Below are 115343 nucleotides of genomic sequence, written 5' to 3' on the forward strand. Positions count from 1 at the left end.
AAGTGGACCTGACCGACGAAGCGAACGAGAAAAATATCAAAGCGCGTGACCAGTTTATTGGTCTGACTGGTAGCTTCGGTACCATCAAAGCCGGTCGCAACGATACTGCGCTGAAATTGTCGCAAGGCAAGATGGATCTGTTTAATGATTATGAAGCAGACATTAAAACGCTGTGGAAAGGCGAAAACCGCATGAGCAATTCTCTGGCTTATATCACGCCGAAATTTGCCGGTTTCTCGCTGATGGTCAGCCACATTATGGAAGACTCGGAAAAAGGCCAGGACGGTCAATCTGTAGCGCTGATGTACGGTGATGACAGTTTGAAAGATGGCCCGCTGTTCGCGTCCGTTTCAATGGACAATGACGTGAATGGCTACGATAGCAGTCGGGTATTTGTGCAGGGCAAAGTTGCCAAAATCAAACTGGGTGCCGGTTTACACCAGCAAGAAGTAATGGCTGGTGGCAAAAAAGAAGATGGTTATCTGCTGAACGCAGCTTATCCGCTGGATAAGTTTGAAGTGAAAGCACAGTACCAAACGCTGGAAGACCACGACGGTTATAGCTTGGGTACTGATTACAAACTCGGTAAAGAGACTAAATTATTCGCCTGGTACAGCAGCTTTGATTTCTATAACAAAGCCGATACCGACTATCTGGCGATTGGTATCGAACATAAGTTCTGATGCTCTTGGATGACATGTGACGACCATTTCATGGTGCGTTGCGCTTCCTTTAACGGCACCCTACATTCAGATCTGACGTAGGGTGCGTTTCAAAACGCACCAAATTTCCACTCCGCTACAACCAACCCTTTCTTTTAAAAAACAGATACGGCGTGATGCCGGCAATCAGCATTAAGCCAAGCGCCAGTGGATAACCAAACTGCAGGTTTAGCTCGGGCATATGCGCGAAGTTCATGCCGTAACTACTGGCCACCAGCGTTGGTGGCAGGAAAATTACCGAGACCACCGAGAAGATTTTGATAATGCGGTTTTGTTCGATGTTGATAAAACCCATCGCTGATTGCAGCAGGAAGTTGACGCGCTGCGAGAAAGACTCGTTGTGTGGCAGCAGCGATTCGACGTCGCGTAATACGTCACGCGCCTGCTCCAGCTGATCGGCCGGTAAGCGGGCTTTGCGCAGTAAAAAGCTGATAGCGCGCTGGGTATCCATCAGACAGAGCCGCACTTTCCAGCTCATATCTTCCAGTTCGGTCAGGCGGGATAGCGATTCCTGAAAGGCTTCATTTTGTTTGCCTTGCAAAATCACCTGACTAATGGCCTCGAGGGCTAACGAAATCTCTTCGATGCTGTCGGCTAACTGTTCAATTTTGACTTCAAACAAATCCAGCAGCAATTCAAACGCATTACTGCTTTGCAAATGCGCATTGCGTGCGCGCATCCGGTACAGACGAAACACCGGCAGTTCGCGCTCACGCAGGGTAAACAGACGACCGTCGCGAATGGTAAAAGCCACAGTGGTGGTGGCCGCCCGGTCTTCCTGATAAAAAAACAACGAGTGGACGTGCAGGCCGTCTTCGTCTTCGAAAAAACGCGCTGACGCTTCAATGTCATCCAGTTCTGCCCGTAATGCCAATTGCTGGCCAAACTGGTCGCTAATAAAACTCCGTTCTGCTTCATCCGGCTCCTGTAAATCGAGCCAAATCGCCTGCTGCACTTGCTCGGCGCTTTGCAGCTCGAGCCGTTCCAGTTTTTGTTGTTGTACGGTGAAGATCCGCAGCATCAGGTGACTCCCGGTAAAAAGACGAGGTCCAGGGACGACACAGTGCGAGAAAATACTTTGAAGTGGCAATAGGCCGGTCAGACTGCAACTGACCTGGCTGTACTAGGCAGGAAGAGGCGGCAGACTGAATTACAACAAAGCAGGTCGACTGGGTATGTCCAAGGAAATGCAGCCTCTGGCAAAAAGTTAAGTTGATCTTAAAGAACCTGCACCGGTCTGGTCAAGGTAAAGCTGGTCAGAACAGCATTCTTGCCCGCTACAAAAACAGAACCGCGGTAGCAGCTATCCCTGCTGACTTCCGCGGTTCTCCAACCGTAGTAATGTAACCCGGCGATGCGGATCAGAACTTCTGGCTGTAACTTAAGCCGACGCTGACACCTTCTTCACGTTTTTGCAGAATTTCGCCTTGTTGCAGAATTTCTGTTTCTTCGTTCAGCAGGTTTTTCACGGAGAACTTCAGGTTACCTTCTGGCAGCACCGTGTAGCTATAAGTGAAATCCAGCGAGTGGAACGGCTGTTCATAGGCGTCATCTTTGCCATCAATACCGGCGAAGGCGATGCGTTTGCCAAACACGTTATAAGTCAAAGTTGCCGTATGGTCTTCGTTATCGGAATCGTAACCGAGTTGGAAGTTCACTACGTTCTTACTGTGACCCGTCAATGGCCGTACCAGATTGGTCAGGTTTGACTCACCTAATGCCTGCATTTCGATTTCTGATTTGCTCAGCGTCAGGTTGGTGTTGATAAAGAAGTTGTCCACAAACTGACCAAAGCTGCCTTCGAACATATCGAGCTTCTGCAGCATTTCGGCTTCGATCCCGTAGACTTCACCGGCTAAGGCGTTGCGGAATGACATCAGCAGGTTACCGTCTGAGCCTTTCAGTTCAACGGCTTCAATCGGGTTGATCATGTCTTTGTAGAACACACCGATGCTGTAGTTGCTGCCGGAATCTAAGTAAGATTCAAACCGCATGTCGTAGCCTTTGATGTCAGTGCTCTTCAGGTCGGCAAAGCCCATTACCTTAAAGTCAGTGATTGGGTCGATAAACAACACCGGCGTCACTTCACGCAAGTCTGGACGAACCACTGTTTCGCTAAAACCAAAGCGCAGTTGTGTTTCTTCCGTGCGCATCCAGGTCACCGACAGCGCCGGATACAGGTCATCTTCCTGGATCGGCATCTTGGTGATATCACCCTGAACAGCACCAGTTGACGGGTTCAGTGGGATAGAAACCTGACGGAAATCTTCATAACGCACACCCAGATTGACGCGCCAGGTGTAGTCATAAGTCGCTTCCATCGAGACATAAGCCGCATCAATCATCTGAGCTGCTTTGTAATCGTCGGCATCACCAGTTACATCAGAGATTTGGAAGCGTTTGGCGGCGTTCTGGATATTGGCATCGGCAAACACCTGGCTGTACGCCAGACTCAGGTCGTCGTTGGAAAAACCACGGGTATCAAACTTGTAGCGCGCAGTAGAGGCGTCACGCTGACGTTCGAAGTAGTTGTAGCCGGCACTGAAAGTCCATTCGGTTTTTTCGGTCGACAATGGATACTTGGCGTTCCAGCTGACGTTTTCGGTATTGTCTTGCATATCGCCAAACTGATAAATCACCGCGTTGTCGCTGCGGCGCATCGTTTTGCTTTGCAGTTTACCGGCATCATCCAGCGTGCGGACATACAGGTATTCCACTTCGCCTGGAGCAGTCCGTTCAGCCTTAGCGTCGGTATATTGCCAGTCGATATTCAGGTCGCCAGCCCAATCCAGCGTATGTTTGCCGCGGATCTGGTTGCTGAGCATTGAACGCTCTTCATACAGAATGTTGTAAAATTCGTTTTCGCGATTCGCTTCGTTGATGGTCTCAATCGAGTCACCGCTTTTGCGTTTGATCCGATCTTTAGTGTCCTGCAGGTAGATACTGGAGGTTTCAAAGCGGTGATTATTATCCCACTCAAAACCAAAGTTCAGCATGCCAGACAATTTGACCTGATGCTCAGTACGCAGGATGTTATCGTAGCGATTCAGCGGCGTTAACTCGGTGCCTGTCGTGATGGAGTAATAACGTTCCTGATCTTTGCTGTTTTCGCTGGACTGGTCGTAGCTGACGCCCGCCATCACACCAAATACCCGCTCACCGATATCAAAACGGTTACCCCAGGACATGCTGGCGTCATAGGCCGGGCCTAAGCTTTTCTCATTCACATCCAGCTGGCGATTCATTTCCAGACCCAGATTACGGTTAATCAACTCAGCTTTTGCCAGGTTGTCCGCGCTGACACCACCGAGGCCTTGGGCAATAGTGACTAAATCCAGTGAACCGTATTTGGTAACTGCGTTACGGAATGCTTCTGACAGACCGCGGGTGCCGTCATCACGACCACGCCAATCATCACCACCACCAGTGTATTCGAGGCCTTTGTCACTGCTCAGGCTGTTGTATTCAGTACCGACTGAGAAACTGAACACCTGGTCTAATGGGATGCTGCTGGTGCGGATGTTGATATTACCGCCACCAAAAGCGGCTGGTAATTCCGGGGAATAAGACTTCTGCACGACCATACTTTCGATAATGCCGGCCGGGAACATGTCCATTGGCACGACGTTACGCGTTGGATCCGGGCTTGGCACCTGTGCGCCGTTTAACAGCGTGGATGAGTAACGCTCACCGAGGCCACGCACATAAATAAACTTGTCTTTGACCAGCGTCAGACCTGTCACGCGGCGCAGTGCTGCGGCAGCGTTGCCGTCACCGGCGCGGGAGATTTGGTCCATACCGAGCAATTCAGCAACAAAAGGTTGCTGACGACGTTCTTCAGCAGTAGCCGCGGCTGAGCTTAACAGGCGGCCTGAAACGTTGATCCGTTCTACGGCCTGTGTTTCGCTGGCTGGTGCCGGGCTTGTTACTGCCGGCGCTGCGGCTTCCTGTGCAACAGCCGCAGTCAGCGGCAGGGCAGTACTGGCGCTCAGGGCCAGCAGGACTGCGCGGGTGACGCGGTTGCGGTTTAAATGAAATGGGCCAAATGGGTGCAAGCTGCTCATTTTTCTGAATCCTGTCGGCTGCGAATTCCAGCCTGAGTTTTTATCTGCCCGGTCATTGCCGGGTTCTTCACAAAAGTCTTCGTCAGCACAAAGCCGGCCTTTGATTACTCAAAAGCCGGCTCTTTATCATGCTTAGTTGCCTAAACCAGTGGTCCAGCCTTTGGTCCAGTCGTTGGCAGCATCCATCGCGCCGACAAAGGTGGTCTTGGTGAAGAAGCTGTCGACTGCGGCCATATCTTTGGCAGCTGTCGTGTCGATGGTGTACAGACCGTTCAGCACTGCAGCCTGATCCGCCGCAGTTTTGTTGCCTTGCTGGCCTTCAAACCACTGTTTAACAGTCATGGTTGGAGAAACGGTACCTTTAAACGGTTCCGGGCAACCCAGTACTGAGTGCGTCATCACCAGTTTGGCGCTGGCTGCCAAGGCCTGAGATTGCGTTGATTCAATTTCCAGACATTCGCCCATGGCGCCAGTGTCTGTTTTTGGACCTGCTACCAGAATGTTGTGCAGCTTGGCAGAAGTACCGGCACGCAGCAGGATGCCTTCTGAGTCCATATCGGCAGACTTAAAGGTGTTACCGATGATGGTCATGTTGGCGATAGTCGGCTCAGACAGTGGCGTCGCAGAGAAATTCGTTGACTGGTTGTCTGCTTCGATACCACGGTTGGTCACTGTATTCGCTGCATCGTGTTTAACCAGCAGGAACTGCGCTTTACCGTTCCAGCCATCAGTCCAGTCCAGTGAATCGTCTTCGTTACCAGTCAACACCACATATTTCACGTTGACAGTACCGCCGAACAGTTCCAGACCGTCGTCGAGGTTTTTATGGATTTGCACGTGGTCAACCACAGTGCCTTTACCAACGCCAGCCAGTGTCAGACCGTTCAGTTCGTTGTCTTTGATGACTTCGTAACCCGCATTACGGATTTGTACGTATTTGATCACACCAGAGTTGTCATCCGCTTTGTAACCACCGTATGGGCCGGCATTGCCTTCCGCTTCGATAGAGCAAGTCGTTGCTGCCTGGTCACACTTGTTGCTTGGTGCGTTACCCAGTACCACGATACCGCCCCACTGGCCGGCACGAGTGGCTGAGCCAATCACGTCTTGCAGTGAAGTGAACACGATTGGTGCAGTAGGAGAGCATTCAGCCATGATTTTGCTGCCGCGGGCGACAACCAGATAGTCAGAACCTGATTTGCCGTAAATCCGCACGCCCGGGTCAATGCTCAGTGTTGCTGAAGTAGTGTTGTCACCACCGACAGTCACTTTGCCGTTTAACACGTAATCAGCACCGGCTTTTAATGCCACGTTGCTGGTCAGAGTGCCTTTGACTTCACAGTTCAGTTTGCCGGTCAGTGACGCGACTTCTGTCGTACCAGTCGGGCAGGCGGTCAGTGCTGCATTGCTGGCATGTAAACCGTGCGTCCAGCCTTTGGTCCAGTCAGTCGCACCATCAAAAGCACCGATGTAGTTGGTATTGTCGAACCATGGGTCGACAAAGTTCTGCATGTTGTAGCCTTTGCCAAGCGCAGGTGAAGTTGCAGCTGGCATGTAACCGCCTAATAACGGGTCAGCTACGCTGTTGCCTGGTTGTGCAGCAAACCATTTCGCCACGTCTAACAGCGTGTTGCCGCTGGCGTCTTTTGGCGATTTGAAGTTTTCCGGGCAGCTCACGATAGAGTTGCGGAAGATAATTTTGCCGCTGTTAGCATTGGCAACAGATTCTGGTGTTTCGATTTCAAAACACTCGCCCATGCCTTTTGGCCCGGTGATGATGGTGTTGTAAATCTCACCAGCGGTACCAGCGCGCAGCAGGATACCTTCAGAATCAGCAGCCGCTGAGGTAAAGGCGTTACCGATGATCGTGACGTTTGACAAACGTGGTTTTGATACCGGCGTCGCGTCAAATTTAGAAGACTGGTTATCCGCTTCAATCGCACGGTTTGCTTCAAGATTGTTCTGGTTGTGACGGATCAGCACGTGTTGCACACGGCCAGTCCAGCCATCAGCCCAATCCAGAGAGTCGTCGCGGTTACCGGTCAGTACTAAGTGTTTCAGGTCAACGTTACCGCCGAAGAATTCAACACCATCGTCTGAGTTGTTATGCACTTGCAGGTAATCAACGACAGTGCCTGAACCTACGCCGGCAAAAGTCACGCCGTTTAATTCGTTATCTTTGATGACTTCATAACCAGCGTATTTCACTTGGACAAATTTCAGGATACCGCTGCTGTCCGTTGGGCGATCGCCACCGTATGGGCCGGCGTTACCTTCAGCTTCAATTTTACAATTAGCCAGCGCAGCAGCGTCACACTTGTTGGTCGGTGCTTTACCCAGTAACACGATACCGCCCCATTGGCCGGCAGATGCATCATTGGCTGTGCCAATCATGTCGTTGACAGAGGTAAATACGATTGGCGCGTTGGCTGAACCAACAGCACTGATTTTCGAACCACGGGCGACCACTAAGAAATCTGCGCCTGATTTACCAAACACTGTGGTGCCTGGTTCAATCGTCAGTGTTGCGCTGTTAGCGTTGTCGTTACCGACTTGTACTTTGCCGCTTAAAGCCCAAACGATACCTGAAGTGAAAGTCGCGTCGGCGGTCAGAGTGCCGGTGACTTCACAAATCGTTTTGCTGATGCCACCAACTGCAGCGCCTTCTTTGGCAAAGCTCGGGCATTTGCTGGTTGGTGTAGTTGGTGTAGTTGGTGTAGTTGGTGTAGTAGGAGTGGTCCCGCCAGCGCCAGTGCTAATCACAATGTCACCGCCGCCACAACCAGCCAGGAACAAAGCAGTCGAAATTGCGCTTAACTTTAAAATCTTGCCGAATGCCATCTTAATCTCCGTCGATGCAGTGGGTCAGTAAAAAAACTGCACAGACGGTAAATCTCGGGCGTGACTGTTTTATGACAGAATGTTGGCAGGCAGATGACAGCAACCCAAAGTCCAGCAATGGCGCCTGCTGGCGTCGATGCTGTCAAAAAACCTTCACAAATAAGTCACGGAACTGTCTTCCCAGTTCGCAATATTTTGTCGCCGGGCTTTGCGCTGCCGCAGCAAAGCAATCGGAAAAAAACAGCATACGGCTGTCATGTATGCAAATGAGTTGTGAAGAAGTCGATGCCGGAACAGTCGGCTTTCATAATTATGTCATAATTAGGCGGGATACTGATCGCAGTACCCAAAACCTCGGATGATGGTAACAGGCTATGTCGAGACGAATTCTGATAGTGGAAGATGAAGCACCAATTCGCGATATGTTGTGTTTTGTGCTGGAACAAAATGGATATCAGGCCAGCACAGCGGCAGATTTTGACAGCGCGATTAATCAGCTGGTAGAGCCATACCCGGATTTAGTGCTGTTGGACTGGATGCTGCCAGGTGGCAGTGGCATCCAAATCGCGAAAAAAATGAAACAACATGAACTGACCCGCAGCATTCCGATCATCATGATCACGGCGCGCGGCGAAGAAGAAGACAAAGTGCGCGGTCTGGAAGTAGGCGCGGATGACTACGTCACCAAACCATTTTCGCCAAAAGAACTGATGGCTCGAATCAAAGCAGTGATCCGCCGCGTCGCACCGACTAGTCTGGACGAGGTGATCGAAGTGCAGGGCCTGAAACTGGATCCGGTGTCACACCGCGTGACAGCAGTAGACCAGCCACTAGATATGGGCCCGACTGAGTTCCGTCTGCTGCACTTTTTTATGACACACCCGGAGCGGGTGTATAGCCGCGAACAGTTACTGGACCATGTCTGGGGCACCAATGTTTATGTCGAAGATCGCACGGTCGATGTGCATATTCGCCGCCTGCGTAAAGCCATCTCTCATGGCGGTCATGATCGGTTAGTGCAAACCGTACGTGGCTCTGGCTATCGTTTTTCGGTAAAATAACCTCAGACTGCCGCGCGACCTGTGATTTGCACGGGTCGGCGCAACCAAGTAGGTGTTATGCGTTTATTACTGTCCAAACGGGTTATTGTCAGCCGGTTAGCCGGGCTTGCACTGCTTGCTGCTGGGCTTGGCTGGTTATTTGACCTGACCGCTGAATTCCTGTTATTGCTCGCCGCCGGTATCATTGCCTGGCACTACAAACATCTGTTTTTGCTTGATAAATGGCTCTGGCGTGACCGTAAATTGTCACCACCGGCCGGTGATGGCAGCTGGCAGCAGGTGTTTGACGGGATTTATTACCGGCAACGCAAAGCGCGCAAGAAAAACAAAGACTTACGGGCGTTGGTCCGGCGTTTTCGCGACGGTGCCGAAGCCTTGCCGGACGCCATTGTGGTGCTGAGCCTGGACTGGACTATCGTCTGGTGTAACAAACTGGCACAACAGATGGCCGGTTTACGCTGGCCGATGGATGAACGGCAGCGCATTGATAACCTCATTCGTAATCCGGAATTTCAGCAATATCTGCAACAGCAGAACTTCGAGCAGGCGATTGAATTACCGTCGCCGCTGACTGAAGATCTGACGCTGGAATACCGCGTGCTGCAATATGGTGAAAAGCAATATCTGCTGATCATTCGCGATATAACACAGCTCAAACAACTTGAGCAAATTCGCAAAGACTTCGTCGCCAACGTGTCGCATGAACTGCGCACGCCATTAACAGTGCTGCAGGGCTATCTGGAAATGATGGAGCCTGAGCATCTGCCACAGCAGGCGATCTGGCAAAAAGCCCATTCAGTGATGCTCGACCAGACCAAACGGATGGACAATCTGGTACAGCAACTGCTGACCCTATCACGGATAGAAGCTGCCGCCAAAGTGCATTATGACGAAAACGTCGATGCACCAGCCATGCTGACGTTGTTGGAGCAGGAAGCGCATAGCCTGAACCGCGAGAAACAGCATCAAATCAGTTTTGATATTGATCTGGATTTACGCGTCAATGCAATTACTGAAGAGCTACGCAGCGCCTTTTCCAATCTGGTGACGAACGCGATCAAATACACGCCGGACGGCGGTGACATCAAAGTCAGCTGGCGGCGTGAACATCACAAAGCCGTATTTACTGTGACTGATAATGGTGAAGGTATCGCACCGCAGCATGTCAAACGTTTAACCGAACGGTTTTACCGCGTTGATCAGGCGCGGGCACGCACCACAGGTGGTACGGGACTGGGCTTGGCTATCGTTAAACATGTGTTGTCGCGTCATCAGAGCAGGTTGATGATTTTCAGTGAACCGAAACGCGGTAGTTCATTTTCTTTCGCGCTGCCGCCGGAGTTAGTGGTGGGTGAGTTAACTGCGAATCAGCCGAAGTTGCCGAAAAAGCTGAAATAAGCTGCTTGCTTCGCTGGTGTTTGAATAGAGTACGGCAAGCGGAAGCGCCGCCGTACGCTGGCCGGGACTACTTTAACGCCGGCGCCTGTGCCAGAAAATCTACCGCTAAACCCGCCATTGCCCGCACACCATTTTCCATTGCCGGTTCATAAACGCGGAAAAACGGCGAGTGATTGGGGGCGGTTTTCTCAATTGGCTGACCCGGTTCGGCGATGCCAAGAAATAAAAACACCCCCGGCACTTCCTGCTGGAAAAAGGAGAAATCTTCCGAAGCGGTGATCGGCTTAATCGGGCTAACGCCCGCTTTGGCACCTGCCCAGTTCAGCGACGGCATCGCCCAATCAGTCAGGCCCGCGTGATTCCAGGTGACTGCCGCAAAGCTTTGGGAATGGAAATGCGCCGTCGCGCCGCTGGCGGCAGCAATATGTTCGCTGGTGTGCTGCATTTTACTAATCAGCTGCTCGCGCATCACCGGGTCAAAGGTCCGGATCGTGCCGCCGAGTTTGACTTCATCCGGAATAATGTTCCAGCGTACGCCGCCATGCACTTGCCCAATCGACATCACTGCCGGTGCCTGGGTCACATCCAGTTGACGCGCCGGGATTTGATGCAGGGCGGTGATCAGCTGTCCTGTCACCGCCACAGGGTCGATACCACGCCAGGGGCTGGAGCCATGCACCTGCACACCTTTGACGGTGATCTCGAAGCTGTCCGCTGCCGCCATAATGCCTTCAGGTTTCACCTGTAACTGACCGGCAGGGCCAGGCCAGACGTGCACACCAAAAATGGCATCTGGTTTACGTTTGGCAAAAATACCTTCTTTGAGCATCAGTTTGGCACCACCTTCTTCACCCGGCGGCGGGCCTTCTTCAGCTGGCTGAAAGATAAACATTACGTCGCCTGATAGCTGTGCCTTCATCTTACTGAGCACTGTGGCGGTACCTAATAGCATCGCGACATGGGCATCGTGGCCACAAGCGTGCATCACGCCGACTTGCTGACCATTAAATTCCGCCACCGCTTTGGATGCAAATGGCAGGTCCACTTGCTCTTTGACCGGCAGTGCATCCATGTCGGCGCGCAGCGCCACCAGTTTGCCGGGTTTGCCACCTTTTAACATCGCCACCACGCCGGTATGGGCAATACCGGTCTGCACTTCCAGCCCGAGTTTTTTCAGCTCAGCCGCGACCATGGCGCTGGTGCGCTTTTCCCGGTTGGACAGCTCGGGATGTTGGTGCAAATCCCGACGCCAGCTAATCACTTGTGGCATTACTGCACTAATGGCGGGTGACAGGTCAGCTTTTACATCGGCGAAACAAACAGCCGGCACCGCAGAGCAGGCCAAAGCAAGGGTAGACAGCAGCAAACGCATAAATGACTCCGGTAGTTAACCACTCAACATCTCTGATGTGGAGTAATACCACATATCCGGTCACAGGTTCAAAGCAATAGGGCGTTAAGTGCTGACCCGGCAGTGAACCAAGCAATACCACCGCAAAATTCCCGCTGATTTTAGTGCGGTGGGATCAGTTGAGAATGCGTAAAAATTCGCCTAATGTGGTGAAGTTAACGAGACAAGGAGAATAAAAATGTGGCAAAAATTGTTAATAATGATCTTCTTATGTTTAAGTGCAAAATCGGTATCCGCCAGTGATTTCAGCTTACCTGAGGCCTGGCAGGGCGAAACGCCGGACAGCGTGATCACAATAGACTATGCCGATCTCGACTATGTGCTGGATGCCGCTGTGTTAATGTCCGGCCCGCCCAGCCGGAAAAAGTCCAAGGCCGCTTCGGCGTCTGTCAGCACTCGGCTGAAAAACAACTACAACATACTGACGACCAATGCCGGCAACCGCATCATGTTTGAGGAGTTTAAAAAGAAACCAGAAATGGCCGCCGTGATCAGTAAAATCCGTGCCAGTCTGGAATCGGTTCCCGTGGAGATCCCACTTAATTCTCTGAATAAAAAAGAGCAAATCGCTTTCTGGCTGAATTTGTATAACGTGGTGGTGATCGATGAAATCAACAAAGTCTATCCGAAAAAAGACTTGGAAGACTTTGTCACCGGTAAAGACGGTCTGTTAACCCGCAAGCTTGTGAAGGCAGGCGGTGTGCAACTGAGCCTCAATGATATCCAATATGGCGTGTTGCAACAAAAATATCCGGATGAAGTGCTGGTGATCTATGGCTTATATCAGGGGTACATTGGCAGTCCCAGCATCCGCAAATATGCCTACACCGGCGCCAATCTGAATCGCTCGCTGCAGTTTAATGCCACTGATTTTATCAATACCAACCGCGGTACTTATCCCAATGGCAAGACCTTTCGGGTCGCTGGGTTTTATCAGCGCAATGCCAGTTATTTCCCTGACTTTGCCGCCGACCTGCGCAATCATTTAAAAGAATACCTGCGGGAAGACGAAATTCCGCTGCTGGATCAAGCACAAACATTGGTTGCTGATATCAATGACTGGACTGTGACGGATATCTATGGCACCAGCCGCAACTATGGCGGTGGCGCCGCGACGAATGATGCGGCTTTGTTAGGGGCTTTTGCCCAGGGTCAAACGATGCCGGGGTCGGAGGAAGTGGCCAATTTGGAACTGATGGCAAGTACCGTGCAGGCCAAGTCTGTCACTTATGGTCGCTTTTCAGCCGATCAGGTACAAAAGCTCAAAGAAATGAAATTTAATCACGAGAACCGCGGTGGGGTAGTGACGGTGACCGATCTCACAGAAGCTGAAGCTGCAGCAAAAGCAAAAGCAAAGAGCGAAAGCGGAAAGCAAAACGATAAACAGCGGCAGTAAACAACTAACTACAGCGCTGCGGTATGTTCCGCAGCGCTATGCTTCATATCTCGTCACTGAGTTCAGGCAAGCCCGGACAATTTAAGGTCAGACCGAGTCGTTTGATAAACTGCTGCTCTGAACGTAAATCTGCGGCCAACACCGTATGTTGCTGATACCAGCTGTCCGGAAGCAGCAGCGTCAGTTGCTGTGCAGCCGCATGCACCTGGATCTCCGGCAGAATATCTTCCCGGCGTTTCTGATTCAGTAATATTGCTAGACGAAACAGACACAATGCGTAGTAAAAATCGCTCTGACGATACAGATAAAATGGCGTGATATCGTCCGGTTTTATTTTCCGCCGGTGATACCGCACCAGACTGGCCAACACCCGTTGTTGTTCCTGGTTAAAGCCTGGCAAGTTGGAATTATTCAGGATATAAGCACTGTGGCGTTGCACGCTGGATGAGTTGATCTGCAGGCCAATTTCATAGACATAACAGGCAAACTGTAATAGTTGTCCCCATTCTGCACTGAGCTGCCACTGGGTCTGCGTTTGAGCCCACAAGGTTTGCACGGTCTGGCTGACTCTGCCGGCCTGTTCTGCATCGACTACATAACGTTTAATCAGGCTTTGTATCGTATGCTGACGGATATCCTGATGTTGCAGCCGATCGCTCATCTCATACAACACGCCTTCGCGCAGGGCGGCGTCGACATAGACCATCTCGTCGATCCCCAGCATCCGGAACGAAGCCAGTAAAATCGCCAGGCCAGGCGCCAGCAATTGCTTACGATCTTCCGTCAGACCAGGCAGATTTAACGCATCACAGAGCTCAACTTCCAACAACAGTTGTTGCAGTTTTTCCAGATGCTCGAGCTTAATCACATGCGGATGCCAGCCTAGTCCGCTGACGATGTCTTTAATGGTTTTGATGGTGCCGGATGTACCTACCGCCTGCTGCCAGCCGGTGTTTTTATAACCGGTGTAGATGTTTTCCAGTTCCTGTTCGGCATGCATCAGAGCCCGTTCAAACCGTTTGGGGCTGATGCGGCCACGCGGAAAATAGAACTTGGCGAAACTGACACAGCCCATATTGCGGCTGGCCAGTTTCAGTGGCTGAAAATCCACACCAATGGCAAATTCAGTGCTGCCACCACCAATATCGATGACCAGGCGTTGACCGGTGTATGTTTCAAAGTGGGCGACGCCCTGATAAATCAACCGCGCTTCTTCTTGTCCGGCAATAACCTCGATCGGAAACGGAAACACGTCCTGCGCCTGTTGTAAAAAGCGTGCGCTGTTTTTTGCCCGGCGTAATGTGTAGGTGGCGATCACGCGGACGGATTGAGTCGGCATGTCTTTGAGCGTATCGGCGAATTGCCGCAGCACGGCCAGGCCGCGCTGCATCGCTTCATCGCTGAGCATTTGCTGTTCATCCAGCCCATCGGCCAGCTGAACTTTTTGTTTTTCCCGATGCAACAATTGCAGTGCGCCGTCAACGATACGTGCGATCACCAGATGAAAACTGTTGGAGCCTAAGTCTACCGCCGCAATTAATTCGGCGGCAGACAACGCATTTGGCGTCAGATGGGTCATAACTCTGCCTGAATAGTCGGTCCCAGTTGTTGGCTGGCGAGATAGTCATAAATCGCCTGCTGAGACCTGATACTTTTTCTGTTGCCCCTTTTGACATAAGGGTTGCTTTGTTCTTGGTCGATTAGACGAGCTTTGACGTTGTCATTCCATTGCAAATCAAGCACTGTCATAATTTGTTGTTTAATCCGCGCGTCATAGATCGGCACGCCCACTTCGACGCGCATTTCGATATTGCGTGTCATCCAATCCGCCGATGACAGATATAAATCAATATCGCCACCATTAAAGAATTGGTAGACCCGCGCATGTTCAAGGTAACGATCCAACACACTGATCACTTTGATGTTATGACTTTTACCCGGGATGCCCGGGATCAGCGAGCACATGCCGCGCACGATAATCCGGATCTTCACGCCAGCCTGACTGGCTTTATACAGCAGATCAACAATAGGATCATCGACCAGATTATTCAGCTTCAGCACAATTTCGGCTTTGCGCCCGCTCAAAGCAAAATCAATTTCGCGCTGAATTAAGCTGTTAAGCTTTGGCCGGCTCCAGGTCGGCGACACAATTAAGTGTTGAAAAACAAAAGGCTTGTAACTGTATTCAACAAACTCAAATACCTGATCAACTTCATCACAGATTTCTTTGTGACAAGTAAACAAGCTCATATCTGTGTAGATTCGCGCGGTTTTTTCGTTGAAATTACCGGTGCCGATATGGGCATATTTTACCAGTCCGGCTTTTTCTTCGCGGCTGATGATGCAGAGTTTGGAGTGAATTTTCAGTGTGGTCAGGCCAAACACAACCTGCACACCGGCCTGAGTCATCCGCCTGGCCCACTGGATGTTATTTTCTTCGTCAAAGCGCGCTTTGAGCTCGACCACCACTGTTACTTTTTTACCATTTCTGACCGCATCGAGCAGCGAATGGATCACCCGCGAATTTTTTGCCACGCGGTACATCGTCATTTTGATCGACTTCACTCTCGGGTCAAAGGATGCCTGACGGACCCATTCGGTGAAATAAGTGAAGTTGTGATAGGGGTAGTGCAGTAACACGTCATTGCTGCGGATCGCATCAAAAGTGGTGTTGTGTTGTTCAAAATCCGGACTTGGTAATGGCGGCAGCGGCGAAAACTCCAGACTGGCATGACCGGTGTACGGGAAATTAATGAAATCTTTGAAATTCCGGTACCGACCACCGGGGATCAGGGCGTCCAGCGTGTTTGCACCCAGCAATTTACGCAAAATTTTCAGCATGTGCTCAGGCATCGACACGTCGTAGACCAGTCGCACCGGCTCCGATTCCAGCCGTTGCCGGATACCGTGCGACATCTTGTCGAGCAGGCTCTGATCCAATGACTCGCTCAAGTCATACTCGGCATCTTTGGTTAGTTTCATCGAGTAAGCCTGGATGTCACAGAAATCAAAGAAACCAACGAACAAATCACGCAGGCAGTGAATAATCACATCGTCCAGCATCATAAATTGGTGGCGATAACGGCCGCGGCGTTTGGTGCGGTTTAATGCAATCGGCAGTTCCAGAAAACGCGACACATCATCTGTCGGAACCTGCACTATGGCATATTCCGGTTTGCCCTGACCGGTCATTTCCACCATCAGGTAAGTGGCATTGTCTTCGAGGCGTTTTGATAACTGCAGGTGTTCGTTCGACAACAGAATGGGCGAGATGTGACGCAGTACTTTTTCTTTGAAATAGGATTTAACCCAGGCGCTTTGCGATTCATTCAGCTTGTGTTGGTCGATAAACTCGATGTTATGTTTACGCAAACCAAGTTGCAGGTCCATATGAATGGCATTGAACTTGGCGCCGAGACGCAGCACAAACTGTTGAATTTGTTTTAATAAATGTTCGGTCTGGCTGGCGTCTTCATTGTGATACATCTGCAGCATGATACGCCGCTTCACGTCCGCAACCCGCACCCGGTAGAACTCGTCCATGTTATTGGAATAAATGCCGAGGAAACGCAGACGTTCAATTAATGGGTTGCGCTCATCTGCAGCTTCCTGCAACACGCGTTCATTAAAAGCAAGCCAGCTTAGTTCTTTTGGGAAATAATGCATCGGGTGTTCTGAATTGTTTGGTAGTTCCATATCAGTTCCATCACTGCGGGGGAGGTGCTGAGCCTAATCTATGGCAATTTGATGAAAGAATTATGAATAAGATAGCCCGTCACGTCAGAACATGCACGGGCTATTGTTGGACAGAACCGTTTCAGTTCAGATTTTCGACATCAACCATCACATCTGAGGCAATGTCTTCAAGCGCCTGTACCACTTCGTCTTTGTTCAAACCTTCTGGTAATTCGACGGTTGCGATCGCATTAAACAGTGGCACACCCCAATTCGGTGCGCTTTGCTTAGAGCTTTCAAAGTGAATGATATTGGTGCCTTTGTGCTTAATGACCGACGACAGTTCACGCACAATGCCCGGTCTGTCGTTGCCGGTGATGACGAACTTTAGCAGTTTCTGCTCGTTGACGCGGGAGTCCACCCCATGTTGTACGCGGATATCCAGATCCTTCATCTGTTGCAGGGCAGCGGTTAAAGCCGCTACATGTTGTTCTGCCACTTCAACCTGTAAAATCCCAGCGAAGTAACCAGCCAGATGGCTCAGATTACTTGCGGTCCAATTGCCGTGGTATTCGGCAATCAACGTTGCAAGTTGTTCGACCAGGCCTGCTTTATCCTGACCGATCAACGTTAAAACCAACTGCTTCATAGCGCATTTCCTTGTTTTAGTACGCCGCTGTAAATCCCGCGACTATCTGGATTCAGCGTAAAAAATATATCACATTAAAATTTAATTTTTGTTATTTAAACGACTTGACCAGTGCCCACACGGTTAACCATCCGGGCGCCCAGCCTGCCGAAACTATAGCCAGCCACTTTAAAAAAACAACACTGTTAGTCGCTTTTTACTAGAAATTCACCAGACTGTTTTATCGTCATATTATTGTCATATTACCGAAATATGATGTGTAGCGTGAACTGCAGGCACAGGCTTGCGATTGCCAACAAGAGGACTTTAAGGTGAAAACTTTTAAAATTTTATCGACTGCAGCCATTATCGCTGCCACTTTCAGTTTTCAAGCCGCTGCGGTGACTAAAGTCGACCCGGCTTTACCTGACTACCAGAAAGCCTCTGGCGTATCGGGCAGTATTTCCAGTATCGGTTCTGATACGCTGAACAACCTGATGACGTTGTGGGCTGAAGATTACCGTAAGCTGTACCCAAATGTGAACATTCAAATTCAGGGCGCAGGTTCTTCTACAGCGCCAACGGCATTGACTGAAGGTACTTCAAACTTCGGCCCAATGAGCCGCGCGATGAAGCCAAGCGAAATTCAGGCGTTTGAAGCTAAATTCGGTTACAAACCAACTGCAGTGCCGGTTGCGGTCGACTTGCTGGCGGTTTACGTCAATAAAGACAACCCAATCAAAGGCATGACCATGGCGCAGGTTGACGCAGTGTTCTCTGCGACCCGCAAATGTGGTTACAAAGAAGATGTCACGCGTTGGGGTCAATTAGGTCTGGATGGTGCGTGGGCGAACCGCGATTTCACCATGTACAGCCGTAACGCGGTATCTGGTACTTACGGTTACTTCAAAGAACATGCGTTATGTAAAGGCGATTTCAAATCAAGCATCAACGAACAGCCTGGTTCTGCTTCAGTAGTGCAGGGTGTCAGCGAGTCTATCAACGGCATCGGTTACTCAGGTATCGGTTATGTGACTTCTGGTGTACGTGCACTGCCACTGGCGAAAAAAGAAGGCTCACCTTTTGTTGAACCAACAGCAGACCATGCGCTGGATGGCAAGTACCCACTGTCCCGTTTCCTGTTTGTTTATGTTAACAAACACCCGAACAAAGAACTGACGCCAATGGAACGCGAGTTTATCAAACTGGTGTTATCAAAACGCGGTCAGGAGATTGTGGTTCGCGACGGTTATGTACCAGTTCCGAACAAAGTTGCGGCGAAAGTACTGGCCGAACTTGGTATCAAATAAATCTCTGCTTTTTTTTAAGGCGCCTGCGGGCGCCTTTTGCGTTAGGTGCTCTTCGAACATGGGAGCCAATTTGCGGTTTACCAGACTGTTTGGCATTGAATATTGCCAAATTATGACAAAAATCTACGCTGTAATATTTCTGACATAAATCTCGTCTAAGCTTTGCAGCATCCGAAAAGTCAGTACTGGATGTGTAAACATGCAACAGACCTCCACGTCAGCTCCTGTCACTACAAGGCCATCATTATTGCCAAGCGGTGAAAAACGGGCTCGTCTGCGCCGCTGGCGCAGTTTTAAAGATAAAATGTCCAAATACGGTATCGCATTTGCCGGCATCAGTGTAGTCGCAGCCTTTGCGACTATTTTTGTCTATCTGTTTTCTGAAGTTGGGCCGATCTTCTCGTCAGCCAGCGTGGAAGCAGAGCAAAGCTACCAGATCAACAGCAGTAAACCGCTGTATACCAACCTTGAACGCTACAGTGAAGTGGGGCTGAATGTCTCGGCGTCCGGGGAGCTGCAATTCTTTGATGCGCTGACCGGTCAGGCTGGCGAAAAAGTGCAGCTGCAACTTCCGGCACAAACCTCGATTTCAGCATTTGCCCGCGGTGAACCTCGCTCAGGTTTGCTGGCACTTGGTTTATCGAATGGCCAAGCGCTGGTGATCAAACACGAATACAACCTGAGTTATCCGGACGACAAACGCAAAGTGGTGCCAGTGGTTACCTATCCGCTGGGTGAAACACCACTGGATTTAAATCCGGGTCAGGCGTTAAAGAGCCTGGCGGTGCAGGAAGGTAGCGCGGGTACTGCGTTAGTGGCGTTTGCAGCTGACGGTCGCTTGAGTTACCACGTATTTGAAGCACAAACCGAGTTTATGACCGGTGAGACGACCTTAGTGCGCACCGATTATTCGTTGCCGGATGCACCAAAAGACGTCAGCCGGATTTTACTTGATACCACGCTGCACAATCTGTTCATCGCGGAAGGTAATGAAAAGATTCATTATTATGACGTCACAAATCCGGCCCAGGCCCGATATGTTGAAGCAGTCAGTGCGGTAGCTGCCGGTCAGCAAGTTACTGCGGTCGAGTTTCTGGTCGGTGCGGTCTCGCTGATTGTCGGTGGTTCGGACGGCAGTCTCAGCCAGTGGTTTCTGGTGCGCGATGAGCACAACAACTTCCATTTAAAACATATCCGTGATTTTGAACAGCATCCTGCAGCGATTCGCCAGATTGAACCTGAGTATTCCCGCAAAGGTTTCCTGGTACTAGATGCTGCGGCCAACCTTGGCATCCATTACGGCACGTCAGCCCGCACTTTAGCGCTGGAACCGTTGCTGGAGGGGACCAGTTTTGAACGCATCGCCATCAGCCCAATCAATACTGCATTACTGGCTTTTGCCGCAGACGGTAAAGTACAGCGCTTCGCGCTGGAAAATGCGCATCCGGACGTCAGCTGGAAAGCGATGTGGAATGAAGTCTGGTATGAAGGTCGTGGCGAAAGTGACTATATCTGGCAGGCATCTTCAGGTTCTGATGAGTTTGAAGCGAAAATGAGCTTGGTGCCACTGGCGCTGGGTACTCTGAAAGCGGCTATCTTCGCCATGTTGTTTGCTACACCGCTGGCAATTATGAGCGCGCTGTATACTGCCTATTTTATGACGCCAAAATTACGCGGGAAGGTGAAGCCAACTATCGAGATCATGGCGGCTTTACCAACTGTTATTCTAGGCTTCTTAGCCGGATTATGGTTGGCGCCTTTTATCGAGAAATATCTCAGTGCTGTGTTCGCCATTCTGCTGTTGTTACCTTTCATGATGCTGTTGGCCGCGTATCTTTGGCGCTTTGCGCCGCGCTCTTGGCGCGAGCGTTTTGGTCTCGGTTGGGAAGTGCTGCTGCTTATTCCCGTGATTATTGGTTTTATTTGGTTGTGCGTCAGTTTAAGCCCAAGCGTAGACATGCTGTTCTTTAATGGCAGTTTACGTCAGTGGTTCACTGATAACGGTATCACTTATGACCAACGGAACGCCTTAGTCGTTGGTATCGCGATGGGCTTTGCCGTGATCCCGAACATCTTCTCGATTGCTGAAGATGCCGTGTTTAACGTGCCACGCCATTTAACGCAAGGCTCACTGGCGCTTGGGGCAACTCCTTGGCAAACCATGATGGGCGTCGTCTTACCAACGGCAAGTCCTGGTATTTTTGCGGCGGTCATGGTTGGTTTCGGCCGCGCAGTCGGTGAAACGATGATTGTGTTAATGGCCACCGGCAATAGTCCTGTCGTGAATTTCAATTTGTTTGAAGGTATGCGCACCTTGTCCGCGAACATTGCGGTTGAGTTACCAGAAACTGCAGTAGGGAGCACGCACTTCCGCGTGTTGTTCTTGGCGGCGCTGGTGCTGTTTGTCTTTACCTTTGTGTTTAATACGCTTGCTGAAGTGATCCGGCAGCGGTTACGTCAACGCTTCAGTAATCTGTAATTCGGAGTGAACGGCATGAAAGCTTGGTTTAAAACGGGTACTCCGTGGATTTGGTTAAACGCCGGTGCAATCGCCTTATGTTTGGTGATGGTCATTGGGGTTCTGGGATTAATCGCGGTTCAAGGTGGTAGTCACTTTTGGCCTGCTGATTTACAACGCGTACAGGCGGTTCAATCAGATGGCAGCAAGAAATTGCTGTTGGCTGAACACGTGCGCACAGAACAGGTCAGTGCGGTCACGCTGAAAGATTCGGGCGTAACCTTGCCAGACAACGCAGAATCGTATGCACGGCATTTGTTGAAAGTGTCTAACCGTGACGTGTATGGTCGCGACTTTGCGTGGTTCCTTGATTACGATTTGTCAAACTGGGAAAAACCAGAGAACGCCATCGTGATTGAACGGCGTGAGTGGGGCAATTTCCAGGGTTTCCCACTGCAATTGTTGCAACAAGACAAAGTGATAGCTGAAGGTGAAGCATTGTGGCCAGCTCTGCAGGTAGCAATGGCGCGTGCTAACGCGTTGCACGATGACATCAGTGAAATTGAAAATGGTGAGATTGGTAAAATTAACAAGGCGCTGGAAGCGTTGCGTTTGGGCAAGCGTACGCTTGAACTGAACGGAGCCAGTGCTGAAGAATTGAGCCAGTATGTGCAGCAAGCCGCGCAAGATCAGGCTGCGCTTGATGCTCAATATGCTGAGTTACAGCAGGAATTAGAAGCGCTTTACTCCCAAGCTAAGCGTGACAGTCTGAAAGTTGTCACGGCCGAAGGAAAAGAGCTGACGATTAATCTGTCCAATATTGTGCATGCGCATATGCCGAACCGGATGTCAGTGCTGGATAAGTCTGTGCACTATGTTGCGGCGATTTGGCACTTCCTGAGCGAAGATCCGCGCGAAGCCAATACCGAAGGCGGCATTTTCCCAGCCATTTTCGGTACCGTGACCATGGTCATCTTGATGTCAATCATTGTGACGCCGTTTGGCGTGTTGGCAGCGATTTACCTGCGTGAATATGCCAAGCAAGGCACCATGCTAAAAATTATTCGCATCTCTGTGTATAACTTAGCGGGTGTGCCATCGATTGTTTATGGTGTGTTTGGTTTAGGTTTCTTTGTTTATATTATGGGCGGCAATATTGATGCGCTGTTCTACCCAGAAAAACTGCCGGCGCCAACTTTTGGTACCCCAGGCCTGTTTTGGGCGTCATTGACACTGGCATTATTAACACTTCCAGTCGTGATTGTTTCGACAGAAGAAGGTTTGTCACGCATCCCAAGCACGATTCGGATGGGTAGTTTGGCGTTAGGCGCGACAAAATCTGAAACATTATGGAAAGTTGTAGTGCCGCTGGCTACACCAGCGATGATGACCGGTTTGATCTTAGCTATCGCTCGTGCCGCCGGTGAAGTAGCGCCGTTAATGTTGGTCGGCGTGGTGAAACTCGCACCGACCTTACCGGTCGACGGTACTTTCCCATTTGTTCATTTAGATCAGAAAATTATGCACTTAGGTTTCCATGTGTTTGACGTTGGTTTCCAAAGCCCGAACGTTGAAGCGTCAAGACCATTGTTATATGCCACAGCATTAGTACTGGTTGTGTTGATTGTACTGCTGAATATGGCGGCGATTCATTTACGCAATAAACTGCGGGAAAAATATCGCAGCGAATCTGACTAGAACCCATAGAGCAAATTGGTGCCGATGGGCACCTAACGCGGGATGCGTGGCATCCCGCCGCAGAACCTGAACTGAATTTTAAGAGTGAACTGACGTATGACCACACAACAAACTCTGAACGGCTACAGCGAGCTGAATCTGGCAGATGAAAAAATCAAGCTGGAAGTGAAAGACCTGCGTCTTTACTACGCTGAATCGCAGGCGTTAAAAACTATTAATATGCAAATCCCGGAAAAACGCGTGACCGCATTTATCGGCCCGTCAGGGTGTGGTAAATCTACTTTACTGCGTTGCTTTAACCGGATGAACGACCTGGTTGATATTTGTCGTATTGAAGGACAGATCCTGCTCGACGGCCAGAATATCTATGACAAAACGGTCGACGTCGCTGAGCTGCGCCGTCAGGTTGGCATGGTGTTTCAGAAGCCGAACCCGTTCCCAAAAACCATTTATGAAAACGTTGCTTATGGTCTGCGCCTGCAAGGCGTAAACGATCGCCGCGTACTGGACGAAGTGGTGGAAAGCTCGCTCAAAGGCGCGGCATTGTGGAACGAAGTAAAAGACCGCTTACATGACAACGCTTTTGGCCTGTCTGGTGGCCAGCAACAGCGTCTGGTAATTGCCCGCGCTATTGCGATTGAGCCTGAAGTGCTGCTGCTCGATGAACCAGCGTCCGCACTGGACCCAATCTCCACGCTGAAGATTGAAGAATTAATCAATGAACTGAAAAATCGTTACACCATTGTGATTGTCACGCACAACATGCAACAGGCTGCACGGGTATCGGACTATACTGCCTTTATGTACATGGGCAATCTGGTGGAATACGCGGCGACGAATAAGATGTTTACCAACCCGTCGCAACAACAGACTGAAGACTACATCACTGGCCGTTTTGGTTAATTACCAGACTTAAGCAGAGGTTTCACATGGACAAACTGAATTTAACCAAACACATTTCCAGTCAGTTTAATGACGAGATCGAGCAGATCCGTAACCACATCATGGCGATGGGTGGCTTGATCGAGCAACAGCTGTCGGATGCACTGAATGCGATTGCCGGCAGCAATGCTGAACTGGCGCAACAAGTGATTGCCAATGATTTGCTGGTCAATGACTGGGAAATCAAAATTGACGCAGAATGTACGCGCATCATTGCGAAACGTCAGCCTGCTGCCAGTGATTTACGCTTGATTCTGACCATCATCCGCGCGATTTCTGATTTGGAACGTATTGGTGATGAAGCCGAGCGGATCGCCAAAGTCGCACTGGAATCCTTCAGCAGCGCTCAGCAGGATCTGCTGGTCAATCTGGAGAATATGGGCCGTCATGTCGCGCAGATGCTGCACGATGTATTGGACGCATTCGCCCGGATGGACGTGGAAGCAGCCTTAGCGGTCTACAAAGAAGACAAAAAGGTCGACCGTGAATATGAAGCCATTACCCGTCAATTGATGACTTACATGATGGAAGATCCACGTTCCATTCCAAAAATCATGAACGTGCTGTGGTCTGCCCGTGCACTGGAACGGATTGGTGATCGCTGCAAAAACATTTCTGAGTACGTCATTTCATTTGTCAAAGGTCGTGATGTGCGCCACAGTGATGAAGACAGCCTGGAACAAAATGCCCGTAGCTGAATAATCGCTGAATTAGGCGCCCAAAAAGCCAGTGCTGACTATAATCAGCCTGGCTTTTTGCATTTTTACGGCTTTATGACATTTTTATTATGCGACGGTTGCAGTACAATGCGCGCCGACTTTCGTCCACTACAAAACCAAGAGGCAAAGCTATGCCAAGTGCATTTTTGGCTGTTTTCGCAAAATCTCCAATTAAACCAATTGAAGAACATATTCGTAAAGTCCTGGCGGCGAGCGAGCAGTTACTGCCGTTTTTCGCAGCCGTATATAACAAGGATTGGGACACTGCAGCGGAAGTAAGAAAAGTAATCGTTAGCCTTGAAAAAGAAGCTGACACTTTGAAACGCGATATCCGCGTTCATTTGCCGCGCGGCTTGTTTTTACCTGTCGATCGCACCGATATACTGGAGTTGGTGTCGCAACAGGATAAAATTGCTAATAAAACCAAAGACATCACCGGCCGTGTATTGGGCCGCGAGCTGGAAATCCCGGCACCTATCCAACAAGAATTTAATGCTTACCTGCAACGTTGTATCGATGCCGTCGCCCTGGCGTGTGAAGCGATCAACGAACTGGACGAATTGCTGGAAACTGGTTTCCGTGGACGCGAAGTCGATATGGTGATCAAAATGATCGCAAAAATCGACGAAATCGAACACGACACTGACGAAATGCAAATCAGTTTGCGCAAATTCGTACGCAAATCTGAAGGTGCATTGAACCCTGTTGATGTGATGTTTCTGTACCGCACTTTAGAGTGGGTCGGCGATTTAGCTGATACCGCGTTAAAAGTAGGCTCACGTCTCGAAATCATGTTGGCTCGTTAAGCGCTAAAGGTAAAAATTCATGGAAATTTTGGCTCAATATGGCCATGTGCTGGTAATTGTTGCCGCACTATTTGGCTTTTTTATGGCTTATGGTGTTGGCGCGAATGATGTTGCCAATGCAATGGGAACTTCAGTCGGTTCAAAAGCCTTAACTTTAAAACAAGCACTGATCATCGCCGCGATTTTTGAAGCGTCAGGCGCCTGGTTAGCCGGTGGCGAAGTCACTTCAACTATTCGCAGTGGTATCGTCGATGCCGAAGCCTTCAAAGAAGTACCGCAATTGTTGGTATACGGCATGATCGGCTCTTTGTTAGCTGCAGGTTCTTGGTTGTTGGTTGCGTCTCATTATGGCTGGCCGGTATCGACCACGCATTCGATCGTTGGTGCTATCATCGGTTTTGCCTCAGTTGGCGTTGGCATGGACTACGTGCACTGGGATTCTGTCAGCGGGATCGTCGGTAGTTGGGTGGTGACGCCTTTGCTATCTGGGGTGCTGGCATTCTTGATCTTTATGAGTGCGCAGCATTTCATTTTTAACACAGACAGTCCGCTCAAAGCAGCGAAGAAGTTTGTGCCTTACTATATGTTTTTTGCCGCCTACATTATGTCTTATGTCACGGTAACCAAAGGCTTAAAACACGTTGGTCTGGATTTATCTACCAACGAAGGCATCTTGTTGTGTTTTGCCATCGCTCTGGTTGTTGCATTGATTGGTGCTTTTGCAATCAGCCGCTTGAAAATTGATCCGGATGCAGATAAGGAAATGCACTTTACCAACGTGGAGAAAATTTTCGGTATCCTGATGATTTTCACTGCTTGCTGTATGGCATTTGCACACGGTTCTAACGATGTGGCCAATGCAATCGGGCCTTTGGCTGCAGTTGTTGGCATCATCCAATCTGGTGGTCAGATTTTAGATAAAGTGTCGTTGGATTGGTGGATTCTTCCTCTGGGTGCTATCGGTATCGTCGTCGGTTTGGCTACTTTGGGTGCCAAAGTTATTCAAACTATTGGCGAAAATATTACCCATCTGACACCAAGCCGTGGTTTTGCGGCAGAAATCGCCGCAGCGACGACTGTTGTAGTCGCTTCTGGTATGGGTTTACCTATTTCCACAACGCAAACTCTGGTCGGTGCAGTGCTTGGCGTTGGTATGGCACGTGGTATTGCCGCACTGAACTTAGGTGTCATCCGGAATATTTTCGTGTCTTGGGTTGTGACATTACCAATAGGCGCATTTTTATCGATCATATTCTTCTATGTGATCAAGACCGTTATGGAAGCGTTATAAGCGCGTTGATATACAAAAAACCGCCTTCGGGCGGTTTTTTATTTAGCGCAGGAAATCTCTTCGCTGGCGCGAACTTGCTAAAGGTCCTCGTCCTTTGCACAACCTAACGCATTTGGGTTGCAGAGGCTGGCTCCGTGCACTAGCATCTTCATCGCTATCTTTGCGGGTAAATCAAAATTTATAACGGAATTTACGATGAAACGACTACCCAGCGTGAAACAACTGCAATATTTACTCGCCTTACATGAACATCAGCATTTTGGCCGTGCCGCCGATGCCTGTTACATAGGCCAGTCCACTTTAAGCGCCGCCATTGCCAATCTGGAAGAAACTATCGATGCCCAGTTACTGGAGCGTGATCACAAAACCTTTATATTTACCTCGCTAGGTGAAGATGTGGTGCGGCAGGCCAGGTATATCATTGAACAATGTGAGGAACTGGCCGATTTTGCCCGTAATCAGGGGAAGCCGATGACCGGACAGTTCCGCCTCGGTTGTATTCCAACTATAGCGCCTTTTGTGCTGAGCGAAGTGATGGCGCTGTGTCGTCAGCGTTATCCGGAATTGCAGTTATTACTGCGCGAAGACACCTCGGAGAACTCATTACGGGCGCTGACAGAAGGCCGGCTGGACATGGTATTGCTGGCGCTGCCCTATGAAACTGGTGCTTTACACACTGAAGTACTGGCGCAGGACGGTTTTAAACTGGTGTTACACAAAGACTGGCAAGACCGCGGCTTCAGTCAGGATATCTCACAGTGGCCGGATGAAAGTATCTTTTTACTGGAACGGGAACATTGCCTGACCGGCCATGCGGTGAAGGCATGTGAGCTGGAAGATTCGCGTAAAGTGAACCCGTTTTTTGCCACCAGCCTGCATACGTTGACGCAAATGGTAAACAACAAACTCGGCGTGACTTTTATGCCGCAGATGGCGATTAACAGCGGGTTGTTACAAGGTACTGAGCTGATCAGTCAGGCACCTGCCAGCAGTGGTGCCGCGCGCGACATCGGCGTAGCCTGGCGACCAACGTCAAGCAAGTCGCGCAATTACCGCTTGATGGCAACGCTCATCGCAGAAGTGTTGCAACAAAAGTGCGCCGGTTAAGCTGGCGCACTCAGGCTATCAGGGGCGTTGGCGGAATTTACTGAAATACAGCTGGTGCTCGGCCAATCGTCGGTCTGGCAATAATAGTAACAGCATCAGTGCAAACAGATTCAGCAGTGGTAACAAACCTGCACCGGCAAACAGTAGTGCAGGGTAGCCTTTTTCAATTGCAAGCTGGTAACTGTACCAGCATAAGATGATTTGACTGGCACCCAACAAAATCAGACTAAACCAGATATCCATAGTGACTCCCTGTATCTACGAAACGAATGTTGCCGCGCGTCCTGCGCTTTATTCGATTATAGAGCAGTTGTCAGGGAAGCCATGACGATTCTGCACTTTATTTCTGTAAGCCATAAGCCGCAGAGTCATTGAGAAAATCAGCGTGAATCATTAGACTATGTCCCCCTTCAGTGTTTGTCAGTAAAGCGGACCTGTGATGCAAAAAACTGATTTTTCTTTTGAGCTGCCCGAGCAGCTGATTGCCCGTTTCCCCCAGCCAGAACGTTCTGCCAGCCGGTTGTTAAAACTACAACGCCAGACTGGAGAAATTGAACATACCCACTTTAAAGCGGTATTGGATGCAGTTAATCCTGGAGATCTGCTGGTATTCAACAATACCCGCGTGATCCCGGCGCGGTTATTTGGCCAGAAAACGTCTGGCGGCAAAGTCGAAGTACTGGTTGAACGCCTGTTAGACGACAAACGTTTCCTCGCGCATATCCGTGCCAGCAAAGCACCAAAGCCAGGTAACCGTTTAATCCTGGAACAGGACGCCGAAGTCGAGATGACCAGCCGTCACGGTGAGTTGTTTGAGCTGACGTTGCTGTCAGACGAGCCCGTGCTGGCGATGCTGGAACGACTCGGTCATATGCCTTTACCACCTTACATCGACAGACCGGATGCGGCCAGCGATCGCGAACGCTATCAGACTGTGTATAACGCGAAACCCGGTGCTGTCGCGGCGCCTACTGCGGGATTGCATTTTGACGAGCCATTGCTGGCGGCGTTGCAAGCCAAAGGTGTGGAATTTGCTTTTGTTACGCTGCATGTCGGTGCCGGCACCTTCCAGCCAGTGCGGGTCGACAATATTCTTGAACATCAAATGCACGCCGAATATATCGAAGTGCCACCGGAAGTCGTTGCCGCCGTCGAAGCATGTAAAGCTCGGGGCAACCGCGTGATCGCTGTGGGCACGACATCGGTGCGGTCGCTGGAATCTGCTGCGCAGTTCGCGAAAGCTGCTGGTCAGCCGTTGCAGCCTTATTACGGTGATACGCAGATTTTTATCTATCCCGGTTATCAGTTTGCCGTCATTGATGGCTTGATCACCAATTTCCATTTACCGGAATCGACGCTGATTATGCTGGTGTCGGCGCTATGCAGCAGAGATATCATCATGCATGCCTATCGGGAAGCGATTACGCAGCAATATCGATTTTATTCCTATGGCGATGCGATGCTAATCCTTTAAGCGGCGCAGTCAGGTCGGATTGTCAACATACGCCTGGCTTTCTGCTACAATCGGGCGTTTTTTTAAAAGGCTGGACTGTTTTTCCGGTCAATGAGGTCACAATGAAATTTGAGTTAATGAAGACCGACGGCAAAGCCCGGCGCGGACGTATGACATTTGCCCGTGGTGTGGTCGATACCCCGGCATTTATGCCAGTTGGTACCTACGGCACAGTTAAAGGCATGACGCCGGAAGAACTGGCTGCGACCGGGGCACAAATCTGCCTTGGCAATACCTTTCACCTGATGCTGCGTCCTGGCACGGAAATCATTCGTAAACACGGTGATTTACATGATTTTATGCATTGGGACAAACCCATTCTGACCGACTCTGGTGGTTTTCAGGTGTTTAGCCTCGGCGAACTGCGTAAAATCAAAGAAGAAGGTGTGACGTTCCGCTCCCCGCTGAATGGCGAAAAAATCCAGCTGACGCCAGAGCGTTCGATGGAAGTACAGCGCGATTTAGGCTCTGATATCGTAATGATTTTCGATGAATGTACGCCATATCCTGCCACCGAGCAGCAAGCGAAAAAATCGATGGAAATGTCTTTGCGCTGGGCCAAACGTAGCAAAGATGCGCATGGCGATAACCCTTCTGCATTGTTTGGCATCATTCAGGGCGGCATGTATCCGAATCTGCGTGATGTGTCATTAAACGGTCTGGAAGACATCGGCTTTGACGGTTACGCCATCGGTGGTTTATCGGTTGGTGAACCGAAACATGAAATGATCAAAATCCTCAATCACACCACAGACAAAATGCCGGTACATAAACCGCGTTATCTGATGGGCGTGGGTAAACCGGAAGATCTGGTTGAAGGCGTGCGCCGTGGCATCGATATGTTCGACTGTGTGATGCCAACCCGTAACGCCCGCAACGGCCATTTATTCGTTACAAGTGGTGTGATTAAGATCCGCAATGCCAAATACAAAGACGATATCGCGCCTTTGGATGAAAATTGTGACTGTTACACTTGTAAAAACTATTCGCGCGCATATCTCCATCATCTCGATCGTTGTAATGAGATCCTGGGTGCCCGACTGAATACTATCCATAACCTGCACCATTATCAGAAATTAATGCAGGGCTTACGCGATGCGATTGAACAAGGCACACTGCAGGACTTTATCACTGACTTTTATGCCCGTCGTGGTTTGACTGTTCCGGCACTTGATGCGCCAGTTCCGGTGTTGGCAGACAGTGCAGAGACTGCGTCAGCTGAATAACAATTTGAAATTAAGCTTTAAAATTTAAGGGGATACCAATGAGTTTTTTTATTTCTGATGCACAAGCACAAACGGCAGCTGCTGGCCAGCCTGGTGGTGGTTTAGATCTGGTGATCATGTTGGCCGCTTTTGGTCTGATTTTCTACTTCATGATCTTCCGTCCACAAAGTAAGCGGATGAAAGAGCACAAAAACTTGATGTCATCTTTGGCCAAAGGTGATGAAGTGCTGACGCAGGGCGGCCTGGTCGGTCGGATCGCGAAGATCGCTGACGATAAAGATTTTGTCGTCATTGCGCTGAACGACACGACTGAAGTGACAGTGCAAAAAGGCTCTATCAGTGCCGTACTGCCGAAAGGCACGATGAAATCGCTGTAAAGCGAACGGCTGAAAGGAATTTAATGTGTTAAATCAAAACTCAATCTGGCGTTATTTGCTGGTAGTTGTGGTAATGGCCGTCAGTTTTATCTACGCCTTGCCCAACATTTACCCAAGCGATCCATCGCTGCAAATTAATGCGACCCGTGGTGCTGAAGTCACTGCCGAAGTGGTCGACAAAATTAGCACTGAACTGACTGCCAAACAAATCAACAGTAAAAGCGTAGTTTTAGAAGACGGACAGGTTCTTGCGCGTTTTCTGACTACTGAAGATCAGTTAAAAGCACGTGAAGTCATCGAGCAACTGCTTGGTGACAAATACGTCACTGCGCTGAATCTGGCACCGGCGACGCCGGCTTGGATGGACAGTATCGGCGCAGCGCCAATGAAACTGGGTCTGGATTTACGCGGTGGTGTGCATTTCCTGATGGAAATTGACATGAAAACTGCGATGGACAAAAACGTCAATGATCTGGTGCAAAACTACCGCACCGATTTGCGTGAAGCCAAAGTGCGTTACCGCTCTGTCGCGGCCGACCTGCCAAAACAGCAAGTGGTGTTAACGTTCCGCAGCCCGGAAGATGTTAAAGCAGCACAGAAAGTCCTGTCGGAAAAAGACCGCGATATGGTGTACACCGAAGGCGCTGACAATACTTTACTGGTTAGTTTCAGCGAAGCCAAAGTTAAAGCGCTGCGTGAAGATGCTGTCGCGCAGAACATTACCATTATCCGTAACCGCGTTAACGCCATTGGTGTGGCTGAACCGCTGGTGCAACGTCAAGGCGCTGAGCGGATAGTCGTTCAACTGCCTGGCGTGCAGGACACAGCACGCGCTAAAGAAATTCTTGGCGCTACGGCGACACTGGAATTCCGTCTGGTTGACGAATCTGCCGATGTCGCCAGTGCTGCTGCAGGCCGCGTTCCACCAGCTTCACAGCTGTTCTATGACCGCAGTGGTGCACCAGTGGTGCTGCAAAAACGTATCATGCTGACTGGTAACCACATCGTTGGTGCCAATGCTGGTTTTGATGAATATAGCCGGCCGCAGGTCAATATTGACTTAGATGCTAAGGGCGGCAACAGCTTCTCGCTGGCGACTAAAGACGCCATCGGTAAAGCGATGGCCACGGTGTTTATCGAATACAAGCCAACCGGTAAAAAAGACGCTGATGGCAAAACGATTCTGGAGAAAAAAGAAGAAGTGGTATCTGTCGCCACTATTCAGGCTCGTTTAGGCCGCAGCTTCCGTATCACAGGCCTCGATGCGCCAGGTGAAGCCCAGAATCTGGCTGTGTTGTTACGCGCCGGTGCCCTGATCGCGCCGATCCAAATCGTGGAAGAACGGACCATTGGCCCTAGCTTGGGTCAAGAAAATATCGACCTCGGTATGAACGCCATTATGTGGGGCATGCTGGCTGTGGTTGGTTTTATGGTGTTCTATTACAAGTGGTTTGGTGTGGTCGCAAATATTGCGCTGGCCTGTAACCTGGTGTTGCTGGTCGGTATGATTGCGATGATCCCCGGTGCGACCCTGACGTTACCTGGTATGGCCGGTATCTTGCTGACTGTCGGTATGGCGGTGGACGCTAACGTATTGATTAACGAGCGGATCCGTGAAGAATTGGCGAATGGTCGTTCTGCGATGCAGGCGATCCATGAAGGCTATGACCGTGCTTTTGCTACTATCGCTGACTCGAATATCACTACCTTATTGGTCGCGTTGATTCTGTTTGGTGTCGGTACAGGTCCGGTTAAAGGTTTTGCGGTGACATTAGCGCTCGGTATTCTGACTTCTATTTTCACAGCGGTTGTGATCACGCGTTTGATCGTCAATGCCGTCTGGGGCCAGCGCCGCGGCGCTGACCTGCCGGTTTAAGGAGCGCAAGATGCGTCTATTTATCTATAAAAACGCGCTGAACTTTATGAAGTTCAAATGGCCGGCGTTGATTTTCTCAACCTTTTTGGTACTGGGTTCATTGGTCAGTTTATTTACCAAAGGACTGAACCTGGGGCTGGATTTTACCGGTGGTACCGTCATTGAAGTGCAATTTGAGCAACAAGCTGAGTTAGACAAAGTGCGTGATGCGCTGGCTGCTGCTGGTTTTGCTGATGCCCAAGTCCAGTACTTCGGCAGTAGTCAGGACGTGATGATCCGGATCGCACCGCGTGAAGGTGTACAGCAAAAGGCCATCGGTGAGCAAATCCTGACCGTCATCAACACTGTCGCAGCGACTCCGGTTACGGTGAACAAAGTTGACGTAGTGGGTTCTGCGGTTGGTGATGAACTGAAAGAAGATGGTTTTCTGGCGATTCTGGCAGCATTGGTAGGGATTTTAATCTATGTTGCTGCCCGGTTTGAATGGCGCTTTTCTGTCGGCGCTGTGGCATCTCTGTTACATGACGTGATTATCACGTTGGGGATGTTCTCGGTAACAGGCATGGAATTTGACCTGACGGTTCTGGCCGCAATTCTGGCGCTGATTGGTTATTCCATCAACGACACTATTGTTGTGTTCGACCGGATCCGCGAGACATTCCGGAAAATGCGTGATCTGTCCACCGACGAGTCGGTGAATGAGGCGATCACGACAACGCTGAGCCGAACCACGATGACGTCTTTTACCACGGCATTAACTTTGATAGTCCTGTTCTTTATGGGTGGCGCTATGATCCACGGTTTTGCCACAGCGCTGTTGTTTGGTATCGCGATTGGTACCTATTCTTCAATCTTTATCGCATCTGCGTTGGCCGTGATCCTCGGCGCGAGCCGTGAGGATTTGATGCCCACAGTGATCGAAAAAGAAGGGGCGGATACACCGTCCATCTAAATAGCTGAAAGCCAGTCTCGTGACTGGCTTTTTTCTTTTTAAAGCAATAAGGTACTGAGGCTTACCGGCAGTTGCATAACGGCTGCACAGGTTTTAGTTGAAGGAGTTGCAGATGAGCAAACAACATAATACCGGCTTTCTGGCGATGGTTGACGCGGCGAAAAGCCGGGTTCGTGAGATCTCTATCGAGCAATACAATGCGCATCAAGCGCCTTGTGTGCTGATTGATGTGCGGGAAGATCTGGAGTGGCAAAAAGGCCATTTGCCACAAGCGATGCACATCGGTAAAGGTGTCATTGAACGCGATATCGAAGGTAAAGTTCAGGATAAGCAACAAACTTTAGTTTTGTACTGCGGTGGTGGTTTTCGTTCAGCTTTAGCGGCGGATGCGTTACAGCAAATGGGCTATAGCGATGTGTTGAGTCTGGCCGGCGGTTATACTGCCTGGGTCAATGCTGGTTTGCCGGTGACGCAAGATTAAATGCCCATCGACCATGCGCCAAAAAAACGCCGGCAATCGCCGGCGTTTTTGTCTCTGCCGCTTAGCGCATCAGCGATTCGGTCAGGTGCGGGCGCATGCCTTTTAACATCGCAGCCAGCACTTTCGGGTTACCGGCAACAACGTTGCCGCTTTTCAGCTGGTTATTGCCGCCAACGAAATCGCTGACCAGACCACCGGCTTCCCGCACAATCAGTTCACCTGCAGCGATATCCCATGGTTTTAAACCGATTTCCCAGAAACCATCTAAACGGCCAGCGGCGACATAAGCCAGATCCAACGCAGCTGAACCGCTACGACGGACGTCTGCAGCAGTAGTGAAGAAAGTTTTGAAAGTTTCGGTATAAGCATCAAGGTGATGCTTTTGCTTAAACGGGAAACCTGTTGCCAGAATAGTGCCGGTTAAGTCTGTGGCGTTGGTCACACGAATACGGCGACCGTTTAACTGCGCACCACCACCACGGCTGGCAGTGAACACTTCACCACGCAGTGGATCATAAATGACCGCCTGATCGAGCTTGCCATTGTGGCGCAGCGCGATAGAAACGGCGAAGTGGGGGATGCCTTTGATAAAGTTGGCGGTACCATCGAGTGGGTCGATGATCCATTGGTATTCACTATTGAAACTGCCGTAATCGCCACCTTCTTCGCCAACGATATCGTGGGTTGGGTAGGATTTACGCAGGATTTGCACTATTGCCTGTTCTGCTTCTTTGTCGACGTTGGTGACAAAGTCGTTGGTGCCTTTTTGGCTGGTCTGAACCATGTCGAGTTGACCACAGGCCCGGGCGATGATATTGCCTGCGCCACGCGCAGCACGAACAGCGATGTTTAACATCGGATGCATAGAGTGAATACCTTATTGTATAAAGAACAGTCAAAAGAGCGGCGCGTATTGTAGCCGTTAGGTGGTAAAAGTAAAGTGATTTTCGGCTGTCCGGCAATGCCTGATGTATGCCCGCCTCTCGTTGCCTATAGGTTTTGATGCAATTCGCGTGCTCATTGCCCCCTACATTCTGCCTCAGAATCGTAGGGCGGGTAGAGCGAAGCGAAACCCGCCGGCTGGTCAGCTGAACCGAACTCAGACTTCCGCGTCGCCCTGTGCCTTTACCCCCACGCGGCGGATCTGCTGGCCGTCCAGCTCGGCCACTGTCCAGCCCATACCGGACCATTGCAAGGTGTCGCCGACGACTGGATTCCCTCCCAGTTTTTTCGAAATAAAGTCGGACAAGGTGACTGCGTCGCCGCAGTTGGTTAAATCCAACGAATAGAACATGGCCAAATCATCCAGCCGGGCAGCGCCGTCCAACATAAAATCGCCAAAGAACTCAAAATCAAAGTTACGTTGTGGTGTTTCACTGAACATGCGTCCCAACACCGGTAAATCAGCGTCATGGCCAATAATACACAGGACGTCGCCGGCCATCAGCTTACTGCTACCCGAAGGATGCAGTAGTTGATTGTCACGAAACAGTGCCACAATTCTGGTATTGTCCGGCATGTTCAGCTGCTTTAGTTCGCTGCCTATACACCATTTGTCCGGATTGAGTTTGTAAACAAACATTTCCCATTGGCTGGCCAGCTGCACTTCTATACCGGCACGTGAGACCGGCAATGGCATCGGTGGTACTACCACATGAGCCTTTTTTGCGGCAAAGCCGAGCGTCGTGCCTTGCAGCAGCAATGAGACCAGCACGATAAAAAACGCCACGTTAAAAAACAGCTGGGCGTTTGGCAGCCCTGCCATCAGCGGGAATACCGCCAGAATAACCGGCACTGCGCCACGCAGGCCGACCCAAGAGATAAAAGTGCGCTCTCGCAGTGTAAAACTCTTAAATGGCAGCAGGCCGATAAACACCGACAAAGGTCGGGCAAACAAAATCATCCACAAAGACAGTAATAAAGCAGGAATAGCGATGGGGAGTAATTGACTTGGCGTCAGCAATAAACCCAGCACCAGGAACATACCGATTTGGCTGAGCCAGGCTAAACCGTCAAACATATGCACAATGCCATGCCGGTTACGAATTGGCTGATTGCCGAGTACTAAACCACAGACATAGACACTTAAGATACCGCTGCCGCCGACCGAACCGGACACGGCATAGAGGAATAAACCACCGCTGACCGCAAGTAACGGATAAAGGCCATCGGCAATCTGAATTTTATTGATGAGATTCAACAGCACCCAGCCACCGGCCAGCCCGAGCAAAATCCCCACACCAAATTGCTGAAACAAACTCACCACGACTTTCCAGTCAAAGCTGGTTTGACCGGCAGCCAGCATTGAAATCAACGTTACCGTCAGAAACATCGCCATCGGATCGTTACTACCGGATTCGATTTCCAGCGTGGCGCCAACCCGTTCGTTCAACCCCTTTCCATTCAATAAGTTAAAAACAACCGCCGCGTCGGTGGAGCCGACAATAGCGCCAATCAGTAAACCTTCTAGCATCGTGAGATCAAACAACCAGGCAGCAGCAAAGCCGGTAAGGCCGGCCGTAATCATCACGCCGATCGTTGCCAGAGATAATGAAGGGCCTAACGCTACGCGGAAGCTTTTGACATTGGTGCGCATGCCACCATCCAGCAAAATCACCGCCAGCGCCAGGTTGCCAACCAGATAGGCCATGGAATAATCGTCAAACGCAATACCGCCAGGGCCGTCGATGCCGGCAAACATACCAACACCAAGAAATATAACCAATATAGGCACGCCAATCTTACTGGCAACCGAACTCATCATGATGGCGGCGGCGACCAATATGGCTCCCAGCAGGAATAAATGATTGATCGTTGTTGCGTCCATAGCGAGCCTGTTGACGTAGATTGTTCGTAGATAATACTAAAATGCAGACGTTAGGTTGTTATTTCAATGATTAATTCATTATTCATGATTAATACATGAAAAATAACAATAAATACAGTGGCTTATGTTTTGTTTATTTTAATTCAATTGTGCTTTTCAAGTGTTTTATCTGACTATTGCTGTGCATTCCTGTCATCTACGCAGCTAAATGGGTGATAAAGCGCATTTTCAATTATAAATGATACGGAGATATCTGCTGTGTCAGAGCTCTTCATCGTGACTGATCATCAGAATCAACGACTTTAGATCGGCCGCCTGAATTTTGCTGACACAACTTTGTGCCTGGGCGAAAAAATGTTGCTGCACTCTGGCGATCAGTTGTGGTAATGACCAGCGCCGGGTTGTTGGGTATGGAACCCCTTCGTTATTGAACAGCCATTCGGTCCCCAGGCTATCGATAATATAATCAGCGTCAGGCAGCATCGCATGTGTGTCTGCCAATAGACTTTGCAGCGCTGCCAGGTTGTCGAGGCGCAGCATCTCATCTGCGCCTGAGTAACAAAATAAAGCGGGGAATTGGATATCGTTCATTTGCCTCAGTCCCTTTTTTTTGTAGATAAAAAAACGGCAGCCAAAGCTGCCGTTTTTGTGGGTCATGACACAAGCGTCTAAAACAAGCTTAGTGGCGGAAATGCCGCACGCCGGTGAAGACCATTGTCATGTCGTGCTCGTCAGCAGCTGCAATGACTTCAGCATCGCGCATCGAGCCGCCTGGCTGGATCACGGCTTTGATACCGGCTGCTGCGGCTGCGTCGATACCATCACGGAACGGGAAGAAAGCATCAGACGCCATCACTGAGCCTTTGACTTCCAGATTTTCATCGGCCGCTTTAATACCAGCGATTTTCGCACTGTAAACACGGCTCATCTGGCCGGCGCCAACACCAATCGTCATAGAATCTTTTGCATAAACAATGGCATTTGATTTGACGTATTTGGCCACTTTCCAGCAGAACAGCAAGTCACGCAGTTCATCGGCAGAAGGTTGACGCTTAGAGACCACTTTGAGGTCTTCCAAACCGACCATTCTCTGGTCGCGGTCCTGCACCAATACACCGCCGTTGACGCGTTTGATATCAAAACTGGTGGTCTTCTCTGACCACTGGCCGCACACCAGCAAACGAACGTTTGGCTTTTTCGCGACTACAGCTGCAGCTTCTGCCGTGGCGGTTGGCGCAATTATGACTTCGACAAACTGACGGCTGACAATGGCTTCTGCGGTGGTGGCATCCAGTTCGCGGTTAAAGGCGATGATGCCGCCAAAAGCCGAGGTCGGGTCGGTCTGATACGCACGGTTGTAAGCAGCCAGAATATCGTCGCCAATCGCCACACCACATGGGTTGGCGTGTTTGACGATAACACAGGCCGGCTCTGCGAATTCTTTTACGCATTCGAGTGCGGCATCTGTGTCAGCGATATTGTTGTAAGACAGTTCTTTGCCCTGCAGCTGCGTTGCGCTTGCCACCGAGGCTTCCTGAATGCTGTTTTCCACATAAAAAGCAGCGGCCTGATGGCTGTTTTCACCGTAGCGCAGATCTTGTTTCTTGGTGAACTGGCTATTGAAGGTGCGTGGGAACTTGCTTGGCGTTGCTTCTGGTGTGTCGTAGGCGCTCAGCATAGTCCCGAAGTAGTTCGCGATCATGCCATCATACTGCGCCGTGTGTTCATAGGCACTGATGGCCAGACTGAAGCGGGTCGCATGCGTGGTGGCGCCATTGTTGGCGGCCATTTCAGCCAGTACTTTGTTATAGTCTGCAGCATTCACCACAATAGTCACGTCTTTGTGGTTTTTCGCAGCAGCACGCACCATGGTCGGGCCGCCGATATCGATGTTCTCGACCGCATCTTCCAGTGTGCAACCGGCTTTGGCCACGGTTTGCGCGAATGGATACAGGTTCACTACGACTAAATCAATTGGCTTGATGCTGTGAGTGTCCATCACACCCTCGTCAGTGCCACGACGGCCTAAAATGCCACCATGTACTTTCGGATGCAGGGTTTTGACCCGGCCATCCATGATTTCCGGGTGACCGGTGTAATCAGATACTTCAGTGACCGGAATACCAGCGTCGGCCAGTAATTTCGCGGTACCACCGGTCGACAGCAGTTCAACGCCCTGTGCATGCAGTGCAGTGGCGAATTCCAGAATACCAGTTTTATCAGACACGCTCAGCAGTGCGCGACGGATTGGTAAGTTTGAGCTCATCGTCAGTCTCTTCTGTTAATTAAAAATTTAGGAATGGACAGCCAAGGGTTGCAGAAGAATAGTCGGGGAAACCTGGCTTGTCCTGTCAAAGCTGGTCACAGCAAGAACCTGGCTTTGAGAAACAAAAAAGCACCCGAAGGTGCTTTCTGGCGGGACTCCTCCCGCGGGGGCATTAACTCATGCCGTATTGTTTCAGCTTCTTACGCAGCGTACCGCGGTTGATGCCCATCAGGTTGGCGGCCCGGGTCTGGTTGCCGCGGGTATATTTCATCACTTCTTCCAGCAGAGGGCGTTCCAGCTCTGACAGGACCAGCTCGTACAGGTCGTTGACGTCCTGACCGTTCAGCTGTTGCAGGTAATTCGCCACCGCTTTTTGTACCGCGTTACTTAAAGGCTGCGGTTTTTCCTGAGTCTGTACATGGGCGTTGGTGATAAATGGCGAAGTCACGTTTTGATTAAACATTGCCTAGTCTCTTTTACGTTAGGTTGCTGCTAGTTGTTCGAAATACAGATTTAAAGCATCGAGTTGCACGCTGGCATCCTCAATACCATTAAATTCACTGCGGAACAGTCCCGCGCTGTCTTGTTCGGCCAGATACCACCCGACATGTTTACGGGCGACTCTTGGACCTAACACATCACCATAAAGCTGGTGCAGACCGCGGACATGTTCCAGCAAAATCTCCTTCACTTCCTGCAAAGCAGGCGGAGGGAGTTCTTGTCCTGTGGCCAGATAGTGCACCACTTCCCGGAAAATCCAGGGCCGGCCCTGCGCCGCGCGACCAATCATAATGGCGTCGGCACCGGTATAATCGAGCACAAACCGGGCTTTTTGTACGTTGTCGATATCACCATTGGCGACCACCGGAATAGCCACAGCCCGCTTAATGGCGCGGATAGTGTCGTATTCGGCTTCACCTTTATACATACAGGCTTTGGTACGGCCATGTACCGCCAGTGCCTGAATGCCGTTATCCTCAGCGATCCGTGCGATCTGAACCCCGTTTTTGTGTTCCGGGTCCCAACCTGTACGGATTTTCAGCGTCACCGGCACATCGACTGCACCGACAACCGCCTGAATAATCTGCTCAACTAAGTCCGGGTACTGTAACAGTGCCGAACCCGCCAGCTTCTTATTCACTTTCTTCGCCGGACAACCCATATTGATGTCGATAATCTGGGCGCCATGTTCGACGTTAAATCGGGCAGCATCTGCCATTTGTTCCGGATCCGCACCTGCAATCTGTACCGAGCGTAAACCCGATTCATCTGCATGTGTCATCCGTTTCAATGACTTTTCGCTTTGCCAGACCAAAGGGTTGCTGGACATCATTTCTGATACAGCTAAACCGGCACCAAACCGGCGGCACAGCTCACGAAAAGTGAAATCTGTTACACCAGCCATCGGGGCACAAATCACATTGTTGTCAAGTTGATAAGGACCGATGCGCACCGCTCTATCTCTGGGGTCTACCCTCAAGGGGCGCTAAGTTTACGGATTTTTGCCCACAATGCAAAGGCTAATATTTAAACAAAAATATAAATTTATCGGGGGTTGGCGGGTTGACAATCGCTAAACGGCTGAAAATTGGACTTATCGGTTTTGGGAATGCGGGTTGGCGTGAAGATTTGTCATAGATAATTGTAGTGTTGCTGAATTTGTCACCAATGACTTGATAGCAAATACTGCGGATTTGCGTGGTAATTCGTGAAACTGATGCCACGAATCACCGACTAGCTCCCAGTAAAGCGTCCCTGTATTGTTCAGCCATTCACAGCGCTCATGGTGTTCACCCAGCGCCGAGCCAATAGATTGGCGTGGCGAAAACCCTGATTCACTATACTAACCGCCCCTTTCTATAAAAAATTGCCGGGAGTAATTTTTAACAATGCGTAGCGTTGGTCCGAAGGAGGAGCTCGAGGGATGGCGCGAATAAAAAATTGCCGGGAGTAATTTTTAACAATGCGTAGCGTTGGTCCGAAGGAGGAGCGTCAGGGATGGCGCGAATAAAAAATTGCCGGGAGTAATTTTTAACAATGCGTAGCGTTGGTCCGAAGGAGGAGCGCTAGGGATGGCGCGAATAAAAAATTGCCGGGAGTAATTTTTAACAATGCGTAGCGTTGGTCCGAAGGAGGAGCGCCAGGGATGGCGCGAATAAAAAATTGCCGGGAGTAATTTTTAACAATGCGTAGCGTTGGTCCGAAGGAGGAGCGCGAGGGATGGCGCGAATAAAAAATTGCCGGGAGTAATTTTTAACAATGCGTAGCGTTGGTCCGAAGGAGGAGCGCCAGGGATGGCGCGAATAAAAAATTGCCGGGAGTAATTTTTAACAATGCGTAGCGTTGGTCCGAAGGAGGAGCGCCAGGGATGGCGCGAATAAAAAAAGGCACCTGATTAACAGGTGCCACAGGCAGAAATCCCAGGAACATGGTGTTTTTACAACTGAACTGAATGCGCCTGCCGGTACAGTTCATATTGTTATAGTATAACATATCCTGCGTTTCCGGTAGCGACATAGCCGCCAATGCGACTAATTTCGCAAAAGCGTCGTTCAATGACAGCAGGCGTCAGTTATTCACAGGATCTGTCGGACATGATGCCGACGAAACCCAGACATTAAAGTAAATGTGGCTGAAGTAGTGCCGTGGCTAAAGGCATTTGTGTCCGGCTGACCGGGACTTTACTGCCATCCTGTAATAAAAGCTGGCCCTGTCGCCCCTGCCGGCTTAGCTTTTTTACCGCTGCAAAGCTGACCCAATAAGAGCGGTGTGGCGAAAAGCCACTGGTTTCAGGTAATTCTGCGATGGCGTCTTTCAGATTGCAGAGAATTAAACTGCGTCCCTGCGATGTTACGACGAGTAAATAGTGCAGTTCTGACTTCAGATAAAGCAGCTCACCACGTCGCTCTGGCGGCACCTGACGTTGCAGACCGCTGAACTCAGCAGTCAGCGCTAATGCGCTGCCTGCAGTGTCAGCTTGTCCGGCAGTCGGATGTGGCTGAGTATGGGGTGCGTCCGGGCTTCTTTGTGGGCGAATGAGTCTGAAACCAAATAACCATGGCGCATTCGCCGCTATCCAGGCCACCGTTATCAACGGGCCCACTGCCAGCACTTCACGCCACCAGGCGGCGGCCCAGTTTTGCCAGCCCTGATATTGCGGATCTAAGCCCAGTGCTACATCCAGCAACAATGCAGGACCGGCAAACAACAGGCTGGCACTGAGGCCACACAGCAGCAGTTTCAGCCAGGCCGATTGTTGTTGCAGCGCCGGCACATGCTGCAAATGCTGCTGACACAGGATCAGCAAGGTCACCGGTAATAAGCCCTGAAGTAACCAGGTTCCCAGCAGCAGAGGAAATTCCAGTTGCTCTGCATTGCGATCGAGTAAGGCGAATAACAGCGCCAGCACAAATCCAACTGAATAGAAATAATGTTTAGGGTTTGGTTCGTGACTTGATAAATCTGTGACCAACATTTTATCCCTGTGCTCCCGCTGCTCCAATGATGTATCTCCCGCGGCCATCGATGCCCATTGGTGCAAAACCATGCCCACTGGTGCATCTGTCACCGAACTGACTTTTCGTCCTCAGTATCCTAAGGCGCGCAACCTGAGTTGCCGATTTGATGAGCTCAGGTTTATTTCAGGTTAATCAGATGTTTTTTCTAGTGTATCTGATCTGACTATCAGTGATCCATGGAGGTACTATGACGTTTCATCACAAACCGGTCCCTGTTTGTGCCTTACTCGCTGGTTTTCTCTGCCAGCTTCCCGTTGCTGCTGCGCCAGACAAGTCCGCCGCCGCTGCGGAGCCGGCAAACCTGGTTGCAGATCAGCCGGTTCCGGCGATTGTTGCAACTGCAGACCCTGCGGAAGAGCCGCTGGAAGTGATCCAGGTGTTGGGTCGCCGGCCGGACGGACTGACGTTGAGCAGCGAAAAGATCCTGAATGTGGCCGGCGCCGGCAACGATCCGTTGCGCGCGCTGGAAGCTTTACCCGGTGTAATTCTGGCAACGCCAGGCACCGGTGGACCTGTCGCAAAGCCAGCTATCCGCGGCAGTTCACCGGTGGATAATGAATATCAGGCGGATTTTCTGCCGGTCGGTTATGTATTTCACAATGATGGTCTGAGTACCTTTAATCCTTTATTAATCCAGAGCTTCAGCTTGTACAGCAGCAGCTGGAGTCCACAGTACAAAGATGCCACCGGCGGCGTCATTGTGACGGAGCTGCGTGATCCGTCATTTGAGCAGTCCGGCTGGTTCCTGGACGCCGGTGCGATTCGCTCGTCACTGTTGTACGAAGGCCAGATCAGCCCGCAGGCGGCGTTTTACTTTTCGCTGCGCCAGAGTTTTATCCACTTATATATTGATCAGTTTATCGAAGACGAAGAATTCGATTTTTCCACGCCCCCCCGTAACAACGATTTTCAAAGCAAACTGGTTTGGGATATCAATGAACAGAACCAGCTGCGGCTGATCGCTACCGGTGCGCGTGACAAAGTCAGGCGCCGCTTTGACGACGGCAGCCGCGATGTGGCAAAAAATCCGGATCTGGCTACCGGTGAGGGCTATCGCAGTAGCTACAGCCAGTTTGGTGTGTTGTGGGATAATCAAAGCGTTGTCGGAGACAGTAAACTGGCGTTTAACCTGCTGGATCGTAGCGAAAATATCGAAGAAGGCATTGCCTGGAACCTGCAAAATGATATCCGCGAATGGCTGCTCAAATCGGCCACAGTCAGCCCGGTTGGCGACGCCGAACTGCATTGGGGGCTGGAACTGCGCCAGCAGAACATCGACTGGCAGGCCAAAGGACGGGCGCAGCCCTGTAATCCGGAATTAAATGTATGCCCGCCTGGTTATTATGCACCGATCCTGGCAGATAACGCCGGCGCGGACGTACGTTTTGTCAGCGGTCATCTGAACTACCAGCGGCCATTGGCAGCGGCTTTGCAACTAAAGGCCGGTTTGGCTTTGGAACATAACGATTTTACCGGTGAATCTTTTGCCGAACCCCGCATGGCGCTGACGTGGCATCTGGATCCGAACTGGCAGCTGGACCTTACGGCCGGTCAGCATCACCAATGGTTTCGTCGGGTAGAAATGCTGTCTTCGGTGTTTGGCAATCCAGAGCTGGAACTTGAAACTGCCGATCAGCTGGGACTTGGGCTGGAACATCGACTGAATGACTTATGGCGCTGGCAACTGGATTTGTACCACAAAAAGCTGGATAAACTGTTTGTCAGTAATCCGGCCCGTCAGTCCGGCGGCTTGTCCCAGCCGGGCCAGCTGCAGGCGCCGGCGTTTTTAAACGGCGGCAGCGGCAGTGCCAGCGGCGCGGAGTTTTTATTAAACCGCGATCTGACCGACGGTTGGTATGGCTGGCTTAGTGTGGGATACGCCAAAACCGAGCGGCGTAACGACCTGACTGGGCAGGATTTTAACTATGAGTGGGACATTCCGCTGATCATCAATGCCGTGGTGAACTACGAGTGGGATGAGCACTGGGAGTTAGGTTTTAAATGGCGTTTCCAGAGTGGCCGGCGTTACACTGAAATTTTTGGTGCCCGACCGGTGTACCCGCAGGTCAATGGTCAGCCAGATCTAAGCAAAGCGCCGATTTTTTATGACCCGACAGAAGGGACCTTTAACGGTGGCAGACGCGACGCGCTGCATCGACTGGATGCCAGGGTCGATTATCACACGCGCTGGGGCCAGTATCCGGTGACCATGTACTTTGAAGTGCTCAATCTGTATGGCAACAAGACAGTGCAGGAACAGGAATGGAACGCCGATTACACCAGCTATGAAGAAGATTATGAGTTCCCCGATTTTCCGTTCCCCGGACTGGGCATCAGTATCCGCTTCTGAACAACATTGCTGCCAGCCAGGTCGCCCCTGACCGGCAGCAATAAGCTACTTCCCGTGCTGTGATGGAGGGTTTACCCGATGGCTCAGCCATTTTTCCAGCAGCGACAATAGCAGCAGTGGTAAAAATGCACTGTACAGCAAGGGCCACTGGGTCAGCATGGCCGGTAGCATGGCTAGCAGACTGGCCAGCCACAACAGCAAAGAAGCCTTTTTACCATTCCGCCGATTCTGTGGATATACCGACAGACAGCCCGCAGGGTGACCACACAGACACAGCAAATTCAGCAGCGCAATACCAACAAATAGTGCCTGCGCCCGCCACAGATCCAGCAGCCACTGCAATAGCGACAGCTGCAGCACACTGGCGGCAGCTCCCAGTAACAAATACAGATTGGCCGCCAGCATCAGTTTGTTGACAGGCTGCTGGTGCCGGCACAACCACAGTTGTAGCAGCGCCAGCAGCGCGCTGTATTCAAAGGCCTGTAGCCAGCGGGCAAAGCTGTCCTGACCCTGCCAGCTGGCGTATAGCACAAAAAAAGTCAGTGGCACAAATTGCGTATGCCGCAACAGGCCGGTGAAATGCCGGTCTGTTGCAGTATGTCTGTAACGGTCTGCAGCTGATTTTTTGTGCACCGAAGTTATGTGATCAGCCACTTCGCCCTCCGGCAAACCAACTGTCGCAATGGCGGCTACAGTCATTCAGCAGCGCCTGGTCTATCTGCAATGCAAGCCCTGGCATCGTTTGCAGTGCGGCATTGGAAAGCAGACCTTTTGCGCCAAAGCGCAGGGATGGCTGCTGCAAGTCATGGCACAACAGATAATCACCAAAGGCTCCTTCGTGGTAGCGACAGTCCCCCAGCACCGCAGCGACCAGCTGGCCGGCCCGCGTCAGGATCACGCTTTCCCCGACCTGGGCCCCCAGCTGATACATCAGGCCATGCTGACGCGCCAGTGCGGCCAGCGCCAGTGTTGATAAGATTCCGCCACATTTGGAAACCCGCAAATTCAGCGCCGGCTGGAAACCGGCGTCCAGCAGATATCCCAAATCAGACCAGCGGCAGAAGGATTCATCGAGCATCAGCGGCACGACCCTGGAATATTCAGCAAAAAGCGCTAGATAACCAGCTTGGTCGTTGGCCGCCAGCGGTTGTTCAATACATTGCACACCCAACGCCAGCAGTTGCGGAATTGCCTGACGGGCCTGCGTCAGTGACCAGGCACCGTTGGCATCGACCCGCCAACTGGCCTGCGGATGGCTCTGTTGTAAGTCTGACAGCAGCGCCAATTCTGCGTTGAGGTCAAGCCCGACTTTTAGCTTAAATGCCCGCAGGTCCAGCGCCTGATACGCTTGCTGATAGCGGTTGAGCAACGCGGCATCGCCCAGGCCATAAGTACCGCTGTACTGAATATCGGAATTTTGTGTAGGGGCAGCGCTGCCGGTTTCAGACAGCCCAGCAGAGAGCAGTGTCGCCAGTGGTTGTTGCAGACATTGGCCAGCCAAATCCAGCAGCGCCAGATCAACAGCAGTCCTGACGCAGCTGGCGCTGGGCGCTAATGCAGGGTGTTGCTGATAGAAGTTGCCAAGGTACTCTAGGATAGCGCTAACACTGACAAAGCACTGGCCGGCGAGTGCCGGCAGCACCACTTCGCGCAGCGCCGCCACGACAGACGCATCGGTCTCGCCACTGACATAAGGCCGCGGCAACACTTCACCAAAGCCATGCCGGCCACAGGCCGAACTTAATTGCAGCACGATGCCGGTCACGGCCGCCCGCTGCTGACTGGCATGATTAAAGCTCAGCCGAAACGGGATTTCGGTTTGATACAACCGGATCGCGCTGATCTGAAGTTCCGGCTGAAATGGCAGATCAGACATCATAACCAATGCTCCGGTAACACCATCAACGGCTGGCGTGCCGGCACCTGCAGCACATCCTGTCCCTGCACTGGCCGATCATGCAGAAAATCATCAATATCCAGAATGCTTTGCTGCATATCTGCCGTGAAGGCCAGCAAATGACGGTGATCATCGCCGCCACTATAAGCTTTGGCCACGGTATTGGCTGGTGCCAGTGTCAGATAACTGCGCAGCCGCTGATTGTCCATCATCGGGTCGGCGGGCACATATAAATAGAAGCGCGGGAAGTGGGCCAGTGGATCTGTCGTAAAGCTGGTTCGCAACAGGTTAAATTGAGTCAGACCACCGACGGCCAGATAAAACTCACGGCTGAAACGGCGCTGCGAATACCCATCAGTGCTGATCGCCCACTGATAAAACGGATCTGAAGTAAACAAGGTGGCGCCTTTGTCGCCCTGTTGTTCCGGAATGGTTGAGGCAAAATATTGACCTGGAGCCGCAGCAATCAGCTCAGGAATGGTAAAAGGTAACGGCAGGCGTGAAAACAGCCCTGGTGTGGTAAACACCAGCCGGCGCACGCCCTGAGGCGGATAACTGTTGATATATCCGGTCAGAATATGCGCGGCAAAGCTGTTTGCCCACAGGTTCAGTTCAAGCGATGGATGGCGTTTGCGCACCAGCCGGACCATCTGATCCAGGCTGTCGGTCCAGACTTGCCAGCGGTCGACATGGCCCTGCTGGCGGATGAGGCTCCTGCCGTTGTCGCTGCCCGGCCGCACTGAGACGCCGGCCGAAGACTGACCGGCGCCCACTCGGTCAAATGCGTACACGGTATAGCCGAGGATCGCCAGATACTCCGCGCTGCCATAAAACCAGCCGCGATGACTCTGCAGGCCGTGATTGTAAACAATAACCTTGCCATTGCTGCGCCCGGGCAGCCAGTAGGTGTAGCGCAGCTGGTAATTCACAGGTTGGCCGGCCTGGCTGAGCAATGGGTCACTGTAATGCAATACCCCTTGGCGACCCGAGTGATTCAGCTGAAAAAAAGCGCTTCCGGTGGCTTGGCTGAGCGTCGAGCCCAACAGCGAGACCAACAACAAACTCCAGAGAAGGCTGCGGTGTAGCACCGCGTAAAATTCATGCAACATATTGATTTTCCTTAGCAGCAGTGCTGCTGATAATGACAAATTCAGTGCTGAGGCTGGCGTCAGCCGTCAGCGGGACAGTCTTAAATTGGGCTTCGCGGACACCCGCGGCGACCCGGCGGCGTTTAAATTGCTCCAATGTGCCACTGGCCAGTGCATGGACCTGCACCGCGCTGAGGCGTTGTGACAAACGTTTGCTGCGATACTCGATGTTTTGCTGTTGCAGCGCTTGTTCAAAGGCGCCGGCAAAGTGCTGTAGTTGCTGGAGGGCTGGTGGCTGACTGAACTCGGCAAACAGCTGGTAACCGCCTTGAGGGGCAGAGGCAAGACACTGAAAAAATACACAGTGCAGCGACGTTTGTTGCTGTGCAACGGTGATCGCTGCCAGCACTTGCTGCTCGTAGATTTTTTCCCCGGTAATATTGGTAACCCCTTTACCTTTCTGGACAAAATCAATCAGCGGTGTCGTGCCGTGAAAGCCTTTGACTTCGATAATGTCGTTCAGGTCATAGCGGTACAGGCCGGCGATATTGCTGAAATACAGGTAATAGCGCTCGCCGGTACACAGTTCGTCGGCCAGCAGATATTGCCGTTGCTCAGGGTTTAAATCGCCTTGTTGCACATCACTGACCCGGACAAATTCAAAGAAATTGTCCTCGATAGTTAGCAAACCTGCGCTTTGGTCCAGCGCCAGCGGTATAGAGCCGCGGATCTCTGAGGCGAGAAACCCCAGATCTTTGATATGTACCCGGCCGTACCACTGCTGCATTTTTTGCAGGAAAAATGCTGAGTTCCCGCCTGTCCAGCAAGCGATCACCGCCAGTTGTGGCCAGTAGTGGTAAGGCCGTAGCCGCAGCTCAGGGTCCTGTTGCCGCAAGGCGCGCAGTGCAGCTGCCCGCAGCGGATTGGCCGGACACAATGGCAACAACATTTCGCGGATCTCGGGTTCCACTGCAAACTGGCTGTTAATGCCGCCATGGGTCAAATCGTCCAACAACATGTCTTGCCACAACGCGCCTTTTTCCGCCAGCAGGCTCAAGGTCGATGGGTTGGTTGACGACACCAGACTGACATCCGCAGCCGCTATCCCCAAGCGTAAAATAGTGTAATAACGCGCATCGTAGTCTTTGATGCAATACACCGCATAAGGCAGCAGATATTTGTGTTTGATGGCCTCATCCAGATCCTGAATATACTGGCCGGAAATAGAGCCATAAGGCGTGCCGTCCGGCGCATGGCCTTCCACTGCCGGCGACACAATTACCAGCGATTTGCCGGTAAAAGCTCCTGAATGATTCTGCTGCAGGCTGTAACCCCATAACCGGGCGGCATCCTGATGGGCCGACTGTTGTTGCGCTTTGGTCACGGGGATAAATTTTGGCTCCCCGGTCGACCCGCTGGTGGTCGCGTAATAACAGGGCTTGCCTCGCAGCAGCACGTCGGCTTCGCCCTGCAAGTGGCGTTGAATATAAGGTCTGAGAGTTTCATAATCCTGCAAGGGCACATGCGCGCGGTATTGGCTGAGGCTTTGAATATCGGCAAAATGATGTTCGCGGCCAAACACAGTCTGCGCTTGCTGCTGCAGGATTTGGTTCAGTAACTGCAGCTGATAATAGCGGCTGTAACGACAGCGGAATTTAAAGCGGCGCAGCGCAGCATCTCCGCTGAGCGCAAAATTCAACCGGAAATCGCGTTGCAGCCGCAAGTTGCCGCGCTCCAGTGCTGAGCCGGCTTTGCGGTAAGCCCGCCAATAGCGGAACTGAATACTGAGCCGGATCAGCATCGCCATCAGCTTCCCCCCCAGCATGTGTAGTGTCAGGGCTAGTGGGCCCGGAGTTTTTACCTGCGGGTCTTTTTGCAATTCAGTCATGCCAGTTCCTCCCTGACATTTACCGTCAACGGTTGCAGGAGTTCTGCGCAAAGCTGACACAAGGCACTGACTTGGTTGTGCAGGTAAAAGTGATCACCATCGAACTGGCGTAACGTGGTGTCATTTGCCAGAACCTGACGCCAGGCCGTGATCTCAAAAGGGCTAACCAGCCGATCCTGCCGGCCTGCCAATAGAGTGGCGCTCAGCTGCCGCGCCGCCGGATGAGGCTGAAAATGGTAATTTTCCAACATGGCGTAATCCGCTCTGAGCACCGGCAGTACCAACGCCAGCAACTGTGGATTTTGCAACAATTCCTGCGGCGTGCCACCAAGCCGGCGCAGCTCATCGATCAGCATGTCATTGGTCAGGTGTGAACGACGGGACCTTACCGGCAGTTGCGGTGCCGGCCGGGCCGACAACAGCAGATGCCGCACTGGCTTGCCAAGTGCTTGAAGTTGCAGCGCCGTTTCATAGGCCAGTAGCGCTCCCATACTGTGGCCAAACAGCAGCAATTCGCCCGGATAGACCTGCAGTGCACCGGCACATTCGCGAGCGAGCTGACGCAGATCCTGCGGCAAAGGTTCGTGCCGGCGCTCATCCCGGCCAGGTAGCTGTACAGTCAGCAGATTCACTGAGGCCGGCAATTCCGGTAGCCAGGGGGCGAAAATCCGGCTGTTGCCGCCGGCATAATGAAACGCCACCACTGCAGGCGCTGTCGGATCGCTGCAGCGCAGCGCCCTCAGGATAGAACTTGAAGCGACCAGTAAAGACATTCAAAAACTCCTTCTCTTTTCGATATCTGGGGGGGGCTGGCAGCAGGGCTGCCAGCCGATGATGGCAATATGTCAGACCAGGGCTGCGTCTTCGCCAAGCAGAACCAGCTGCTGCTGGGCCAGTTGCTCCAATGACGGACCTGCCAGCAGGCTCATACTTGAAATAGCCAGACCCAGCTGGGTTAACAGCTGTTTACTGAGTTGATTGGTGGTCAGCGAGTCGACGCCAAGCTGGGTCAGGCTGATGCGCACATCAACCTGCTCCGGCTGGTAACGCAGCAGGGACGCCACTTGCTGCTGCAATGCCTGTAACAAAGCGCCTTTGCGTTCCGGTGCGGGCAGCGTTTGTAGTTGCTGGCGGAACAGCCGGCCAGCGCTGTGTTGCTGGCCAAACTGCTGCACAATCTGGCGGAAACGGCCGGAGCGACGGGCAGCCTGATTGGCGTTGAACCACAGCGGCCATTCGATATCCATAATGCCAATTTGGATTTCGTTGGCGGTCAGCGCATGCTGCAACTGGTTAAACGCATAATTGTCACTGATTGCATGAACACCTTGTCCAGCCAGAATGGTGCGAACTTGTACATCGCGGGCCACCATACCGGCACCCGCCAGCGCACCCCAGTTCACCGATAAGGCCGGTAAGCCTTGCCGACGTCGCCAGTGGCAGAATTCATCCAGCCAATTGTTGGCAACCACATAATTCGCCTGACCCGGATTACCGACCAGCGCCGACACCGATGAGCAGCAGATGAATCGCTGCAGCTGTTGCGGCGGCAATGCAGCCAGCGCTTGATGTAAATGCAGAGCGCCGAGAATTTTCGGTGCCAGGACAGTGCGGCAGTTGTCTGCACTGAGGTCACGCAGATAACCATCGGCCAGCACGCCGGCACAATGCACCACAACCCGCAGCGGTGCGGCCGGCTGGTTGGCAAAAGCCACAGCGTCGCGTACTGCGCAGGCATCGGTCACATCAAGTGCGACAGTGTCGACCTGCACACCACGGTTTTGCAGCAGCTGCAGCGCTTTTGCATCAACCTGACCGCTACGGCTTGCCAGCACTAGGCGGGCAGCGCCCCAATCGGCCAGCTGTCTGGCCAGCGACAGGCCAAAACCGGCAGTGCCGCCGGTGATCAGCACTGAACTTTGTGGTGGCAGCCACGGGGTATCAAAAGGAGCTAATAACACCAGTGGTTGCTGATGCAGTAACACGCTGTCATAGCTGTCACTGAGCGTGTCGGTTTGGGCCAGTAATGCAGCCGGACAACTTTGTGAATCCGGCAACTCGTTGCTGTGCGCCACAATAAATTGCAGTGCTGCACTGATAAATCTGGTTTTTTCAGTGCTATGTAACAGGCCAGACAGATCCGGTTGGCAGATGATGTCGTCCTGGCTTAACCGGGCGCTGTCCAATGGCTGTTGGCTGAGGTCAATCAATAGCCGTTGTTTGCCAGGCAGGCGCAGCAATTTGTCACGGATTTCGCTGCCGGCTGCTGAAATGATCAGGTCAAACGACGCCTGCTGCAGCAATGGCCGGAAAAAGCTCAGGTCGTAGCAGCCAAACTGTTGCTGTCCAGATCGCCGGACGACTGATGCTTCGACACGATCATGCAGGGCCGTGACCTGCAGTTGCATAGTGGCTGCGATATGCCGGAGTGCATTTTCCAGATCCAGCGGCAGGTCGGCCAACAACAACCGCTGGCCTGCTGCAGGGGCAGACAACCCTGACAGGCAGTACAGCGCCTTTACATAAGGCTCAACCAGACCTACTTGAGCTGGCAAAAAGCCGGCCGGCAGCGGCAACAGCTCGTCCTTAGTTGCATTGCGCTTGCTTTGCAGTCGTTGCTGTCGCTGACGTAGCAGCACCAACTCACCGTTCTGATAAGCTGCCGCCGCTGGCGCCTGCCGGACTTGTGCGACCGCGATTAAATCCGCCGGCTGCCCCTGACGCAGCGCCGGAGATAATGCCGCGCTGTGCAGTGTCAGCTGATATGGTCCGGCTGCAGTTTCAGCGGCTTGGCTGGCACACCAGCCAGTGAAACTATCGGTTTGTGCTTTGTCTTTTGCTGTTGTGACGGCAAACTGGCGCAGCTCCACTGCACTGTCACTATCTGCGGCGATTTGTTGCCAGGTGCTGCTGTCTGCCTGTTCCGCACAGAGCTCACGCCGGTAACGGTTGTTTTCGCGCCAGGCGACATCGCTGGCCTGATCGCCGATCTGCAGTTCCTGAAACAGCTGCTGTAACGCAGTACGGGCATCACTGCTCAAATCCAGATTCTGACAGAACACTGCCGGATACTCATTGATAATGGCGGCACTGAGGCCGGCGAGTGCGGAAGCTGACCAGCTCTGCACGGAATCGTCTGGTCGCACCTGATACGCGGCGATGCTCAGACGCAGGTAACGCCATGGCTGTTTACCATCATCTAACAGCTGCAACAATGCACGGCTGTCTTGAATGGCATCAGTCAGGCGGCATATCAGTAGTTCTGGATCCTGCCAATCCGTCTGTGGCCAGAGACAGGTACTGAAATCAAGCAACAGGTCCGGTTGTTCAAGCCCCTGCGGCGGCAAAGTGCCGATGCGATAACTGCGCACCAGGACGCCTCGTTGCTGCAGCGCGGCAGTGGCGGCAAATGCCAGCTCACTGCCATCGTCAATGATCAGCACCCGACGCGGCAGCGCCTGCAGTACTGGCACTTCGGGTTGTTGCAGCCATTGCAGCTGATAATTGACCGGATTCTGCACGGGTTGTTGCCCACCGGCCAGTTCAATGGCGCGGCATTCCAGATCCTCCAGCAATAGGCACAGCGCGCCCGCATCGTTGTAAAGCGCCAGCTCACAGCGAAGACTACGCGCGGTTTTTTCCAGCAGACGACAGTGGCTGAAACAGACTTCTCCGGGCAGCTGCAATAGCGTCAGGCGGCCACAGCTGTGCGGCACATACGCCGGCCCATTGTTGACCAGAGCCAGCAATGACTGAAAAGCGCCATCGAGCAGGGTAGGGTGTAGCAGATATTGACCGACCTCCTGTGTCGCAGCCGCGCTAAGCACTAATCTGGCGCTGACGCTGTCAGGCTGAATCTGCAGTGCTGTCAGTGTCTGGAAGGCCGGACCATACTCCAGCCCGATGCCGGCGGCAGTCTGATAAAATTGCTGTATTTGTGCAGGGGCGGCTGACAAGTCTAGTAAATGCTGACCATCCAGCGCGGGCATTGGCACCGGATACTGACAGAGTCGGGCGCTGGCATTGCGTTGCCATTGGCTCAGTTTGTCGGCCTGATCCCGGCTGGACAATTCCAGCAGACGCTGCGCAGCATGATAACGAACTTCGGTTTTCATCACGGCCTGCGCCGGCACCTGGAGCATTTTTTCAATCTGTAGCTGCTCCAGCGTCAGACTGGCGGCGCCACTGAGTTCCGCGGCTGCACAGAACAGCGCATCAATAATGGCCGCGCCCGGGAATACCACACTGGCGTTGACCTGATGGTCGGGCAGGTAAGGCATAAAATGCCGGTTGATCTCGCCACTCCAGGCGATACCGGAGCCCGGCAATTGTTCGTTCAGATACACAGCGCCGGCGCGACCGATTCGGCGTTCTACCGAACGGCCGGACTCACGCCATAAGTGTTCCCGTTGCCACGGATACAACGGCAGCGGTACATAATGCGCCAAAGGGCCATGAAAGGCCTGCCAGTGCAGCGCGCCACCCTGGTTAAACCAACGCGCCAGTTCGCCGAGGAAAAAGTTCTGCTCAGGCGCTTTACGCTGTAAGCTGGCCAGCTGTGGTAGGTCCAATCCTTGTTGAGTCAGCAACTCACGAATATTTTGCTTCAGTACCGGGTGTGGCCCCAGTTCAAGCACCGCATCCGGAGACATTGCCAGCACACTGTGAAAACCGCGGGCAAATAACACGCTCTGGCGCACATTACGCCACCAGTAATCGGCACCGAGTTCTTCGCCGGAGACCTGTTGACCGGTAACGGTCGATACCAGCGGGATGTTGCAGGCGCGTGGTTGTAGATCTGAAAGTACCTGCAGCAGTTCCTGTCGGATCTGCTGCATCTGACTGCTGTGATAAGCGATTTCAACCTGTAGCATCCGGCAGAAAATCTGCTTCAGCTCAAGCTGTTGTGCCAGTTCCTGCAGCGCTGGACGCGGCCCGGCCAGCGTCAGTGCTTCGGGCCCGTTTAGTGCAGCGATTTCGATGGCCGGGAATTGTTGCAGCCAGGGCTGGCAAGCCGCTTCCGTCAACCCTACGGCCAGCATGCCGCCGTTAAGATTGGCGCACTGCTGCTGCAGGCGACTGCGGTGGTAACTGACTTTACAGGCATCTTGCAGGCTCAACGCACCGGACAGATACGCGGAAGCCACTTCACCAACACTATGCCCAATCAGCACAACCGGTTTAACACCAAAATGTGCCCATAACTCAAACAAAGCTACCTGCAATGCGAAGTTTGCGGGCTGCGCCACCTGAGTTTCGTGCATGCGGGAGCTGGTTTCATCTTTTTGCATTTCACTGAGCACAGACCAGCCGGCTACTGCTTGAAATACCTGATCAACCCGCTCCAGAGCTTCGCGAAATACCGGTTCGGTGCGGTAAAGTTCCTGACCCATGCCCCACCACTGTGGTCCCATACCGGTACAGACCATCGCCAGGCGCTGCAGTTTCTGGTGGCATTGCCGGACCTGCAATGGCTGACTGATCTGTTGCTGTAATTGCTGCAACAGCGTGGCCGGACTTTCGGCCAGCAGGCACAGGCGATGAGTCAGTGCGGTCCGCCTTGCGCTCAGACTATACACCCAATCTGCTAGCGCAATATCCGGCTGTTGTTGCAGTTGCTGCTCGAATCGCTGTAACACGGCCAGCAACGCCCGTTCCGAGCGGGCGCTGAATGGTACCAGCATCTGCCGGATTTCACTTTGCTGCGCTGCTCTAGGCTGCGGTAATTCGTGTTGTCGGGCGCTGCGCAAAATGACATGGCCATTACTGCCACCATAACCAAAAGAATTCACGCCGATAAAATGAGTTTTATCCGCATCCAGCGGCGTCAAAGTGGTGACAACTTTCAGCGGTAATTGCGCAAAGGGGATTTCCGGGTTTGGGGTGTGAAAGTGCAGGTTGGCTGGCACCTGTTTTTCCCGCGCCACCAGTGTCGCTTTAATCAGGCCCGCCATTGCTGACGCAGCTTCGGTATGGCCAATATTGGTTTTTACTGACCCGATCAGACATGGCTGTTGCAGCGAGCGGCCGGCCAGAGCACGACCCAGTGCGGCGACTTCCAGTGGGTCGCCAGCTTTGGTGCCGGTTCCGTGGGCTTCGATATAACTCAGCTGTTCTGCCGGCACGCCTGCACGTTGATACACCTGCTGTAACAGTCTGAACTGAGCGTCAGGGTTGGGCAAAGATATGCCTTTGGTTTGGCCATCCTGATTAATCCCGGTTTCGACAATTACCGCGTGAATGTGATCACCGTCGCGCAGAGCTTCCGCCAGCGGTTTTAACAACACCATGCCGGCGCCTTCAGCCCTGACATACCCACCAGCATCGGCATCAAAGGCCTTACACCGGCTGTGCGCTGACAAAAACTGGCCTTTGCTCATCACCACCGGGTAATGCGGTGTCATCATGGCATTCGCGCCACCGACCAGCGCTATTTCGCAATCGCCATTGCGCAGGCTTTGCATCGCCAGGTGCAGCGCAGTCATTGACGCTGAGCAGGCGGTGTCGACCGTAAAACTTGGCCCTTTTAAATCAAAAGCATATGAAATACGATTGGATAACAGCGCCATCGTCACCCCAAACGCTGTGTGCGAGTCTGTTTCGTATAAATTGTCACCATCAAGTTGGATCGCTTTATTGTCGATGGCAAAAGCGCCGATGAACACGCCGGTCGTTTTTTGCTTGGCCAGATCCTGTGGCATGCCGGCATCTTCTAATGTTTCCCAAGCGACTTCGAGTAACAGTCGCTGCATCGGATCTATCACTTCCGCTTCTTTTGGCGACATCAAAAAGGGCTGCGGGTCAAAGTGATCCAGCCGCTGGCGGATGAACCCGCCCTGGCGCGCATATGTCTTACCAGGTTTGTGAGGATCGGCATCGTAGTATTTACGGATATCCCAGCGTTCAGGCGGCACGTCGACAATGCCATCAACGCCCTGTTTAAGCATTTGCCAGAAAGCGGCTGGATCATCAGCCCCACCGGGGAAGCGGCAACCCATGCCAATAATCGCTATTTCGTTTGTCCGTGTTTCGTTATTCACCCTGCTCTCCTTTATAGACAGATGGCCGCTGGCCGCCTCAATGTGGTTTCCCAGCCGCAGAATGATGACGGCAGGGATGTGGTTAATGCGGCAGCGAGAATAACAAAGGCTATTTCATGGCCGGGCGAGCGGCCTGCGGATATCAAATAAAAATCAACTTGTAGTTTTAAAAATATTAACAAGGTGACGAAACTGTCTTGTAACTGCCCGTTGACGCATGACTGGGCGATACTGGAAAGTCGCGTAACCACTGCGGAGGTACAGTCATCCTTGCTGGATGTAAAAAAAATATTGCAAAATAGCGACTAGGTAGCAGGGCAGAGGACAGAACATGGCATGGTGTGAAACGGCATTTTGGCGGCCGGAGCTGGTATGGAATGAAGGGCCGGCGACTTTTGCCATTGCGAACTTCAGCGCAGCACATTATCAAAGTGATGCTTACAGGCATTGCAATATTTTGTTTCCACCCGAGATACAGGCGTCAGTGCCATCGCGTCAGGCCGAATACCTCGCTGGCCGGTTACTGGTGCGCTATTTACAGCAGCATTGCGCTTTGACGGTGATGCCGCTGTTGGCCGCAGCCGATCGCTGTCCCCGCTGGCCACCTGGGCAGGTCGGCAGTTTGTCGCACTGCGATGGCCAGATATTTGCGGCGCTGCAGCCCGCATCGATGTCTGGTCAGTCGGTCATCGGTGTTGATGTCGAATGCGCTTTTAGTCAGGAGCAACAGCAGCAATTGGCGGCTGAGGTACTTTCTGCGGCTGAACTTCAGATAGGGCGCGCTGCGGGTTTAACAGATACTGCCTTGCTGACGCTGGTTTTCTCTGCCAAAGAAAGCCTGTATAAAGCCTTGTACCCGCAGTGCCGGCGTGTGATGGATTTTACTGCTGCAGAGGTAGTCAGGGTTACAGAGCAGCATTTTATATTGCAGCTGACACAACCCTGGAATGAACGCTGGCGGCAAGGGGCGTTATTTTCGGGGCGTTATTTCTGGCGGCAGCACCAGTTGTATACTCTGGTGCTGCACGAAAGGAGGGGCGGTTCAGCCGATGAGGCGTTTACGTGCACTTAAGCGCACCCATTCTTCTTTGACGGCAACCGGGTCAAAGTCAAATTCATCGCTGTAAGCATCAATCACCGATTGGGCCTGACTCTCCAGAATACCGGATAATGCCAGTAAACCACCCGGCCGGACATAAGCGCTGATGATTTGACTCAGTTCGGCCAAAGGACCGGCGAGGATATTGGCCACGACGACGTCCGCTTCCAACTTCGGCTGGTCTTTGGGTAAATACAGTTCAATCTGCCCTGCGACGCCGTTGCGTGCCGCGTTGGCGGTGCTGGCTTCAATGGCTTGTGGGTCGATGTCGATCCCGACGACGCGTTTGCCGCCCAGTTTCAATGCGGCAATACCCAAAATGCCGGAACCACAGCCAAAATCGACGACGAGACTGTCGGTTAAATCCTGACTGTCGAGCCATTCCATACATAAAGCGGTGGTTGGGTGCGTGCCGGTACCAAAGGCGAGGCCTGGGTCCAGCATCACGTTGACAGCAGTCGGGTCCGGAATTTCGCGCCAGCTCGGGCAAACCCACAGCCGTTGACCAAAGCGGATCGGGTGGAAGTTGTCCATCCATTCGCGTTCCCAGTCTTTGTCTTCCAGTTGCTCCAGCTTGTACTGCACGCCATGTTTAAACAAACTGACCTGTTCGAGTTTGCGGATCACTTTATCCATTGGATGTTCCGCATCAAACAGACCTACCACCACGGTATTTGCCCAATAAATCACTTCGCCCGGCATGGGTTCATAGATAGGGGTGTCGTGCGCATCGACAAAACTGACGGCCTGGGCGCCCCAGCTCATCAGCATGTCGCTGACAGTCTCAGCATGTTTTTCTGTAGTGTGAACACGAAGTTGGATCCAGGGCATCAGCAGTTCCTGACAGGTTGGCAAAGCATAAAAGCGGCGATTTTAGCAGTTTTTATCGGCCTTGGCATGCGGCCGATCGGCCCTGCCACATTGGGCGCTGGCAGAAAAGTGTCACCCATCGGGCATCTGTTTACATATAAATACCAATTCTGACATATTAATTTCGTAAACTGCGCGCATTCCGACAGGCCCGATATTTTTGATAGGTTCCGACTCGTGCAGGATTTTCTGTTCAGGCCGCAGCAGCTGGCCAGCCCCCGGTTACCGGGAATAAGCGCTGTGATGCGGATTAAAAACGGCGCTGAATTTCTCGAAGCAACCATTCGCAGCCATTTGGTTTATTTTGATGAAATTGTGGCTTGTTACAACGATTGCACCGACCAGACCGCGCAGATCCTGACGCAGCTTGCTACTGAATTTCCTGACAAAATCCGCATATTTCATTATGAACCTCAGGTCCATCCTATCCTCAGTACTGCCCATGCCTCTACTGCGACCTTTTGTCTGCACAGCATGGCGAATTACTACAATTATGCTCTCGCGCAGTGTCGTTACCAATTAGCGGTAAAACTGGATGACGACCATCTGGCCATCGCTGCCAATATGAGCCGCGCCGTCGCCACGGTTCGCGCCGCCAGTGCCGCAGGCCGGATGGCATTGTTTCGCTTTTCTGGTCTGAATCTTGCCGGGAATTTAGCAGCACCACAGGTGTACCGAAATTGCCCGCTAGTCGGGACTGGCGACATTATGTTTTTCCCAATTCATCCGGAAATCTTTTTTGTACAGGCGGAAAAATTTGAAACGCTGCAGTTTGGCCGGCAAAAAGCGCTGCTGCCAAAACGATACCTCGGTGTGTTGTACTGCCACCTGAAACATCTGAAAGCGGATTATGGCTTTGCCAATCTGGCTGAACCGGCGCGCAGCCAGCATTGCAGACAATACCTGCACGGGCTGCAATTACAAAGTTTGCCGCAATTCTGCACAGCTGCGACGCAGCAGGAATTGATTCAGGATTACGGTCTGCCGGTATTTTGGCTACGCCAGCAACCTTGGTTTAAATGGTTGTTGCGTCGGGTTGGCAAAGAAAACCCGCTTCGAATGCAACGGCTGGAGACTTTGTCTGCGGACCTGGCTGCGATCAACTGGCAGCAGGATGTGCTGCACTGGCTGTCAGGCGCTGCAACGACAAAGACCGCGCATCAGCGTTATCCACTGCAGACTTCGTCCCGAGCTGCGCATTCGGCCTGGTCGGATCGCATGCTGGTTTCATGATCGCCGCAATAAAAAAAGGCCTCAGTTGAGGCCTTCGTTTTATTTGATACCGAGCTTGTGCTCAAGATAATGAATGTTGGTGCCACCCTGATTAAAGTTGGCGTCCGTCATAATCTCTTTATGCAAATCGATGTTGGTTTTGATGCCACCGACCAGCAGTTCACTCAGTGCGTTGCGCATACGCGCGATGGCAATAGCCCGGTTCTCACCGTAAGTGATCAGCTTGCCGACCATCGAATCATAGTTTGGCGGTACCGTGTAATCGGCATAAATATGCGAATCCCAACGCACACCATTACCACCTGGTGGGTGGAAGCGGGTGATAGTACCCGGCGATGGAATAAAGGTTTTTGGATCTTCAGCGTTGATCCGGCATTCCACTGCATGGCCGCGAATGACGATATCAGATTGTTTGATAGTCAGCGGCATGCCTGAAGCGATACGCAGCTGTTCTTTAATCAAATCCACACCGGTGATCATTTCAGTGACCGGGTGTTCTACCTGAATACGGGTGTTCATCTCGATAAAGAAAAACTCACCGTTTTCATACAGGAATTCAAAAGTACCAGCACCGCGATAGTTCAGGTCGATACAAGCCTGTACACAACGGCCACCGATAAAGTCGCGTTGTTCCTGGGTGATGCCCGGAGCTGGCGCTTCTTCGACGACTTTCTGGTGACGGCGCTGCATCGAGCAGTCGCGCTCACCTAAGTGAATGGCTTTGCCCTGACCATCTGCCAATACCTGAATTTCGATATGACGTGGGTTTTCCAGGAATTTCTCCATGTAAACCATGTCGTTACCAAAAGCAGCTTTTGCTTCGGCTTTGGTCATCTCAATCGACGACACCAGTTCATCTTCACTGCGCACCACACGCATACCACGACCACCGCCACCGCCTGCGGCTTTGACGATAATCGGATAACCAATACGTTTGGCGATGGCTTTGTTGGTGTCAGTATCGTCACCGACCGCGCCGTCAGAACCTGGTACACAAGGCACGCCAGCTTTTTTCATTGCTTCGATGGCGGAGACTTTGTCACCCATCAGACTGATGGATTCAGGACGTGGACCGATAAATACCAGGCCGCTGTCTTCAACTTGTTGAGCGAAATCGGCGCGCTCAGCCAGGAAACCATAACCAGGGTGAATGGCCTGGGCATTGGTGACTTCTGCAGCGGCGATTAATGCCGGAATATTCAGGTAGCTTTGTGGTGATGGGGCAGGGCCAATACAAATGGTCTCATCCGCCAGCAACACGTGCTTGAGGTTACGGTCGACGGTGGAGTGCACCGCGACAGTTTTGATACCGAGTTCTTTGCAGGCGCGTAAGATACGCAGCGCAATTTCGCCCCGGTTGGCTATCAGCACTTTTTCTAACATGTGTCGGCCTTTTCGGTTATTCGATCACAAATAAAGGCTGGTCAAATTCAACCGGCTCGCCGTTTTCTACCAGAATGGCCGTGATAACGCCGGCTTTGTCTGACTGGATCTGGTTCATCATTTTCATCGCTTCAACGATACACAGCGTATCGCCGACTTTGACCGTTTGACCCACTTCAGCGAAGTTCTTCGACGTTGGCGACGCGGCACGGTAGAAAGAACCCACCATCGGTGAGCGCAGCTGATAACCTGTTGCTACTGGAGCGGCTGGTGCAGCAGGCGCTGCTGCAGGTGCCGGAGCAGCGGCTGGTGCAGCGGGTGCTGCGGTGTAGTGCACTGGAGCGTATTGTTGCACCGGGCCACCACGACTGATGCGCACAGATTCTTCACCTTCGGTGATCTCCAGCTCATTAATGCCAGATTCTTCCAGAAGTTCGATCAGTTTTTTAATTTTTCTAATATCCATGACGTTTGCGCCTAACTTGGTTGGAATTTATGGGTTTCGTGGCGTGCTGGTCAGTGTTGCCACCGCTGAGTCGAGCGCATAACGGTAACCGTTTGCCCCCAGACCACAAATCACGCCTTTTGCGATATCTGATAAATAAGAATGCCGGCGAAATGCTTCACGGGCATGTACGTTCGACAAATGTACTTCAATAAATGGGATGGCCACCGCCAGTAAGGCGTCGCGAATCGCAACACTGGTATGGGTGAAAGCGCCTGGATTGATAATGATGTAGTCCTGTTGTCCCAGGCTTTGCTGGATAGCACCGACCAGCTCATGCTCGGCATTGGACTGTAAGTGGGATAACTCCACCTGCAATGTGCTGGCATATTGCTGTAAGTCGCTGACAATCTGGTCCAGCGTTTGAGCACCATAAATATGTGGTTCGCGTTGCCCCAGCATATTCAGGTTCGGACCGTTTAACAGCAAAATCCGTAATTTGGCAGTCATTTGTCGATTATTCCGTTGATAATTCTGGATCTGCTTCCATCCTGCCAAAGGTCGGCGAAAAAACAATCTTTTTCGCAGAAATGCGGCCGGCATTTACAGATTTGCGCCTCATTATAGTGAAATCGCAGCAAATGGCAGCAAAATACTGGTCTTATCAGCAGATGGGAACTTTTCGCCGCTATTGTTGTATCGGTGGGGGAAGGGGGAAAAAACGTGGTCTGAGCAGTTTCGCAGACCACGCCTGTCGGGTGCTGCAGCCTTATTGCTGCAGCTGGATTAGATGGGCTTTAAACTCAGCTGGCCCCATAAAGCCAGTGATGCGTGATGTCGTTAATTCGCTGCCGTTCGGTGCAAAAAACAATAAAGTTGGTAGACCGAGCACCTGAAACTTGTCCAAAACCTGCTGATCCTGTTCAGTCGCTTTGGTCACATCGATGCGTAACAAGCGGATTTTAGCCATTTCGGTTTTAACGCCGCCGTCAGCAAAAGTAATGTGCTCGAATTCTTTACAGGCGACACACCACTCAGCGAACAAATCCAGCATCACAAACTGGTTTTGCGCTTTGGCTTCTAACAGCTGTGCATCCAAATCCGCCAGCGTTTTAATGTCGATAAACTTGCCGGCTTGTTGCGTATTCGCCGCAGCAGACTGAACCTGTGGCTCCGGGGCGAACCATTGCTGATAATTCGCCATCACAACGGCGCATACTAAAAGCGTGGCGACCAGCCAGCACAGGCTTTTTGCCACGGCAGTTTTCAGCAGCTGCTGTACTTGCTGCAGATAAAGCGCAAAGCCCAGAGCCAACAAGGAGCCAAGTACCAACAAGACTTCAGCCGGCACAATGCGTGATAGCAGCATCAGTGGCACCGATAACAGCAGGAAACCGAAAATGGCTTTGATCACGTCCATCCAGGCGCCGGGTTTTGGCAGCCATTTACCGCCACTACTGCCGAGCAGTAATAACGGCAGGCCCATACCGAGGCTCAGGATGTACAGCACCAGCGCGCCATAAGCTAAATCGCCGCTTTGTGCGATATAAAGCAGTACGCCTGTCAGCGGGGCTGTAGTACAGGGGGATGCCACCAGTCCGGACAATGCGCCCATCACCAGCGCGCCCTTGAGTGAACCACCTTGCTGGCGATTGCTGGTCGCGGTTAGTTTTTCAGTCCAGCGAGCCGGTAACTGCAGATTGAACCAGCCAAACATCGCGCCAGCCAGCAGCACGAATAACACACTGATGCCAATCAACACGGCCGGATGCTGAAAGGCGGCCTGAAATTTCACACCGGCACTGGCAACGACCAGTCCCAGCAGAGAGTAGGTCAACGCCATGCCCTGCACGTAAGCAAAAGATAAACGAAATGCCCGGCCATGACTGAGTTGCTGACCCTGACCAACAATAATACTGGTTAAAATGGGGTACATCGGAAAGACACAAGGCGTGAACGCCAAGCCCAAACCAAGCAGGAAAAACAGCCCCAATGTCAGTAGGCTTTTGTCGGAACTAAGCCGCTCAGCCAGACCAATCTGACTGGATACCGGTGCGGCATTACTTGTTGTGTCCGCGCTGTTTTCGGCGGCGGCAGGTTTGGCAGGGGCTTGGCTGATCAGCGGAATTTCACGGGTTTGCAACGGATAGCATAAACCTGCTTCCGCACAGCCCTGATAACGGACTTTGAGTTTGGCGTCGGCATCGATATTGGCCAGTTTGACGTCAAATACCAGCTGGTGGCGGTAGATTTCGGTTTTGCCAAAATACTCGTCTTCATGTGGCAAACCAGCAGGCAAAGCCGGATTGCTGAAGTTAACCGCCACACCGGCAATTTTCAGCTTGTGCTTATATAAGTAATACCCGTCGGCAATCTGAAAACTAATGCGCACGGACTCACCACTTTGGGCAAAATCCAGCATAAATGCCTGATCGACGGGTAAAAATTTAGGTTGTTGCAGCGCACTTAGGATATTTTGCGCCGGCAACGGATTCTGGCTGCTTTGTGGGCTTTGCAACGGGTCGGCGCTAGCGCCGGTCAGTAGACTCTGCGACAGCAGGACAAACATCAATATTGCTGCCAGCAAGTTAGATTTATTCATTCGGTACACATTCCTCATTGACCCAGTTCAGATAAGGTAAAAAGCCCTGACTGACCGGCACTGCAATAATCTCCGGCACAGTATACGGATGCTCCCGGCAAATGGTCTGACAGATAGCGTCAAACTGTGTCACCGGTGCTTTAATCAACATTGTGACTTCTACAGAAGTCTCGATTTGGCCTTGCCAGCGATAAACCGATCGCACCCCCGGCATTATATTGATGCAGGCGGCCTGTTGGGTATTGAGTAACTGTCTGGCGATCTGTTCGGCAGTGCCTTCATCCGGACAATTACATAAAATAACCTGTATAGTTGTTGTCACAGAAAGCTCCATTTTCTCAGTGGCTTAGCCGATGTCGCTGCGAAATAAACCAATATGATGCCACGTTACCAGACCGGCCTTCGCGCTGTTTTATTGCATGGTTCAGTGCAATTTTAAAAATCTTCTGCCAATCCCCTTGGTTTTTTACGGACTTTACCCCATATCCCGGATACAAAAATTTTTTAACCCAGTATTTGGGTGTAAAACCACAAACCATGTTCAGGAGCTTTAAACATGAATATTCGTCCATTACATGATCGCGTCATCATCAAGCGTCTGGAAGCCGAAAGCAAATCAGCTGGTGGCATTGTATTGACTGGCGCCTCAGCTGAGAAGTCAACCCGCGGTGAAGTTGTTGCAGTAGGCAATGGCCGTATTCTGGAAAACGGCACTGTGCGTCCGCTGGAAGTCAAAGTAGGCGATAAAGTGATTTTTGGTGCTTACGTCGAGCGTTCTGAGAAAATCGACGGTCAGGAATATGTGATCACGAAAGAAGACAACATCCTTGGCATCATCACTGAATAATATTCAGTAGTATCCTTTCCCACGCATTGAATTGATTTGAGGTATTAGAAAATGGCTGCAAAAGACGTACGTTTTGGCGATGAAGCCCGTAACAAGATGCTCAAAGGCGTCAACATTTTAGCAAACGCTGTGCGCGTAACTCTGGGCCCGAAAGGTCGCAACGTAATTCTGGACAAATCTTTCGGCGCACCGCTGATCACCAAAGACGGTGTATCTGTAGCGAAAGAAATCGAGCTGGAAGACAAGTTCGAAAACATGGGCGCCCAGATGGTGAAAGAAGTTGCTTCTAAAGCCAACGACGAAGCCGGTGACGGTACCACCACTGCGACAGTTCTGGCGCAGAACATCATCAACGAAGGCGTTAAAGCTGTTGCTGCTGGCATGAATCCGATGGATTTGAAACGCGGTATCGACAAAGCGGTAATTGCTGCTGTTGCTGAGTTAAAAGCGCTGTCACAGCCTTGCACTGACTCTAAGGCAATCGCCCAAGTAGGTACTATCTCTGCCAACTCTGATGACGAAATCGGTCAAATCATCGCTAACGCGATGGACAAAGTCGGTAAAGAAGGCGTGATCACGGTCGAAGAAGGCCAAGGTCTGGCCAACGAGCTGGCTGTGGTTGAAGGTATGCAGTTTGACCGTGGTTACCTGTCACCATACTTCATCAACAATCCAGAAGCTGGCCAGGTTGAGCTGGATAACCCGTTCATCCTGACGGTTGACAAGAAAATCAGCAATATCCGTGAACTGCTGCCAGTTCTGGAAGGTGTTGCCAAGTCAGGTAAACCACTGCTGATCATCGCTGAAGATTTAGAAGGCGAGGCCTTAGCAACGCTGGTTGTCAACAACATGCGCGGTATCGTCAAAGTGTCAGCTGTCAAAGCGCCAGGCTTCGGTGATCGCCGTAAAGCCATGCTGCAAGACATCGCAGTGTTAACTGGTGGTGTGGTGATTTCAGAAGAAATCGGCCTGGAGCTGGAAAAAGCGACATTGGAAGATTTAGGTACAGCCAAGCGCGTAGTGATCACGAAAGATAACACCACAGTGATCGACGGTGCCGGCAGCCAGGATGCAATCAGCGCCCGCGTGAAACAAATTCGTCAGCAAGTGGAAGATGCGACTTCTGACTACGACAAAGAGAAACTGCAGGAACGTTTGGCTAAACTGGCCGGCGGTGTCGCAGTGATCAAAGTCGGCGCGTCGACTGAAATCGAAATGAAAGAGAAAAAAGCCCGCGTGGAAGACGCGCTGCACGCAACCCGTGCTGCCGTTGAAGAAGGCGTAGTACCTGGCGGCGGCGTGGCTCTGGTGCGTGTTGCCGGTAAGCTCAGTGAACTGCGTGGTATCAATGAAGATCAGAACCACGGTATCAAAATTGCGCTGCGCGCGATGGAAGCGCCACTGCGTCAAATCGTTGATAACGCCGGTGAAGAGCCATCAGTAGTCGTCAATAACGTGAAGAACGGTAGCGGCAACTACGGTTACAATGCTGCAACCGGTATCTACGGCGACATGCTGGAAATGGGTATTCTGGATCCAACCAAAGTGACGCGTTCTGCACTGCAGTTCGCTGCATCTGTGGGTTCTCTGATGATCACCACTGAAGCAATGGTTACTGAACTGCCGAAGAAAGATGCGCCGGCAATGCCTGATATGGGCGGCATGGGCGGTATGGGCGGTATGATGTGATAACAGAAGCCCTTGTGGTGTAAGCCACAGTGGCAACTGCCTTTATCTAAAACAAACCCGGCTTCTGCCGGGTTTGTTGTTTGTTAAACCTGTATCGTTGATCAGGTACTCTATTGTCGAGAAAAATGCAGCCTTGCTCAGATGTAACCCCAAATAAAAAAGCACCACAGTGAACTGTGGTGCTTTGCATCGTTAAAACGTGGGGGAAGGATTATTTACTACGACGACGCAGTAAAGCTAACGGTGCTAACAGCAGGGTGAACCAACCCAAGCTACCGCCGCTGCTTTTCTTCTCCGGAGTCACGACGACAGGAGCCGGCACGTCGTTGACTTTCACTGTCACTGTTGATTTTGTTGCAGCAGTTCCGTCAGATACTGACACTTCAAACACCAGATTTTCAGAACCAGATGCAATAGAAGGTGCAGTCACTGTCGCTGTCGCAGTTGTCGCATTGGCCAGAGTGGCTGCTGTACCGCTCAATTGTGTCCAGCTGTAGCTCAGCTTGTCTGCTGTATCACGGTCTGTCGCTGCCGCAGTTAATGTGAAAGTACCTGCTTCATTGACTTCTGCGACACTAGCTTTCGCTGACGACAGCAGTGGTGCGCGGTTATCACAAGCGACGGCATCTCCTGACACGACACTATGGAACACTGGCGCAGTGATATTTTTGAACTGCACATTGTCAATGTACCAGCCAGATTCATTTGAGTTTGAATCTGACACTGCGCGGAAACGGAACTTCACTTCGTTGCCATTCAGTGCAGCGCCGAAGTTAACAGTTTCCGTACGGCCAAAAGTGGTTGAACCCAGTTTTGCATCAAAATCCATGATGCCGGTGAAGGCTTTGCGGCCTGGCAGCAATTCGTCCAGTTCAGCGGTATAGCCTTGGCTGCTGAAGTTGGCATATTGCACTGGCTGACCAGAGGCGCTGCGAATCACTTTCGTTACATCAGTCCAAGCCGAACCATTGATGCTAATTTCTAAAACACCACCATCGTAGCCTTCTTCGAATTCGAAGTAGTGCCAGAAGCTCATCGTGAAATCACCAGCATAACCGACGGTAAATGCCTTGGTTTCATAAACGACATCAGAAGTAAAACCGTTGTTGGCAATTTGCATGTATTGACTGCCAACCGGATGACCTTTGCTGGCAAAGAAGCTGGCAAATTCTTGTTTTAATTGACGACTATCTTTCGCCAAATCGCCACCGTTCAGTACTTTTTCACTGAAATTTTTCAATGTGGCTAACGTTTCCATGTTGTCAGTACTTTGCATGTTGGCTGGTGCAACCGAGCTGAAACCTAAGTTGACACGCTCTGACAGACTGTACTCGCTAGTGACTACTGACTCGCTAAGCTCAGGGAAAGACAATTTCAGTTTCAGTACATCACCTGGTTTTGCGCCATCCAATTTCAGAGCAAGCGGTGCAGTTGTCACGGAAGACATCAGCTTCAGCTCAGGCAGAGTAATGACGCCACCATTCGCGAACGTCACCTGATGACCACTGGTGACTTCTACTTTGGCCTTCACATCTTTCAGCACTGCCGAACCTTTGTTCGTCACTTTGAACTGAACAGTGGCGGTCTCACCATTATCCAGTGTGTTGTTGTTGGTGCAGTAACCGGTTGTTGCATCGCTAAACGCTTTGTCGAGGCTATGTGCCGTGACATTAAAGGTGCTCAGTTCGGTTTTGAACGATTCAATGACGCCGGTGTGTTTCGAATCGTCGCGTTTTGGCGCTACTGCGCCCAGACCCATACCACGGTCAGCAAAGGCTTTGAGGATCACTTTGTAATCTTCTGGATCACGTGCATAGGCGGCAGCAAGGATCGCATCCCGTGCTTCAGTATAAGTTGGTCCAACAGGCGTCAGTTTATAACCGTTAACCAGATAACCCATCATGCGGTCTTTTGCTTTGTCATAGTCTTTGTGGTGGTTAACCAGGCTGACAAAACTTTGCCACAGCATCTGAGCCCAGACGGAACCGGCAGAGTGAACCTGCGCATTGCCAGTGTCCGGATCTTGTGCAGTAAAGTACTGTGATGTATCACCTAAAGCGATATGTTTAAAGGTACGAGGGTTGATCTCTAGGCTGTTACCGTTCGGGAATGAACGAATACCGTCATAGAATGAATCCACATAACTGATCGCAGCGTAAGCGCGTTGCATCTTGTCATTGCCGGGCAGTTTCAGATCTGATGCGTCTGACACTGTCAGCAAGGCATGGAAGTCACCCCAGCCTTCGCCCATAGAACGGCCTTGATTGTTATACAAGCCGTTACCATTACCGACCAGACGGTTACTGATGTAGTGACCCCATTCGTGCGATACGATGGCGTTATCCCATGAACTGTCTTTATAAGGTTTGTTGTTAAACATCTTGATGTCGACAGCTTTGCCAGCTGCCAGCGCATCATAAATTGCTTTGCCTTCAGCCTGTGAGATACCAACGCTTGGGATAGTGATGGTTGCATCAGCACCGCCCATGCCAGGCAGACCTGAGGCCGAGTTATTTACGATAACCACGCCAATTGCGCCGGCTAATTGGGCATTTTTCACTTTGACGGCAAAAGTACAAGTGCCGCGATCGATGATCGCAATTTTGCCCGCGACGTTAGCTGGCGTCGCTGCTTCTGTACAGCCATCACGGGTTGGTGCTGTGGTATCGGTGAATGTGATAGCCGAACCCTGCAGATTAAACTGACCAGGACCAAAGCTTGCACCCTGCATCGCTGTCAGTGGCAGTGCCATGCCATCAGCGGTCATTGCGGTGATGCCTAAATCTTTGCCGAATAAAGCATCTTTACTGGCCCACAGATACATTTGCATCCGTGGTGAGCCGCCATCAGCAGGTGTCGACATGTTCGCATTATCGAAACCTGAGTTGTCCTGCACTTCAGCTCTGATCGGGTCCCCTTCGACACCGCCACGGCCATAGTTGACCAACTGGGCATTACCTGATTTTTCGTCAAAACCATATTCATAGAATTGATCATGCAGGTAGTTGTTCATGTAAAACAGGTTAACAATCGCTGCTTTGCGGTTGTTCACTGAAGATTCTGGTTCACTGGTACGGTACTTATAGTCGAATACCAGCGGGCCTGTCGTTTCAGCGGCAAAATCACCAGTGCTAAAACCGTTTGGCGCAATTGCATCAACATAAGCAAAGACGTTGTTGCCTGACGTAATGGTCGCATCACTTTTCAGCCAAAGATCTTTAGTTTTGATTGGACCATGGGCGATTTTAACTAAAGGGGCTGCAAGATAAGCTGTGGCATCAACCTGAGTTGCCGATTCTGCAGGCACGACGTTGCCATGTGGACCGTCCCAAGGACGACCATCGGCATTGGCATACACGCGGTATTCAAACTCACCGGCATGGGCTTTGAGGTTGTTTTTGAACAACACTTCCCCGGTATCGCCGGCAATGACGTAGGCAAAATAATCTGAGTCGGTATCGTTATGGTTGGAGGTTTCAATCTCTACGTACTGAGCAGCGACCAGTTTGCCTTTTTTCTCGAAGAAAACTGGTTTGACCCGCGGGGTCCCAAGCACTTTTTTATCTGCATCATTGCTGTTAACACTGAAAATGGCATAGCCGTCAGTATTTTCAGTTTCGCTCAGTGACAACTGATCAGCATCACCGCCAGTGGCAGCAAACGCTTGTCTGACAGCTTGGTCAGCGTAGGCGAATTTCGGGTTTGCCGCTAAGGTTGTTTTAGCCAAGCTGACTGCAGCCAGACGTCCCGAACCTGCTACCAGATTAAATTCAGCATCCATCAGGATGTTGTATTCTTTGTTGAAGATCTCAATACCCATAAACTGCTGACGGAATTTCGCAGTTTTGACACCATCATCTGACTGAAATGAATGCGCCAGAACCGGTTTTAATTGTACCAGTTCGCCTTTGGCAGCCGCACCTGTCAGGGCATTCAGATAATGTGTTGCTGCAAATTCCAGTTGGTATTCAGCCGCGACTGCAGACAGGTTTGGTTTTTGCAAGCCGGTCGGTGCCCAGCTAAAAGTAGCCTCACCGGTTTGAGCATCGTACTGGTTGCGCATACCAGAGACTGTTGGCGTTTCTTGTGCAACCTGGACTGCTTGTCCTTGCTCCGTAGCATAATGCTGTAAAGTATCTGCGAATACGGATGCAGCTGGCAGCGCAACTGCCGTGCTGACGAAGATTGCGATTGCTGAACGTTTAAAGTTACTCATTCATGTTCCTTTGTATTTTTTTGTTAAAATTTGTAGGTATAGCCATGTGGAGTTATAACTCTGTCGTGAATGTTTTGGCAATTGAAGTTTTATAACTGATAATCGTAAGTCAGTTGAATGCTGCAGTTTTGACCAGCGGGGCAGGGGGACTTCGGTATGAGATGGCCTAAATTTTTGTTATTTATTTGTTTATGCTGTGCTTGTTTCAGGGTGCCAATAACCGCTGCTCAGCCTTTAACAGCCAAACCGCTATCAGCGCCCTTGTTAAATAGCAGCAAACTGGCAGCCTTTGTTTACGTCAATGGCACAAAATACCGATTGTTGCAGCGTTATACTAACTATTGGGTGCTCTATGACATGCAGCTATCTCAAGCAGTACATCTGCTAAATCAGCTTGTTGTTTCGGGTGAGCGCTCCACTGTGTTTTTGCAAAAGTACGTAAAAGACCATAATCAGTTGTCCGTCAGTAAAATTGCTGCTGAAACGTATCTGTTAGCAGGGACTATGGCAGAATTGAAACAGGCCGAGCAGCATCTGAAAACAGTTCATGGCATAACGTCAGAGTGGCAAATTCGCTACCTGCCGCTCAAGTCGGCAGCAGACCGTTAGCCTTGATGTCAGAATCATGTAAAGCTGAATTACATAACACCACAGCTTCTGACATTTCAGCACTGCAGTGCTGTTAAAATGGCGATATAGTGTGCAGAGTCGCTGTGACAGTGTTGTGAGTTCATCGTCATAGTACCGGTAAAGCAATTTCAGGAGTTTAGCAATGCGAACCTTAGTCTTTTTAATGCTTGGCGTATTCATCAGCGCAAATGCGTTGGCCAGTCAGCAGGAACCGACAATCAAGGTCAACTGGCAGCATCCGGAAAAATATAGCGATATCCGGCCTTCGTCCGGTACAAAAAAATCTTATCAAAAACGCGTAATCAGTGCCTTCGACAAAATTTGGGCTGATTTTGCTGAAAAATTACCTGTCGGGTATAGGTTGCAGGTCACTGTGAAAGACTTGGATTTGGCTGGTGATGTGAATCCGATGTATCGGATTGACCATAGTGATATCCGGGTGATTAAAGAAATCTATTTCCCGCGAATGACCTTTGATTATCAGCTACTTGATAGCACTGGCCAGATCGTTGCGGCTGAACAGGATGTTAAAGTGAAAGATATGGGGTTTATGAACTCGTCGCCGATTGGGCTCGGAAATACCGAGTTTATCTACGAAAAACAAATGCTGAAAAACTGGTTTCAAAAGCATCTGGCACCAAAGTTCAGCAAACCTTAGACCATCGGTCTTTGGCTTGAGTTTTCAGATCAAATAACGCTGCCTCAAATTATCGATGGCAGCGTTTTTTATCAGTGTAAGCCTTGGCGATGTGATTGGTTGTTATAGCATGTTCGCTATTTTCTGATAAATAGCGACAGCCTCGTCGCGGGTTAACATGCCGCTGCTGGCAGCTTTGCCGATAGTGCTACTGACGCGGACACTATCGTTAGATGGATTTGCAGATGGTATTTCCGGCAGTGTACTCAGTTGGTTTTTTTGCTGTGAATCCGCAACATTATTGATCACTTGTTGCCGCTGCATAGATGTATCTGTTTTTGGCTGCTCCACGCTGCTTTGATTTCGCGCCGCAACTCGCAGGGCGTCTTGCGATATCACGCTGGGGGTTGTCACCATATGCACCTCCACAGACTTGCCAACTCGTCGAATCACCACAGCCATCAGGCAGTATAGATTACCTCACCAACGCTGCACGGAATTCTGCCAACGTCTTGTGTAAGTGCTGTAACTGCTTTACTACGTTTTCCAAAGTGGCTGTATTAAATTGCTGTGTCTGCCGGATCGCAGAGATTTGTTCTGCGGTTTCTGACAGGTACGGCATAAATCTGTTGCTTTCGATCTGAAACAGGCCTGCCGGGAATATTTGCTGATATTTGCCATGTCCCTGTTGCTGCAGGTCGTCCAATATCGCATCAGCATCCAACGCTTTGCGGTAAAGTTCTTTTAAATTCTGGTCAAGTTGCTGAAGTAATTGTTCCATCGCGTGGTCTCATCAATAAAAACAGGATTATGCCATAGAGACAGCTGGACTTGCAGGGGCAGTCTTTTTTGCTGTACCCATTCAAATGCAGCCGGATTTGTTATATCATCTCACTCCTTGTACGCCTGGGGGGCTTTATGTTCGACAATATTCGCCACACTTTAGATAAAGTAGGGATCGCCGTCACATCTTTGTGCGCTATCCACTGCATTATGCTGCCGGTATTGTTGCCTATCCTTCCTTTGCTTGGCTTGACGTCGGTACACAACCATGCTTTTGAGCGAATCATACTGCTCATTACAATGGTTTTAGGGTTCATCACGCTGTTTGCTGGCTTTCATCGGTATCACCGCAAACTGTACCCGTTTTATTCGTTATTCCTGGGTGGGTTTATCTACTGGCAAAAAGATTTGTTGGGCCATGAGTACGAACATTTTGTGCTGATTGTAGGCGCCGCTTTTGTGGTACTTGCGCACATTCTGAATATCCGCTTATGCAATCAATGCCACAGCTGCGAGACTCACTAATTCAATTTTGATCATCGAGCCACTGCAGAGCTTCTTTTGGGTAATTACAGAACACCCCATCGACGCCAATAGCTTGCAGTGCCAGCATCTCCCGTCGCTGGTTCACGGTATACACGTACAATCTTAACTTTGCCTGGTGTGCCGCTTCCACCAGCGCGGCATCGACAAAACCCCGATCACAATTTAGCGCGACCGCGCCAAGCCGCGTCGCTATCTCCACGCCATCTGCCGGATAATGGCTGATTAACACAGCAAGCCGCAGAAACGGATTAAGCGCTTTAAGCTGTTGAAGCAGCGGATGGTGGAATGAGGACAACAAAATGGTATCGAGCCGCAGACCCAACTGTTGTTGTGCCTGTTGTAATAGCGCGACCACGGGGGTCGCAGTATCATGACCTTTGAGCTCAATATTGATTTCCAGCCGATTGGCGCATAGCTGTAAAACCTGCCACAGCGTTGGAATCGATTCTCCGTTGCCGGCGTCCAGTTGCTTCAGTGCTGCCGGGCTGAAGTCTTCTAGATAGCCTTTGCCGTTAGTAGTCCGATCGACCTGGCGATCATGAATGACGACTAGCTCACCGGCATGCAAAAACACATCCAGCTCAATACCGTCACAGCCAGAGTTCAGCGCTGCGGTAAATGCCTGCAACGTATTTTCCGGATAATGTCCACTTGCTCCGCGATGGGCAAAGATTTTCATTAGCGAGCCTCTGGCTGACGGTCTATCAATCAGCTCAGTTTAGTCGCAAACGCAGTGCCCATCCGAGTCACTGCTCCTGGGAAATTCGTCGGCAACAACTCGACAGCATCTTTAGCAAAAGTCAGCACTACAGTTGAGCCAAGTTTAAAGCGGCCCATTTCGGCGCCTTTTTCCAGCCGGATTGCGTTTGGTCCTTCCGCCGGATATTGCCAGCGGAATACTTCGCTGCCAGTCGGCGGTGTGACAGTGCCAGCCCAGACAGTTTCAATGCTGGCAACAATGGTCGCACCTACTAAAACCAATGCCATTGGGCCTGCTTCGGTGTCAAAAATCGTCACAACCCGCTCATTGCGGGCAAAGAGACCTGGCACATTGGCTGCGGTTAGCGGATTGACCGAAAACAACTCGCCCGGTACGTAAATCATCTCACGCAAGGTGCCGGTGATCGGCATGTGAATGCGGTGATAGTCTTTTGGCGCCAGATAGATACAGGCAAAAGTCCCGTCGGTGAATTCAGCTGCGGTCGCATCGTCACCGCCGAGTAATGCTTTGACGGTGTAAAAATGGCCTTTCGCCTGCAGTAACTGGTCACCGGCAATAGCGCCAGCCTGACTGATCGCTCCGTCTACCGGATGCGCCAGGGTTTGTTCATCCTGTACCACAGGACGCACGCCATCTTTTAATGGCCGAGTAAAAAATTCATTAAAACTCGCGTAATCGCTGGCATTTTCATAACGGGCTTCCGTCATATTAATGCCATAAGCACGGATAAACAGCTTCATCAGTGCGTGACTGATAAATCCCAGCCGCGCCGCAGCCAGATAACCTACCAGGCGAGAAATCAAGTGCTTAGGCAGAATGTATTGCAGAGTAATTTTAAGCTGGTCCATCGGGGAAATAACCTCGTGAATTTAAAGATAAGAGGGCTTGTCCTGCGCCATACTGAGCAGGATTTTATGATAGTTATCAAAACGTTCCACAGCGATGTCGCCGGTTTCTACTGCATGATGCAGTGCACAGCCCGGATCGTTGCCATGGGTGCAATCGCGGAATTTACAGCGGCCAAGCCAAGGACGGAATTCGCGATAACCCCAGCTGACTTCTTCATCGGATAGATGCCACAACGCAAACTCTCGAATGCCGGGCGAATCAATCAACTGGCCACCTTGTGTTAAATGATACAGCCGCGCCACCGTGGTGGTGTGCTGGCCAAGGCCGGACACATCAGATACTTCCTGAGTCACAACCCCCATCTCTGGCAGTAGATTGTTTAATAAAGAAGATTTACCAACGCCGGACTGACCAACAAAAATGCTGGTGCCCTGGCTTAAATAGTGATCGAGTTGCGCCATGCCTTCACCACTTTTGGCGCTGAGCAGCAGGGTTTCATAACCAATTTTTCGGTAAATATCGAGTTGTTGTTCAACCTCAGTGCGTTGCTGCTCGCTGAGCAAATCAATTTTATTTAGCAATAACAAGGGTTTGATTTGCATCGTTTCGGCCGCAACGAGGTAGCGGTCAATGATATTCAGCGACAGTGCCGGCAGAACGGCCGAGACGATAATCAATAAATCGATATTCGCGGCAACGGGTTTTAAACCGTCGTAGAAGTCGGGGCGGCTTAATACAGAACTACGTTCCTGCACCGCTTCGACCACGCCGTCGATAGTGCCCTGAGATTGCAACGCGCGACGAAACACTACTGCATCACCGCAGACCAGTGACCCGATAGTGCGTCGCAAGTTACAGCGGGTAATAGTGCCGTCCTTTGCTTCTATATCGGCATGCTGACCAAAACGGCTGATCACGATACCCGGCTCTGCCTCGCTAAAAGCAGCCTGTTCAATTTGTTGATCGGCTTTTGCCGCTTTTTGTGCCAGACGGTCCAGCCGTTTTTGCTGGTTGCCGGCGATGCGGTCGTTTTGGCGTTGTGTCAGGTGTTTCTTTTTAGTCACGCTTAATCTGTCTGTTGCAAAGGAAGTCACGGCGACGGGCGCGGCGTTTTCCAGATGGCACGGGGCGTAGTATCATACTAGCATTCAGCAAACTAACAAAGTACAAGCGCAAGGGGCGGCAAATGGCAGTGAATGATAACAATCTGGTGTGGATCGATCTGGAAATGACCGGGTTAGAACCGGATACAGATGTGATCCTGGAAATGGCGACTATTGTCACGGACAGTAATCTGAATATTCTGGCTGAAGGTCCGACTTTTGCGATCAAAACGTCGGGCGAGATCCTCGACAATATGAGTGCATGGTGTGTCGAACAGCATGGTAAAAGTGGTCTGACACAACGCTGCCGCGACAGCGAAACCGACTTGGACAATGCTGTCGAACAGACGATTGCCTTTTTATCGCAATATGTTTCCGCCGGCAAATCGCCTATGTGCGGCAACAGTATTGGCCAGGATCGGCGTTTTCTGGTGAAGTACGCGCCAAAATTGGAAGCGTTTTTCCATTACCGCAACTTAGATGTCAGTACAGTAAAAGAACTGGCGAAACGCTGGAATCCGGCGGTGACCAAGCTGGTGAATAAATCATCAAGTCATCTGGCGCTGGATGATATTCGCGACTCAATTGCTGAATTAGTCACCTATCAGCAGCACTTTTTCCGTTTGCCCGCATAAAAGGCTTGCAAACTCAGAGTGATTTTGTAAAATGCGCCGCGCTTGCTTCACAAAGTTCGTTTGAACTGAAGCAGCGCTGCTGAAGATTTTATGCGGGCATAGCTCAGTTGGTAGAGCGCTACCTTGCCAAGGTCGAGGTCACGAGTTCGAGTCTCGTTGCCCGCTCCAAAATCTTCAGCCTGGATGCGGGCATAGCTCAGTTGGTAGAGCGCTACCTTGCCAAGGTCGAGGTCACGAGTTCGAGTCTCGTTGCCCGCTCCAAATTTCAAAATTTTTCGGTTCAGAGAGCGGGCATAGCTCAGTTGGTAGAGCGCTACCTTGCCAAGGTCGAGGTCACGAGTTCGAGTCTCGTTGCCCGCTCCAGTCGAATATCCTCTTCGTTTTAATCACGCAGTATGCAATACAGCAACTTGGCTAAACGCATTCCCTGCATATCCTCACCGTTTTTTTAATTTCAGCTTGCTGTTTGTGCTAATTTGCATCCAGATCAAGACTTCGCATACTTGAACTCTGTGGCGTGGACTGTTAGCGTAGCGCGAAATTTTTCAGGTATGACCAGTATGCAAACTCAGAATAAACTCAGTCGTCTTGTGCAGAAGGTAAATTCGGCGCCGGCTTTTTGCCGTAGTTGGCTGTTGTCGATGTTGTTCGGTCGCACCATTAAGTTTGCCGGTACTGCAGGTGTGCAGGTGGAACAGCTTGACTGGCATAAATCCCGGTTAAAACTCTCCAACCGTAAAAAAGTACAGAATCATATTGGCTCGGTTCATGCCGCCGCCACCGCCTTATTAGGTGAATCTGCCAGCGGTTTTTTACTCGGTATGCATGTGCCCGATGACAAAATCCCTTTATTAAAATCAATGCAAATCCAGTATTTGAAGCGATCTACCGGTGCTTTGACCGCGCAGGCGCAACTGGACGACGACCAGATCAGCCAGATCCGCAGTGCCGAGAAAGGTGAAGTGGTGATCCGGGTCTTAATCAAAGACCAGCTGGGTGTCGAACCGGTTGAAGCATTGTTTACCTGGGCCTGGATCCCGAAAGTCCGCAAATAACCAATTGTTACGAGAGCTGGCAGGCCAGTCTGATCCCTGTTAGATTTGGCAATAGGACAGGCGACAGGAATGGCAAGTGACAACAACAGAGCTCAAAGCTGGCAGCAGGCTCCCCGGTACGCGACAAGATATACATTTGTCCTGGCTGGTGCGACACCCTAAGCGTGTTGCTGTCTCTCTGGCGTTGTTGTTGATGCTGCTGTTTGGCGTATTAGTATGGCAACAGCAGCAAAAAAATATTGAAGTCGAACGCTACCAGCTGTTGCAGCAAGTCAGTCACCATGCGGCGGCGGTCGAAGCTGCAGTGCGTACCGCGGTGGTGGTTAGTGAATCCCTGCGCACCGAAATCGTATTAAACCCTACTCAGTCGCTGTCCGAGCTTGATGCCCGTATCCGCTTGTTATTAGAAGATTATCCTCTTTTTCGCCACATTGCTTTGGCGCCGGATCTTGTCATCCGTTATGTCTATCCACTGGCTGGCAATGAAGCTGCGCTAGGGGTCAATTACCGCTTGGTACCGGAACAATATGCCGCAGTTGAAAAAGCGGTTGCCTCCGGAGGGCCTTTGTTAGCAGGGCCGGTGCAGCTGGTGCAGGGCGGCAGCGGCCTTGTGCTGCGGGTGCCGGTATTGCTTTCGGATAAACAGTTATGGGGGATCATCGCGGCGGTGCTCCCACTCGAACGTTTGCTACAGCAAACCCAACTGGAAAAATTGCAGCAGGATTATTATCTGGGTTTGTCTGGTCGCGACGGCGACATGCATGACCCTGAACTGTTTTGGGGCGATCAGGTCTTGCAGGGATTGCCGTCCGTATATGCCAATATTCGGTTGCCGAATGGCCAGTGGCGTTTACATGCATTTCCAAAACAACATATGCCGTTGCTGGCCGGGTTGCCCACATTATTTCTACCCGCCGGTATCTTAGTGATTTTTTTACTGAGTACGGGCCTATATGTGTTGCTGCGTTTGTCACAAGAACGGCAGCAAGCGCTACAAACTGTGGCATGGCAGGCTAGTTTTGATCCGCTGACCGGTTTGGCGAATCGCTCTGTGTTGTTAGGCCAGCTTGAATTGATGCTCAAACACGCCAAAGCGCAGCGTACGCAATTAGCGGTACTCAGTCTGGATTTGGATGAATTTAAGCAGGTTAATGAAAGCCTTGGTCACCCGGTTGGTGACCAGTTACTGCAATTAGTTGCGGACAGGTTATTAGAGCAATTGCACGGCCCAGAGCTGGTGGCGCGTTCCGGTGGCGATGAGTTTGTGCTGGTATTGCCGGCGTCAAGCCAGAGCGAAGCGCTGGAGAATTTCTGCCAGACGTTGTTAAAATCGTTTCAAGCGCCTTTTATGGTGCGCAATACACCATTGTCGATCTCAACCAGCATCGGCGTAGCGATTTACCCCAATGACGGTTTGCTGGCGATTGATTTGTTAAAACATGCGGATCGTGCCATGTATGCGGCGAAACATCTGGGTCGCAATACTTTTCATTTCTATGACGCCGGTATGCAAAAAGAAGCCGATCATTTTGTCCACCTGCACCATGAAATACTCAAAGGCATCGAACAGCGTCAGTTTTTTCTGGTGTACCAGCCAATTTTTGATGTCGCTGCCCGACGGTTCAGTAAAGGCGAAGCACTGGTGCGTTGGCAACATCCGGAGCGGGGCCTGATTTCGCCTTTTGACTTTATTCCTGTCGCGGAACGAACTGGTGCCATCCGGCCGCTTGGTCAGTGGATTTTACAACAAGCCATTGCTGATATGCAGCTATTTCAACAGCTTGGGCTTGATCTGCAGATCTCAGTCAATCGCAGTAGTCAGGAATTTAATCAAAGTAAAGTTGCGGATGATTGGCTGGCACAGCTCAGCGCTGCAGGTTTGCTGCCGGAACAGTTGATTCTGGAAATCACCGAGTCGGTGTTTATGGACACGGTGTCGGTACAACAATCTAATGTGCTGAGCCTACACCAGCAAGGCGTGAAGCTGGCTATTGATGATTTTGGCACCGGCTATTCAGCACTGAATTACTTGAGTCGCTATCCAGTTGATTTTATTAAAATTGATAAGAGTTTTATCAATCATATAGCCGAGCAGGATAAAGCCTGTGCCTTGGTTGCCGTGTTGATTAATATGGCAAAAGTGCTGGATGTGCAGGTCGTGGCGGAAGGGGTGGAAACCCGCGAGCAGTTCGATTTATTACTCAAACTTGGCTGCGATTATATTCAGGGCTACTACTGTGCGCGGCCACTGGCAAAAGCTGATTTTGTGTCTTTGGTTCAACAACCACAGGCTTTTATATGACTGAACAGCCGTGTGTACGGAATTGTTGCCTGGATCCCGCGGATGTCTGTTTGGGCTGTGGCCGAACATTGCCGGAGATCACTGGCTGGCATCAGGCCAATGAGCTGGAAAAACAGCAGATTTTGCAACGCTCACAACAGCGTTTGCAGCAGATGGCAGACAGTCAGCTCAGGCGTCGCGCGGCAAACCGACCTGAATAATCCGCACTAGGCGTTGTTGTGCCCTGCTCAGCACCTGTGCAGCTTTTTGTTGTTGCTGTTCCAAGGCCCAGTCGACATGGCGCTGCACCAGCGCGTCACCGCGATAATCCTGCAGCGCCTGCAGAATTTCCGGCGAGTGCGGCGCATTGCCAAGCGCCACCGCCAGATTACGTTGCCAACGCTGATAACCAATGCGGCGAATGGCCGAGCCTTCCGTCAGTCGCAGGAACTCAGCTTCGCTCCAGCCGAACAAATGCAGCAGTGATTGGTCACGCCACTGTGGCCGGCGTTGGAAGTCTGGCTCCTGTGTCAGTGGGGCAGTGCGGTTTACCGGGCAAACCAGCTGACAATCGTCACAACCGTAGATACGATTGCCGAGCAAAGGGCGCAGTTCTTCCGGAATATCATCTTTTAACTCGATCGTCAGATAGCTGATACAGCGCCGTGCATCAACGACAAAAGGCGCAACGATAGCGCCGGTCGGGCAACTGGTGATACAGGCAACGCAGTTGCCGCAGTCTTTTTCGATGGGCTGGTCAATGGGAAGCGGAATGTTCACCAGTAATTCGCCGAGGAAAAACCAGGAGCCGGCCTCTTCACTGAGTAACAGACTATGTTTGCCAACCCAGCCGAGACCGGCTTTGGCGGCCAGCGGGCGTTCCAGTACCGGTGCCGAATCAACAAAAGGCCGGAAACCTAAGTCACTAACTCTGCCAGCAATCCGCTCGCCAAGCTGTTTCAGCCGTTGGCGCAGCACTTTGTGGTAATCCCGGCCCAGCGCATAACGACTGATATATCCCAGGTTTGGATCTGCCAGGTTGGTGGCAAAACCAGCCTGCGCCGGCAGATAGTCCATCCGGACTGAAATGACCCGTATGGTACCAGGTTGCAGTTCTTGAGGCCGTGCCCGCATCATGCCATGGGACGCCATATAATCCATCTCGCCATGGAAACCGGCATCCAACCACTGTTGCAGCCTGGGTTCCTCGCTGCTCAGGTCCGTATCGGTAATACCACAGGCACTGAAACCCAGCTGCAGGGCCCAGTCTTTGATTTCGGTCGCCAGTGCGGACCAGTCGGTGCAGATGGGGTTAGTCATAACAGAGAATGAAACGCCGTGAATCGCCAGATGTTACCACAGAGTCCGATGTGCAGCGCGGTAGTGCTGACGCGTTGATTTTGGTAGCATAAGCGCTGAGTTGATGTTTTACAGGCCAAACTGCCCATGTCCGGACTTTCCCGTCAGATAGAACTGAGTGATGAAATTGCCACGAAGACCCTGGCAAGTTTAGTGGCACAAAGCTGTCGACATGGAGCGGTGATTTATTTGCATGGTGATCTGGGAGCCGGCAAAACCACCTTCAGCCGATATTTGCTGCAGGCATTGGGTCATCAGGGCAACGTAAAGAGTCCGACTTATACCCTGGTGGAATCCTACCAGCTAGACACATTGGCAGTGTTTCATTTTGACCTGTACCGGCTGCATGATCCGGAAGAACTCGAGTTTATGGGGATCCGCGATTATTTTGCCCCTGAACATTTATGTTTGGTGGAATGGCCAGAGCGCGGCCAGCCTTTATTGCCGGTGCCTGATTTGGACCTGCAACTGAAAATAACCAGCGCTTCGGCTCGTCAGTTGCACATCAGCGCACTGACGGCACGTGGCGCAGCGATGTTGGAACTGATTGTCTGATATGAACTTTTTCCGGATGTTTTGTTTGGGCCTTTGCCTGACGCTCTGCAGTTTTGTCGTTATGGCGGCAAATAAAATCGACAGCGTACGGATATGGCCGTCACCGGACAGTACGCGCGTCGTATTCGATGTGGAGCAAAAACCAGTGTTTCGCTTATTGGCCAAACAAGGCTCATTAGTGACGCTGGAAATCGATGGTGTCAGTGAACCGAAACTTGGCAAAATGTCTGGCGCTTCAGAACTGGTTAAATCGATCCGGGTGCAAAAAGTTGCGGGCAAATCATCGGTTCGGGTATTGCTGGATTTAAGCCGCGAATCCACTGAAAAAGCTTTTGCCTTGCCGCCTTCAGACCGATATGGCCACCGGCTGGTGCTGGATCTGACTGATGTACAGGCCGAACAAGCCTTTGTCGCGCCGCCCCAGCCAAGACGCACTTCAGGCAGCAGCAGTGGCCGAGACATCATTATTGCCATCGATGCCGGTCACGGCGGCCATGACCCAGGCGCAGTGGGGCCCAAAGGCACCTACGAAAAACACATCACCATGGCTGTAGCCGAAAAACTGGCCGCGTTACTGAACAAAGAACCCGGTTTCAAAGCGGTGCAGACCCGGACGGGCGATTATTATATTTATCCAAGTAAAAGACCCGATGTAGCGCGCAGCAAACAAGCTGATTTACTGGTCTCCATTCATGCCGACGCGGCAGAAAACCGCAAAGCCAGTGGCGCATCGGTCTGGGTATTGTCATTAAAACGCGCCACGACGGAAGTTGGCCGGATGATGGAACAGACCGAGCAACATTCTGAATTGCTCGGTGGTGTGGCCGAAGTGATAAAAGATTCTGCCAACGAGCGTTATTTGGCGCAGACGGTGCTGGATTTGTCGATGAATCATTCCATGACTACCGGCTTTGAAGTTGCAGCCTCGGTCTTACGTGAGCTGGATCATGTCACTAAGCTGCACAAAAGACAGCCTCAGGCGGCCAGTCTTGGTGTGTTAAAAGCGCCGGATATTCCATCGATTTTGGTCGAAACCGGCTACATCTCCAACCATAACGAAGAGCAAAAACTGAAAACGGCTTCGCACCAGCAGAAGCTTGCGAATGCAATGTTTCGTGCGTTGAAAAAACATTTTCAGCAGTCGCCGCCGGCCGACAGTGCACTTGCGCAGTGGCGGGGCAAAAACAACCTGCAGATGCCAGCTGAATCGGCCACTGCGCGCAGTAGCGGCGCTGACACCAGTTTGCCGGCGTCGTCGAGCCCGACCGTATCGGGCCCACGCAGCAACACTGCCAAAGTGGCTGGTCCTGTACTGCCGGCTCGAAGCGAAGGCAGTGCAAGGCTGGTGACACATAAAGTCAAATCCGGCGAGTCCTTGTCGATGCTGGCACGCAAATACGGTGTGCCGATGTCGCGATTGCGCCAAATCAATCAATTGAAGTCTGACAATATCCGCATCGGTCAGACCTTGCGGGTGCCACAGTCATGACTATCCGGCTGCTACCCCCGCAACTGGCAAACCAGATCGCTGCCGGTGAAGTGGTAGAACGGCCTGCGTCGGTGATCAAAGAGCTGGTAGAGAACAGTCTCGATGCCGGGGCCACCGATATTCACATCGATGTGGAGAAAGGTGGCAGCAAGTTGTTGCGTGTGCGTGACAATGGTCAGGGTATCGCTAAAGATGAATTGACTCTGGCTCTCAGTCGCCACGCCACGTCCAAAATTCATGATTTTGCCGATCTGGCACATATTGTCAGCCTCGGGTTTCGCGGTGAAGCGCTGGCCAGTATCAGCTCAGTTTCACGGCTGACACTGACATCCAGGCCGGCCAGCCAGGATGCGGCCTGGCAGGCAATGGCAGAAGGTCGTGATATGGCGGTGCAAATCAAGCCTGCAGCCCATCCGGTGGGCACCAGTATTGAAGTGCTGGATTTATTTTTTAATACACCGGCCCGGCGGCGTTTCCTAAAATCAGATAAAACCGAATTCAGTCATATTGAAGAGCTGGTAAAACGTCTTGCGCTCAGTCGTGATGATGTCAGCTGGACCCTAACGCATAATGGTCAGCTGGTGCGGCAACTCAAAGCCGTGACCGATGATGCCGGACGGCAACGCCGTATACAGCAGCTATGTGGTCGAAGTTTCGCGCAATCAGCCTGTTATGTAGAAAGTCAGTATGAGCAGATGCAGCTGAGTGGCTGGATCCTGCCGGCGGCGGCCTGCAGCGCACAATTGCAATGCCAGTACAGCTATGTCAATGGCCGCATGATGCGTGACAAATTACTCAATCATGCCATTCGCCAGGCATATGCCGAGATGCTCGCACCGGAAGCACTACCGGCTTTTGTGCTGTATCTGCAAATCGATCCGGAACAAGTCGACGTCAACGTGCATCCGGCTAAACACGAAGTACGGTTTCATCAGGCGCGACTGGTGCATGATTTTGTGTTTAGTGCGCTGAGTCAGATGCTGACACAAACTGCACAAAATGATTTATTACTGGCTGAGCAGGTGAATCACAGTCAGGCTATGCAGCAACGTCAGCCGATGCCGACAGCACTGCAAAGTCAGGCGCCCAGCCGCCACGAAGTTATTAACAGCGCTGCCAGAAGTCTCAGTGCCGTGCCTGCGCGCAGTTATGCTGGGCTGACGTCAGCGCGCAATCAGATCCCAACCGGCAGTGATTGGACTACCTTGGTGCAGGAACCACCGGCAAATACACCAATCACTCCTGCTATGGTTACCACTGCCAATACGCCGCCAGGCAGCTTGATGGTCAGCAGCACAGAGCTGTTGGTTATGCAGCAGGACCAGTTGTGGTTGCTGGATGTTCCGGCCACTGTCGCGCCACTGTTGGCTTTAAAAAATGTGGCATCTGCGGCGTTGTTGTTGCCGGAGCGCTTGCGGGTCGAACCCGCAGAAGTCAGCTTGCTAACCGCGAGGGCCGGATTGCTCTGTCAAATGGGATTTGATGTGGTGCTGAGCAATCAAATCCTGATCATTCGCGCTGTGCCGCAGTTACTGCAAGGCACTCCATTAAGTCATGTATTACCGGTGTGGTGGTCAGGCTGGTCCGCGCAAACAGAGCTGACGCTCATGTGGCAACAACTATTGCAGTTGTTGTTAAGCCGGCAGTTATTGTCGCTCCACTTGCTGTTACAGACCGAAGCGGATTTATTGCGACACACAGAACACTGGTGCGCCGTGCCGGTTGATTTAACCGGGGCACGTCGACAATTACAGGAGAGAACCCAATGACTGCTCCGGTCGTATTTTTGATGGGGCCGACAGCATCCGGAAAAACTGCACTAGCGCTGGCGCTGGCCGAACAGCAACCGGTAGAGATTATCAGCGTCGACAGTGCGTTGATCTATCGCGGCATGGACATTGGTACCGCTAAGCCGAACGCGGCGGAGCTGGCTACAGTGCCACACCATCTGATTGATATTCTCGATCCGGCACAGACTTATTCGGCAGCAGATTTTCGGATGGATGCTTTGCGACTTATTGCTGATATACAACAGCGTGGCGCACTGCCATTATTGGTTGGTGGCACGATGTTGTATTTTAAGGCGTTACTGGAAGGTATCTCGCCATTGCCTGAAGCTGACCCAGAAATCCGTGCAAAGATTGAAACAGAGGCGGCAGAGCAGGGCTGGGCCACGTTGCACGGTCAGCTGGCATTGGTGGATCCGGTTTCGGCTGCCCGAATTCATCCGAATGATCCGCAGCGGATCAATCGCGCTTTGGAAGTATACCGGCTTACCGGACGCAGCCTGACCGAATTGACGGCAGAAAAAGGTGAACCTTTTCCGTATCCGGTCTGTCAATTTGCTATCGCGCCGACCGAACGGGCTGAACTGCATCGGCGCATTGCACTGCGTTTTGAGCAGATGCTGGCACAAGGTTTTGAGCAGGAAGTGCGACTTTTAAAACAACGCTCTGATCTACATCCTGATTTGCCTTCTATACGTTGTGTGGGCTATCGGCAGATGTGGGACTATCTGGACGGGCTAGTGCCTTATGACGAGATGGTGTATCGTGGTGTTGCCGCAACGAGACAACTGGCAAAACGCCAGCTGACATGGCTACGCAGCTGGCAGAATTTAAGCTGGTTAAATGCTGATTTAACTCAGCAAGAAAACTTGCAAGCTGTTTTAACTTCGCTACGCTCAATTAGTGAAGAAAAAAGCGTTATTTAACGACTTGAAAATAATATAATAATCCATATATCAAGAATCAGAACAAAGAAAAAGGAAAGCGGCAAATGGCAAAGGGCCAATCTTTACAAGACCCATTTTTAAACACTTTACGGCGGGAACGTATTCCTGTGTCCATTTACCTTGTAAATGGGATTAAGCTGCAAGGCCAGATTGAGTCATTCGACCAGTTTGTCATTCTGCTGAAGAACACCGTAAGCCAGATGGTCTATAAGCATGCGATTTCAACAGTAGTCCCGGCCCGTGCGGTAAACACTATGACCACGCACGGTAGTGGCTCTGGTGACGACGAGCTGGAAGAGTAATCAGGACTATATTGCTTGTTTGACCTTCATCAGCCGGCTGAACAAGCGATCCTTGTCCATATCACCTTTCCGCAGGAACATGCGCGGGAAGATCTTGATGAACTGCGGATGCTGGTTTCGTCCGCAGGTGTGCACGCTGCAACAGTTGTAACAGGCCCGCGTCAGACCATAGACGCACGCTTGTTTGTTGGCAGTGGCAAAGCTCAAGAAATTGCGGCTGCAGTTCAGCAGTACTCTGCAGACGTAATTATCTTTAATCATAGCTTGTCGCCCGCACAGACCCGCAATCTGGAACGACTTTGCCAGTGTAAGGTCATCGATCGTACTACCTTGATCCTCGATATTTTTGCCCAGCGTGCCCGCAGTTTCGAAGGGAAACTTCAGGTGGAGCTGGCGCAGCTAAAACACCTTGCGTCCCGTTTAATCCGCGGTTTTGACAATGAGCGGCAAAAAGGTGGGATCGGCTTGCGTGGACCCGGCGAGACCGCTCTGGAAACTGATCGGCGCTTGTTGCGTGACCGTATCAGTGCACTAATGCAGCGTCTTGATAAAGTCAGTCGTCAGCGTGAAACCGGCCGCAAAGCTCGGCAACGTGCTGAAGTGCCTGTTGTGTCGCTGGTCGGTTACACCAACGCTGGCAAATCTACTTTATTTAATAAGCTGACGCAGGCCGACGTTTATGCAGCGGATCAGCTGTTTGCAACCTTGGATCCAACATTGCGCCAAGTGCGTTTTCCGGACTTTGGTGCATTGATTTTTGCTGACACCGTTGGTTTTATTCGTCATCTGCCCCATGATCTGGTGGCAGCATTTAAATCGACGTTGCAGGAAACCCGTGAAGCGGATTTACAGCTGCATGTGATTGACGTGTCAGACCCAAGGCTCGAAGACAATATTGCCCAGGTCCAGCATGTGCTGCATGAAATTGATGCAGATGGTTTGCCGCAGCTACGGGTATACAACAAGATTGACCGGGCAGAGCAAGACCCGCGTATAGAATATGATGAATATGATGTGCCACAGGCCGTATATATTTCGGCGCAAAATGGTGTGGGGCTGGATTTGCTTTCCCGTGCTATCGTGGCCAGATTATCGGATCGATATCTGTCTATGCAGCTGCGTTTGCCACCCGACGCTTTAAACTGGCGGGCAAAGTTGCATGAAGCAGGCTGCGTGCGTCAGGAATTATTTGACGAGAATGGCAACTGTTTGTTGCATATTCAGTTGTCACTGGCGTTATGGGAAAGACTGAATAAACAAAGTCAGGCTTTGTTACAAAGCTGTGTCCTGACGACTTAAGATTTTGATATAGTAACTTTTAACCTTCTGAAGCAACACGGAGTAACGTATGGCTTGGAACGAGCCGGGTAATAACGGCAAGAATAATGATCCCTGGAATCAGGGAGGGCGCAATCAGGGCCCACCAGATATGGACGAAGTATTCCGTAATCTGAGCAAAAAGCTTGGTGGCATTTTTGGCGGTGGTGGTTCCGGCGGCGCCAGCAGTGCTGGTGGCGGTGCCAGCTCAGCAGTCATCACACTTGTCTTGGTGCTTGCTTTGTTAGGCTGGCTTGCCAGCGGTATCTACACGATCAAAGAATCTGAACGCGGTGTGGTACTGCGTCTGGGCCAATATCACGGTGAAGTAAATCCAGGTATTAACTGGAAACCGACCTTCATTGACCAGGTATTGCCAGTGGACGTGTCGAGCGTAGAGACACTGAAAACAGACGGCTTTATGTTGACACAGGACCAGAACTTAGTTCGTGTGACCTTTGAAGTTCAGTACCGAATCGAAGATGCACGTGCTTACAAGTTCGCAGTCGTTGACCCGGATAGCAGTCTGCTGCAGGCGACGGACGCAGCTCTGCGTTATGTTGTTGGTCATTCCATCATGGATGACGTGCTGACGAAAGGTCGCGAGTTGATTCGCCAAAATACCCGCGTAGAGCTGGAAAATATCATCAAGCCATACAATCTTGGTCTGCAGATTGTTGACGTCAACTTCCGTGATGCGCGACCGCCTGAAGAAGTGAAAGCGGCGTTTGACGATGCAATTGCCGCGCAGGAAGATGAACAACGTTTTATTCGTGAAGCTGAAGCTTATGCCCGTGAAATCGAACCTCGAGCCAGCGGCCAGGTTTATCGGATGGAGCAGGAAGCGAAAGCGTATAAGCAACAAACCTTGTTAAAAGCGCAAGGTGAAGTGGCCCGGTTTCAGAAGTTACTGCCTGAATATCTGGCAGCACCGGAAGTGACCCGCAAACGCCTCTATATCGAAACAATGGAACAGGTTTACGCCAACACGTCTAAAGTGCTGGTCGATGTGAAAAACGGCAATAACATGATGTATATCCCATTGGATAAAATGATTAATCAATCAAACTCTGGTGCTGTAACGCAGCCACAGTCTGCTGAGCCGCGTTTACAGTTACCTGAAAGCCGGCCGACGGATGCTCGTACGTCGACTCCGCGATCAGATAGCGGTCGGACAGGGAGAGGTTAAGACATGAAAAATTTCCTGTTAGGCCTTATTGCTGTAGGTGTTTTTGTCGCGACTTCTTCTGTCTTTGTGGTACAGGAAGGTGAACGCGGTATTGTATTCCAGTTCAGTAAAATTCAGCGGACTACCGACGGTGCTATCCGGGTATTTGAGCCGGGTATGCATTTTAAGTTACCGCTGGTTGAGACAGTGCGTAAGCTCGATGCCAAAGTGCAGACGCTGGACGACCCGGCTGACCGCTTTGTGACTTCAGAGAAAAAAGACTTGTTGGTCGATAGCTACGTGAAGTGGAAGATTAAAGACTTCGGTAAGTACTATTTAGCGACCGGCGGTCGGACTGAACGCGCTGAAAACTTGTTAAAACAATATATTAACAACGGTCTGCGTACTGAGTTTGGTACCCGTACTATTCAGCAAATTGTCTCTGGCGAGCGTTCTGAACTGATGGTCAAAGCGATGGCGCAAGCTTCTAAAGGTTCTGATGAGCTTGGTATTGAGATCGTTGACGTGCGGGTGAAGAAAATTAACCTGCCAGATGAAATCAGCAACAACATCTTCCAGCGGATGCGTGCTGAACGGACTGCAGTAGCCAAAGAACATCGTGCCCGCGGGATGGAAAAAGCCGAGGTACTGCGTTCTGATGTTGATGCTAAAGTTACCATTATGGTGGCAGATGCTGAGCGTAACGCCCGTACCACTAAAGGTGAAGGCGATGCTGAAGCAGCAAAAACATATGCCGACGCTTATAGTAAAAACGCCGATTTCTTCAGCTTCGTCCGAAGCATGGAAGCTTACCGCAACAGCTTCCAGAATAAATCAGATGTGATGATTATCCAGCCTGATAACGAGTTCTTTAAGCATATGCAGTCAATGTCAGGCAACTGAGTTGATTGCCGGAAAAGGCCCGCTTGCGGGCCTTTTTTTTAATGTTGGATAGCGTCAACCTGTCTTGCTGTGAGTAGCGCTGTTCCCGTGATTTTGGCCCTGCCGGAGTGATAAATGAATTACAAAAAATATTACCAGCGCTTTCTCGCCGCCCACCCGGATACTCAGCATTATGCTTGTCATTCCCACCATTATTGGCCAGACGTTACGCGAGATGCCATGCTGCAGTATTGGGATGATACCGCCGCATTAGTCGATGATAAATGGCACATGATGTTTGGTCAGAAAGTCCCGCGGGTGCAGCAGCTCATCGCCGATGTATTGAACATCAAACAGCCGCAGCAACTGGTATTTGCACCTAATACACATGAGCTGTTGTTTCGATTGCTCAGCTGCTTTGATTGGTCTGCCGGGTTTAAAGTGTTGACGACTGACAGCGAATTTCATTCGTTTTCCCGCCAGATAAACCGGTTAATGGAAGACCCGCGGGTGCAAGTCGTGAAGGTGCCGACTGAGCCTTTTGCGACTTTCTCGCAGCGCTTTATCGATGCGGCTACAGCGCTGCAACCGGATTTGGTATTTTTCAGTCAGGTATTTTTTAACTCAGGCCTGGTCGTTGCTGATCTGAATGGTTTGGTGACACAGTTAGAGCAGCAATGTCAGGCGACAATCGCTATCGACGGCTATCACGGCTTTATGGCACTTCCGACCGATCTCTGTGCGCTGGAAGGTCGGGTTTTTTATCTGGCCGGAGCCTATAAATATGCGCAAGGCGGCGAAGGTTGCTGTTTTATGCTGGTGCCGCCAGACAATGCCTTCAGGCCAGTGTATACCGGCTGGTTTGCTGAGTTCGGTGCCCTGGCCGGCGTGAAAAGCCAGCAGGTTGGATATGCTGCAGACGGTTATCAGTTTGCTGGCGCAACGATGGACCTGACGGCGCTCTATCGTTTGCAGGCTGTGCTGGAGTTGTTTGCAGCGGATGGCCTGACTGTCAGTGCTATTCATCAACATGTGCAGCAAATACAGCAAACTTTTTTGCATGAACTGGATGCGTTGCAGCACCCTTGGCTAAATCGGACGCATTTACTCGCTGAAGATTTAGCGGTGCATGGACATTTCTTCACATTCCGCGGACCGGATGCTGCAGCGGTGGCGGATTTATCAGCCTTGTTGAAGCAAAACCGGATCGAAACCGATTATCGTGGCGACCGCTTGCGCTTTGGTTTTGCACTGTATCATCAGGTGGCAGATATTAACTTAAGCTGCCTGACTAAGGCACAGTCATGACCACAGACTGGATTTGGCCGGCGCTGGCCCTACTACTGATCGTTGAAGGTATCGGGCCGTTGTTATTCCCAAATCGCTGGCAGGCCTATTTGCGCAAGCTATCTGCGGAGCCGGTGCAAAATCTGCGTCAGCTCGGTATGGTGCTGGTTTTCGTCGGTATTTGCTGGTTATGGTGGCTGTTAGCGCCATAGAAATCCAGACGTCTTCATTTTAATTCCAAGTGAAATCAACCAGCTGAAATATAAGCTGGTTTTTTTTTGCCCTTGCGGCTGAACTTTGACTTTGAATTTGCTAGAATCCCCGCCTAATTTTTTTCCATGATGCAGGAACCATGGCCAAGAACGTTGTAGTGCTCGGCACCCAATGGGGTGACGAAGGAAAAGGTAAGATTGTCGATTTATTAACCGACAAGGCGAGTTTCGTTGTGCGTTACCAGGGCGGCCATAATGCCGGTCATACTCTGGTGATTGACGGGGAAAAAACCGTACTGCACCTGATCCCATCAGGCATTTTACGTGACAACGTGAAATGTGTGATCGGCAATGGCGTGGTGTTATCTCCGGAAGCGTTGCTCAAAGAGATGACCATGCTGGAACAGCGCGGTGTGCCGGTGCGTGAGCGTCTGGTGCTTTCCGAAGCCTGTCCGTTGATCCTGCCATTTCATGTCGCTTTAGACGTTGCCCGTGAACAGGCGCGTGGCGACAAGAAAATCGGCACCACAGGCCGTGGTATCGGCCCTGCATATGAAGATAAAGTGGCTCGTCGTAGTCTGCGCGTTGGTGATCTGTTCAATAAAGAACTGTTTGCTGAGAAGTTAAAAGCGCTGATGGAACTGCATAACTTCACGCTGACGCAGTATTACAAAGTTGATGCTGTTGATTATCAGACCACATTGGATAGCGCCTTGGCCTTAGCAGATATGCTGAAGTCAATGGTTGTTGATGTGACTGATTTACTGGATAAAGCCCGTAAAGCTGGCAAAGAAATTATGTTTGAAGGCGCGCAGGGTACTCTGCTCGATATCGATCATGGTACTTACCCGTACGTGACATCTTCAAATACGACTGCTGGTGGTGTTGCAACAGGTGCTGGTTTTGGTCCTTGCTATCTGGACTACGTGCTGGGTATCGTCAAAGCGTACACAACACGTGTGGGCTCAGGTCCATTCCCAACCGAACTGGGCTGCGAAATTGGCGAGTACCTTGGCGTGAAAGGCCATGAGTTTGGCGCCACCACCGGCCGTAAACGCCGTTGTGGCTGGTTTGATGCTGTCGCCGTGCGCCGTGCGGTGCAACTGAACAGTATTTCAGGTTTCTGTTTAACGAAACTGGACGTGCTGGATGGTCTGACTGAAGTGAAAATTTGCGTTGGTTATCGCCAACCGGATGGATCAGTCACCACAGTGCCGCCGATGGCTGCTGAAGGCTATGAGTTGGTGACGCCAGTGTATGAAACGATGCCAGGCTGGAGTGAATCGACTTTTGGCGTGCAGTCGCTGGACGGTTTACCACAGGCGGCCCGTAACTATATCAAGCGCTTGGAAGAAGTAACTGAAATCCCAATCGACATCGTATCAACTGGCCCAGATCGGGTTCAGACGATAGTTCTACGCCACCCTTACGAGGCGTAATCAGAAAAAACGCTGCTCCGGCAGCGTTTTTTTATGTTCCTTGATCGACAACCCCTGGTTATATTTTTCAATCAGGCACAAATTTTGTATTCTTTTTGCCTGAGTTGCTGTGCAAGTGCATAGCGTCATTATTCTGACCTGGTGGCTGCTTTGAAAAAGTTTGTTTGGTCTTCTTGTGCAACGATTCTGTCCGTTGCTTTGATTGCAACACCTGCTACGGCGCAGGAAGCCCTCACTGAGCTCGGTGTTGTCCAGCTGTATACACAAGACGAACTGCTCGAAATGATTCGCGCCAATACTCATCTTAAACGTGTACAGGCCGACGAATGTCAGTTGGTCAAGGATATTGAAGCGCGTGCAGATATCATGAAATTACCGGCTTATCAGTTTTTATTCGGCGACATGCTGGCGTTTGGTATTTGTGTACCAAAAAACGCTGAACGCGGCTGGGATCTGATGTTGGCGTCGGCATTACAAGGCTTACCGGAAGGGCTGGAACAGGTCGGTCGTTATTACCAGCAAGGTAAATTAGTGCAAAAGGATCTGGCTAAAGCGCAGCTGTATTTGTATCAGGCCGGTGCTATGGGCAATCTGAATGCTCAGGTACGCCTTGCGGAGTTGTTTCTGGCTAACCAGGGCAGCCCGACAGATTACGAGACAGTATATCGCTGGTTACATCATTCAATTACGGCCGACAAGGACATGCACGCCCGTATCGATAGAGCATTAAAAGGGCTCGCTGCTCGGATGCCTGAGGGGGTGGTTACAAGAGCAAAAAAACCACTTTGATTGTAACACCGGCTGACCCTATTTCGTCTGACCTGTTGTTTGCCTCGGTTTTGTGACAGTTTGCTGAAGATTTCTGCAGTTTCAGTGAAAATTTCGCGCCAGACTGTTAAACTTGCCGCAGTTATTCAACGAAAGAGTCTCCATGACGATCAAAGATCCGCATCTTGCGCGTGAGCAAGAAAAATATGAAAACCCTATCCCGAGTCGGGAATTTATCCTCGAACACATCAAACAGCGGCAACAACCTGCCTACTTCGACGAATTAGCGGCAGAACTGAACCTGAGCGACGAAGAAGCATTATTCGCACTGAAAAAACGTCTGCGCGCAATGGAGCGTGATGGCCAGCTGCTGTTTACAAAAACTAAACGCTATGGCCTGGTCGACGACCTGGACCTGGTCAAAGGTACCGTGTTGGGCCATCGTGAAGGCTTTGGCTTTCTGAAACGAGAGCTGGGCGGGCCTGACTGGTATATTCCGAATTTTGAAATGCAGCGTCTGCTACCGGGCGACGTTGTACTGGCCAGTGCCGGTGAGATTAAGGGCAAAGATAAAGTCGAAGCGCGGATTGTCCGGGTGCTGGAACCGCGTAAAGAGCCGATTGTCGGCCGTTATTTCAAAGATTTCGCCTTAGCCGTTGTAGTGCCTGAAGATCCGCGCATTGCGCAGGATATCGTGATCCCGGCTGGTGATGAAAACGGTGCCCGTCATGGCCAGATTGTATTAGCGGAAGTGACCAGCCGGCCGTCAAAACGGATCAATGCTGTCGGTAAAGTAGTGGAAGTGCTGGGCGAACATATGGCGCCTGGTATGGAAATCGAAGTCGCCATCCGTAACCACAATATTCCACATACCTTTTCTCAGGCAGTGGAACAGCAAGTCAGTCAGTTTGGTGCAGAAGTGCCGGCAGCGGCTAAAGCCGGACGCGTCGATTTAACCGATATTGGCCTTATTACCATTGACGGTGAAGATGCGCGCGACTTTGACGATGCCGTATATTGTGAACGTAAAGAAGATGGTGGCTGGCACTTGTGGGTCGCGATCGCGGACGTCACTGCTTATGTGCAGCCGGATACCGCGCTTGATCGTGAAGCGTTGGACCGTGGCAACTCCGTCTATTTCCCGGACCATGTGGTGCCGATGTTGCCAGAAGCCTTGTCCAATGGCTTATGTTCACTGAATCCGCATGTGGACCGCCTGTGTTTTGTTGCTGATATGCATATCAGTGCGCAGGGCAAACTCGGCAGTTACCGGTTTTACGAAGCGGTGATGCATTCCAAAGCCCGCCTGACATACAACAAAGTGCATGCGATTTTGCAGGGTGACCCTGAACTGCGTCAGCAGTATGCAGAGAATCTCACCAATATCGACAATCTGAATTCGTTGTATAAACAAATGGCCAAAGTCCGCGCCGGTCGTGGCGCGATAGAGTTTGAAACGGTAGAAACGCGGTTTATTTTCAACAGCCACCGCAAGATTGAGCAGATAGTGCCAATCCACCGCAACGAAGCGCATAAAATCATCGAAGAATGTATGATTTTGGCCAATGTCGCAGCAGCCAAACTGGTAGAAAAAAATGAAGCTCCGGCGCTGTATCGCGTACATGAACAGCCAGATTCCGATCGTTTTGCTAACTTTAAACGCTTCTTGCTGGAGCTTGGCATTACCGCAGATTTACCAAGCGAGCCGACACCGCTGGAACTGACCCAGTTGTTGGCAAAAATTGGTGACCGACCGGATAAAGAACTGATCGAAACGACGTTGTTACGCTCGCTGAAACAGGCGGTGTATCAGCCTGATAATCAAGGCCATTTTGGTCTGGCACTGGAAGCCTATGCGCATTTCACCTCGCCAATCCGCCGGTATCCGGATTTGTTGTTGCACCGCGCTATCAAAGCCGTGTTGCATAAACAAGGCGAGCCGGTGAATGGTGCTCGCGGATATAGCCATGAGCAAATGGTGCCGCTGGGCGAACAGTGTTCGATGACCGAACGCCGCGCCGACGATGCGACGCGCGAAGTGTCCGACTGGCTGAAATGCGAGTATATGCAGGACCACCTCGGTGCTACTTTCCAGGGCGTGGTTGCAACTGTGACCAGCTTTGGTTTGTTTGTACGCTTGGTTGATTTGTATATTGAAGGCTTGGTGCATGTCACGTCGCTGCCAAACGATTATTATCATTTTGATACCGAACGCCAGGTGTTGATGGGCGAGCACAGTAAGCAAAGTTATCGCATGGGTGATTTGCTGGAAGTCAAAGTGCTGGCGGTCAATCTCGAAGCGCGCAAAATCGATTTGGGTGTCGTGACCACTGTGCAAAGTGCCAAAGGTGGCGGAAAAAAGGCGCCGGCAACGGATAGCAAAGCGAGCAAAGGTCATTCGACGAAAAAAGGCCGGGCTGTCGCAGATCCAACCCAGCGCCCCGGTAAGACCAAGGCAGGCCGCAGTGGCAGTAAGCCTCGTGCCAAATCGGGTGCGAAAACAGCCGATGGCGGCGCAACAAAAGCCCCACGCCGGCGCAAGTAAACAGGGGCAGATGACGGCAGGCTGAAAAAACCTATAGTTTTTGCTACACTGCCGTCCATTCACCTGACCATCTTTGGTTATCGACCACAACAGGCGCTTTTGCGCCTGTTGCATTTTGAGAACTCTTATGAGCACAGATTTTATTTTTGGCCTGCACTCGGTCAGCGCCTTTATGGAACGTCATCCCGAAGACGTCCTGGAATTGTTCGTGTTAAAAGACCGCGAAGATCAGCGGATGACACCACTGATCCAACAGGCACGTAAATCCGGCATCTCCGTACAGTTCTGCCAGCGTAAAACGCTGGATGAAAAAGTTGACGGTGCGCAGCATCAGGGCGTCGTCGCCAAAGCCCGTTTGTCTGACGCCGGCGATGAGCATGATCTAAAACGGATCCTCGACACGCAAGCGCAGCCGTTTTTGTTGATCCTCGATGGCATTACCGACCCGCACAACCTCGGCGCCATTTTACGCAGTGCAGATGCTGCGGGTGTCCATGCGGTGATAGCGCCAAAAGACCGGGCTGCGAAGCTCACCGCAGTAGTGCGCAAAGTTGCCTGTGGTGCTGCTGAAGCGGTGCCATTTATCGCAGTCACCAACCTGGCCCGCACTATCCGGGAGTTAAAAGACGCGGGTGTATGGGTGCTGGGTGCTGCTGGTGAAACCGAAACCACCATTTATCAGGCCAGTCTCAGCGGCCCGTTGGCGCTGGCGATGGGTGCTGAAGGCGATGGTCTACGTCGTCTAACGAAAGAACTCTGTGATGGTCTGGTGAAAATCCCGATGTTTGGCGCGGTATCTAGCTTAAATGTGTCCGTTGCCACTGGGATTTGTTTGTATGAAGCAGTACGGCAGCGCACGACCAGCTAAATCTGGAAAATGGCCGGCTGAATTGCACCAAAGCTGATTAACTGCTTGTATTTCGGTCGATCGATCCGTAGAATACGCGACCTTCGACCCACATCCATGTTCCTTGCCTCTATGCGAGTCTGGTCGAGCTCACCCGAGGCTAATTAACCGTAAGGAGCTACCATGCGTCATTACGAAATCGTGTTTATGGTTCACCCTGATCAGAGTGAACAAGTCCCAGGTATGATCGAACGTTACACTGGTGCTATCAAAGAAGCTGGCGGTTCTATCCACCGTCTGGAAGACTGGGGCCGCCGTCAACTGGCTTACCCAATCGAAAAACTGCACAAAGCCCACTATGTTCTGTTGAACGTAGAAGCGCCACAAGCAGTGATCGATGAACTGGAAACTAACTTCCGCTACAACGATGCTGTACTGCGTAACCTGATCATGCGCACAAACGGTGCTGTCACTGAGCCATCACCAATGGCAAAAGTACGTGAAGAACGTCGTGACCGTGCTCCGCGTGACTCTGAAGAGCAGGTAGCAAACGACGAGTAATCTGATGGACAACAGTCTGGTCATTACTGGCGTCATTTGCCGTCAGCCCGACCGGAACGAGAGTCCTGCCGGTATCCCGCATCTGTACTTGGTGCTTGAGCACAAGTCGATGCAACTGGAAGCCGGATACAACAGAGCAAGTTACCTGCGCATTCATGTGGTGGTAACCGGCGAGTTGAGCAGACAAAGTCACAATTTGATGCAGGGTAGTGTGGTCAGGGTGCAAGGCTTTTTAAACCGGCATCAGACCCGGAGCGGTCAAGCAAAGCTTGTGCTCCATGCCCAACAGATTGAAATTTTAAGTTAGGAGAAAGTTCATGGCCCGTTATTTCCGTCGCCGTAAATTCTGCCGTTTCTCTGCCGAAGGCGTGCAAGAGATCGACTACAAAGATACCGCTACTTTAAAAAATTATGTCACTGAAAGTGGCAAAATTGTTCCTAGCCGTATCACTGGTACCAGCGCTAAGTATCAGCGCCAATTAGCTCGTGCAATCAAACGCGCCCGCTACCTGGCTCTGCTGCCATACAGCGATTCACACGCATAAGCCTGGTTCAACGATACAGAGAGGATTAAACAATGGATATCATTCTGTTGGATAAAGTTGCTAACCTGGGTGGTTTAGGCGACAAAGTGGTTGTTAAATCTGGTTATGCCCGTAACTTCTTATTCCCACAAGGAAAAGCAGTTCCAGCGACCAAAGCTAACATCGAAAAATTTGAAGCACGCCGTGCTGAGTTAGAAGCCAAACTGGTTGCTAACCTGGTTGCTGCGCAAGAACGTGCTGCTAAAGTTGCTGAGCTGGGCGAAGTTACTATCGCTGCTAAAGCTGGTGACGAAGGCAAACTGTTCGGTTCTATCGGTACTCGTGACATCGCTGATGCGATCACTGAAGCCGGTGTAGCTGTTACTAAAGCCGAAGTTAAACTGCCAAACGGTACTCTGCGTGACGTTGGTTCTTTTGACATCGACCTGCAGCTGCATGCTGAAGTTACTGCAACCGTTAAACTGGTTGTTGTTGCTGAGGCGTAAGCCTTTAACTGACACGGTAACGCTGTTATCGTGTCAGTATCTCCCCTTCTGTAATTCCCCTTTTGATTTCTTCACCAGATGTATCACCTTGTCTGTTTTCGCAACAGACGGCTGATGACTTATAAATTTTCCGCTGCTCTGTTCGATGAAAAATGCTAGGCTAGGCTTCGTATTTTCAGCGTCTGCTTGCTGCCACAGCATCGTGGAAGCCAACGCCTGATCTCTCCGGTTTTCTGCTCAGTTCAAGCTATTGGGTGTTATGGCAAACATAAAAGATAAACAAGTCGCTGCGGTAAAAATGCCGCCGCATTCTATTGAAGCCGAGCAATCAGTGCTCGGCGGCCTGATGCTGGATAATGATGCTTGGGACAAAGTGTCCGAAAAGGTCGTAGAGCAGGATTTTTACCTGCGTTCCCACAAGCATATCTTCAAAGCAATGACCGCAATTGCCGAGCTGAACCAGCCGATAGATCTCATTACTGTTTCAGAATGGCTGGAACGCAATCAACAGCTCGACGATATCGGTGGTTTTGCCTATATCGGTGAAATCGCGAAAAACACACCAAGTGCGGCCAATATCCTGGCTTACGCTGATATTGTGCGTGAACGAGCCGTGGTGCGTGATATGATTTCTGTTGCGCATGACATTGCTGACGCCGGCTATGACCCACAAGGCCGTAGTAGTGCTGAATTATTAGACTTCGCTGAAACGAAGGTTTTTAAGATTGCTGAACAACGCGCTGACGCCAATGAAGGCCCTGAGCCCATCAACAGCATTCTGGCCAAGACTATCGACAAGATCGATGCACTGTTTCGTAACCCCAGCGCGGGCGGTTTGACCGGGGTATCGACCGGTTATATGGACCTCGACAAAATGACCAACGGCATGCAGCCGTCAGATTTGATTATTGTTGCCGCGCGTCCTTCGATGGGTAAAACTACCTTTGCGATGAACCTCTGTGAACACGCAGCGATAAGCAGTGATAAGCCGGTATTAATCTTTAGTCTAGAGATGCCGTCTGAACAAATTATGATGCGGATGCTGGCCTCGCTTGGCCGTATTGACCAGACCAAAGTACGGACCGGTCAGCTGGATGATGAGGACTGGGCACGCTTATCTTCGGCGATTGAACTGCTGAACAGTAAAGGCAAAATGTACATTGACGATGCGTCAGGCCTCACGCCTACGGAGGTTCGTTCCCGCGCACGCCGGGTGGCACGGGAGCATGGTGGCCTCTCCATGATCATGGTGGACTACCTGCAGTTGATGACGGTGCCGGGCTTATCGGACAACCGTACGCTGGAAATCGCTGAGATCTCGCGCTCTTTAAAAGCGCTGGCTAAAGAACTAAAAGTGCCTGTGGTCGCTCTGTCACAGTTAAACCGCTCGCTGGAACAACGCGCTGACAAAAGACCGGTTAACTCGGATCTCCGTGAATCCGGTTCTATTGAACAAGATGCGGATCTCATCATGTTTATTTATCGTGATGAGGTTTATCACGATGACAGCCCTGATAAAGGCACCGCAGAAGTTATTATCGGTAAACAGCGGAACGGCCCAATTGGTCGGGTCCGTCTGACTTTCCACGGTAGATACTCCCGTTTTGACAACTATGCCGGTACAGCGCGTTTTGAGGATGAGTACTGATGAGTCGCAGACCTCTTGCGCAAATCAATACCAGCGCCTTATTACACAACGTAGAACGTATTCGAGATATGGCACCGCATAGCAAGATCCTTGCAGTGCTCAAAGCAAACGCTTATGGCCATGGCTTGCTGGCGGTTGCCGCGCAGCTGAAAGATGTTCATGCTTTTGGTGTTGCGCGGATTGATGAAGCTTTGATGCTGCGCGCAGGTGGAATCGTCAAACCTATCGTGTTACTGGAAGGCTTTTTCCATGCCGACGAGTTATCCCAGATTGTTGCGTCAAATCTCCAGGTTGTTGTGCATCATCCGGCTCAGGTTGAAGCATTGGTTAAAGCGGAGTTGGAATCGCCCATCCATGTCTGGTTAAAAATTGATAGTGGCATGCATAGACTTGGCGTTGAACCCGCGGATTTCAAAGAGATTTATCAAAAACTCTGCCAAAGCAAAAACGTATTGCAGCCGATGCGGCTGATGACCCATTTTGCCTGTGCTGATGAGAAAGACAATCCAGCAACCGCCCGTCAATTGGCACTGTTTCGGCAAACTATTGGCGATGCCGCTGGCGAACTGAGTATCGCCAACTCAGCGGGCGTGGTGGGGTGGCCTCAAAGCCATGGCGACTGGGTAAGGCCAGGTCTGGCACTATATGGGGTCTCGCCAATGGACAAAGGGCGTTCCGCCGCTCACGCCTTGCGGCCTGTCATGACATTTAGCAGTTCGGTGATTGCGGTCAGGCAGGTTAGACAAGGTGATGCAGTCGGTTACGGAGCAAGCTGGGTAGCGCCTAAAGATACAAGACTGGCGGTTGTCGCTATCGGTTATGGCGATGGCTATCCGCGGAATGCACCGTGCGGCACTCCAGTCTTGATTAATGGCAAACGCTATCCAATCGTTGGTCGTGTTTCAATGGATATGACCACAGTCGATATTGGCGACGATGAAATTGCCCATGGTGCACAGGTGATACTGTGGGGAGAGGATTTACCCGTCGAAGAAATTGCGGAACAAGTACAAACCATCCCTTACGAGCTGTTGTGCAACATTACCAGCAGAGTGCAATTCCGATATATAGGTGATTGAATTTTTGTTTCAGCGACAAAAAAGCCGGTTCAATGACCGGCTTTTTTAGTTTCGCAAATCAGCAGCTTGAAAATTAACCGCCGCCTTGATTATCAAAACTGACTTCGATGTGCACTTTGCCGAATTCGGAGTCAAATGGCATCAGAATTTTCGGACCGTCACATTTATGGGTGATGGTGTGGCCTTTACCAGATACAACAACCGGAGTTGCCATACTGAATTCATAGCCTTTTTCGCCTAAGATTCGTTTGGCCCCACCAGTAACCATATTGGTGATTTCACCCACCATGTCAGTCACTTCTTCGTTGATAGTTTTTGGTTTCTCACCTAGCATCCGGTTCATAATCTCCAGTGCCAGAGATTCTTCAAAACTCACCGAAAAAGATCCTTTTGTCTGGGGACCAATCATGCCGATTAGGCCTGATACATCGCCACGGGCGACTTCATCTTTTTTGATTCGGGGCTGACCGGGCACAATTGTTGTATTGGCCATGGTGCTCAGCACATTCACTAACGACGATAAGAATGGATTTACATACTCGACATTCATTGAAAAGACCCGCTGCTTTGGTTCGTCACCTGGCTTTTTACCCTGACGTTAAGGTTAGGCAGATTTTATAGAATAAACAAGACTAGCTCTTTGTTTTTGAGATAGTTTCGTAGTGAATTCCACTAAAAATCTGTCGAAATAAATCCGTTTGCTCTGCCGAGTCAGTTACCGTACACAAAAAACACTAGTTCTGACAGTTCTTGCACAAGCCTCGGGCTTCAATGGTCTGCTGCTGAATGCTAAATCCTTTGGCGTCAGCTAAGCTACTGAATTCTTTAAAAAGCACATTGGAATGTAATTCCTCAACGTGCCCACACTGCTGACAGATTAGTAATTGAGCTGGGTGATGATGGTCAAAATGATGACACAGCATAAAAGCGTTGCTGGACTCAATTTTGTGGATAAAACCTTGCTCCGTTAAAAACTCCAGCGCCCGGTAAATCGTAGCAGGTTTTGCGGCTGGTTCTGTCTGCTTCAGCTGTTCCAGCAATTCGTATGCACCAACACCACTATGAGTGCCAGCAAGTAAACGAAACACCTTTTCCCGGATTGAAGTAAATCTGGCGCCATTTTGGTCACAAATGCGTTGTGCTCGCAGCACTAAGCTCTCTACTGACATGTCTGTCTGTACCTGAGTCATTATTTTTTCCGAGTGTAACACAGATTAAAATCGGATAAATCGGCATGCCCGTCACAAAACCAAGTGATTCAGGTTAAAATGACGGTCCTTGCTGGAGGTCATCTTGAATCATAAATTTTCTGTCGCGCCAATGCTGGATTGGACTGATAAACATTGTCGTTATTTCCACCGTAAATTAAGCCACCATGCCGTGCTCTATACCGAAATGGTCACGACCGGCGCTATTTTATTTGGACAGGGCGATTATCTGTCGTTTAACGAAGAAGAACACCCGGTTGTGGTGCAACTCGGTGGTTCAGATCCGGAGGCGATGGCAAAGTCAGCGCTGTTGTGTCAGCAGCATGGTTATGATGCGATTAATATCAATGTCGGCTGCCCGTCCGATCGCGTGCAGAATGGCATGTTTGGCGCGTGTCTGATGGCCCAGCCAGCGCAAGTTGCGGCATGTGTCAGTGCAATGCGCGCCGTGGTGGATATTCCGGTAACAGTTAAAACCCGCATTGGTATTGACGATTCCGACGATATGCAGTTTTTGACTGATTTTGTTGGCATTGTCAGTGAAGCAGGATGCTCGCAATTTATTATTCATGCGCGTAAAGCTTGGCTGCAGGGTCTGAGTCCAAAAGAAAATCGCGAAGTGCCACCACTGAATTATCCACGGGTATATCAACTGAAACAGCAGTTTCCAGATCTGGATATTTCGATTAATGGTGGCGTAAAGACTGTGGAAGAATGTCTGACACATTTGCAGTATCTGGACGGGGTCATGGTTGGGCGCGAGGCTTATACCAATCCATTATTACTGGCACAGATTGACCATGCCCTCTATGGTGATCCGCGGCCAGTTCCGACACCCCATCAACTGGTTCGCGAAATGCTGCCTTATATCGAACTACAGATGCAGCAAGGCGCACGTTTCTGGCATATTGCGCGGCATATGCTGGGGATCTTTCAGGGAGTGCCGGGAGCCCGGTTGTGGCGCCGCCATTTAAGTGAAACGGGTCATTTGCCAACGAGTGGGCCTGAGGTAATGCTTGCCGCATTAGCGAAAGTTCCCGAGTGATACTAAAAAGTGGTTAAATTAACCACTTTTTGTTTTTTGATATGTCTCTCGTCGTTGCGTTCCAAATAGATTTTATGAAAAAACATATAAAAAACAAGGAGATAAAATAGTTTTCTGAGTTGGCACAAGGATTGTAATTCATTGGTTGTAGTCAGTTAAATTAACCAATGAGGAAACCACCATGAAATCAATTACTTCAGTCGTTTTTGCCGCCACTTTCCTGTTTAGCCACAGCATTGCACATGCAGATCCGGTCAGTGAGCTGACAGCTATCGCCACCGCACAAATTGCTGAGCAAGCAGCTGAAATGAAACACAATATTGCTGAACAATTAAAACAATCTCTGGCAGAAAGCCTGGCAGAAGCTGTGACTGATGAATCAGAAACAGTGCAAGTAGATGTTGTTGCAGGCCTGGACAGTAACACTGTCGCTGTTGTGGAGTAAGGTTGTGATTCTGGCGCTGTCTCCGCAGCTGCTTGGGATGTTTTTGCTCCCTGTGTTCAGCATATTCATTACGGCAAAACTTTGGTTATGGTTATTGCCGCCCTCTGATATTCCTCCCGCAACCCGGTCTTAGCAGTACCGGGTTTTTTTTGTCTTGATATTGGTTTTTAGTCAAAATAGCCATTTTTTAGTATTCACAGCCTATTTTTTGCGTTTTCTCGTCATATGTTATCTGTAGTCGCTGTGCGCATTCTTATCTACATGATTTTTAAAGTAAAAATATTTGGCACGCCCTTTGATTGTCTTTCTTTGAATTTCAACAATCAGGAGAACGCGATGAGAACTCGCCATGAAAATCGCTGGTATTGTAATAAAGCGGATCGCAAGATTGCAGGGGTTTGCAGTGGTTTGGCTCGAGCTTATGGCCACAATGCAACGTTGATCCGCTGCATCGCCGTGTTGGCATTTTTAACCTTACCAGGCGTGATGTTTGTAGTATATCTGGCTGCGGCATTAATTTTGCCAAGTCGTTATGTTGTCTGACAAATTGCTGGCTCCTGTGTAAGATGTTGCGATAACACTCGCAGGAGCCTCTGATGCGTCAATTTATTTTGTTTGTTCTAAGTTGTTGTACCCTGAACGTTCTGGCTGCTCAGACTGAGATCAGCAATGCAACGGTGCGCCAACCACTGCCGGGTAAAACACTAAGTGCCGGGTATTTTTCGATCAGGAATACCGGTACCAACCCCATTGCGTTGCTGGCTGTAACCAGCCCTCAATTTGATGCGGTTGAGCTCCACGCTCACCAGATGACTGACGGGATGATGCAAATGGTCGAAGTCGATAAAATAGCCGTAGCGCCCGGCCAAAGTGTGCACTTGCAGCCGGGCGGTTTGCATTTGATGCTCTTTGGCCCGACCCAGCCGATTCAGCTTGGTCAGCAAGTGCCGCTACAATTACGTTGGTCGGATGGAACTATGCAATCTGTCAGTGCAAACGTGACGCGGATCCCCAAACAGTAGGAACCAGATATGCACAAGCTGATGATTGCTCTGGCATTGTTTCTCACAACAGTGTTGATTGGCTGGGGGATGACGCTTTATTACAGCGACGAGCCTGCCACATTTGATGTTGTCGCTGTAGCCCAGACTGCGGCCGCAGGCGAAAAACCTGTGGTGGGCTTTACCACGACAAATACCTTAATCCACATTACTGAGACCTTGCTGTATAAGCCCGGCGGTTATATCAGCAACGACATTTTGCCGCCGTTTGTCTTAATGGATGATATGCCTGCCTGGGAGCTCGGTGCATTGGAGATGATCCGAGACATGGCACTGGCGATGCGGGCGGACCTGAGCCGGTCCCAGTCGCAGTCGGTCGAAAACAGTTTGCTCAAACAGATCCAGCCTAAATTTAATATTGAACACCGCAGCTGGGCCATTCCGTCGCCGGAAGAGGAATATACTGCGGCAATCAAGCTGTTGCGGCAGTATCGTCAGGGGCTGATGGCCACGGAAAACCAAGAGCATCAATTCTTTGCCAGAGCAGATAACTTAAGAGATTGGCTAAAACAAGTCGAAAAACGCTTAGGCAGTTATAGTCAACGCCTGAGCGCCAGCGTTGGTCAGGACCGCCTTAATACCGATTTAGCCGGCGATATTGCCGCTCGAAAATCCACGTTAACACCAGACGAGATGATGATTAAAACGTCCTGGTGGCGGATCGATAATGAGTTTTATGAAGCCCGAGGTGCCAGTTGGGCGCTATTGCATCTGCTAAAAGCGATTGAAGTAGATTTTGCCGACGTATTGCAACGTAAGAATGCAACTGTCAGCCTGCAGCAGATCATTCGCGAGTTGGAGTCGACCCAACAAACCATCTGGACGCCAATGGTGTTAAATGGCAGTGGGTTCGGCATGTTGGCTAACCACAGTCTGGTCATGGCAAACTATATTTCCAGAGCCAATGCGGCGCTGATTGATTTAACTGAATTACTGGCACAAGGATAAATAATGCGGGTTGTTACCGGGATGATTCTGGGATTTTTGGTTACAGCGGGCAGTGTTCAGGCTGATCTGCTCGGCGCCAGAGTTGGTGTGGATTATTGGCAGATGCAGCCAAAGCTCTCTGCCGGCGATCCCGGCAAAGCCGGTCAGTTCGTATTGGATGATGCGAATGAACTGGCCTGGTATGCCCGATTTGAACATCCGCTGCCGTTGCTGCCCAATATCGCAGTGCGCTACCAGCATTCTGATGTAAGTGCGAATGCGGCGCTCGCAGAAGCGTTGGTGCTCGCACAAAAAACGTTTGCTGCAGGCACCATAGTCTCGCAGCATAACTCCCTGAAAAATGTTGATTTAACTGGGTACTACGAGATTTTAGATAACCCTGTTCTTCGTCTGGATTTGGGACTGACTGCGCGTTTATTGCAGTCGGATGTTCGGTTGGCAACGCCTTTAACAGCGGCAGCACGTGATCTTTCAGTAGTATTACCTATGCTGTTTATCGATGCGGAGATCGGACTGTGGGGCACCAATACGCATTGGTTCTTAACTGGTAATTACAGTCGATATCAAAGCGACCGAAATTATGACTGGCGCAGCGGCCTTGCTTGGCGCTTCATCGATATTGCAATGTTTCAGGCGCATCTGCGTGCGGGCTGGCAACATGGCCAAACCACTGTCAGTAATCGTGATCAATTGGACTTTGTAGCTGCCAATGATGGTGGTTTTATTGGGATCGATGTCGATTTTTGATTTTGTTAAAAAAATGTACGGTAAATTCGCAAAACTAACATCGTTGACTGTTGCTGCAAGAAAAGCAACGCCGCTATACTGACGTTTTTCTGGTGCCCACTTTCCGCCGCGGTTTTGTGGGTACCCGGTGATTCGGAACCGCATTATGCTCAAGCCTAAATTGCTTATTGCTCTGGTCACAGCGTTGCTGATGGCTGCTCTGGCGGCCTGTTGGCTGCAGTACCAGCTGCATGCCAAAAACCAGCAATTGCAATTGGGCCGTGTGGCAGAACATCTGAGTGATCATTTGATTGCCGATCCCGTTGATGCAGCAGAACTGATGACTTTTGCCAGGGAAAATTCCCCCGTTGGACTGCTGAGTCTGGAGTTACTTGATGCCAATGGCAAGCAACTGGTTTTCGTCGGCGAGCCTGTTCAGAATTCGTCGATATCGGTGAGGGACGTAGAGCAACAAAGCCCAACTCTCTGGCATCAATCACTAAACGATGGCCGACTTTTAGTGATCCGCGCGACGGACGTGCCTGTGTCATATATCTGGATCTATGGGTTACTTGCCGCTGCTTTGACAATCTGGTTGGGTAGCAAATTAATGCAACGCCGGCTCGAGCGGTTTTATTCTCAGATTTGGCAGAGTATTCCTGAGCCACATCGGAAGCAGGATCCCGCAGCTGCGGAAATCAACCGACTCAGTCTTGCTGTGCGGCAACTCGCGAAACAACAGGATGAGGCTGCGCATCAGGCAACACTGAATTTGCAGATTATGCAGAGTCAGCAAAAATTGCATGTAGAACAACAAACTGAGATCCGCCAACAATTATCTCAGTCTGAGCTGAAAACCTTACAACTTGGCCGTGATTTGCAGTGTTGGCACAGTCTTGCCGGCCAGGCCCCTCAGTTGCAACACGCAGAACTTGCTTTTTGGCTGGCGATGTTAAACCGCAAACAGCAACAAACGACAACGCCAAATCTTACATTGCAGGGCATCCCACAATGGTTTGCCCAAGCGATCCGTACACTCCAACCAATGTGGCCAGCAGGAATTTTGCTGTTGCCGGATGAAGATCCGGATGCGAGCCGTTATCAGGCCGAGATGGATGGACAGCTCATGCAGCAACTACTGCATTCATTGCTATTAGCGGTGAAACCACTGATTGATGGCAAAGAACTTTTAGTTAGCTACCGACTGTACTCTGGCGCACGCGATAAACTGCAATTAAAAATTCAATATACCGGCAAGAGTCTGAGCGCCCGTAGTCGTCAGGTATTAGCACAGGGGGGTCTGGCTGAGCCGCATTGGGAAGATATTCCATTTGAGGTCTGCTTTGGATTGATGCAGCAATTGTCCGCTGAATTTCAAATTCAGGAGCTTGCTGATTTAGGGACTCGTTTGGATCTCAGTATTCGCATCAGCGGACAGCAGCCGTTGTCAAACCGGCGGTTCCAGAATTTGGTTATTTACGACCCGAGGCCATGTCGGTTAGATCTGTGGCGCCATAGTCTGCTCGGTGTCAGTGAACAGGTTGTTGCAACTAAAAGTATAACGGAGCTGAAAGCTGCATTAACAAGTCGCTTGATTGATACCGTCGTGGTGCACTGGAACTATGAAGATATGCCTGATAACGAATTGGCAGAGTTGCAGCATATCAGCGGCCGTTATCAGCTCATTTTGTTTGCTCCAGCAGGCTTACAGCAACGTTTTGGTACGCAGCCGCCTGGGACTCAGTTTATCTCCCCGTTACTGTTAGCGGATCTGCAGGACTTGCCGCAGCCTGGTAGCCAATTTTCCAGTCAGCAACTGCTTATCGTCGATGACAATCCAACCAATCTGAGTTTTGTCCGCGCTATGCTATCAGGGCAAGGTATCAGCATTGATTTTGCCACCACCGGTCATGAAGCGTTAAAGCTGGCCAGTCATAGCCGTTACCAGTTGATCCTGATGGATATTCAGTTACCGGATCTTAGCGGCATCGAGGTCACAAAGAGGATCCGGCAATTACGTCACCACCAGCAGACAGTCATATTGGCATTTACCGGGCATGCATTGCCGGAAGAGGCGGTCAGTTTCCGTCTCGCCGGAATGGATGACGTGATGATAAAACCTTTGGACGCCCGCAAAATTGCTCATATTATGTCTCGGATCAGGCCATTGGCTGAAACTCAATAACGTTGCCGAACAAAGTCTGCAGCGCCTGCATGAAAAGTGGTTGCACCGGACTGTTTAACAGGCTCATCAGTTCGGCGCCATTATTGGTGAATTTATAATACTGCAACACAATGCCATTGGCTTTCAGCCGACCTTGCAGCGGTGTTTGCGGAAACATCCATTGCAATGTCTGTCCTTTGTTCATCACACCACTTTCAATTTCTGCCGGATGCAATAGACCCAGATCGGTCAGACTCAGGATCTGAGGATAGGTTAAGCCGAATTGACTCAAATTTAACACACCGCGATGCCGGCCACGGATCCATTGCCAAAAAGAGCCTTGCTGTAAATAACTGAAATAGATATGCGCCGGTTCCTGAGCGGAAATGCGGCAGCTCAGACTGCTAGCCAGCTGCAACGCCTGCGCGTCTTTGTGATGCATTTGCCGTAGTATATTGAGTGTTTTGTAAGAGAAACTGCCGGGCATACTGATTTCGGCGGCGAGTATACGGGCCCAGAGTTTTTGCATCGACAAGGCCGAAATGTTCTGTACCAGTTCACAAAAATGATAAAACCAATCCGGGTCTAACTCTTGGCTGACCGCTTGATCAGTACAATATTCCTGTGCCAGTACCATTACTTTTTCCAGATTGTACTGCTGGCGCTCGACGGTCATTTGGCGACGTCGTTCGGCACGGGTACTTAAAGTATCTTCAGGGACATCGAGATCCGCGCCAACACCAGCACGTGAAGAAAGCTGTTGATGTACGGCACTGGCCTGACGAACTTGTTGAATTGAGATGGTATTGTCTTGTTGATCCTGACGGGGACGGGACGCTAGCTCCTGACCGAGCTGGCGTTTTGCCAGCTGTCGTAAGCGTTGTTGGCCAGACATGGGTTGAATTTTGCTCATCAGAGACTATTCCTGCTGCGACTGCTGAAATGATTGTATCGGCCCACAACGACCGGTCGCCAGAGATCCGGCTAAAAACATTTGAATTTAGGCGGCCAACGGCATTTTAGCTGCCGCCTCAACCATTGGTTGACGCAAAATTGATTGCAATTTTTACTTAAGGGTATAGTGTAATAAGGCACAAAATCAGTCGTTGATGTTGACTCACAGGTAGTATGAACGGATACGTTCAGGCACAACAACATGGAAGGCCACGCAGTGTTGCCCGGTGAGACTCTAAGGATAAGGTCGTTGAATGGTGTCAAAAGTAACAGATGATGATTTTCTGTTCCTCGCAGAAGACGATAGCGTGTACACACCCGCGCCGCAGGTGACGGGTGAATGGCATTTACTGATCGTTGACGATGATGAAGAGATCCATACTGTCACCAGACTGGCGTTAAGTGACTTATTAGTACAGGGTCGTAAGCTGGTATTTCACCATGCCTATTCAGGCCGCGCCGCAATAGAATTCCTAAAGAAAAACCCACATATTGCGGTCATTTTACTCGACGTGGTGATGGAATCTGACGATGCCGGTTTGCTTGTTGTCCAGCAGATCCGCGAACAACTGGGTATGGACGAAGTCCGCATTGTATTAAGGACCGGCCAGCCTGGTTACGCCCCGGAAGAAAGTGTCATTAAAGAATATGACATCAATGATTATAAAACCAAAACAGAACTGACCCGCAGCAAGCTGGTCACATCCATTATCTCTTCCATTCGCTCTTACCAGCAGATCCGCACTATTAATCAGAATCGACTGGGGCTGCAGAAAATAATCAACGCTGGTGCCAATTTGTTGGAACAGCATTCGCTACACGAGTTTTCTGAAGGCGTCGTAACGCAAATTTCGTCCCTGATAGGGCTGCATGCAGAAGGTGTGTTATGCGCGCAGATTGAAGACGACGGTTCTGCCAGTGAAAACGTCTATGTGCTGGGCGCTGCCGGGCATTATGCCCCCTATATCAAGTGCAAACTGGAACGGCTTGGAAACGAACGGATTATCCAGCAAATCCTGCATTGTTTGGCCGAGAAGCGACATATTTTTACTGCATTTGATACCGTGTTATATCTCGGCAATGCCGAACATTGTGCGGCGGTATATATCGAAACTAACCGGCCGATTGAAGATTTCGATCGCCAGCTGATTGAGGTGTTTTTAAGCAATATTTCAATTGGTTATGAAAACGTCACGCTGTTTCAGCAGCTGAAACATGCGGCGTATATAGACCCGCTGACAAAAACGCCGAACCGAAACGAATATACGCAGTTACTGCAGGAAACCCGTCGTCTTGCGCCGGAGAATACCGTTGCGGTGCTGATCGATATCGCTCATTTTTCGGACGTCAATGATGGCTTAGGTCAGGAAGTGGGTAACGAATTATTGGTGTCAGTAACCCGTCGTCTGGTCGCCACTTTTGGTGAAGTGGCGCAAATTGCCAGGATCGGTGCTGACGTTTTTGGTTTGATTGGGCCCGAAGCTGATTTGACACCGCAGCGACTCAATGCGGTGTTTGCAGAACCATTTCTGGCGTCGGAGCACAGCCTGCAAATCAATGCGACTTTTGGTTTTTGCCGCCTGACTGATAGCGTGCGGCAGGGGCTCGGCATCTTGAAACAGGTTTACATCGCACTAAACAGAGCGAAAAAGAGCCTGGCGCAAAATTATGAATATTATCATGCCGAGCTTGAAGATCAGATGGCTGAACGTCTGGCGCTATTACGCCGACTGCGGCAGGACTTCAGTCAGGATAAACTGGCGTTGTGGTATCAACCGCAGATTTCGCTGAGTGACAATAAAGTGATTGGTATGGAAGCTTTGTTGCGCTGGCCGGATGGGCAGGGGGGCTATATTTCCCCTGCGGTGTTTATCCCATTGGCTGAGTATTCGGGGTTGATTGTTGAGATCGGCGATTGGGTAATACGCCAGGCTTGCCAGCAAATTCGGTATCTGGCAGAGCAAGGTCTGGAACCTTTGCGGATCGCCGTCAATGTATCTATGCCACAATTCAGAAGTCCGTATTTTGTAAAATCCGTCATCGAAGCCGTTCAGGCGTCGCAAATTGATCCGCAGTTACTTGAGCTTGAAATTACTGAATCCGTGGTAATGGATGAACCGAAAATAGTGATTGAAGCGCTGAATCAGCTTAAAACCTATGGCATCAAGGTCGCTATCGATGATTTTGGCATTGGTTTTTCAAGTTTAAGTTATTTGCAGCAATTACCGCTGGATCGCATCAAAGTAGATCGCGCCTTTGTCCGCGATTTTGCTAAGCCAAATGGCGCAGTAATAGCGGAGACCATTGTCAGTCTAGGTAAACGGTTAGGTCTGTCGACAATCGCTGAAGGTATAGAGACGCCGGAGCAGGCTGCTGCAGTAAAAGCGATGGGCTGTGACGAAGTACAAGGCTTTATGTATGCGAAGCCGATGCCGACGCCTGACCTGTTGGCGTTTATCCGCAACTGGCAGCCCTGAATACTGCGGGAGCCCAATAAAAAAATGCCGCATTAAGCGGCATTTTTTTATGACCACAGCGGCATCCGCCGCTGCATTTGTCCGGATCACACGCGGAACAAGCGGGCGATATTTTCCAGATTCTGTGCCAGATTCGCCAGTTCGCGGCTGGCCTTGGCAATATGACCAGCGCTTTGAGACGTATGCTCAGTGTGTTTCACGATGTCCACTACGTGCCCGACGATAGTACCGGCCATCACTTGCTGCTCTTCAGTCGCAGAGGCAATATGCTGGTTCATCTCACGAATGCGTCGGATACTGGTAGTGATGGCTTGCAGTGAATCACCCGCCTGATTAGCTGAGGTCACGCTCTGATCGGCCTGTACAGTACTTTGCTGCATCTTCTGTACCGCTGAACGCGCGGCAGACTGCAGTTGTTCGATGGTTTTCTGAATTTCTTCAGTAGATTTCTGTGTTCTTGACGCCAGCGTCCGCACTTCGTCCGCAACGACCGCAAAACCGCGGCCTTGTTCGCCAGCGCGTGCTGCTTCGATCGCAGCGTTCAGTGCCAATAAGTTTGTCTGCTCTGCGATGCCTTTAATCACATCCAACACAGCCCCAACCTGGTTTGCATCTGTTTCCAGTTTCAGAATGACTTCTGATGCTTCCTGTACGTTGGTTGCCAGTTGACGGATATTATTAACTGTCACGCCGACTGTCTGTTGACCACGATCTGCCGCAGTATTGGAGTCATTGGCGGCGCTGGATGCTTCATTAGCGCTACTGGCCTCTGCAATCACACTATTACTCATGTCATCGACGGCAATTTTGGCCTGATCCGCTGCTTTACGCTGCACAGCAATTGTTCTGTTGGTGTCGTCAGTCAGCTGATGTAAATCTTTGGCCAGTGACGATAAAGGCAGTGCAGTATTCACGATTTCTTTGACTACGCCCTGCAATTTTTCCATAAAGGAATTAAACCAGTAGGCCAGATCACCCAGTTCATCTTTCGATTTGGTTTGGATGCGTACGGTCAAATCACCGTCTTCTTTGGCGAGGTCGCGCAAGGAGCGGATGATGTGCCCAAGGCTGCTGTCGATGCCACGAACCACTGGCAACGCTGTACCAAATAAGGCCAGCACTGTGATCACCATCATGATCACGCCGACGGTGATCATCTGCGAAGCCTGGCCATTGGCATCATCAATCGAATTTTTGAACTGAGTCAGCTGCACATCGCGGAAAGATGTCAGTTTTTTCACGGTGTTTTCGTAATCCGCATTCATTTTTTGCGAGCGTTCACCAATCGATGCCATGTCCGCTGTATTGCTGACCATCTCTTGTGACACTTTAAATGCGACAGCGTAATAAGCATCAAATGACTGCAGGATCTGACTAACTTCGCGGCTCACTTCAGATTCGAGCTGGCCGACGGTCGTTAATTGCTTTTTCATTTGCTCAGCGAGTTTATTTGCGCCATTCAGAGCTTCTTCGTCACCAGTCGTCACTGCACTGGCGAGCGATTCTTTCAGGCGTTCTAAAGACACCAGGGCGCTTTCAGAGGCTTGCAACACCGGGAATTGAATATCTCGGGTGTTTTCCAACGTTTTTACGTTGCTCAGTGCGGTTTTAGTGGAAAGCCCCAAAAACACCACGAACATCAGGGTGCCTATGAGGGGAATTAAATAGATTTTTTTCGCAATCGAAAGGCGTTGCAAAAATTCCATAGATGAATACCCCGTTGGATCAGCGCAATGGCCGGTTTTATTTTGAATGTCTTTGATTTGAAATCAATTGCCAGTATAGACAGCAAATCCCGATGCCGCTGCAATCTCAACGCATTAGAACAGAATTTCTGAATATAAAGAAAGGGATAGTGGAGAAAATTCGTGATTTGGTGATATTAATGAAACAGGCCCGACATGCGGGCCTGTTTAAGCAAAACAAATGAGTTTATTTGTTTTGTGCGCGTTCGAATGAGGTTTGGATCTCTGCTTTGGCTTCAGCTTTGTCGCCCCAGCCAATAACCTTGACCCATTTACCTGGTTCCAGCTCTTTATAACGTTCGAAGAAATGCTGGATTTGGTTTTTCAGCAGTTCAGGCACGTCGTTGATGTCTTGAATATGGTCATAAATTTTGGTCAGTTTGCTGATTGGCACGGCCAGAACTTTGGCATCTTCACCGGCTTCGTCGGCCATTTTCAGTACTGCAACCGGACGGCATTTGATCACTGCGCCTGGTACCAGTGGGTAAGGCGTTGGCACCAGCACGTCGACCGGATCACCATCCAGTGACAATGTGTGGTTCACAAAACCGTAGTTGCATGGATAGAACATCGGTGTCGACATAAAACGGTCAACCCATACAGTACCGCTGTCTTTGTCGACTTCATATTTGATTGGGTCGGCATTGGCCGGAATTTCGATAATCACGTTGATTTCATCTGGCAGATTTTTACCTGCCGGAACCAGACTTAAGCTCATGATGCTTCCTTATGCATTAAAAAATGTGCCGCCTATTATACTGGCGGCGTCAAAAATGGCTATGTTTGTGCGTCCTGACTTTGGTCGGACGCCCGGTTTACTCAGGCTTGATGATACTTCAGGCAACTGTCGACTTCGTGTTTCGACCCCAGGATCACCGCAACGCGCTGGTGAATATCC

General features: G+C 50.9%; 98 protein-coding genes and 3 tRNA genes (1 of these 101 cut by a window edge). 61 read left to right on the plus strand and 40 right to left on the minus strand.

Annotated features, from left to right (window positions below; all coding sequences use genetic code 11):
* Positions 1–683, plus strand: a 683-nt coding sequence (locus tag ACFFJP_RS04180) for a porin (protein ID WP_377240831.1), incomplete at its 5' end; no start/stop codon positions are given.
* 115 nt (positions 684–798) lie between these two features.
* Here ACFFJP_RS04180 and corA read toward each other — a convergent pair.
* The 3 genes from corA to ACFFJP_RS04195 all read right to left on the minus strand — a co-directional run bounded on the left by corA (position 799) and on the right by ACFFJP_RS04195 (position 7627).
* Positions 799–1743 carry a magnesium/cobalt transporter CorA gene (gene corA, locus ACFFJP_RS04185; protein ID WP_377240833.1) on the minus strand — a complete coding sequence of 315 codons (945 nt, stop codon included), beginning with the start codon at positions 1741–1743 and terminating at the stop codon, positions 799–801.
* 340 nt (positions 1744–2083) lie between these two features.
* Complete coding sequence (locus ACFFJP_RS04190) at positions 2084–4786, minus strand: TonB-dependent receptor domain-containing protein (RefSeq protein ID WP_377240836.1); 2703 nt, start codon at positions 4784–4786, stop codon at positions 2084–2086.
* A gap of 132 nt (positions 4787–4918) precedes the next feature.
* Positions 4919–7627 (minus strand): beta-helix domain-containing protein, encoded by a 2709-nt coding sequence (locus ACFFJP_RS04195; RefSeq protein WP_377240838.1) that lies wholly within the window; start codon positions 7625–7627, stop codon positions 4919–4921.
* A 374-nt stretch (positions 7628–8001) separates the two neighbouring features.
* Between ACFFJP_RS04195 and phoB the strand changes: the two genes are divergently transcribed.
* Positions 8002–8688 carry a phosphate regulon transcriptional regulator PhoB gene (phoB, locus tag ACFFJP_RS04200; protein ID WP_031568707.1) on the plus strand — a complete coding sequence of 229 codons (687 nt, stop codon included), beginning with the start codon at positions 8002–8004 and terminating at the stop codon, positions 8686–8688.
* A gap of 57 nt (positions 8689–8745) precedes the next feature.
* Complete coding sequence (phoR, locus tag ACFFJP_RS04205) at positions 8746–10086, plus strand: phosphate regulon sensor histidine kinase PhoR (RefSeq protein ID WP_377240841.1); 1341 nt, start codon at positions 8746–8748, stop codon at positions 10084–10086.
* Positions 10087–10153: 67 nt separating this feature from the next.
* Here phoR and ACFFJP_RS04210 read toward each other — a convergent pair whose 3' ends face one another.
* Positions 10154–11458 (minus strand): amidohydrolase, encoded by a 1305-nt coding sequence (locus tag ACFFJP_RS04210; protein WP_377240843.1) that lies wholly within the window; start codon positions 11456–11458, stop codon positions 10154–10156.
* A 217-nt stretch (positions 11459–11675) separates the two neighbouring features.
* Between ACFFJP_RS04210 and ACFFJP_RS04215 the strand changes: the two genes are divergently transcribed.
* On the plus strand, positions 11676–12893 hold the full coding sequence (locus ACFFJP_RS04215; protein ID WP_377240845.1) for a DUF547 domain-containing protein: 1218 nt from the start codon (positions 11676–11678) through the stop codon (positions 12891–12893).
* A gap of 43 nt (positions 12894–12936) precedes the next feature.
* Here the strand turns inward: ACFFJP_RS04215 and ppx are convergent, their stop codons facing one another.
* The 3 genes from ppx to ACFFJP_RS04230 form a co-directional block, all read right to left on the minus strand.
* On the minus strand, positions 12937–14472 hold the full coding sequence (gene ppx, locus ACFFJP_RS04220; RefSeq protein WP_377240847.1) for an exopolyphosphatase: 1536 nt from the start codon (positions 14470–14472) through the stop codon (positions 12937–12939).
* Positions 14469–16589 (minus strand): polyphosphate kinase 1, encoded by a 2121-nt coding sequence (ppk1, locus tag ACFFJP_RS04225; protein ID WP_377240849.1) that lies wholly within the window; start codon positions 16587–16589, stop codon positions 14469–14471. Before ppk1 ends, ppx begins: the two co-directional genes overlap by 4 nt.
* A gap of 121 nt (positions 16590–16710) precedes the next feature.
* On the minus strand, positions 16711–17217 hold the full coding sequence (locus ACFFJP_RS04230) for a glycine cleavage system transcriptional repressor (RefSeq protein ID WP_208933282.1): 507 nt from the start codon (positions 17215–17217) through the stop codon (positions 16711–16713).
* A gap of 311 nt (positions 17218–17528) precedes the next feature.
* Here ACFFJP_RS04230 and ACFFJP_RS04235 point away from each other — a divergent pair, with 311 nt between their 5' ends.
* The 8 genes from ACFFJP_RS04235 (at position 17529) to ACFFJP_RS04270 (ending at position 27527) form a co-directional block, all read left to right on the plus strand.
* Positions 17529–18506, plus strand: a complete 978-nt coding sequence (locus ACFFJP_RS04235; RefSeq protein WP_377240851.1) for a PstS family phosphate ABC transporter substrate-binding protein — start codon at positions 17529–17531, stop codon at positions 18504–18506.
* 199 nt (positions 18507–18705) lie between these two features.
* Positions 18706–20985 carry an ABC transporter permease subunit gene (locus ACFFJP_RS04240; RefSeq protein ID WP_377240853.1) on the plus strand — a complete coding sequence of 760 codons (2280 nt, stop codon included), beginning with the start codon at positions 18706–18708 and terminating at the stop codon, positions 20983–20985.
* Positions 20986–21000: 15 nt separating this feature from the next.
* The gene (gene pstA / locus ACFFJP_RS04245) at positions 21001–22662 is read left to right on the plus strand and encodes a phosphate ABC transporter permease PstA (RefSeq protein ID WP_377240855.1); all 1662 of its coding nucleotides are present in this window, start codon (positions 21001–21003) and stop codon (positions 22660–22662) included.
* 96 nt (positions 22663–22758) lie between these two features.
* Complete coding sequence (gene pstB / locus ACFFJP_RS04250) at positions 22759–23565, plus strand: phosphate ABC transporter ATP-binding protein PstB (RefSeq protein ID WP_377240857.1); 807 nt, start codon at positions 22759–22761, stop codon at positions 23563–23565.
* Between the two features lie 26 nt (positions 23566–23591).
* Complete coding sequence (gene phoU, locus ACFFJP_RS04255; protein WP_208933287.1) at positions 23592–24302, plus strand: phosphate signaling complex protein PhoU; 711 nt, start codon at positions 23592–23594, stop codon at positions 24300–24302.
* 152 nt (positions 24303–24454) lie between these two features.
* Positions 24455–25129: a TIGR00153 family protein gene (locus ACFFJP_RS04260; RefSeq protein ID WP_377240859.1), complete on the plus strand. Its 675-nt coding sequence runs from the start codon at positions 24455–24457 to the stop codon at positions 25127–25129.
* A gap of 19 nt (positions 25130–25148) precedes the next feature.
* A complete protein-coding gene (locus ACFFJP_RS04265) occupies positions 25149–26420 on the plus strand; it encodes an inorganic phosphate transporter (RefSeq protein ID WP_377240861.1) in 1272 nt (423 codons plus the stop codon).
* 195 nt (positions 26421–26615) lie between these two features.
* Positions 26616–27527, plus strand: coding sequence for a hydrogen peroxide-inducible genes activator (locus tag ACFFJP_RS04270; protein WP_377240863.1), 912 nt, complete (start codon positions 26616–26618; stop codon positions 27525–27527).
* An 18-nt stretch (positions 27528–27545) separates the two neighbouring features.
* On the opposite strand, the gene ACFFJP_RS04275 is transcribed toward ACFFJP_RS04270, so the two are convergent.
* Positions 27546–27770, minus strand: coding sequence for a hypothetical protein (locus ACFFJP_RS04275; protein WP_377240865.1), 225 nt, complete (start codon positions 27768–27770; stop codon positions 27546–27548).
* A 196-nt stretch (positions 27771–27966) separates the two neighbouring features.
* On the opposite strand from ACFFJP_RS04275, the gene queA reads away from it, so the two are divergent.
* The 6 genes from queA (at position 27967) to ACFFJP_RS04305 (ending at position 33952) form a co-directional block, all read left to right on the plus strand.
* Complete coding sequence (gene queA / locus ACFFJP_RS04280) at positions 27967–29001, plus strand: tRNA preQ1(34) S-adenosylmethionine ribosyltransferase-isomerase QueA (protein WP_377240867.1); 1035 nt, start codon at positions 27967–27969, stop codon at positions 28999–29001.
* A 101-nt stretch (positions 29002–29102) separates the two neighbouring features.
* Entirely contained in the window at positions 29103–30266 is a 1164-nt protein-coding gene (tgt, locus tag ACFFJP_RS04285) for a tRNA guanosine(34) transglycosylase Tgt (protein ID WP_377240869.1), read from the plus strand.
* A 38-nt stretch (positions 30267–30304) separates the two neighbouring features.
* Positions 30305–30643, plus strand: coding sequence for a preprotein translocase subunit YajC (gene yajC, locus ACFFJP_RS04290; protein ID WP_377240871.1), 339 nt, complete (start codon positions 30305–30307; stop codon positions 30641–30643).
* Between the two features lie 25 nt (positions 30644–30668).
* Complete coding sequence (gene secD / locus ACFFJP_RS04295; protein ID WP_377240873.1) at positions 30669–32519, plus strand: protein translocase subunit SecD; 1851 nt, start codon at positions 30669–30671, stop codon at positions 32517–32519.
* 10 nt (positions 32520–32529) lie between these two features.
* Positions 32530–33471 (plus strand): protein translocase subunit SecF, encoded by a 942-nt coding sequence (secF, locus tag ACFFJP_RS04300; protein ID WP_377240875.1) that lies wholly within the window; start codon positions 32530–32532, stop codon positions 33469–33471.
* Between the two features lie 112 nt (positions 33472–33583).
* On the plus strand, positions 33584–33952 hold the full coding sequence (locus ACFFJP_RS04305) for a rhodanese-like domain-containing protein (protein WP_377240877.1): 369 nt from the start codon (positions 33584–33586) through the stop codon (positions 33950–33952).
* A gap of 61 nt (positions 33953–34013) precedes the next feature.
* On the opposite strand, the gene suhB is transcribed toward ACFFJP_RS04305, so the two are convergent.
* The 7 genes from suhB to ACFFJP_RS04340 all read right to left on the minus strand — a co-directional run bounded on the left by suhB (position 34014) and on the right by ACFFJP_RS04340 (position 42520).
* Positions 34014–34817, minus strand: coding sequence for an inositol-1-monophosphatase (gene suhB, locus ACFFJP_RS04310; protein ID WP_208933297.1), 804 nt, complete (start codon positions 34815–34817; stop codon positions 34014–34016).
* 234 nt (positions 34818–35051) lie between these two features.
* The gene (locus ACFFJP_RS04315; RefSeq protein WP_377240879.1) at positions 35052–36779 is read right to left on the minus strand and encodes a potassium/proton antiporter; all 1728 of its coding nucleotides are present in this window, start codon (positions 36777–36779) and stop codon (positions 35052–35054) included.
* Positions 36780–37040: 261 nt separating this feature from the next.
* Entirely contained in the window at positions 37041–37370 is a 330-nt protein-coding gene (locus tag ACFFJP_RS04320; protein ID WP_377240881.1) for a DUF4144 family protein, read from the minus strand.
* A gap of 88 nt (positions 37371–37458) precedes the next feature.
* On the minus strand, positions 37459–39045 hold the full coding sequence (gene purH / locus ACFFJP_RS04325; RefSeq protein WP_377240883.1) for a bifunctional phosphoribosylaminoimidazolecarboxamide formyltransferase/IMP cyclohydrolase: 1587 nt from the start codon (positions 39043–39045) through the stop codon (positions 37459–37461).
* 172 nt (positions 39046–39217) lie between these two features.
* On the minus strand, positions 39218–39508 hold the full coding sequence (gene fis / locus ACFFJP_RS04330; protein WP_031568655.1) for a DNA-binding transcriptional regulator Fis: 291 nt from the start codon (positions 39506–39508) through the stop codon (positions 39218–39220).
* An 18-nt stretch (positions 39509–39526) separates the two neighbouring features.
* Positions 39527–40498, minus strand: coding sequence for a tRNA dihydrouridine synthase DusB (dusB, locus tag ACFFJP_RS04335; RefSeq protein ID WP_377240885.1), 972 nt, complete (start codon positions 40496–40498; stop codon positions 39527–39529).
* 1164 nt (positions 40499–41662) lie between these two features.
* Positions 41663–42520, minus strand: coding sequence for a LytTR family DNA-binding domain-containing protein (locus ACFFJP_RS04340; protein WP_377240887.1), 858 nt, complete (start codon positions 42518–42520; stop codon positions 41663–41665).
* A gap of 230 nt (positions 42521–42750) precedes the next feature.
* Here ACFFJP_RS04340 and ACFFJP_RS04345 point away from each other — a divergent pair, with 230 nt between their 5' ends.
* Entirely contained in the window at positions 42751–44913 is a 2163-nt protein-coding gene (locus ACFFJP_RS04345) for a TonB-dependent receptor plug domain-containing protein (protein WP_377240889.1), read from the plus strand.
* Between the two features lie 45 nt (positions 44914–44958).
* Here ACFFJP_RS04345 and ACFFJP_RS04350 read toward each other — a convergent pair whose 3' ends face one another.
* The 6 genes from ACFFJP_RS04350 to ACFFJP_RS04375 form a co-directional block, all read right to left on the minus strand.
* A complete protein-coding gene (locus tag ACFFJP_RS04350; protein ID WP_377240891.1) occupies positions 44959–45567 on the minus strand; it encodes a hypothetical protein in 609 nt (202 codons plus the stop codon).
* Positions 45560–46792 (minus strand): mandelate racemase/muconate lactonizing enzyme family protein, encoded by a 1233-nt coding sequence (locus ACFFJP_RS04355; protein ID WP_377240893.1) that lies wholly within the window; start codon positions 46790–46792, stop codon positions 45560–45562. Before ACFFJP_RS04355 ends, ACFFJP_RS04350 begins: the two co-directional genes overlap by 8 nt.
* Positions 46789–47919, minus strand: coding sequence for an alpha/beta hydrolase (locus tag ACFFJP_RS04360; protein WP_377240895.1), 1131 nt, complete (start codon positions 47917–47919; stop codon positions 46789–46791). The genes ACFFJP_RS04355 and ACFFJP_RS04360 overlap by 4 nt, the downstream gene beginning before the upstream one ends.
* The gene (locus tag ACFFJP_RS04365) at positions 47909–49786 is read right to left on the minus strand and encodes a GH3 auxin-responsive promoter family protein (protein ID WP_377240897.1); all 1878 of its coding nucleotides are present in this window, start codon (positions 49784–49786) and stop codon (positions 47909–47911) included. Before ACFFJP_RS04365 ends, ACFFJP_RS04360 begins: the two co-directional genes overlap by 11 nt.
* Positions 49783–50559: a thioesterase II family protein gene (locus ACFFJP_RS04370; protein ID WP_377240899.1), complete on the minus strand. Its 777-nt coding sequence runs from the start codon at positions 50557–50559 to the stop codon at positions 49783–49785. The genes ACFFJP_RS04365 and ACFFJP_RS04370 overlap by 4 nt, the downstream gene beginning before the upstream one ends.
* Before the next feature lie 72 nt (positions 50560–50631).
* Positions 50632–56826, minus strand: a complete 6195-nt coding sequence (locus ACFFJP_RS04375) for a type I polyketide synthase (RefSeq protein WP_377240901.1) — start codon at positions 56824–56826, stop codon at positions 50632–50634.
* Between the two features lie 331 nt (positions 56827–57157).
* Here ACFFJP_RS04375 and ACFFJP_RS04380 point away from each other — a divergent pair, with 331 nt between their 5' ends.
* Complete coding sequence (locus ACFFJP_RS04380; protein WP_377240903.1) at positions 57158–57898, plus strand: 4'-phosphopantetheinyl transferase family protein; 741 nt, start codon at positions 57158–57160, stop codon at positions 57896–57898.
* Here the strand turns inward: ACFFJP_RS04380 and prmA are convergent.
* Positions 57869–58756, minus strand: a complete 888-nt coding sequence (gene prmA / locus ACFFJP_RS04385) for a 50S ribosomal protein L11 methyltransferase (protein ID WP_377240905.1) — start codon at positions 58754–58756, stop codon at positions 57869–57871. The genes ACFFJP_RS04380 and prmA overlap by 30 nt on opposite strands.
* A 282-nt stretch (positions 58757–59038) precedes the next feature.
* Here prmA and ACFFJP_RS04390 point away from each other — a divergent pair, with 282 nt between their 5' ends.
* Entirely contained in the window at positions 59039–60028 is a 990-nt protein-coding gene (locus tag ACFFJP_RS04390; RefSeq protein WP_377243357.1) for a glycosyltransferase family protein, read from the plus strand.
* A 39-nt stretch (positions 60029–60067) separates the two neighbouring features.
* On the opposite strand, the gene accC is transcribed toward ACFFJP_RS04390, so the two are convergent.
* The 5 genes from accC to cutA form a co-directional block, all read right to left on the minus strand.
* Entirely contained in the window at positions 60068–61411 is a 1344-nt protein-coding gene (accC, locus tag ACFFJP_RS04395) for an acetyl-CoA carboxylase biotin carboxylase subunit (protein WP_377240907.1), read from the minus strand.
* 16 nt (positions 61412–61427) lie between these two features.
* Positions 61428–61877, minus strand: a complete 450-nt coding sequence (gene accB / locus ACFFJP_RS04400) for an acetyl-CoA carboxylase biotin carboxyl carrier protein (protein ID WP_208933323.1) — start codon at positions 61875–61877, stop codon at positions 61428–61430.
* Positions 61878–61904: 27 nt separating this feature from the next.
* Positions 61905–62366 (minus strand): type II 3-dehydroquinate dehydratase, encoded by a 462-nt coding sequence (gene aroQ / locus ACFFJP_RS04405; protein ID WP_377240909.1) that lies wholly within the window; start codon positions 62364–62366, stop codon positions 61905–61907.
* 259 nt (positions 62367–62625) lie between these two features.
* Complete coding sequence (locus ACFFJP_RS04410) at positions 62626–64458, minus strand: protein-disulfide reductase DsbD (protein WP_377240911.1); 1833 nt, start codon at positions 64456–64458, stop codon at positions 62626–62628.
* A complete protein-coding gene (cutA, locus tag ACFFJP_RS04415; protein WP_377240913.1) occupies positions 64451–64780 on the minus strand; it encodes a divalent-cation tolerance protein CutA in 330 nt (109 codons plus the stop codon). The genes ACFFJP_RS04410 and cutA overlap by 8 nt, the downstream gene beginning before the upstream one ends.
* A gap of 234 nt (positions 64781–65014) precedes the next feature.
* Here cutA and ACFFJP_RS04420 point away from each other — a divergent pair, with 234 nt between their 5' ends.
* Complete coding sequence (locus ACFFJP_RS04420; RefSeq protein ID WP_296294486.1) at positions 65015–65305, plus strand: co-chaperone GroES; 291 nt, start codon at positions 65015–65017, stop codon at positions 65303–65305.
* A gap of 51 nt (positions 65306–65356) precedes the next feature.
* Positions 65357–66994 (plus strand): chaperonin GroEL, encoded by a 1638-nt coding sequence (gene groL / locus ACFFJP_RS04425; RefSeq protein ID WP_377240915.1) that lies wholly within the window; start codon positions 65357–65359, stop codon positions 66992–66994.
* 211 nt (positions 66995–67205) lie between these two features.
* Here groL and ACFFJP_RS04430 read toward each other — a convergent pair whose 3' ends face one another.
* Positions 67206–71210 carry a rhombosortase-dependent M36 family metallopeptidase gene (locus ACFFJP_RS04430; protein ID WP_377240917.1) on the minus strand — a complete coding sequence of 1335 codons (4005 nt, stop codon included), beginning with the start codon at positions 71208–71210 and terminating at the stop codon, positions 67206–67208.
* A gap of 261 nt (positions 71211–71471) precedes the next feature.
* On the opposite strand from ACFFJP_RS04430, the gene ACFFJP_RS04435 reads away from it, so the two are divergent.
* A complete protein-coding gene (locus ACFFJP_RS04435; protein WP_377240919.1) occupies positions 71472–71819 on the plus strand; it encodes a hypothetical protein in 348 nt (115 codons plus the stop codon).
* A 163-nt stretch (positions 71820–71982) separates the two neighbouring features.
* Entirely contained in the window at positions 71983–72498 is a 516-nt protein-coding gene (locus ACFFJP_RS04440) for a DUF3016 domain-containing protein (protein ID WP_377240921.1), read from the plus strand.
* Between the two features lie 102 nt (positions 72499–72600).
* On the opposite strand, the gene ACFFJP_RS04445 is transcribed toward ACFFJP_RS04440, so the two are convergent.
* Positions 72601–72894 carry a hypothetical protein gene (locus ACFFJP_RS04445; protein WP_377240923.1) on the minus strand — a complete coding sequence of 98 codons (294 nt, stop codon included), beginning with the start codon at positions 72892–72894 and terminating at the stop codon, positions 72601–72603.
* Between the two features lie 58 nt (positions 72895–72952).
* On the minus strand, positions 72953–73258 hold the full coding sequence (priC, locus tag ACFFJP_RS04450; RefSeq protein ID WP_208933333.1) for a primosomal replication protein PriC: 306 nt from the start codon (positions 73256–73258) through the stop codon (positions 72953–72955).
* A gap of 137 nt (positions 73259–73395) precedes the next feature.
* Here priC and ACFFJP_RS04455 point away from each other — a divergent pair, with 137 nt between their 5' ends.
* Positions 73396–73785 carry a MerC domain-containing protein gene (locus tag ACFFJP_RS04455; protein ID WP_377240925.1) on the plus strand — a complete coding sequence of 130 codons (390 nt, stop codon included), beginning with the start codon at positions 73396–73398 and terminating at the stop codon, positions 73783–73785.
* Between the two features lies 1 nt (position 73786).
* On the opposite strand, the gene ACFFJP_RS04460 is transcribed toward ACFFJP_RS04455, so the two are convergent.
* Genes ACFFJP_RS04460 through rsgA form a run of 3 tightly spaced genes read right to left on the minus strand, consistent with a single transcriptional unit; the run spans position 73787 to position 76440 of the window.
* Positions 73787–74485: a glycerophosphodiester phosphodiesterase gene (locus tag ACFFJP_RS04460; protein ID WP_377240927.1), complete on the minus strand. Its 699-nt coding sequence runs from the start codon at positions 74483–74485 to the stop codon at positions 73787–73789.
* A 29-nt stretch (positions 74486–74514) separates the two neighbouring features.
* Positions 74515–75375, minus strand: coding sequence for an archaetidylserine decarboxylase (gene asd / locus ACFFJP_RS04465; RefSeq protein ID WP_377240929.1), 861 nt, complete (start codon positions 75373–75375; stop codon positions 74515–74517).
* 21 nt (positions 75376–75396) lie between these two features.
* Positions 75397–76440 carry a small ribosomal subunit biogenesis GTPase RsgA gene (gene rsgA, locus ACFFJP_RS04470; RefSeq protein WP_377240931.1) on the minus strand — a complete coding sequence of 348 codons (1044 nt, stop codon included), beginning with the start codon at positions 76438–76440 and terminating at the stop codon, positions 75397–75399.
* Positions 76441–76562: 122 nt separating this feature from the next.
* Here rsgA and orn point away from each other — a divergent pair, with 122 nt between their 5' ends.
* From orn to ACFFJP_RS04505, 7 genes are all read left to right on the plus strand, one after another.
* Complete coding sequence (gene orn, locus ACFFJP_RS04475) at positions 76563–77114, plus strand: oligoribonuclease (protein ID WP_377240933.1); 552 nt, start codon at positions 76563–76565, stop codon at positions 77112–77114.
* A 92-nt stretch (positions 77115–77206) separates the two neighbouring features.
* A tRNA-Gly gene (locus tag ACFFJP_RS04480) sits at positions 77207–77282 on the plus strand.
* 17 nt (positions 77283–77299) lie between these two features.
* Positions 77300–77375: transfer RNA gene (locus ACFFJP_RS04485), tRNA-Gly, on the plus strand.
* A gap of 26 nt (positions 77376–77401) precedes the next feature.
* Positions 77402–77477, plus strand: a tRNA-Gly gene (locus ACFFJP_RS04490).
* 197 nt (positions 77478–77674) lie between these two features.
* Positions 77675–78169: a DUF4442 domain-containing protein gene (locus ACFFJP_RS04495; protein ID WP_377240935.1), complete on the plus strand. Its 495-nt coding sequence runs from the start codon at positions 77675–77677 to the stop codon at positions 78167–78169.
* 76 nt (positions 78170–78245) lie between these two features.
* Positions 78246–80471: a putative bifunctional diguanylate cyclase/phosphodiesterase gene (locus ACFFJP_RS04500; protein WP_377240937.1), complete on the plus strand. Its 2226-nt coding sequence runs from the start codon at positions 78246–78248 to the stop codon at positions 80469–80471.
* Positions 80468–80671 (plus strand): DUF1289 domain-containing protein, encoded by a 204-nt coding sequence (locus tag ACFFJP_RS04505; RefSeq protein ID WP_377240939.1) that lies wholly within the window; start codon positions 80468–80470, stop codon positions 80669–80671. Before ACFFJP_RS04500 ends, ACFFJP_RS04505 begins: the two co-directional genes overlap by 4 nt.
* Here the strand turns inward: ACFFJP_RS04505 and queG are convergent.
* Positions 80640–81770 carry a tRNA epoxyqueuosine(34) reductase QueG gene (gene queG, locus ACFFJP_RS04510; protein WP_377240941.1) on the minus strand — a complete coding sequence of 377 codons (1131 nt, stop codon included), beginning with the start codon at positions 81768–81770 and terminating at the stop codon, positions 80640–80642. The genes ACFFJP_RS04505 and queG overlap by 32 nt on opposite strands.
* A gap of 126 nt (positions 81771–81896) precedes the next feature.
* Between queG and tsaE the strand changes: the two genes are divergently transcribed.
* The 20 genes from tsaE to alr all read left to right on the plus strand — a co-directional run bounded on the left by tsaE (position 81897) and on the right by alr (position 101672).
* Positions 81897–82364 carry a tRNA (adenosine(37)-N6)-threonylcarbamoyltransferase complex ATPase subunit type 1 TsaE gene (tsaE, locus tag ACFFJP_RS04515; RefSeq protein ID WP_377240943.1) on the plus strand — a complete coding sequence of 156 codons (468 nt, stop codon included), beginning with the start codon at positions 81897–81899 and terminating at the stop codon, positions 82362–82364.
* Between the two features lie 61 nt (positions 82365–82425).
* Positions 82426–83853: an N-acetylmuramoyl-L-alanine amidase gene (locus ACFFJP_RS04520; RefSeq protein WP_377240945.1), complete on the plus strand. Its 1428-nt coding sequence runs from the start codon at positions 82426–82428 to the stop codon at positions 83851–83853.
* On the plus strand, positions 83850–85622 hold the full coding sequence (gene mutL / locus ACFFJP_RS04525; protein ID WP_377240947.1) for a DNA mismatch repair endonuclease MutL: 1773 nt from the start codon (positions 83850–83852) through the stop codon (positions 85620–85622). The genes ACFFJP_RS04520 and mutL overlap by 4 nt, the downstream gene beginning before the upstream one ends.
* Positions 85619–86566, plus strand: coding sequence for a tRNA (adenosine(37)-N6)-dimethylallyltransferase MiaA (gene miaA / locus ACFFJP_RS04530; RefSeq protein ID WP_377240949.1), 948 nt, complete (start codon positions 85619–85621; stop codon positions 86564–86566). The genes mutL and miaA overlap by 4 nt, the downstream gene beginning before the upstream one ends.
* Positions 86567–86631: 65 nt before the next feature.
* Positions 86632–86889: an RNA chaperone Hfq gene (hfq, locus tag ACFFJP_RS04535; RefSeq protein ID WP_208933347.1), complete on the plus strand. Its 258-nt coding sequence runs from the start codon at positions 86632–86634 to the stop codon at positions 86887–86889.
* Positions 86890–86904: 15 nt separating this feature from the next.
* Complete coding sequence (gene hflX, locus ACFFJP_RS04540; protein ID WP_377240951.1) at positions 86905–88188, plus strand: ribosome rescue GTPase HflX; 1284 nt, start codon at positions 86905–86907, stop codon at positions 88186–88188.
* A gap of 49 nt (positions 88189–88237) precedes the next feature.
* Complete coding sequence (hflK, locus tag ACFFJP_RS04545) at positions 88238–89395, plus strand: FtsH protease activity modulator HflK (protein ID WP_377240953.1); 1158 nt, start codon at positions 88238–88240, stop codon at positions 89393–89395.
* A 3-nt stretch (positions 89396–89398) separates the two neighbouring features.
* On the plus strand, positions 89399–90277 hold the full coding sequence (gene hflC / locus ACFFJP_RS04550) for a protease modulator HflC (protein WP_377240955.1): 879 nt from the start codon (positions 89399–89401) through the stop codon (positions 90275–90277).
* 114 nt (positions 90278–90391) lie between these two features.
* Positions 90392–91564 (plus strand): aminotransferase class V-fold PLP-dependent enzyme, encoded by a 1173-nt coding sequence (locus ACFFJP_RS04555; protein WP_377240957.1) that lies wholly within the window; start codon positions 90392–90394, stop codon positions 91562–91564.
* Positions 91561–91755 carry a DUF2065 domain-containing protein gene (locus ACFFJP_RS04560; RefSeq protein ID WP_377240959.1) on the plus strand — a complete coding sequence of 65 codons (195 nt, stop codon included), beginning with the start codon at positions 91561–91563 and terminating at the stop codon, positions 91753–91755. The genes ACFFJP_RS04555 and ACFFJP_RS04560 overlap by 4 nt, the downstream gene beginning before the upstream one ends.
* 140 nt (positions 91756–91895) lie before the next feature.
* On the plus strand, positions 91896–93194 hold the full coding sequence (locus tag ACFFJP_RS04565; RefSeq protein WP_377240961.1) for an adenylosuccinate synthase: 1299 nt from the start codon (positions 91896–91898) through the stop codon (positions 93192–93194).
* 150 nt (positions 93195–93344) lie between these two features.
* Positions 93345–93983: a tetratricopeptide repeat protein gene (locus ACFFJP_RS04570; protein WP_377240963.1), complete on the plus strand. Its 639-nt coding sequence runs from the start codon at positions 93345–93347 to the stop codon at positions 93981–93983.
* A gap of 142 nt (positions 93984–94125) precedes the next feature.
* Positions 94126–96507: a ribonuclease R gene (rnr, locus tag ACFFJP_RS04575; protein ID WP_377240965.1), complete on the plus strand. Its 2382-nt coding sequence runs from the start codon at positions 94126–94128 to the stop codon at positions 96505–96507.
* 127 nt (positions 96508–96634) lie between these two features.
* A complete protein-coding gene (gene rlmB / locus ACFFJP_RS04580) occupies positions 96635–97375 on the plus strand; it encodes a 23S rRNA (guanosine(2251)-2'-O)-methyltransferase RlmB (RefSeq protein ID WP_377240967.1) in 741 nt (246 codons plus the stop codon).
* Positions 97376–97537: 162 nt separating this feature from the next.
* Positions 97538–97915: a 30S ribosomal protein S6 gene (gene rpsF / locus ACFFJP_RS04585; RefSeq protein WP_208933356.1), complete on the plus strand. Its 378-nt coding sequence runs from the start codon at positions 97538–97540 to the stop codon at positions 97913–97915.
* Between the two features lie 4 nt (positions 97916–97919).
* Positions 97920–98222 carry a primosomal replication protein N gene (priB, locus tag ACFFJP_RS04590; RefSeq protein WP_377240969.1) on the plus strand — a complete coding sequence of 101 codons (303 nt, stop codon included), beginning with the start codon at positions 97920–97922 and terminating at the stop codon, positions 98220–98222.
* Between the two features lie 10 nt (positions 98223–98232).
* Positions 98233–98460, plus strand: coding sequence for a 30S ribosomal protein S18 (gene rpsR / locus ACFFJP_RS04595; protein WP_031568572.1), 228 nt, complete (start codon positions 98233–98235; stop codon positions 98458–98460).
* Positions 98461–98492: 32 nt separating this feature from the next.
* Entirely contained in the window at positions 98493–98945 is a 453-nt protein-coding gene (rplI, locus tag ACFFJP_RS04600) for a 50S ribosomal protein L9 (RefSeq protein ID WP_208933358.1), read from the plus strand.
* 259 nt (positions 98946–99204) lie between these two features.
* Positions 99205–100593 (plus strand): replicative DNA helicase, encoded by a 1389-nt coding sequence (gene dnaB / locus ACFFJP_RS04605; RefSeq protein WP_208933359.1) that lies wholly within the window; start codon positions 99205–99207, stop codon positions 100591–100593.
* Positions 100593–101672, plus strand: coding sequence for an alanine racemase (gene alr / locus ACFFJP_RS04610; RefSeq protein ID WP_377240971.1), 1080 nt, complete (start codon positions 100593–100595; stop codon positions 101670–101672). The genes dnaB and alr overlap by 1 nt, the downstream gene beginning before the upstream one ends.
* A 73-nt stretch (positions 101673–101745) precedes the next feature.
* Here alr and ACFFJP_RS04615 read toward each other — a convergent pair whose 3' ends face one another.
* Positions 101746–102222, minus strand: a complete 477-nt coding sequence (locus ACFFJP_RS04615; protein WP_031568563.1) for a chemotaxis protein CheX — start codon at positions 102220–102222, stop codon at positions 101746–101748.
* 184 nt (positions 102223–102406) lie between these two features.
* Positions 102407–102862 carry a transcriptional repressor gene (locus ACFFJP_RS04620; RefSeq protein ID WP_377240973.1) on the minus strand — a complete coding sequence of 152 codons (456 nt, stop codon included), beginning with the start codon at positions 102860–102862 and terminating at the stop codon, positions 102407–102409.
* A 103-nt stretch (positions 102863–102965) separates the two neighbouring features.
* Between ACFFJP_RS04620 and dusA the strand changes: the two genes are divergently transcribed.
* The 7 genes from dusA (at position 102966) to ACFFJP_RS04655 (ending at position 109290) form a co-directional block, all read left to right on the plus strand.
* Positions 102966–103925 carry a tRNA dihydrouridine(20/20a) synthase DusA gene (dusA, locus tag ACFFJP_RS04625; RefSeq protein ID WP_377240975.1) on the plus strand — a complete coding sequence of 320 codons (960 nt, stop codon included), beginning with the start codon at positions 102966–102968 and terminating at the stop codon, positions 103923–103925.
* A gap of 181 nt (positions 103926–104106) precedes the next feature.
* Complete coding sequence (locus ACFFJP_RS04630) at positions 104107–104370, plus strand: hypothetical protein (RefSeq protein WP_377240977.1); 264 nt, start codon at positions 104107–104109, stop codon at positions 104368–104370.
* A 243-nt stretch (positions 104371–104613) separates the two neighbouring features.
* Complete coding sequence (locus ACFFJP_RS04635) at positions 104614–104913, plus strand: PspC domain-containing protein (protein WP_377240979.1); 300 nt, start codon at positions 104614–104616, stop codon at positions 104911–104913.
* A gap of 53 nt (positions 104914–104966) precedes the next feature.
* Positions 104967–105392, plus strand: a complete 426-nt coding sequence (locus ACFFJP_RS04640; protein ID WP_377240981.1) for a copper chaperone PCu(A)C — start codon at positions 104967–104969, stop codon at positions 105390–105392.
* A 9-nt stretch (positions 105393–105401) separates the two neighbouring features.
* Positions 105402–106379, plus strand: coding sequence for a DUF2333 family protein (locus ACFFJP_RS04645; protein WP_377240983.1), 978 nt, complete (start codon positions 105402–105404; stop codon positions 106377–106379).
* Between the two features lie 3 nt (positions 106380–106382).
* Positions 106383–107126: a TIGR04219 family outer membrane beta-barrel protein gene (locus tag ACFFJP_RS04650; protein WP_377240985.1), complete on the plus strand. Its 744-nt coding sequence runs from the start codon at positions 106383–106385 to the stop codon at positions 107124–107126.
* Between the two features lie 145 nt (positions 107127–107271).
* A complete protein-coding gene (locus ACFFJP_RS04655; RefSeq protein ID WP_377240987.1) occupies positions 107272–109290 on the plus strand; it encodes a response regulator in 2019 nt (672 codons plus the stop codon).
* Here the strand turns inward: ACFFJP_RS04655 and ACFFJP_RS04660 are convergent.
* Positions 109265–110182: a TIGR03899 family protein gene (locus ACFFJP_RS04660; RefSeq protein WP_377240989.1), complete on the minus strand. Its 918-nt coding sequence runs from the start codon at positions 110180–110182 to the stop codon at positions 109265–109267. The two genes, ACFFJP_RS04655 and ACFFJP_RS04660, sit on opposite strands and share 26 nt — an antisense overlap.
* Before the next feature lie 295 nt (positions 110183–110477).
* Here ACFFJP_RS04660 and ACFFJP_RS04665 point away from each other — a divergent pair, with 295 nt between their 5' ends.
* Positions 110478–112700: a bifunctional diguanylate cyclase/phosphodiesterase gene (locus ACFFJP_RS04665; RefSeq protein ID WP_377240991.1), complete on the plus strand. Its 2223-nt coding sequence runs from the start codon at positions 110478–110480 to the stop codon at positions 112698–112700.
* Between the two features lie 86 nt (positions 112701–112786).
* Here ACFFJP_RS04665 and ACFFJP_RS04670 read toward each other — a convergent pair whose 3' ends face one another.
* The 3 genes from ACFFJP_RS04670 to ACFFJP_RS04680 form a co-directional block, all read right to left on the minus strand.
* Positions 112787–114340, minus strand: a complete 1554-nt coding sequence (locus tag ACFFJP_RS04670) for a methyl-accepting chemotaxis protein (protein ID WP_377240993.1) — start codon at positions 114338–114340, stop codon at positions 112787–112789.
* Positions 114341–114632: 292 nt separating this feature from the next.
* Positions 114633–115163, minus strand: a complete 531-nt coding sequence (gene ppa / locus ACFFJP_RS04675; protein WP_208930533.1) for an inorganic diphosphatase — start codon at positions 115161–115163, stop codon at positions 114633–114635.
* A gap of 101 nt (positions 115164–115264) precedes the next feature.
* Positions 115265–115343 carry the 3' end of a class 1 fructose-bisphosphatase gene (locus ACFFJP_RS04680; RefSeq protein WP_377240995.1) on the minus strand. Its footprint extends 893 nt past the window's final position, so the window shows 79 of its 972 coding nt (coding positions 894–972); its start codon lies beyond the right edge, outside the window; it ends in the stop codon at positions 115265–115267.

The sequence above is a fragment of the Rheinheimera tilapiae genome, assembly GCF_042432165.1.
In the GTDB taxonomy this organism is placed as follows: domain Bacteria; phylum Pseudomonadota; class Gammaproteobacteria; order Enterobacterales; family Alteromonadaceae; genus Pararheinheimera; species Pararheinheimera tilapiae.

Bases quoted from the DNA above. Each gene is read 5' to 3' on its own strand.
- corA (WP_377240833.1), bottom strand. From the start codon at position 1,743: ATGCTGCGGATCTTCACCGTACAACAACAAAAACTGGAACGGCTCGAG.
- ACFFJP_RS04190 (WP_377240836.1), bottom strand. From the start codon at position 4,786: ATGAGCAGCTTGCACCCATTTGGCCCATTTCATTTAAACCGCAACCGC.
- ACFFJP_RS04195 (WP_377240838.1), bottom strand. From the start codon at position 7,627: ATGGCATTCGGCAAGATTTTAAAGTTAAGCGCAATTTCGACTGCTTTG.
- phoB (WP_031568707.1), top strand. From the start codon at position 8,002: ATGTCGAGACGAATTCTGATAGTGGAAGATGAAGCACCAATTCGCGAT.
- phoR (WP_377240841.1), top strand. From the start codon at position 8,746: ATGCGTTTATTACTGTCCAAACGGGTTATTGTCAGCCGGTTAGCCGGG.
- ACFFJP_RS04210 (WP_377240843.1), bottom strand. From the start codon at position 11,458: ATGCGTTTGCTGCTGTCTACCCTTGCTTTGGCCTGCTCTGCGGTGCCG.
- ACFFJP_RS04215 (WP_377240845.1), top strand. From the start codon at position 11,676: ATGTGGCAAAAATTGTTAATAATGATCTTCTTATGTTTAAGTGCAAAA.
- ppx (WP_377240847.1), bottom strand. From the start codon at position 14,472: ATGACCCATCTGACGCCAAATGCGTTGTCTGCCGCCGAATTAATTGCG.
- ppk1 (WP_377240849.1), bottom strand. From the start codon at position 16,589: ATGGAACTACCAAACAATTCAGAACACCCGATGCATTATTTCCCAAAA.
- ACFFJP_RS04230 (WP_208933282.1), bottom strand. From the start codon at position 17,217: ATGAAGCAGTTGGTTTTAACGTTGATCGGTCAGGATAAAGCAGGCCTG.
- ACFFJP_RS04240 (WP_377240853.1), top strand. From the start codon at position 18,706: ATGCAACAGACCTCCACGTCAGCTCCTGTCACTACAAGGCCATCATTA.
- pstA (WP_377240855.1), top strand. From the start codon at position 21,001: ATGAAAGCTTGGTTTAAAACGGGTACTCCGTGGATTTGGTTAAACGCC.
- pstB (WP_377240857.1), top strand. From the start codon at position 22,759: ATGACCACACAACAAACTCTGAACGGCTACAGCGAGCTGAATCTGGCA.
- phoU (WP_208933287.1), top strand. From the start codon at position 23,592: ATGGACAAACTGAATTTAACCAAACACATTTCCAGTCAGTTTAATGAC.
- ACFFJP_RS04260 (WP_377240859.1), top strand. From the start codon at position 24,455: ATGCCAAGTGCATTTTTGGCTGTTTTCGCAAAATCTCCAATTAAACCA.
- ACFFJP_RS04265 (WP_377240861.1), top strand. From the start codon at position 25,149: ATGGAAATTTTGGCTCAATATGGCCATGTGCTGGTAATTGTTGCCGCA.
- ACFFJP_RS04270 (WP_377240863.1), top strand. From the start codon at position 26,616: ATGAAACGACTACCCAGCGTGAAACAACTGCAATATTTACTCGCCTTA.
- ACFFJP_RS04275 (WP_377240865.1), bottom strand. From the start codon at position 27,770: ATGGATATCTGGTTTAGTCTGATTTTGTTGGGTGCCAGTCAAATCATC.
- queA (WP_377240867.1), top strand. From the start codon at position 27,967: ATGCAAAAAACTGATTTTTCTTTTGAGCTGCCCGAGCAGCTGATTGCC.
- tgt (WP_377240869.1), top strand. From the start codon at position 29,103: ATGAAATTTGAGTTAATGAAGACCGACGGCAAAGCCCGGCGCGGACGT.
- yajC (WP_377240871.1), top strand. From the start codon at position 30,305: ATGAGTTTTTTTATTTCTGATGCACAAGCACAAACGGCAGCTGCTGGC.
- secF (WP_377240875.1), top strand. From the start codon at position 32,530: ATGCGTCTATTTATCTATAAAAACGCGCTGAACTTTATGAAGTTCAAA.
- ACFFJP_RS04305 (WP_377240877.1), top strand. From the start codon at position 33,584: ATGAGCAAACAACATAATACCGGCTTTCTGGCGATGGTTGACGCGGCG.
- suhB (WP_208933297.1), bottom strand. From the start codon at position 34,817: ATGCATCCGATGTTAAACATCGCTGTTCGTGCTGCGCGTGGCGCAGGC.
- ACFFJP_RS04315 (WP_377240879.1), bottom strand. From the start codon at position 36,779: ATGGACGCAACAACGATCAATCATTTATTCCTGCTGGGAGCCATATTG.
- ACFFJP_RS04320 (WP_377240881.1), bottom strand. From the start codon at position 37,370: ATGAACGATATCCAATTCCCCGCTTTATTTTGTTACTCAGGCGCAGAT.
- purH (WP_377240883.1), bottom strand. From the start codon at position 39,045: ATGAGCTCAAACTTACCAATCCGTCGCGCACTGCTGAGCGTGTCTGAT.
- fis (WP_031568655.1), bottom strand. From the start codon at position 39,508: ATGTTTAATCAAAACGTGACTTCGCCATTTATCACCAACGCCCATGTA.
- ACFFJP_RS04340 (WP_377240887.1), bottom strand. From the start codon at position 42,520: ATGTTGGTCACAGATTTATCAAGTCACGAACCAAACCCTAAACATTAT.
- ACFFJP_RS04345 (WP_377240889.1), top strand. From the start codon at position 42,751: ATGACGTTTCATCACAAACCGGTCCCTGTTTGTGCCTTACTCGCTGGT.
- ACFFJP_RS04355 (WP_377240893.1), bottom strand. From the start codon at position 46,792: ATGATGTCTGATCTGCCATTTCAGCCGGAACTTCAGATCAGCGCGATC.
- ACFFJP_RS04360 (WP_377240895.1), bottom strand. From the start codon at position 47,919: ATGTTGCATGAATTTTACGCGGTGCTACACCGCAGCCTTCTCTGGAGT.
- ACFFJP_RS04365 (WP_377240897.1), bottom strand. From the start codon at position 49,786: ATGACTGAATTGCAAAAAGACCCGCAGGTAAAAACTCCGGGCCCACTA.
- ACFFJP_RS04370 (WP_377240899.1), bottom strand. From the start codon at position 50,559: ATGTCTTTACTGGTCGCTTCAAGTTCTATCCTGAGGGCGCTGCGCTGC.
- ACFFJP_RS04380 (WP_377240903.1), top strand. From the start codon at position 57,158: ATGGCATGGTGTGAAACGGCATTTTGGCGGCCGGAGCTGGTATGGAAT.
- prmA (WP_377240905.1), bottom strand. From the start codon at position 58,756: ATGCCCTGGATCCAACTTCGTGTTCACACTACAGAAAAACATGCTGAG.
- ACFFJP_RS04390 (WP_377243357.1), top strand. From the start codon at position 59,039: ATGCGGATTAAAAACGGCGCTGAATTTCTCGAAGCAACCATTCGCAGC.
- accC (WP_377240907.1), bottom strand. From the start codon at position 61,411: ATGTTAGAAAAAGTGCTGATAGCCAACCGGGGCGAAATTGCGCTGCGT.
- accB (WP_208933323.1), bottom strand. From the start codon at position 61,877: ATGGATATTAGAAAAATTAAAAAACTGATCGAACTTCTGGAAGAATCT.
- aroQ (WP_377240909.1), bottom strand. From the start codon at position 62,366: ATGACTGCCAAATTACGGATTTTGCTGTTAAACGGTCCGAACCTGAAT.
- ACFFJP_RS04410 (WP_377240911.1), bottom strand. From the start codon at position 64,458: ATGAATAAATCTAACTTGCTGGCAGCAATATTGATGTTTGTCCTGCTG.
- ACFFJP_RS04420 (WP_296294486.1), top strand. From the start codon at position 65,015: ATGAATATTCGTCCATTACATGATCGCGTCATCATCAAGCGTCTGGAA.
- groL (WP_377240915.1), top strand. From the start codon at position 65,357: ATGGCTGCAAAAGACGTACGTTTTGGCGATGAAGCCCGTAACAAGATG.
- ACFFJP_RS04430 (WP_377240917.1), bottom strand. From the start codon at position 71,210: ATGAGTAACTTTAAACGTTCAGCAATCGCAATCTTCGTCAGCACGGCA.
- ACFFJP_RS04440 (WP_377240921.1), top strand. From the start codon at position 71,983: ATGCGAACCTTAGTCTTTTTAATGCTTGGCGTATTCATCAGCGCAAAT.
- ACFFJP_RS04445 (WP_377240923.1), bottom strand. From the start codon at position 72,894: ATGGTGACAACCCCCAGCGTGATATCGCAAGACGCCCTGCGAGTTGCG.
- priC (WP_208933333.1), bottom strand. From the start codon at position 73,258: ATGGAACAATTACTTCAGCAACTTGACCAGAATTTAAAAGAACTTTAC.
- ACFFJP_RS04455 (WP_377240925.1), top strand. From the start codon at position 73,396: ATGTTCGACAATATTCGCCACACTTTAGATAAAGTAGGGATCGCCGTC.
- ACFFJP_RS04460 (WP_377240927.1), bottom strand. From the start codon at position 74,485: ATGAAAATCTTTGCCCATCGCGGAGCAAGTGGACATTATCCGGAAAAT.
- asd (WP_377240929.1), bottom strand. From the start codon at position 75,375: ATGGACCAGCTTAAAATTACTCTGCAATACATTCTGCCTAAGCACTTG.
- orn (WP_377240933.1), top strand. From the start codon at position 76,563: ATGGCAGTGAATGATAACAATCTGGTGTGGATCGATCTGGAAATGACC.
- ACFFJP_RS04495 (WP_377240935.1), top strand. From the start codon at position 77,675: ATGCAAACTCAGAATAAACTCAGTCGTCTTGTGCAGAAGGTAAATTCG.
- ACFFJP_RS04505 (WP_377240939.1), top strand. From the start codon at position 80,468: ATGACTGAACAGCCGTGTGTACGGAATTGTTGCCTGGATCCCGCGGAT.
- queG (WP_377240941.1), bottom strand. From the start codon at position 81,770: ATGACTAACCCCATCTGCACCGACTGGTCCGCACTGGCGACCGAAATC.
- tsaE (WP_377240943.1), top strand. From the start codon at position 81,897: ATGTCCGGACTTTCCCGTCAGATAGAACTGAGTGATGAAATTGCCACG.
- ACFFJP_RS04520 (WP_377240945.1), top strand. From the start codon at position 82,426: ATGGCGGCAAATAAAATCGACAGCGTACGGATATGGCCGTCACCGGAC.
- mutL (WP_377240947.1), top strand. From the start codon at position 83,850: ATGACTATCCGGCTGCTACCCCCGCAACTGGCAAACCAGATCGCTGCC.
- miaA (WP_377240949.1), top strand. From the start codon at position 85,619: ATGACTGCTCCGGTCGTATTTTTGATGGGGCCGACAGCATCCGGAAAA.
- hfq (WP_208933347.1), top strand. From the start codon at position 86,632: ATGGCAAAGGGCCAATCTTTACAAGACCCATTTTTAAACACTTTACGG.
- hflK (WP_377240953.1), top strand. From the start codon at position 88,238: ATGGCTTGGAACGAGCCGGGTAATAACGGCAAGAATAATGATCCCTGG.
- hflC (WP_377240955.1), top strand. From the start codon at position 89,399: ATGAAAAATTTCCTGTTAGGCCTTATTGCTGTAGGTGTTTTTGTCGCG.
- ACFFJP_RS04555 (WP_377240957.1), top strand. From the start codon at position 90,392: ATGAATTACAAAAAATATTACCAGCGCTTTCTCGCCGCCCACCCGGAT.
- ACFFJP_RS04560 (WP_377240959.1), top strand. From the start codon at position 91,561: ATGACCACAGACTGGATTTGGCCGGCGCTGGCCCTACTACTGATCGTT.
- ACFFJP_RS04565 (WP_377240961.1), top strand. From the start codon at position 91,896: ATGGCCAAGAACGTTGTAGTGCTCGGCACCCAATGGGGTGACGAAGGA.
- rnr (WP_377240965.1), top strand. From the start codon at position 94,126: ATGACGATCAAAGATCCGCATCTTGCGCGTGAGCAAGAAAAATATGAA.
- rlmB (WP_377240967.1), top strand. From the start codon at position 96,635: ATGAGCACAGATTTTATTTTTGGCCTGCACTCGGTCAGCGCCTTTATG.
- rpsF (WP_208933356.1), top strand. From the start codon at position 97,538: ATGCGTCATTACGAAATCGTGTTTATGGTTCACCCTGATCAGAGTGAA.
- priB (WP_377240969.1), top strand. From the start codon at position 97,920: ATGGACAACAGTCTGGTCATTACTGGCGTCATTTGCCGTCAGCCCGAC.
- rpsR (WP_031568572.1), top strand. From the start codon at position 98,233: ATGGCCCGTTATTTCCGTCGCCGTAAATTCTGCCGTTTCTCTGCCGAA.
- rplI (WP_208933358.1), top strand. From the start codon at position 98,493: ATGGATATCATTCTGTTGGATAAAGTTGCTAACCTGGGTGGTTTAGGC.
- dnaB (WP_208933359.1), top strand. From the start codon at position 99,205: ATGGCAAACATAAAAGATAAACAAGTCGCTGCGGTAAAAATGCCGCCG.
- alr (WP_377240971.1), top strand. From the start codon at position 100,593: ATGAGTCGCAGACCTCTTGCGCAAATCAATACCAGCGCCTTATTACAC.
- ACFFJP_RS04615 (WP_031568563.1), bottom strand. From the start codon at position 102,222: ATGAATGTCGAGTATGTAAATCCATTCTTATCGTCGTTAGTGAATGTG.
- ACFFJP_RS04620 (WP_377240973.1), bottom strand. From the start codon at position 102,862: ATGACTCAGGTACAGACAGACATGTCAGTAGAGAGCTTAGTGCTGCGA.
- ACFFJP_RS04630 (WP_377240977.1), top strand. From the start codon at position 104,107: ATGAAATCAATTACTTCAGTCGTTTTTGCCGCCACTTTCCTGTTTAGC.
- ACFFJP_RS04640 (WP_377240981.1), top strand. From the start codon at position 104,967: ATGCGTCAATTTATTTTGTTTGTTCTAAGTTGTTGTACCCTGAACGTT.
- ACFFJP_RS04645 (WP_377240983.1), top strand. From the start codon at position 105,402: ATGCACAAGCTGATGATTGCTCTGGCATTGTTTCTCACAACAGTGTTG.
- ACFFJP_RS04650 (WP_377240985.1), top strand. From the start codon at position 106,383: ATGCGGGTTGTTACCGGGATGATTCTGGGATTTTTGGTTACAGCGGGC.
- ACFFJP_RS04655 (WP_377240987.1), top strand. From the start codon at position 107,272: ATGCTCAAGCCTAAATTGCTTATTGCTCTGGTCACAGCGTTGCTGATG.
- ACFFJP_RS04660 (WP_377240989.1), bottom strand. From the start codon at position 110,182: ATGAGCAAAATTCAACCCATGTCTGGCCAACAACGCTTACGACAGCTG.
- ACFFJP_RS04665 (WP_377240991.1), top strand. From the start codon at position 110,478: ATGGTGTCAAAAGTAACAGATGATGATTTTCTGTTCCTCGCAGAAGAC.
- ACFFJP_RS04670 (WP_377240993.1), bottom strand. From the start codon at position 114,340: ATGTTCGTGGTGTTTTTGGGGCTTTCCACTAAAACCGCACTGAGCAAC.
- ppa (WP_208930533.1), bottom strand. From the start codon at position 115,163: ATGAGCTTAAGTCTGGTTCCGGCAGGTAAAAATCTGCCAGATGAAATC.